Genomic DNA, 115,343 nt, shown 5'->3' on the forward strand with positions numbered 1-115,343 from the left:
AAAATGATTTGAGAGACAAATTACCTGAGTATATGTTACCTGGCTTTATGATGCAGATTGATGCCTTGCCACTGACTCCAAATGGGAAGCTGGATGCAAAAGCACTGCCAGAACTAAATGCATTAGCAGGACAGGAATATATGCCACCAAGAACTAAAACAGAGAAAGTCATTACGGACATATTTGAAGAAATCTTAGGAATATCTCCAGTCGGAATAGAAGACAGTTTCTTTGAACTTGGCGGAGATTCTATTAAAGCGATTAAGGCCGTTTCGAAGTTACGGGAAAAAGGTTATAAGCTTTCTTTCGCCGCATTAATGTATCAGCAGACCCCAAGAAAGATTGGGGAAAATATTCAAATGGGAGAAGTAAATCAAGTATACGAACAGGGAGAAATCAATGGGGAAAGTCCATTAACCCCTATACAACTAGAATTTTTCAATAAGAATCACGTCGTACCTAATCATTATAATCAGGCCTTAATGTTAAGAAGTGATGAGCCATTTGACATACCTAGTTTAAAGACAGCAATTACTGAAATCATTAAACATCATGACGCTTTAAGAAATGTATATGACGGACAACGTCAAATCACGCTGTCTACAGAGGAAAGCAAGCTATATGATTGGTATGAAAAAGATTATACAAAAGTGCAAGATGTATCGAAAGAGATAGAGTATGCCAGCGATAAATTACAGGCAAGCATAGACCTAGCCACCGGGCCTTTAGTAAAAGTAGGGCTGTTCCATTCAGACAGTGGAGATCATTTACTAATTTGTGTACATCATCTGGTCATAGACGGTGTATCATGGAGAATTCTGCTGGAGGATTTATTTAGTGGATATCGACAAATACAAGAGACAGGTAAAATCACGCTGCCAATGAAAACGGCTTCGTACAAGGAATGGGCGAATGCTTTAACACAATATGCTAAGAGTGAAGTGCTTTCAGATGAAATAGCATACTGGAAAAATATATCGGATAAATCAAATAGTACTGAGACATTCAAGAGTACACAAACAGCAAGTGGTCAATATAAAAATAAAGTAGTGAAAGTGGACTCTGAAACGACGAAAAAGCTGTTGCTCGAAGCTGGAAAGACATATAAAACAGAAATAAACGACTTGTTACTGGCATCGCTGACCATTGCAGTAAAAGAATGGAGAAACTCTAAGTACCTAACCATAGAAATGGAAGGTCACGGGAGAGAGACAATAGATAGAGAGATCGCCATCGATCGTACAGTTGGTTGGTTTACAAGTGTATATCCTATTATTTTGGAGACAAAAGATACTGTTGAAGAAAGCATTTTGGAGACAAAACAAACATTGAAACAGGTCCCTAATCATGGAATTGGATATGGAGTTTTGAGATATCTTGGTGAGCATAGCGGACTTGAGATGAGCGCAGCAATAACATTCAATTATCTTGGAGAATTGGATAACGAGATAGACAGAATTGAAGGAATATCCATGTCGGGAATGCCATTAGGAAGAAGTATGTCAGAAAAAAATTCATCAGGAATGGGATTGTCTCTAAATGGGGCTGTTTTAAATGGGCAACTTGAATTTGACATCATATATGATACTGGATTGTATACTGACGAGGATGCTCAAACATTGGTATTGGCATATGAAAGAGCAATTAAGGATGTTGTCGAAACGTGTTTAACCAGAAAAGGAACAGTAAAAATGCCATTAGATGAAACATTAATTGGTGATAACCGTGATGGCGATCTAAAGTGCATGATACAAAAACAGTTGAATTATTATGGAGATAACCATATTAAAACACGTTCTACTTTAGAATGTCCTGTATTGACAGGACATGAGGACTTCTTGCGACCGGATACAGAAATTATTACTGAAATCATAACAATAGAAGGAACGGCAGAGAACGCTTCTTTATCACTCAGAGGAATAATTTCCATGCATGGGGCATTAAGAACGAAATTAAATCAAAAAATGACCTATTTAGAAGAATACGATTATTCAGATGAGTGGGAAATTCCAGTAGTGAAAGGAACCTTAGAATTATCTGCAGAACAATTTAAAGAAATTGTGAATGAAATGAGTTTTCTAACTGATGATAAGCTGTTATCTAGATTTTTAATCGTAGAAATAGATGCAGACCATTGCTTAGTACTTAGTGCAATTCATCATTTAATATGGGATGGAGTCTCACAAGATTTGTTTAAGGTTATGCTTCATGAAACTTTGAACAACAGACTTACCACTCCCTATAACTATTCTTTCATAGAATATTGCAAAATGATTAAAAAGAAAGTTGACGAACTGGAAATTCCTGATGCTCAAGAGTCTAACATGGAAGAGTATATTGAAGCTGCTAAACAATCAGCTGATTTGGTCTCTCGACGAGACACTAAGAGGTCTACAGAAATTCATGTAAAACTAAATGAGTTACAATATCAGAAATTTAGCGAACAACCCATTAATACAGCAGTAGAATTTATATCAAGGCTTATGTATAGTGACTTACCTGAAGAATTAAATAACATCCCTGTTTCTGTTTTGACACATAACAGAGATGAATTCAATAAGGAAATGTTGGGGCTAACTTTAAATTTAGATTATTCAATTTATGATAGGAAAAGTAAAACGCAAAAACAGCTTTTATCAACATCAGAAAAATCGAGTATTAATCAATCTGCAATTACAGAAAAGTTGTTTCTTATAGCACAAAAGTACGGTTTTAATGAAATGTCCCATCGCATTCCAATCATTAATTATCAGGGAGTCCTTGATAAGTTTGCAAGTAGAGATGACATATCACTTGAGAAGATGTTTTTACAAACACAGATTATAGAGTCTGAAGATTTTGGAGTTAGCATGCACTTTTACATTCAAAATAGTACTCTAATTGCTCGCATTACAGGCATTACAATTGAAGAAGAGCTCCTTAATGATGTCATGAAGAATATTTAATGTTGGATCTTACCCGTAAAACCACCCGCTATGCGGGTGGAGGGGTCATAAAAAGACATATGATGCCGGATCATGTGCATATGCTCGCGGTCCCACCCAACATATCTGAAATATGCACATGATCTAGCAATAAACAATTGGAGTGTAAATTAGACATGCTCTAAATGAAATTAGAAACAAGAAGGGGGGCTTATAGTATGAATGAAAAAATTTCAAAAAGCATATACAAAAAGAATATAGGCTTATTTATTTTGTCCTGCTTACTTGGTATCATGACATCTATTCTGTTTATTGCATTGGCAATTATACTACAAAAGTTTATTGATTATTCTATTAATAAAGATATTGACAATATCTTTAAGGTGACTACTGTTTCCGTTATTTTATTGCCTTTAGGTGCAGTGGGAATGTATGTGGGGTATGCTGTTAAAAATTTATATACAAAAAGGGCAACGTTAAACCTGAAAAATACCCTTGTTGAAAATATTTTGCGGTTAGATATGAGAAGTTTCAACAAGGAGAGTAATGGAACCTACATATCACGATTGTCAAATGATATAACGATAATTCAAAACGATTATATAAAAGGGACCGTGGAAATATTTGTTCAGCTAGCTATGCTTGTAGGCGGAGTGCTTGCGATGTTTATCATTAATTCATTCCTTGCATTGAGTATATTACTCACTTGTATCATTCCACTTGCAGTTTCGAGTATATTTAATAATCGTATGCAAAAAGCACAAGGTGAAGTGGCTGAGCAAAATAAAAATTATGTATCTTTCATTAAAGATATATTGTCTGGAAATCAGGTTGTTAAGAGCTTTAACATCGAAAAGGAGATTTTTGAAAGGGCAAAGGCAAAGGCGAACAAGCAGGAAAAAGCAAAAATGGTATACGAAAATCTGTTGTCACTCATTATGTCACTTACTGATATTTCAACTTTTCTTGTTGCTGTAGTCATATTTATTGTGGGTACTCAGCAGCTAATGAAAGGAGAAATTACAGTAGGAGAGATTATGGCTTTTATTCAATTGTTAAATTGCGTAACAGTTCCCATTAATAGACTCATAACCGGTTTTACCAAAAGGCAGGCCAGTCGGGCTTTATTAATGAATTTCAATAAAATTGGAGAGGCAAAAACGGATCAAACTCAAAGAATTGATATCCCTAAATTCAGTAATAAAATTTCTCTAAATGGGCTTTCGTTAAGCGTAGATGGGAAAAAAATCTTAGATGATATTAATTTTGAATTTGAATATGGAAAGTCTTATGCCATTGTAGGAACAAGTGGGAGTGGAAAGACAACCTTATTAAAGATGTTGACTGGGTTTTATGATGGGTATGAAGGAAATATCAGGTATGACGGGGTTGATCTTGAGAAAATAAGTGATCAGTCCATGTTCCAAAATGTTAGTTTTATTCATCAGGACTGTTTTATCTTTGATGATACGATTGAACAAAATATTAAATTGTTTCGTGAATGTGACACAGATGAGTTTGAGCAAGTCATAAAGAAGAGTATGTTACAGAAATTGATTCATGACAGAGGCGGCTTTGATGTATTATGTGGAGAAAATGGAATCCATTTTTCAGGTGGGGAAAAACAGAGAATTTCTATAGCAAGAGCACTCCTGAGAAAATCACCTATATTACTTATGGACGAGGCGACTTCAGCGTTGGACAATCAAACAGCTAGTGACCTTGAGTGTATGTTAAGTGAAATGCAGGGCATTACGAGAATTTCCATTACTCATAGGCTGGATGAATCAATTCTTAGTGAATATGATGAAATTGTCTTATTGAATAATGGGAAAATTGAAGAACACGGCACGTATCATAAATTAATGGAAGCCAAACAAAGATTTTATGCATTGAGTATGTTGAGTAGACATAATAATGATCTTTTAATAGAGAAAGGTATAACTAGTCTTGTATTTTAAATCTCAATGGTTGTATGAAATAAGTTTTTGGACAGTTTTGATGCTTGTATAAGATGAAAGGGGTGTCGTACGGATGGAGCAAATCGCAGTTGTTGGGTGTGGCGGAATGATCGGTGAAGTCATCTGTAAGAACTTATGTAAAGACTTTATTGTTAAGGGCGGACAGCGGCGTGAACCTACAGCATTAATGAACCTTAATAATTTTAACTACCAATTCCTGGATGTTTCTGACTGGGAGAACTTGATTGCGTTCTGTACTGATTGTACGGTTGTCATTAATTGTGCAGGGCCTGAATTTGTAATTAAAGATAGAGTTGCTCAGGCAGCCATGAAAGTAGGAGCAAAATATGTTGATGCTTCCAATGCTTTATTATTGAATCAGGAGCAAAAGCTAGAGCTTAAAGCTAACGGTGTAAATTACATAGGAGCTGGTTTTTGTCCTGGAATTACAGGTCTGCTATTAAAACGAGTGATAAATCATTTATTAGACGAAACTAAGCATGTGAATTGTTATATTGGTGGTGCGGAACATTATACGAAAACTTCTATCTCAGATATATTAATGAGTGGCCATAGTGTAATTGGAAAAACAGACTCTTATTGGAGTGATCATTGTGTTAAAACGGAAAATATAAATATGATGCAGAAAGAATTTGTACCTGAAGTGGATGTTCCTGTCTATAAGAAACCGTATTTAAGTCAAGAGATCATTGATATTCTGGAAGTTAGTTCGGTACAAGAACTTCACTGGTACAATATAGCGGCAAATGATTATATTTTCCGTTTGGCAATGCAATTTTATCAAATGCAACTTGAGTCTTCGGTTGAAGAAGCAATGAAAAAACTAGACATTAGCTTAGAGGAGCAACCTAAAGAGGAATGGATAGCTTTAGTCATTGATGCTACAGGAGTGAAAGATGGAAAGAATGTTAGGTGCAGATTGAATTTACAAATGGAAACGAGTTCAGAGTTAACGGGTACAGTGGCTGCCGAAATCGCCCGACAAGCTGTTTCGAGTAATAGACCTAATGGTACCTACTGGGCTTATGAAGTGCTTCCTATAGATTTTATGAATCAATATGTTTTTTCTAATAAGCATGATTTTTATGAGGAAAAGTATGTTGAAATAAAGAAATGATATGACTAGGTTACATGGCGTACATCTGATATTTATTGGATAGGGGGGAGTACATTATAAAAAAGCTTTTACTTAAGAGATTACCGTTGATTTCACTTGGAGTTATAGCTTACATACTGACAAAATACGCGCAGAACCATCAGGATTGGGCGGAAAAATACAGTAGGTCTGTATATCCGTTATTGTCAAAAATAGTAGGATTTGTACCTTCTTGGGTCACATTTTCTGTTAGTGAATGGCTCGTCGTGTTGGTTGTGTTACTTTTTCTATTTTATATCGTTTATTATGTGCGCAAGGTTATCATGAGTAAAGGTGCACGTAGGATGGTAGTTTATCGTGGTGCTCTAGGAATCGTTACGATCTGTAGCGTGATATATTTTTGTTATACTATTTTGGGTGGAATAAACTATTACAGATATTCTTTTTTGTCTTATACCGAATATAAAGAAGAGAACTACAGCAAGGAGGAACTGGTCAAATTGAGTAAGTCGCTTGCCGTTGAAATGGAATTGGCAAGGGAAAAGTTAGCGGATACTGATCTTTTGGCTCATGTACCAGAGGTTTTTGATTATTATGCACAACACGCAGTGTTCTCGATGCAAATGTTATCAAAGAAATATCCTGTTTTGGAGCATTCATATTCAACACCAAAACCAGTGGTGATGTCAAAACTAATGTCGCATGCAGGGATACATGGTATTTTTGTCCCTTTTACTTATGAATCCAATATCAATGTTAATGTGCCAGTTTTTTTGGTGCCTGCTACTATGGCGCATGAATTGGCACATCAGAGTGGTTTCATGCATGAGGATGAGGCTAATTTTATAGCTTATCTGGCATGTAAGCAGCAGGATGATCCAATGATACTATACAGTGGTTTATTTCTGGCATTTGATTATTCTATATCTGAGCTAAAGAAAGTGGATCCAGATAAGGCGTCTGATATAATGTCCAGTCTGTCCAAAGCGGTGCGGCATGATATAGAACAAAATGAGCAGTACCGGGATAAGTATGAGGGTGTTATTTCAAGTATTTCAAGAAATGTAAATGACGTATATCTGAAGGCAAATAATCAGACAGACGGTTTGAATAGCTATAGTGATATGGTGAATTTATTGCTGGCAGAGCAGCGAGAGATAGAGAAGTACAATTAAATGTATCTTGAATACTTATAGGTTTATATAGTAATGATAGTGGGCTCAAGTTGAACATAGGAGTGAGTGAAATAAATAAAATAAAAGTATTTCCTATTCCATATGCTGGAGCGTCGGTAAATGCATATTATGAATGGAAAAAACTACTGCCGGATAGATATGAATTGTGTATATGTGAATTGGCTGGAAGAGGAACTCGATTCACAGAGCCTTGTTACCAGTCTGTTGGTGAAGCAAGTGAAGATATCGCCAAAAGAATAAGTGAACAATTAGAATATGACGATGAATATGTTATATTTGGACACAGCATGGGAGCCTTATTGACTTATGAGATATATTATAAACTTAAGCAAATGGGAACTAAGGAACCAAGGCATCTGTTTTTTTCTGGGCGAGATGCTCCACATATTTTTGAAAAGAGAGAAGACATTGAAAATATGACTAATGAAACTTTCTTGACAAAGGTGGAACAATATGGGGGAATACCAGAGGAGTTTTATACAAAAGAGATTATGGATATGTTTCTTCCGATTTTGCGAGCAGATTTTATAATTTTGGACAATTATAAGTTTCAGCCCAAAGCAGAAAAAATAAGTTGTGGAGTAAGCGTTTTTTATGCGGATAGCGATTTTTCGACTCATATCAATGAAATGCATAAATGGAGTGAAGTTGTTGAAGGGAATGTGAAATTTCATAAGTTTAAAGGAGAACATTTTTTTTTGAATCGGTATCCTAATGATATTGTAAATACTATTGTTAAAGATACAGAGACTTATTCTTGTTCATGAGAGATTCCTCGTTTCGTCAATGTTGGTGTGGTAACTTACATTGTACAAGAGGAATCTCTCTTTCGCATTCATTTTTTGGTAGAATTTAGATAATCGACAGACGTGTTATTATATAAATCTAAAAAGATTTTGGTTTAGACTTTCTTTTCTTTGTACAGTTTGAATGTGTTTTGAAATATTATATTTAAAATAAATTTTATCAGTCTGAGAATCCTTCAATGATTGTTACTTAATTTTGCTTAATTATAAAAGTAATATTCAATAATTGTTTTAGGTAGGTTTTAGTAAGGAGAATTATGAAAAAAATTAAGAAAAAACATTGGAAATAATAAGCTTTCAGTTTTAAGCCCGGTGCCGCTAACAACACGGCGGCCGGGCTTTTTTCACGGCCGGATTACGATGTCAGCGCCGAACTTGATCGGAACTCTCAGCCATTTACATTCCCCTTTTCTCTTGTAAATAAAAAGATTCTAAAACTAGAAAAGGTTCCGGAAAGCAGATGCTTACGGAACCTTTTTCGTTATGCCGAATGGCTTTTTTTCGTCTGAACGGTTTCCCTGGACTTGATACCAAGTGATACGAACAAGCCGATCACAGAAACTCCGATCAATATGATAAACAGAATATGAAACCCGGAGATTAAACCGATCAGCGCTGAAGAAATAATGCTTCCGAAATAACGGAAGGTGGAGAAAATCCCGGATGCGATGCCGGACATGCCCGGTTCTACCGTCGCAAGAGAAGATACCTGCATGCTCGTCAGCCCCGCACCTGACGCGATGCCTCCGACAATAAGCGATGCCATAAGAAACGGAACGGAATGGGAATAAACCAAAAGCAGAAATAAGAGATTGGCTACAGCCATCAGCCCGAAGGACAGAAAAATCATTCTTCGCGCGCCCCATTTCTGATGCAGCTGAGCTCCGCCCCAGTTGCTGGCGGACATGAAAACAGAAAAGACTGACAGCGCCATGCCGCTGTGCGACGTATTCATGCTGAAGTGGCCGGTCATAAAGAGCGGCATAATCAATAACACGGCGTACATCATTAAATTGCTTAACAGAACCGACAGATTGGCGCTCGTAAAGGTCGTGTTTTTAAACAGATCAAAATCAATAATCGGATGTTTCGTGCGCAGCTCCCGCCTGAAAAATAGCGGAACAAATACGAGAATGAGCAGCGCGTACACCCAATAGCCCAAAGAGCTTTCATTTTTCGTCAGAAGAATTATAGATACAATGCTTCCGGCAAGCAAAACGGACCCGATGATATCAAGCGGAGCGTCAGACGTTTCTTCTTTATATTTAGGAAACATCACTAATGCCGTCACGAGTGCGATCGCAAGAAACGGAATGTTGACCCAAAAGATCGAATGCCAGCTGAAGCTCTCAATTAAAAGAGAGCCGATAAACGGACCGAGAGCCGCGCCCAGCCCGGCACCGAGGCCGAAAAAGCCGAATACTTTCGGAAGCCGTTTTTCAGACACGACATGGCGGATGATGGCGATGCTGTTTGGCGTAAGCAAAGCGCCGCCGGCAGCCTGAAGCGCCCGGAAGAAAATCAATAAGAAAAGACTTGGCGAGAGGGCGCACCCCAATGATGCGATGAGAAAAAGGCCGACGCCCCATAAATACATTTTTTTGTTTCCGTACATATCACCGAGTTTGCCGGCAATGGGCTGTGTCACGGCCATCACGATTAAATACACGGTCACTACCCATGTGATGCTGGCAATTGATTCGCTGAATGAGCGGGAAATGGATGAAAGGGCGACTGCAATCATCGTAGAATTGATGGGAACGAGTATGGCTCCCAGCAAAAGCGAAACGATCAGCGCCCATTCTTTCTTTGAACCCATCCTTCATCCTCCTTGGGGCCGGAAAATGACCGGCCGGTAATGCCTTTCATGAAAATCTCAGTGCTGTGTTTCAGCATCGTTTCCTCAGAGAGTGTAATGACTCTTTTCCCCAGCTGCAGCCGGTGTATAAAATAACCGAAAATCATCGTCATAAAGACGTCTGCATTAGCTTCTTCGCTGCCGGGGCTTATCATATTTTTCTTTGTCAGCTCTTTAAAGTAAACGATTAAATGCTTTTTCACGGATTGCGGATATACGACAATATCCTGCAGGACGTCTTCGAATAGTTCCGGTTCGCGCAGGCAGATGCGGAACACTTCTTTTTTTTGTTCCAATTGCTGCAGAAGGGTCGCGGCGAAATGAAGAAGATCCTCATACAGATCGCCTTCCGCCTTGGTGATCATGCTTTCCGGAGCCGGCGTCTGCTGTTCAATCATGGCTTTCATTAATCCTTGTTTGTTTTTAAAATTACGGAAAATCGTTGCTTCGCTTACTTTTGCTTTTTCTGCGATTTCTTTTGTTGTCGCTGCGCGGTATCCTTTTTGGATGATCAGATTCATCGCGGCGTCAATAATTCTCTTGTTCGTCGTTCTCAACATGTTTCACCTCGCGTAAATACTGGCAGGACAAGTATACACCCGCCCTGCCCGTCAATAAAGAGGGAAACCTAGCATGAAGCGCGTTTGACAATCGTAATCTTGCCGTTTGTCCCGTCCACCGTGACGATATCTCCGTCGTTGAGCCTGTCAGTCGCGGCACGTGTGCCGAGAACGGCCGGGAGCCCGTATTCTCTCGCGATGATCGCCGCATGTGACAGGATGCCGCCCGTGTCCGTAATGACGGCCTTTGCATCCTGGAACAGACTGGTCCACAGCGGTGTCGTCATTTTGCAGACAAGCACGTCTCCTGTTGAAAAACGGGAAAATTCACTTGCGTCACGAATGACTTTCACCGGGCCGCTTGCGATTCCGCTTGACGCCGCAAGTCCGTAAATTTGATGTTCAGTGTTTTTTTCATCTTCTGTGATGGAGCCGGTAATCTGTTCAGCCGTTTTCAGCTGTTCCGAAGTCGGAGTCCCGAGATAAGCGGGGGCTTCAAGCAATTGATATTGCTGGAAGAGCTGTTTTCGTTCAGCGGCTTTTTCCTGCATCGGAACCGGCGACACCAGCGCTTTCTCGACTTCATCGCTGTATAAGTACCACATATCCTCCCGATCATCGATTACGCCTTGTTTTTGAAGCAGCTCGCCGATTTTCAGAAGGCAAAGGCGCGCTTTGGCGTCCAGCATCGCATCAATATAAAAATGGTGATCATCTTTGATGACGGATGAAGACAATGTCCACTGATAATAGCGGTCAAACGTCTCCCGGAAGCCGTCATCTTCAATTCTATCCATAAAGTCGGCGTAGAGCTGTTTTCGTTTTTCTATCGTTTTATGAAATTCACTGTCAAAATCGTATCCGTTCCGGACATAGTTCTGAATGTTGGCCAAAGCGAAATAAGGGTTTTCCGCCCAAGTTTCTTCAATGAGATCATGACTTTTCACGGATCTCCAGCCGTATTCCTGTAAAAATTGACCGACTTGTTCGAGAAAGCGTTTTCCCTCATTTGATTGCAGAAGCGTCTGATGCAGCTCATCGGCATGAGAAACCGTAAAGACTCGCCGCAGCTCAGGGTTGTCTTTTACTTGTCCGGAAAGCAGCCAGAGCTGTCTGTCGGTCTCCAATGACTTATTCATGACGCCAGCCAGCATTTCGTACAGATGGGAGGTGTTTTCTTTCTCAACCTGTCCGTACATGGATTCCAGTATCATGTTTAACGCAACCTGTGGAAAGACAATATTGAAATGTTCTGCGTATCCTTTTAAATAGAAGTCTTGCAGGTTTCGGAACGCATCAAGGGCAGTCTCCGGCGTATGGTCTGTATGCGCCAGTTCGTCCAGCTTTTGATAAAAAGGCAGAAAGGTTTCCTGAATAATATCGTACATGCGGTCAGCCAAGACGGGGAAAAGCGCTTCTAACTGTTCTGCGGGCAGCTTGTCGTCCGTCTTATGCTGTCTGGAAAAAACACGGCCCTGATGAAGTTTGACACGCTCGATTTCGATGCCCATTACAGGGAATGTCTTCGTGCTCTCTTTGAGGCCGTATTCCAAAGCCGGCACAATGAGTGAGGCGAATAACGGGCTGACGGGTCCTTCAATATTGGCCTCCATATTGAGCCAAAAATCTTTCTGATCCCGGGGCGTCATGATAAATTCCCGTTCTTCGTCTGCCGCTTTCTGATCCTGCACGATTGTTGTAATCGGCCTGGCCTGAAGCAGATACAGCTTATTTTCGGCAAATCCGAATTCGAGATCCACGGGATAACCGTACAGTTCTTCCGTCTTTATCGTCAGCATGGCAAGCTCTTTGACGCTCTCGTCATCAAGGCAGAAGCGGTTTCTCATGTCAGCGGTCGTCTCTTTTTCCGTCACGCCTTCGTCTTTAGAAACGATATACATTTCTTTTAAGCCGATTTCTTTTTCAATCAGAAATGTGTCTTTATTGACGATAAATGTGTCGGGCGTCACGCTGCCGGAGACGATTGCTTCTCCGAGACCGTAGCTCGCGCTGATCATCAGTTCTCCGTCATCGTGTGTGACGGGGTTGCGGCTGAAAATGACCCCTGAAACCTCGGAATTGATAAGCCCTTGCACGACAACGCCCATTAACGGTTCTGCGGTGTCATTGTTCATTTTCTCTTTATAACCGCTGACCCGCGCCGAGAAGAAGGAAGCCCAGCATTCTTTCACTTTTCCGAGAAACTCTTCTTCTGTTTTGATATTTAAATAGGTTTCGTACTGGCCAGCGAAAGAAGCGCCTTCAAGATCTTCAGACGCGGAGGAGGAACGTACGGCGACAGAGGCGTATGTTTCTCTCAATTCATAAAACGACGCGGTCAGTTCCTCCCGAAGCTCTTTTGAAAACGTGCCGTTCATAATGGCGCGCTCCATCTGTTCCTGATCTGCTTGAAGCCCGTTGTCTTCCATAAAACGTGTCAGGGCATTCGTCTGAATGATGAAACCGCCGGGAACGGGCAGCCCGTTTTTCGTCAGTTTAATCAGGTTCATTCCTTTTGCTCCTGCAGAGCGGCTCGATTCTTCCGCTTTTTGAAATCGCACTGAATACATGCGGTATGACCCCCTTTTTTTCCTCATCCAAGAAAATGATAGTAAACACTATCATTACATTGTAAAGAGGGAGGAAGAAACTGTCAAAGATACAAAGACCTAAACCTTCTCATCCTTTCGGCTGAAGAAAGGTAATTCGATTCATCTGGTTAATGGTTCAATGGATTTATATTCACAATTTTTTTGACAGATGATTGAAGACTGCTGAAAAAGGGTATTGTGATAGCAGGGGAACGATTGTCCGATTCTTCATTTTTTACTATAATCAGATGAGATGAAGAATTCCCGAGGAGGGTTTTTGTGATTACAAAAGCCGTTTTTGCATTATGTTTCCCTTTTATGCTGGTCGTCCTTTTTACGCGCGTCACGTTTAACCACTATGTGGCGATCGCTCTCACAGCCGCACTGCTTTTCGCATCCTATTTAAAGGGTTACACCGAAACGTATTTTATCGTTGGATTGGATGTCGTATCGCTGGTGGCCGGAGGGCTGTACATGGCCAAAAAAGAAGCAGACAAAAAGAAAGACAATGCCTGACATGGTGAATATGAAATAGAATGCCTGCTTTTACGCCATAAAAGCAGGTTTTTTATACAAAAATTGACTTGGTAAAAACAAACCATCGAACTTTAGTTCGTATTTTTAGTGATTTTGCCCGTCATTGTGTTACTATATCAATAGGAAGATTTCGTAAAGAAACGGAGGCTTTTTTGTGAAAGATCGTTTTGAGTTAGTCTCGAAATATCAGCCCCAGGGAGATCAGCCGCAAGCGATTGAGAAGCTTGTCAAAGGCATACAGGAAGGCAGAAAACACCAGACTCTCCTGGGTGCGACAGGGACGGGCAAAACCTTTACCGTGTCCAATCTGATTAAAGAAGTGAATAAACCGACACTGGTCATTGCCCATAACAAAACCCTTGCCGGACAGCTGTACAGCGAGTTTAAGGAGTTTTTCCCGAACAATGCTGTCGAATATTTTGTCAGCTATTACGATTACTATCAGCCGGAGGCGTACGTGCCTCAAACGGATACTTTTATAGAGAAAGACGCAAGCATTAATGATGAAATTGATAAACTGAGACACTCCGCGACGTCCTCTCTGTTTGAACGGAGAGATGTCATTATTATCGCGAGTGTGTCATGCATATACGGTCTCGGTTCGCCTGAAGAATACCGGGAAATGGTTGTGTCGCTCAGGCCGGAAATGGAGATTGAGCGGAACGAGCTGCTGAGAAAGCTTGTGGATATCCAGTATGCCCGCAATGATATCGACTTTCAGCGCGGTACGTTCCGCGTGCGCGGAGACGTTGTGGAAATCTTCCCGGCTTCCCGTGACGAACATTGTATCAGAGTGGAATTTTTCGGAGATGAAATTGAGCGGATCAGAGAGGTCGACGCTTTGACCGGAGAAATTCTCGGCGACCGTGACCATGTCGCGATTTTCCCGGCTTCCCACTTCGTCACCCGTGCGGAAAAGATGGAAAAAGCGATTCTGAATATTGAACAGGAGCTTGAGGAGCGCTTGAAAGTGATGCACGAAAACGGCAAGCTCCTTGAAGCGCAGCGGCTTGAGCAGCGGACGAGATATGATCTTGAAATGATGCGGGAAATGGGTTTTTGCTCAGGGATCGAGAACTATTCAAGACATTTGACACTCCGTCCGCCGGGCTCTACGCCGTATACGCTGCTTGATTATTTTCCGGACGATTTTATGATTGTCGTTGATGAATCACATGTGACGATTCCGCAGGTGCGCGGCATGTTCAACGGTGACCAGGCGAGAAAACAGGTGCTTGTCGATCACGGGTTCCGCCTGCCGTCAGCGCTTGACAACCGTCCGCTCCGATTCGAGGAATTTGAGAAACACATGCACAATATCGTGTACGTGTCGGCGACTCCGGGACCGTATGAAATTGAGCATACGCCGGAAATGATCGAGCAGATCATCAGACCGACGGGACTCCTCGATCCCCTCATTGACGTCCGGCCGATCGAAGGACAGATTGATGATCTGATCGGCGAGATACAGGCGAGGATTGAACGGAATGAACGCGTTCTCGTGACGACTTTAACGAAAAAAATGTCAGAGGATCTGACCGATTATCTCAAGGAAATCGGCATCAAGGTCAATTATCTGCATTCCGAGATTAAGACGCTTGAACGGATTGAAATCATCCGTGACCTCCGCCTCGGAAAACATGATGTGTTAATCGGCATCAACCTGCTGAGGGAAGGGCTTGATATTCCGGAAGTGTCACTTGTCGCCATTCTCGATGCGGATAAAGAAGGCTTCCTCCGTTCTGAACGTTCGCTGATTCAGACGATCGGACGGGCGGCACGAAACGCGGAAGGCCGCGTCATCATGTATGCCGATAAAATCACGAATTCGATGGAAATCGCGATTAATGAAACGAAGCGCCGCCGGGAACAGCAGGAGCGCTTTAACGAAATTCACGGCATTACGCCGCAAACGATCAATAAGGAAATCCGCGATGTGATCCGCGCGACGCAGGCCGCTGAGGATAAAGAAGAATATAAAACAAAAGCCGCGCCTAAACTGGCGAAGATGACGAAGAAAGAACGCCAGAAAGTCGTTGAGCAAATGGAGCACGAAATGAAAGAAGCGGCCAGAGCGCTTGATTTCGAGCGGGCGGCAGAGCTTCGTGATTTACTGTTAGAGCTTAAAGCGGAAGGATGATGAACACATGGCAATTGACCGGATCGAGGTGAAAGGCGCAAGGGCGCACAATTTAAAAAACATTGATGTAACGATTCCGCGGGATCAGCTCGTCGTCGTGACGGGGCTGTCCGGATCGGGAAAATCATCCCTTGCCTTTGACACCATTTACGCGGAAGGACAGAGGCGGTATGTTGAATCGCTTTCTGCCTATGCGCGCCAATTTTTAGGACAGATGGATAAGCCGGACGTTGATGCGATCGAAGGGCTTTCTCCGGCGATCAGCATTGACCAGAAAACAACAAGCCGCAATCCGCGGTCAACCGTCGGAACGGTAACGGAGATTTATGATTATCTCCGGCTGCTGTACGCGAGAGTCGGGAAGCCGCACTGCCCGGAGCACGGCATTGAAATTACGTCGCAAACGATTGAACAGATGGTTGACCGGATTCTTGAATATCCGGAGCGGACGAAGCTTCAAGTGCTTGCGCCGATCATCTCAGGCAGAAAAGGCGCCCATGTCAAAGTGCTTGACCAAATCAGAAAGCAAGGTTACGTAAGGGTGCGGATTGACGGAGAAATGGCCGAGCTTTCCGACGATATTGAACTTGAAAAAAACAAAAAGCATTCCATTGAAGTAGTCATTGACCGGATTGTCGTCAAGGAAGGGGTTGCCGCCCGGCTTTCCGACTCACTGGAAACCGCGCTCCGCTTAGGGGAAGGCCGTGTCATGATAGATATCATCGGTCAGGAGGAGCTGATGTTCAGCGAGCATCACGCCTGTCCGCTGTGCGGTTTTTCTATCGGAGAGCTTGAACCCCGGCTGTTTTCGTTTAACAGCCCGTTCGGCGCCTGCCCGACTTGTGACGGTCTCGGCCTGAAGCTGGAAGTGGACCCTGAGCTCGTCATTCCCAATCCTGAGCTGTCATTAAAAGAACACGCCATCGCGCCGTGGACGCCGATCAGTTCACAATATTATCCGCAGCTGCTTCAGGCGGTCTGCCGCCATTACGGCATTGATATGGAGACTCCGGTCAAAGACCTGCCGAAGCATCAGCTTGATAAAGTGCTGTACGGCAGCGGCGATGAACGGATCTACTTTAAATACGAGAATGATTTCGGACAAGTGCGCGAAAATGAAATTGAATTTGAAGGTGTGCTGCGCAATATCGAGAGACGGTATAAGGAGACAAGCTCCGATTATATCCGTGAACAGATGGAGCAGTACATGTCACAGAAGCCGTGCCCGACGTGCAAAGGCTACCGGCTGAAGAAAGAAGCGCTTGCCGTTTTGGTAAACGGGCGCCACATCGGCACCATTACCGAGCTTTCCGTCGGCGATGCGCTGGAATTTTTCAAAAACCTGACGCTGTCTGAGAAAGATATGCAGATTGCCGATTTAATTTTAAGAGAGATTGTGGAGCGGCTCAGCTTCTTAGATAAAGTCGGTCTTGATTACCTGACGCTGAGCCGGGCGGCGGGAACGCTGTCAGGCGGAGAAGCCCAGCGCATCAGGCTTGCGACGCAGATCGGCTCCCGTTTGTCAGGCGTCCTGTACATTCTTGATGAGCCGTCCATCGGCCTTCACCAGCGTGACAATGACCGTCTGATCAGCGCGCTGAAAAACATGAGGGATCTCGGCAACACACTGATTGTCGTGGAGCATGATGAAGATACGATGATGGCTGCCGATTATTTGATAGATATCGGTCCCGGCGCCGGCATTCACGGCGGCCGCGTCATATCGGCGGGGACGCCTGAAGAAGTGATGAATGATGCGGACTCTCTGACCGGACGTTATTTGTCAGGGGCTCAATTCATCCCTATGCCTCCGGAGAGAAGAAAGCCTGACGGCCGGTTCATTGAAATCAAAGGCGCTTCAGAAAACAACCTGAAAAAAGCGAACGCCAAATTCCCGCTCGGCACTTTTACGGCGGTGACAGGTGTGTCCGGTTCCGGAAAAAGCACGCTTGTGAATGAAATTCTGCATAAGGCGCTTGCGCAAAAGCTTCATAAAGCCAAAGCGAAACCGGGAAGCCATAAAGAAATCAAAGGCCTTGACCACCTTGATAAGGTGATCGACATCGACCAGGCGCCGATCGGCCGGACACCGAGATCAAACCCGGCAACTTACACGGGCGTGTTTGATGATATCCGCGATGTCTTCGCGCAGACAAATGAAGCAAAGGTGCGCGGCTATAAAAAAGGCCGGTTCAGTTTTAATGTAAAAGGCGGGCGCTGTGAGGCCTGCCGCGGCGACGGCATCATCAAAATTGAGATGCACTTCCTTCCTGACGTGTACGTTCCGTGTGAAGTGTGCCACGGCAAACGTTACAACCGGGAGACGCTGGAGGTCACATACAAAGGAAAAAGCATTTCTGACGTTCTGGATATGACGGTGGAAGATGCTCTGTCTTTCTTTGAAAATATCCCGAAAATCAAACGCAAGCTTCAAACGCTTGCCGATGTCGGACTCGGGTATGTGACGCTCGGCCAGCCGGCGACGACGCTGTCAGGCGGAGAAGCGCAGCGCGTCAAGCTTGCTTCCGAACTGCATAAGCGTTCCACCGGCCGGACGCTGTATATTTTGGACGAACCGACGACAGGCCTCCACGTTGATGATATCGCAAGGCTTTTGGTTGTGCTTCAAAGACTCGTCGATAACGGAGATACCGTTTTGGTCATTGAACATAATCTCGATATCATTAAAACGGCGGACTACATCGTCGATCTGGGACCTGAAGGCGGAGCGGGCGGCGGCATGATCGTAGCCTCCGGGACGCCTGAAGAAGTTGTCGAAGTGAAAGAATCATATACGGGCCGCTATCTGAAACCGGTAATGGAACGTGATAGAAAACGAATGAAAACATTGCTGGCCGAAAAAGAAACGGCAGCCACGTAATAGATCAATAAAAACAGCCCAAAACTCATCGCGTTTTGGGCTGTTGTTGTTACAGGCTTTTTTTCTGTTGGGGAAGCTGTCTGCTTAAATGCATTAAGTCCTGCAGAATATGGGTGCTGCTGCTGTCCAGCAGCACTTTTATATATTGGATATCATGGGAAATGGGAAGAGGGGCTGCTTTGATCTGTTCCAATTCAGCCAGCATTTCGCTGTTCATTCTTTTCTGTTCGCGAATTAAATTTCGAAGACTCTCTTCCGTTACTTGGGCGTTTTCGGGATCTTTCTCCATTTGTATGTCCTCCTTGCATACGGTCAGGCTTTGTTACATATTGTAATCGGTTCGGGGAAAAGATTCTATAGTGAAATCTCTGAAATCAAAAATTACGTATAACGAAGCATGTCCTTAGCATGAAAATGAAACCCGCCCATTCGTCATACGTATGTATAAGGAAGGGTTTTTACATTACGGCACAGGGAGTGTTTTTATTGAACCGAAATCAAGCGATTATTGCATCAATCTGTTATTTCAGCGTGTTTCTCGCGCCGCTCATTCTTCCGATTGTGGCTTACTTTGTCGTCGATGAAAAAGAGACGAAGCGGCATGCCATGCGCGCTCTGATTTCCCATATCATTCCGTTTGCGGGATTGCTGATTGTGACCGCGGGTGTTGTCGGCGGATTGATTACGGCTCAAGGGGAGAGTATGGTGCCCGTTTTTGTTATGATAACAGGAGCAGCTGTTTATTTTCTGATCCTCATCGGAATGGTCATTTGGAATATCGTGCAGGGAATTAAGGTGTTACGCCAGGTGTAAGAAAAGTCGGGGGAGGAGTTTTGTATGAAACAGGAGAAAGAACGGATTTTAAAGCTTGTGGAAGACGGCATGCTGACGGCGCAGGAAGCACTGACGCTCATTGAAAAACTGGATCATGAATATAAAGAAAAAGAAGAGCAGATCACCGCATTATCTGCGGAGGTCCAGGAACCTGCGGAAGGTTTCGAAAGCGGGGCAAAAGGAAGCCAAAAGCCGTCGCTCGGGGCGAAGCTGTTCGACTGGATTGATTCTGCCGTCAAAAAAGTGAAGGAAGCGGATCTTGACCTGAATTTCGGCCACGCACACGAAGTGCAGCATATTTTTCAATTTAAAGACAGTGAATTCTCGGCCATTGATATGCAGATCGCAAACGGCAGCGTCAATATCGTGCCGTGGGCGGATGAAGATATCAGAGCGGAGTGCCAGGCGAAAGTGTACCGGGCGGACAGTCAGGAGGCGGCGCGCACCGCATTTCTTCAGCACATTGAGTGTGAAGTGAAGGGCAATAAGTTTTTTGTCCGCACGGAAAAGAAAACGATGAAAACGAATGTCACGCTTTATGTTCCCCAGAAAGAGTACGATAAGATAAGAGTGAAGCTGTTTAACGGACCGATCAGAGGGGAACATTTACATGTAAAAGAATTCTCGGCGAAAACGACAAACGGCGTACTGTCATTCTCTCATTTGACGGCTGATAAAGCGTCGGCGGAAACGGCTAACGGACAAATCAAGCTGGCCGGACATCAATGCGGCGCGATTGAAGCGGAAACGATCAACGGCTTGATTGATTTGCGCGGATCGAGTGAATCCATTGACGTTCAAAGCTTTAACGGCAATATCATGCTTACCGTGACAGCGCCGCACTGCCGCTCCATCTACACGAAAACGACGACCGGAAACGTGGAGATCGCTCTGCCTGATGATTCGGCGGTGAAAGCGGAGCTGAAAAGCAATCTCGGCTCTCTCAGCCATGAGCTGATTGATGCGGAAATTTTAAAGGAAAAGAATGATACCATTCAAAAAGAACTGATGCTGGCATCAAATCAAGGCCATGATCAGCATCTCTCGATTTTCTCAGAATCGTTAACAGGAGCCATTAAGCTCAAGCATACTCAGAGGTGATTGGATGAAAAGACTTTACCGTTCAGAAAAAAACCGTAAAATCGCCGGTGTCGTCGGCGGTTTGGCGGAGTACATCAATATGGATGCGTCGCTTTTGCGCATTATCACCGTTGTATTAGCGCTTGTCACGAGCGGAATCGTGCCGATTGTATATATTATCTGGTGTTTTGTCGTACCTTTAGAAGGAGATTTGAAATAAATGATCAAATGGGCAGTCAGCATTTTAGTAAATGCGTTATTATTAATCGTTATCGCGGGATATTTTGATTCCGTCCATATCAGCAGTATCGGAGCGGCTGTCATCGCCAGTGTGATTCTTTCTGTGTTAAATGTGCTGATCAAACCGATCATCGTCATATTGACATTGCCCGTCACGGTTGTGACCCTCGGCCTCTTTCTGTTTGTCATCAACGCCATTACGTTAATGATGACCGCAGCCTTGATGGGAGACAGCTTTCAGATTGACGGGTTCGGCACCGCCATTTGGGCATCCGTCGTGCTGTCCGTTTTCCACTTGCTGATTCAAAAAGGCATATTGGAGCCGCTTAGAAAAGGGTAAAAAACGAGCTGTCCCGAGAGGGCAGCTTTTTTATGTGCGGTTTACATAAGCGGCGGCCTCCTGACGCAACATAATGCATAGGGAGGTAATGAGATGAAACTTGTGATGACGCTCTTTTTTCTGATTGGTTTGCTTTGTGTAAGTCCTTCTGCGGATGCGGCGCGCAAAGAATCGGCAATCCCCGTGAATCAGCAGGAATTCGGACAGCCGCCTCATTACATACCGCTTCTGGAGAATCCTCCCCAAATCGAAGTAAAGGCGGAAATGAAAAGAAACCTGTTCATACAGGCTCATGTACGGAATGCTGACTATCAAGCGTTTTCGGCGTTTCTTTTTTATAAACAAAGCAATGAGCTGGGGTTTAAAATGGTGCCGATGGAGCCCGCGCCAGGCGCAATCCGGCTGTTTACGGCCCAGGTTTCAAAGCGGGATATCTGGAATGGAGAATTGGAATATTACCTCGTATTCACCAACGGCAGACAACGGGCGGAATCGGAGAAAAAGCGGCTGAAGCTGGACGGCTATCAAGCCGATTTGAATCATATTCCCGAGCTGATGATTACGGAGCTTGCGGTTGATACGAAAAATGAAGACGGCACTGATGCCTATGAATTTATCGAGGTGTATAACACGACGGACAGGCCCATTCATTCTAAAGACTATCACATCCGCTACCGCTATCCGAAGGAAGGGCCGGAATCAGATATGATATGGAGGCCGAAAGAAGATACCGTCATTCCGTCAGGCGGGACTTACGTGTTTTGGCTGAGACGCGCCGCATCAGAACTGACGATAGATGATTTCAACCGCTATTACGGGACACGCCTGAAGGAGGGAGAACATCTCGCCGTCATCGAAGGGACGGACGGAATGTCCAACGGCCGCCCGCGTACGGTGGTGCTGTCGGCAAATACCGGAAAGGGTATCGCCTCAGCGCATTACCGGAAACACGCTTTCCGCCGGCTGACTTCTTTGCTGTACAAATATCCGCTGAACGGAACGGGAGAATTGCTGAGGATCTCCACGAGTGAGCATAAGCCGTCACCGGGCTCTGTTTTTCAGGCGCAGATCCCGCAGCAGAAAAGGGTGATAAAACCCGACAAGGAAAAACCGGTCATCGAAGACCTTACAGACAGAAAGCCCGTCCGGCCCGCTGAAAGCATTGAATTAAAGGCTGACATAAAAGACAAAAACCTTGTCAAAACAGCCGCGTTTTATTACCGGACCAATGAGAAAAAACCATTCAAACGAATTCTGGCCGAAAAAGACCGCAACGACAGCTTATACCATCACATTCTTTATTCCCCGGAACTGCTCGGCCAGGATCAGCTTGAGTATTATATCGCAGCCAGTGATGGAGAAAATGAAGCAAAAACGCCCGTCAAGATGATTGACATTGAACAGACGAGCAAATCACACGGACTCAGAATGAATGTTGAACCCGAAGATACGATATCCGGCACCTATCTGCTCAAAGCTACTTCCGACGTCAGCCCCGATAAGATCAAGCTGTGGATTGACGGCAAACGGCAGGAGACCCGGCCGGCCTTGGAAAAAGAAGTCTATTTCGCCTTCGATGCCCGGAAAACGAATCTTTATTTTCAAAACACCGTCATGATGGAAAACGAGGTGCTGCACATTTTTGACGATCCGTCTCACCGCTACAGAACACACTCGGTTCTCCTTCCGGAACGTCTGCTGCAAAAAGGGGGCAAAACACAGAAAGTATCCATCCGTTCGGGCTCAAAGGTTTCTCCATATGACACGGGAGAGAATCGGGATGATTTTGTCGTGAAACATGCCCGTCTGGTGCTTTCCGACGGAACGGTGATCAAAGATGGGAAGACGGACCCGGCTGAGCAGCTGTTTATCGGTGACGGCAGGCGGGCGAATCAGCAGAAGACCTTCTCATTCAGCCTGCCGGATCATTTGTTTACGTCACGGCTGCTGCCGTGGAACACGGCGAAGCTTTCGGAAGGCTATCACCACATTTTTGTTAGCGACGGTGAGGAGCAGCTGAGCCAGTCTGTGCGGGTGGACAATACGGGGCCGAAGATTGTCCCGAATATTAAAGAAGGCGCGGCGCTGAAAGGTAATGTTGAGCTGAATGCGGACATCCGTGACAAATGGAGCAAAGTGGAAGAGGTCAAAGCGTTTTTGGACGGAGAAAGCATTACGCTCCCGCATCACACGTCATCAGCCGATCTTAAGCCCGGAAAACATACCCTTACTATCATTGCGGCAGACCTTGCCGGAAATGAAACAACCTCCGTCCGCACCTTCCATATCAAACGGGAGGAGCCGAACCAGCCGGAGCTTGCTGATCAAAAAATCGGCGCCCACAAAGCAAAGCTGTCCGTCCGGGTAAAAGACCCGACGAAGGATGACATGAATGTATCATTTTACCGGGGCTTCCGTTATACCGCGCGGAATCCGGGCAGCGTGAAAGTGTATAAACACGCCTCATTAACGGAACCGCCGAGGGGCATAAAAGAAAATGAAATGCCGTTTACCCTGCCGGAAATGAACCGCATCTCGGCAAATGACGGAAAAACCGTTTCGGCGGAAAGTATGGAGCGTTTTCCTTATCACCGGTTCGAAGTCTCCGTTGACCCGTCTATCGACGAAACGGATCTGGCCGAGGCGGTCTGGAAAGGAAGCTCTCTGCCCGGCCGAAAGGTAACCATGTATATTTGGAATTACCGGACAAGCCGCTGGCAGGAGGCGGACAGCGTCCTTGCCAAAGATAAAAAGCCGTTTACATTAAAAGCCGCCGTTTCCGCAGCGGATGTGGTGAAGAACTCAAAAATGAATGTCATCGTGCAGGATCAAATACCTGCGAAAGGCAATTATACGTTTGTCTGGATGTCGGATACACAGTATTACGCACAAGGGCACCCGCACATTTTTGACAAAATGACGGAGTGGATCAAAGAAAATAAGGAAAAGCACAATATTAAATATGTCTTTCATACCGGTGATATCGTCGATGATTCAATGGTGATGAAACAGTGGAAAAACGCCGATCACTCCATGCGGACGCTTGATAAGGCGGGGATTCCGTACGGAGTGCTTGCCGGCAATCACGACGTCGGCCATAAAGACGGCACATACCGAACCTTCGGGGATTTCTTCGGGAGCCGCCGGTTTGAACAGAACATGCATTACGGCGGATCATACAAAAATAACCGCGGGCATTATGACCTGCTGTCGGCAAGCGGGAACGATTTTATTATGATTTATATGGGCTGGGGCATTGGGGAACAAGAGATTGACTGGATCAATCAAGTGCTAAAGAGGTATCCGGACCGAACCGCCATCTTATGCTTTCATGAGTACTTGCTTGTGAGCGGAAATCGAAGCCCGATCGGGGAAACGATCTATCGAAAAGTCGTCAAGCCGAATCGCAATGTGGCGATGGTATTAAGCGGCCATTACCATAACGCCATGAAAAAAACCGATGCGCTTGACGATGACGGGGACGGAAAACCGGACCGCCTCGTCCACCAAATTCTGACCGACTACCAGGACGGTCCGGAAGGGGGACAGGGCTTTATGCGCATGATGCAATTCGATCAGGCCGCCAATCAGGTTCACATGTTCTCCTACTCGCCGTACACGGATGACATCAATTACTATGACACCGATCTGTTCGCTGATAAAGACGAATTCTCAGCAGAAATGGATTTACAGCCGAAGAGGAAAAGGGTGGCGACCGATTATTTTGAATGCAACGTCTATACGAACGAACTGCTCGGTCATAAAAAACACGTAAAAAGCGGAAAAACCGCAAATTGGATCTGGGACGGCCTGCAGCCTGATTCCGTTTATTACTGGTACACCGTCGTTAAGGACCCGTACAACGGCAAAACAATATCACCGCTGTGGATGTTCAAAACGGGAAATACGCCGTATCGCCCGGCTCCGGATCAGTTTGATTTCAGGCATGCCTCAAACCCATAACGAAAAAAATACAGCCTGCTGATCGCTCAGAAGAAAATCTGACGGTCAGCAGGATTTTTTCTGTACGTAAATGGCGGCGCCCTGCTGTAATAAGTGCTTTTGACTTTTTTATGTCCCTTTTCTATACTAAAATCGATTGGTTTTCGTAATATGCAGGAGGAAACATAATGAACAGTAAAACCGGGACAAAAGAAAGAATTATTCAAACCTCTGCATATCTTTTTCAGATTCAGGGATACCATGCGACTGGTTTGAACCAAATTATAAAAGAGAGCGGAGCACCCAGAGGGTCTGTGTATCATCACTTTCCAAACGGAAAAGCAGAACTCGCCATTGCGGCGATCAAATATACGGGAAGATGCGTTGAAAAGCAAATACAGAATAGTATGTCTCAATTCGCGGACCCTATAGAAGCGATTCAGCACTTTATTCATGTAACGGCTGAACAGTTTAATGATCCGCAGAATATTGAGGGCGTGCCGGTTGGATTGCTGGCGGGTGAGACCGCTCTGATCAATGAAACGTTAAGATGCACATGTGTTGAGGTGTTCAAGAAGTGGACGGATGTGTTTGCGGCAAAATTTCTTGAGCATGGGTTTGAACAAGAGGAAGCGGAGAAGCTCGGGGTGACAATCAACTCGATGATTGAAGGCGCAATCATGTTTTCACTGGCTCATAAAAACAAAGAACCGCTGCTGCTGATTTCAAAACAGGTTCCGTATATTGTCCAAAACAGAGGGTAGCATTTTATGACTCTTTTCTTTATAAAAATAGCTACCAGAACCCCGGCCTCTTTGTTTTGACAGAGTCATAGAGAACATTCACCGGCTTGATTTGAAAATGGCAGATCAAAAAAACATCTCCAACCCGTAACGGTTGGAGATGTTTCATTTCACCCTGTCCATATAATGCACGAATGTGTAGCGGTCGCCTCTGTAGGCGGATTTGACGTGCTCAAAGGCAGTGCCGTCCTGCAGATAAGTGGTCCGCTTGATATAGAGGACGGGGGCGCCGGGCTGGATACCGAGCAGCTCAGCTTCTTCCTCGGAAGCGGCTCCCGGTTCAAGCTCTTGTTTTGCACGTGAGATCGGCATCTGATTGTACGCTTCAATATGCTCATACATGGATGATTGAAAATGGGAGGCGTCCAGTTTTCCCGCCTTGTCAAACGGGATGTACGAGGCTTCAATCGCCATCGGGATATCATTCGCCAGCCGGACGCGGATGATTTTATGAAGCGTTGCCGGATAGCCGCATCCCAGGATAGAAGATAATTCTTCCGTCGCCTGAATCAGCTGGTATTCGGCAAGTCTGCTCCCCGGCTTCATGCCCCGGCTTCTCATATCTTCCGTAAAGCTTGTCAGCCCTTGAAGCGGCTGTTCCATCTTCAGTTTGCTGACGAACGTTCCCCGGCCTTTCTGCCTGTATAAAAATCCTTCATTCACCAGATTGGAAAGCGCCTGGCGCACCGTCATTCGGCTGATGCCGAATTGTTCGGCGTATTCCCGCTCCGACGGAAGCAGCGCATCCGCTTTCAGCTCGCCGTTTTTGATTTGTGTTTTTAATTGTTCCATAATCTGAAAGTAAATCGGAATCGGAGATTGTTTATCAATCTGCATAGGTCAAATCCTTTCAATCGCCGCCCGCAGCCTGTTCATCAATCAAGACCGTCACATCCGGATGCGCGTGCAGGGCGGAGGCGGGGAATGCTTCGCTGATGCGCCCGTCCAGAAGCTGCTTCACCGCTTGGGCCTTGCTTTTTCCGGATGCCATGATCAAAATCCGTTTGCCGGACAAAATCGTCCCGATCCCCATTGTCAGGGCTTTTACAGGGACTTGATCAATTGACGGAAAGTACCGCGCATTCGCCTGTCTTGTCTCTTCATTCAGCTCAACAACATGGGTTCGGGATTCAAATGGCGTCCCGGGTTCATTAAAGCCGATATGGCCGTTGTGTCCGATGCCTAAAAGCTGTATATCCGCTCCGCCGAGTGTTTGAATCAATCGGTCATAGCGTCCGCATTCGGCATCAAGATCGTCTGCCCGTCCGTCAGGGAGAAAGTGGCGGTCCTTTCGGCTGTCGATATGTGCAAAAAAATGTGTATTCATATAATAATGATAGCTGTTTTTGTCCTCGGGAGAAAGCCCGGCGTATTCGTCAAGGTTGATCGTCGTGACATTTCGGAATGACAAGCCCTCTGAGCGGTGCATCCGCACAAGTTCTTTGTATACGCCTTCAGGAGTGCCCCCCGTCGCAAGGCCGAGAACGGCATCCGGCTTTTGTTTCACTGTTTCAGCGATAATCGATGCGGCTTTTTCACTTAATTCTTCATAATGTCTGCATGTGATAACGTTCATGTCCAATCAGCCTCCCTTGAGATATATGCGGTGTTTCCGCGGCAAATCGTGGCCAGCACGCCGCACTGTCCGTCCGTCAGAACAACGTCGGCGTCTTTTCCTTCGGCGATGCTTCCTTTACGGTCGAATATGCCGAGGCGGCGGGCCGCATTTGCCGATGTCATATTTGCTATATCCGGCCATGAGCAGTTTGTAAACCTGCGCATGAGCGCTGCGCCTTCATTCATTTTTAAAATGGAACCGGCCAGCGTCCCGTCAGAGAGAAGCGCCGTGTCCCCGCGAACGGTGACTTTTTGTCCGCCGAACTCGTATTCTCCGTCCTTAAGCCCTTTTGCCCGCATGGAGTCTGTAATCATGATCAGGTTTTGGCTTCCTTTCGCCAAATAGGCAAGCTTTACAGCCAGAGGATGGGAATGAATGCCGTCAGTGATCAGCTCCGCCGTGATGCGGCCGCAGGCGAGAGCCGTACCGATGCCCCCCGGCTCACGGTGATGAAAGGAGCTCATGGCGTTGAAGAGGTGCGTCATATGCACCGCCCCGGCATCCGCCGCTTTTTGTAAAAGCTCGGCTCCCGCGTCTGTGTGTCCCATTGACGGGATGATGTTTTGTTTTTTTAAATAACGGATCAGGCTGAAATCAGGATCTTCTTCCGGCGCAAGCGTCACAATTTTGATCAGCCCTCCCGAGAGCCGCTCCCATTTCTGAAAGAGCCCGGCATCAGCAGGAGTAATCCATTGTTTCGGCTGTGCTCCCGCCTTTTTCGGAGAGACAAACGGTCCTTCTAAATGAATGCCGATCAACTCAGCGCCTTTTTGGGCCTGCGGTGAGGAAGACGCCCATTTTCTGGCGTTGACGAGCGCTTTTTCAATGTTTTCGTGCTGCTGTGTGATCGTTGTCGCTAAAAAAGAGGTTGTTCCTTCTTCGGGCAGCCGGGCGGACATTGTATCAAGAGCTGCAACATCAGCATCCATCGTATCCGCGCCGTATCCGCCGTGAATATGGATATCAATCATTCCGGGAAGTGCATACGAACCCTCGGGCGCCTTCCATTCCTTCTCATACGTTTCTTGCGGTCTTGTTTTCCCCGCGTAAGAAATGATGCCGTTCTTTATACCGAGAAATCCGTTTCGGATGATTTCTTCTTCTGTTACGATGTCCGCACCGCTGATTAACAAGCTTTCAGCCACTTTAAAACACGCCTTTCTGGTTAGTTGTTAGTTTTATTTTACTCTTTTTCAGACTAGTTATCTAGACCAGTTATGCCGGAATTGTATAAATCTGTTTTGGTTCAGACGGTAAAGTGATAAAATATAACTGTTCAAAGCTCGGAACATCCCAGAACAGGAGGAACATATCTTGGCAAAGGTTCGGACCAAAGACGTAATGGAGCAGTTCCATTTAGAATTGATCAGCGGAGAAGAAGGGATTAACCGCCCGATTACGATGAGTGATTTATCACGGCCCGGTATTGAAATCGCCGGTTATTTTACATATTACCCGAGAGAACGGGTGCAGCTTTTAGGAAAAACGGAGCTGTCATTTTTTGATCAGCTTCCCGAGGAAGATAAGAAACAGCGGATGAAATCGCTGTGCACCGATGTGACGCCGGCTATCATACTTTCCAGAGATATGCCGATCCCGCCGGAGCTTGTAGAAGCTTCCGAGCAAAACGGCGTGCCTGTGCTCAGATCCCCTCTGAAAACAACCAGGCTGTCAAGCCGGCTGACGAATTTTCTTGAGAGCCGTCTCGCGCCGACAACGGCCATTCACGGCGTACTTGTGGATATATACGGCGTCGGCGTGCTCATTACGGGAAAAAGCGGCGTCGGTAAAAGTGAAACGGCGCTGGAGCTTGTCAAACGAGGCCATCGTCTTGTCGCGGATGACTGCGTTGAAATCCGGCAGGAGGATCAGGATACCCTTGTCGGGAACGCGCCTGATCTGATTGAGCATCTGCTCGAAATCAGGGGGCTCGGCATTATAAATGTCATGACGCTGTTCGGAGCGGGCGCCGTCAGAAGCAATAAAAGAATTACAATCGTCATGGACCTTGAGCTTTGGGAGCAAGGGAAACAATACGACCGTCTCGGACTTGAAGAAGAAAAAATGAAAATCATTGATACGGAAATTACAAAACTGACCATTCCCGTTCGCCCGGGGCGGAATCTCGCCGTTATTATCGAAGTTGCGGCGATGAACTTCAGATTGAAGCGGATGGGCTTGAATGCTGCCGAGCAATTCACGAATAAGCTGGCGGATGTCATTGAGGACGGCGAACAAGACGAATAGGAGTTGGCAATGATATGAATGAAGCAGGAACACCAATCAATCCGATTGCCTTTCAGCTCGGGCCTTTATCCGTGCACTGGTACGGAATCATTATCGGCGCGGGCGCGTTATTAGGGCTTTGGATGGCCATGAGGGAGAGTGAAAAGCGGGGGCTGAATAAGGACATTTTTATTGATCTTGTTCTTTTCGCCATCCCGATCGCAATCATTTGCGCAAGGGCATATTATGTGCTTTTCGAGTGGAGCTATTACTCGGAACACCCCGGGGTAATCATTAAAACTTGGAAAGGCGGCATTGCGATTCACGGCGGATTAATCGGCGCGATCGCAACGGGAATTGTCTTTTCAAAAGTAAGAGGCATCTCATTCTGGAAGCTGGCGGATATTGCCGCGCCGAGTATTCTGCTCGGCCAGGCCATCGGGCGCTGGGGGAACTTTATCAACCAGGAGGCTCACGGTGAAGCGGTCAGCCGGTCATTTTTGGAAAGTCTGCATCTTCCGGATTTCATCATTAATCAGATGTACATAGACGGACAATATTATCACCCGACGTTTTTGTATGAATCGCTGTGGAGTTTTGCGGGCGTCGTGATTCTGCTTCTGCTCCGCCGCGTGAACCTGCGCAGGGGCGATCTGTTTTTGACGTATGTGATCTGGTATTCAATCGGCAGATACTTTATTGAGGGAATGCGGACGGACAGCCTGATGCTTACGAGCCAGCTTCGGATCGCGCAGGTCATTTCCATTGTGCTGATTGTACTTGCGATTATTTTAATGATTTTCAGACGCATGAAGGGGTATGCCGATAAGCGGTATGCCGACACGGACTGACGCCTGAAATCGGAAAGGACATAAGATGACTGATAAACGTGTAACCGCCATTTTATTCGATCTCGACGGCACGCTGATTGACACGAATGAACTGATTATCGCTTCTTACCTTCATACGCTTGATCATTATTGCCCGGGGCAGTTCAAAAGGGAAGATGTGCTTCCGTTTATCGGCCCGCCTCTGTATGAAACGTTTTCAGGCATTAATGCTGAAAAGTGCGATGAGATGATCAGTATGTACAGAGCATTCAACCATGAAAAGCACGATGAGCTCGTCACGGAGTACGAAACGGTTTATGAAACGCTTGATGAATTGAAAAAAGCGGGCTATCAGCTCGGGATTGTCACCACAAAGCTGAGGGATACAGTGAATATGGGATTGAAGCTGACAGGCATCGGGGCGTTTTTCGATACTGTCGTCACGCTTGATGATGTTAAGCATCCGAAGCCTGACCCCGAGCCTGTGCGGCTTGCTCTCAGCCGGCTGGGGTGCGATCCGTCGGAAGCCCTAATGGTCGGTGACAATTATCACGATGTCATGGCGGGAAAAAACGCCGGCACGAAAACAGCCGGCGTCGCGTGGACGATTAAAGGCGCACAGACGCTTTCCGCCTATGAACCCGATTATATGCTCGAGAAAATGAGTGATTTATTGCACATCACCGGAGTGAAGTAATCCGTGAGAAAAACAGACCGCCATCCGGTTGCAGGTGCAAATTCATTGTGGCATGTTTATCAGACGGTTCCCTTTCTGAAGGTGATGAAAAATTTCATCATCATTCAGATCGCAAGGTATACGCCGTTTTTAAGCGTGAAAAACTGGCTGTACCGAACCTTTTTGAAAATGAATGTCGGAAAACAGACGTCATTCGCGCTGATGGTGATGCCGGATATCATGTTTCCCGAAAAAATCACTGTCGGAAAAAACAGCATCATCGGCTACAATACGACGATTTTGGCTCATGAATACTTAATACATGAGTACCGGACCGGTTTTGTCACAATCGGTGACGAGGTGATGATCGGGGCAAACACAACCATTCTGCCCGGCGTCACCATCGGGAGCGGAGCCGTTGTATCAGCCGGCACGCTGGTGCACAAAGATGTCCCGGCCGGGGCGTTTGTCGGAGGAAATCCGATGCAGGTGATCTATACGGACGAAGAAATGAAAAAACGAATGGAAAACCCCGCTGATTAACGTCAGCGGGGTTTTTTTATGACTTGATCACAATGGCCTGGCTGCCCATCTGCTTCCAGGCTTTTTCAAAGTCAGACCGGTCTGTTTTTCTGTTTTTATAGCCGTAAGGATCATTAACGTATACATAATCGTGATCATAACCGGTGACGGCTACGCTATGCATGCTGAACGTAATGTCGATCTTTCCGTTCGGCGTATTCCAAGTCTGCATATTATCAACCGGCTTAAAGGATGTGGTGGTAATCACCCAGACCGGCCGCCCTTTTTCAAGCTGGCGGTACACTGAAGAAATGTCTTTTCCCGTCAGATCGTATACTTTGTTTCCCGCATATTCTTTGGCAAGTTTATCAATCGGCTCATGATAAACGCCTAAACCCGGGCCGTTTTCCATGTCTCCTGCAAATCCTTCATTCGGATCTCCCTTCAGCCCGCTGCTGTATGTGAGCGGAACTTTATTGATTTTATCCGCCAATGTATTTTTTGACACATGATATCCGGCATTGTTCAAAATCATGGCAAGGCTTGTCACCTCACAGCCATTGTACAGTCTGGGAGAATCCATCTGTCTGTACAGAACGACATTCAGCGGTGACGCGCTCCCTTTTAACGGTGTTTTCTCATCAGGCTCGTCGGACTGCTGATTAAAAAAATTCAAATGAATATCGTTTGTATAGATGTTATACCCGAGATAGACAAGGATGGCTGTCAGAATCAGCACACATAATGTTCCAAGCGTCTTCATTATTACTCTCCCTTGTTTCTGATGAAGCTATTCTATGTATTATAGCACTTCTGCTCAATATGATTCGATCGTTCCGGTATGTTTACATGTTTGTTCATTCTTTAGCCATGTTTATGGAAAAGAATAGGCGGACATTGGGCGTTGCAATTCATTCTTTTATCTGCTAACATATTATCATATTAGCGAACTAAAGGATTCGGAATTTTCCTTCAGACAAAGCGGAGGTGTAAGAGGCAAATGTTTATGTTTGAGAAACCGCATGGCATGAGAGATACGCTGCCCGGTTTATACGAAGCCAAGAAAAAAGTCCGTTCCACACTGACGGATTTAATTGATAAATGGGGCTATCAGTTTATGGAGACGCCGACCCTTGAATTTTATGAAACAGTAGGCGTCCAGTCAGCTATTGAAGAACAGCAGCTATTTAAGCTTCTCGATCAGGACGGAAAAACGCTTGTGCTTCGGCCTGACATGACCGGACCGATTGCCAGGGTGGCGGCGTCTAAGCTGCACAAACACAATCATCCGCTCAGAGCGGGGTACGCGGCAAGCGTCTATCGCGCTCAGGAGCGGGAAGGCGGACGTCCGGCAGAATTTGAACAGGTCGGCGCGGAGCTGATCGGCGACGGATCAACAAGCGCGGACGCCGAGGTGATTGCGCTGGCGGCCGGCGCTTTGAAAAACGCGGGATTGCACCGGTTTAAAATCGCGATCGGCCATGCCGGACTCGCTGATGAGCTGTTTGTCGAGGTTTTGGGCAATGCCGAGCGGGCGGATGTTCTGCGGCGCTTTCTCTTTGAAAAGAATTACGTGGGATACAGGGAACATGTCAAATCGCTTCCGCTTTCTTCAATAGACAAAAGCCGGCTGCTCGCACTTCTGGAATTGCGAGGCGGGAAAGAAATCTGCGCCAAGGCGGAGGAGATCATCGGCATCTCCGGACAAAGCTTGATTCAGGAGCTGGAAGACCTGTGGGACATTCTTGAGGATTACGGGTGTGCCGAGCATATTCGCCTTGATCTGAATATGGTCAGCCATATGAGTTATTACACGGGAATTTTATTCGAAGTGTACGCGGCAAATGTTGGTTTCGTCATCGGAAGCGGCGGACGCTATAACAATCTTCTCGGCCATTTCGGCAGTCCCGCTCCCGCCACGGGTTTCGGGCTCCGTATCGACAGGCTGATTGAAGCGCTCGGCATCCAGGAAGAAACTAGTGAAGCGGACGCTGTGATTTTCAGCAAGGAGCAGCGGGCGCAGGCCATTTTATTCGCGGAGGAAGAAAGGGCGAGAGGCAGAAAAGTCGTCCTGCAGGATTTAGCGGGCATTGAAAATATCGATCATATGACAAAATCATTCGTAAACGTCACATACTTTATCGGTGCAAGAAAGGAAGAGCAGAATGGGTAAGGTACTCACAATGGCAATGCCAAAAGGACGGATATTCGAAGAAGCGGCCGGGTTGCTGCGGCAGGCCGGGTACAGGCTCCCCGAGGAGTTTGAAGAATCGAGAAAGCTGATCATTGACGTTCCTGAAGAAAATCTCCGCTTTATTCTGGCAAAGCCGATGGATGTGACGACTTATGTCGAGCATGGCGTCGCTGATGCCGGTATTGCCGGAAAGGATGTCATGCTTGAGGAAGAGCGTGACGTGTATGAGGTGCTCGATCTGAAAATCAGCAAATGCCATCTCGCCGTTGCGGGGCTTCCCGGAGCGGATTGGAACGGAGTCGCCCCGAGGATTGCGACGAAATATCCGAATGTTGCGTCAAGTTATTTCAGAGAGCAGGGCGAGCAGGTGGAAATCATTAAGCTGAACGGTTCGATTGAATTGGCGCCTTTAATCGGCCTTGCTGACAGAATCGTCGATATCGTATCAACCGGGCGGACATTAAAGGAAAACGGTCTCGTTGAATCAGAACATATTTGTGACATCACATCGCGTTTTATCGTCAATCCGGTCAGCTACCGCATGAAGGATGATGTAATCGACGAAATGGCGGCCAGGCTGGCCAGGGTTGTGGAAGGAGAAACGGCACAATGAAAATAACCGCAGTAAAAAGAAGCGAGCGGTTCTCACTGAAGCGTTCCATCGACAGCGGAACCGAAGAGCAGCGGAAAACCGTCAGGGGGATTATTGAAGACGTCAGACAAAACGGTGACAAAGCCGTTTTGGCCTATACAAAAACATTTGACGGCATCAGCCTGAACCAAATGGCCGTGAGTGCAGAGGAAGTCACCGAGGCGTACCGTCTGCTTGATGATCAGCTGCTGGAAGTGATCAGACAGGCGATTGCCAATATTAAAGAATATCACGAACGCCAGCTGCAATCTTCTTGGTTTTACCATCGCAATGACGGTACGATGCTCGGGCAGAAAATAACGGCGCTCGATTCCGCGGGCGTATACGTGCCGGGCGGGACGGCCGCTTATCCGTCTTCCGTTTTAATGAATGTCATCCCCGCTCTCGCTGCGGGAGTGGAACGGATCGTTCTCGTCAGTCCTCCGGGAAAAGACGGCCGCCTTTCACCGGGCGTTCTGGCGGCGGCGTCTGAGCTCGGCATAAAGGAAATTTACAAAGCGGGAGGCGCGCAGGCGATTGCCGCGCTCGCTTACGGAACGGAAACGATACAGCCTGTAGATAAGATCACGGGCCCCGGCAATATATTTGTAGCACTCGCGAAGCGGGAAGTCTTCGGCGTTGTGGATATTGACATGATTGCCGGGCCCAGTGAAATCGTGGTCCTGGCAGACGATACGGCGGTGCCCAAAGAAGTCGCTGCTGACCTGCTTTCACAGGCCGAACACGATACGCTCAGCTCAAGCGTGCTTGTCACCGACTCACGGAAGCTTGCCGAAGCCGTATCAGATGAGGTGAATAAACAGCTTCAGACGCTGCCGCGTAAGGAAATCGCCGAAGCGTCGATCAGGGATCACGGCCGCATTTATATTACGGAATCGATGGAAGATGCGGTGGACACGGTGAATGCGCTGGCGCCCGAGCATTTAGAAATCATGACGCATTCGCCGGAGGCTTTGCTTGGAAGCATCCGACACGCGGGGGCGATTTTCTTAGGACGATACAGCGCTGAACCGGTCGGCGATTATTTTGCCGGACCGAATCACGTTTTGCCGACAAACGGAACGGCGCGGTTTTCAAGCCCGTTGAATGTAACAGATTTTCAAAAGAAATCGAGCATCATCTCATACAGCCGGAAGGCATTTGAAACGCACGCAGACAGCATTGCCGCCTTTGCGAGACTGGAAGGGCTTGAAGCGCACGCAAGATCGATTGAAGCGAGAAACGGAGGAATGACCGATGAGAAAAGCGGAACGCGCCAGAACAACAAATGAGACCGATATTAAGCTGGCTTTCGAAATAGACGGAGAAGGAAAAGCCGACATCAGCACGGATGTGCCGTTTATGACTCATATGCTTGATTTGTTCACAAAGCACGGGCAATTCAATTTAACTGTTGACGCAAAAGGCGATACGGAGATAGATGATCACCATACGACTGAAGATATCGGCATCTGTTTAGGGCAGGCTTTTTTGGAGGCGCTCGGTGATAAAAAAGGGATCAAACGGTACGGATCAGCGCTTGTGCCGATGGACGAAGCGCTCGCCCAAGTCGCCGTAGACCTGAGCAACCGGCCGCACCTTGAGATGCGCGCTGCATTTCCGCAAGCGAAAGTCGGAACGTTTGATACCGAGCTGGTACATGAATTTCTATGGAAACTGGCGCTGGAAGCGAGAATGAATCTGCACGTCATCGTTCATTACGGCACGAATACCCATCATATGATAGAAGCCGTGTTTAAGGCGCTTGGCAGAGCGCTTGATGAAGCGTCATCCATTGATCCGCGCGTCAAGGGTGTGCCGTCTACGAAAGGAATGCTGTAAATGATCGGTGTAATTGATTACGGTATGGGCAATTTATTCAGCGTGTCGAAGGCGCTGGAACGCGTCGGCGTCCCGTATGTCGTATCAGACCGGCCGGAAGAGCTTGAAAAAGCGGATGCTTTTATTCTTCCCGGTGTCGGATCGTTCAGTGACGCCATGGACAATTTACGCAGCACGAAGCTTGATCAATTCATACACCGTATGGTTGAAGAGGGGAAGCTGCTCCTCGGCATCTGCCTCGGCATGCAGCTCATTTTCGAAGAAAGCACCGAAAACGGTTCTGCAAAAGGACTTGGTTTATTAGCCGGAAAAGCTGTGAGACTCAAAGACAGAGATGCCGAAGGAAAAAAGCTGAAGGTGCCGCATATGGGCTGGAACCGGCTGACGTTTCACCAAACGTCTCCTTTGCTTTCGGAAGCGGAAGAAGGCTTCGTTTACTTTGTCCATTCCTATTATATAGACGGGATGGAAGACGGCGATCTTCTGGCAAGCGCTGAGTACGGCGTTCGTGTTCCGGCCATCGTCGGGAAACGCAATGTCTTCGGTGCCCAGTTTCACCCGGAAAAAAGCGGTACGGCCGGAATGGCGATCTTAACGCAATTTACAAAAATGGCAGCGGAACAGAAGGTGAAGAAATGAACGCTTTTACATTATATCCGGCAATCGATATGAGAGACGGCAAATGCGTCCGCCTCATCCAAGGCGATTACGGCAAGGAAACGATATACGGTGACTCTCCTTTAGACATGGCGGCGCAATTTGCACAAGAAGGTGCCGAATGGATTCATCTCGTGGATCTTGACGGCGCGAAAGCAGGCAGGAAAGTAAACGACAGGCATGTTCTTGACATTGCGCGGCAGCTTGATGTCAAAGTCGAGATCGGCGGCGGGATCCGTTCTGAAGCGGATGTGTACGGTTATTTATCACAAGGCGTTGATCGCGTCATTCTCGGCAGCTCGGCCGTATCCGATCCGGCATTTGTGAAGAGCATGCTGAAACAATACGGCGGCAAAATCGCGATCGGCCTTGATGCAAGGAACGGATATGTCTCGACGGAAGGCTGGCTGGAAACATCCTCGGTAAGAGCGGCCGATCTGGGCCGTGAATTGGCGGCCGAAGGAGCGGAAACCTTCATTTTCACGGATATTGCAACTGACGGCATGCTGTCAGGACCGAACATCGAAAGCACCGTTCAGCTCGCAAAAGCAACGGGAAAAACCGTCATCGCTTCAGGCGGAGTCAGCTCAGTCGCCGATCTCAAAGCACTGGCCCGCTTCAAAGACGCGGGCGTATCGGGAGCGATTATCGGAAAAGCGCTGTATACAAAACAATTTACATTGGCTGAAGCGCTCAGCGGGGTGAAGGACGCATGATCACGAAACGAATCATTCCGTGTCTCGATGTGAAAGAAGGACGCGTCGTCAAAGGCATACAATTTCTCGGGCTGAAAGATGCGGGCGATCCTGTCGAGCTGGCCGAAGCTTACGACAGGGAGGGCGCTGACGAACTTGTTTTTCTCGACATTTCCGCCTCTCACGAAGGCCGCAAGACGATGACAGACGTTGTAGAACAGGTTGCGGCAAAACTGGCGATTCCGTTTACGGTCGGCGGCGGAATTAATCAATTAAGCGATATGAAACGAATGCTTCGCGCCGGCGCTGACAAGGTATCCGTTAATACAGCGGCCGTCCTCCGCCCCGAGCTGATTACGGAAGGAGCGGATTTTTTCGGCTCGCAATGCATCGTCGCGGCGATTGACGCAAAGTATGACGAAGATTCGGATTGCTATAAAGTGTACACACACGGCGGCAGACAGAAAACCGACTGGGAAGTCACGGCCTGGGCAAAAGAAGCCGTCAGCCGGGGAGCGGGCGAAATCCTGCTGACAAGCATGGACGCAGACGGTGAGAAAACAGGCTTTAATCATACGCTCACACAGCTTGTCACACGTGCCGTCCCGGTGCCCGTCATTGCGTCAGGGGGAGCCGGCAGCGCGCGCCATATGCTTGAAGCCTTCACGATCGGTGAAGCGGACGCCGCGCTTGCAGCTTCCATTTTCCATTACAAAGAGACATCTATAAAAGAAGTGAAAGATTATATGAAGAAACACGGGGTGAATGTGAGATGAAACGGGCAGATGAACTGCGGTTTGACGAGGCCGGACTGATTCCCGCCATCGTACAGGATGCGGCAAGCAAAGAAGTGCTGACACTGGCTTATATGAATCGTGAATCCTACGAAAAAACGATAGAAACGAAAGAAACCTGGTTTTACAGCCGTTCACGGCAGGAGCTGTGGCATAAAGGAGCGACATCAGGGAATACCCAAAAGGTGAAAGCCATCCGTTATGACTGCGATCAAGATGCCCTCGTCGTGCTTGCGGAGCCCTCAGGACCCGCCTGCCATAAAGGAAGTTACAGCTGCTTTTCTCCGGAAAAAGCGGACGCGCAGGATCGTTTCGGCATCTTAAACGAACTGGAAAGCGTAATCGCCAAACGGCAGGCGGAGATGCCTGACGGAGCCTACACAACGTACCTGTTTCGGGAAGGCGTCGATAAAATCCTCAAAAAAGTCGGCGAGGAAGCCGCAGAGGTTATTATCGCCGCAAAAAACCGCGACCATGAAGAATTAAAATGGGAAGCGGCAGATTTGCTGTATCATTTGCTCGTTCTTCTGCGTGAGCAGTCGCTTCCTTTGGACGACGTGCTTGACGTCCTTGCAAAACGCCATTCAGCATCTGAGTAAAACAAACCTCACGGAGAGATCCGTGAGGTTTTTAATCTGTCAAACTTAAACATTCAATTAAATATTCCTTATTTCCGCAACCGGAGGCAGATGAATTTGATAATATTGACTAATAGAGTTTATTTTGGTTTTTGTCAAAAATGTACGTTTTGTTCATATTCCGTTCATGCACATCCGTTATAGTATAAACAGTGATATAGGAGGAAAACATATGCCGAATAAACAACCAAAACCTAAAGGGAAATTCAGCTCATTTTTTTCATTAGTCAAAAAAACAAAACCATCGTACGGTATGCTGGCCTTCGCGCTGTCTCTCAGTATTGTGACAACGCTCGTCAGCCTGCTGATTCCGCTATTGACAAAGCAGCTCGTTGACGGCTTTTCCATGTCGTCGCTGTCAGGCGTGCAAATCGGAATTATCGCAGCCGTGTTTATCGTACAGGCCGCATTAAGCGCCTACGCCACCTACGCCCTGAACTACAGCGGCCAGAAAATCATCTCGGGACTGCGTGATTTGTTGTGGCAGAAATTAATTAAATTGCCCGTCTCTTATTTTGACAAAAACGCCACGGGAGAAACGATCAGCCGTGTCACCAATGACACAATGGTGGTAAAAGAGCTGATCACAAACAATATCAGCGGATTTATTACCGGAATCATTTCCGTTATCGGATCACTGACGATCTTATTTTTCATGAACTGGAAGCTGACATTGCTCGTGCTGATCGTCGTGCCGCTGGCTGCGGTGATTTTAGTGCCGATCGGCCGGAAAATGTTTAAAATTTCTCGGGAAACACAGGATGAAACGGCGAGATTCACCGGATTATTAAACCACATCCTCCCGGAAATCAGGCTTGTAAAAGCCTCAAACGCTGAAGAAGCGGAATACGGACGCGGAAAAGCAGGCATTATGGCGCTCTTTAAACTCGGGTTGCGTGAAGCGAAGGTGCAGTCGCTCGTAGGCCCGCTTATTACACTTGTATTAATGGCGGCGCTGGTCGCTGTCATCGGATACGGCGGGATGCAGGTGTCATCCGGTGAATTGACAGCCGGCGCACTCGTTGCCTTTATTCTGTATTTGTTTCAGATCATTATGCCGATGGGCCAGATCACTTCATTTTTCACACAGCTTCAAAAATCCGTCGGCGCAACGGAGCGGATGATTCATATTCTTGCAGAAAAAGAAGAAGATATCCAAACCGGAAAAGCCATTGAAAACGCGGATCAGCCGATTAAGCTTGAACAAGTCTCATTCGGCTACAAAACAGATCAAACCATCTTAAAAGACATTACGGCTACGATTGAGGCCGGCAAAGTCACCGCGATCGTCGGACCGAGCGGCGGCGGAAAAACAACGTTATTTAAGCTGCTTGAACGATTCTACAATCCGACTGCGGGCAGCATCCTGCTCGGAAATGAACCGATTGATGCGTATTCCCTTGAGTCATGGCGGGAGCATATCGGCTACGTGTCGCAAGAAAGCCCGTTAATGTCAGGCACCATCCGCGACAATATCTGCTACGGATTAAAACGCGAGGTGACTGATGAGGAACTGAGGCAAGCGGCTGACATGGCCTACGCCCTGCAATTTATTGAAGACTTACCGAAGAAATTTGAAACCGAGGTCGGTGAGCGGGGAATTATGCTGTCAGGCGGACAGCGCCAGCGCATCGCTATTGCCAGAGCGCTCCTTCGCAACCCGAGCATTCTGATGCTTGATGAAGCGACATCAAGTCTGGACAGCCAATCTGAAAAATGGGTGCAGCAGGCGCTGGAAGTTCTAATGGAAGGCCGCACCACCATCGTGATCGCCCACCGTTTATCCACGGTTGTGGATGCAGATCAGCTTCTCTTTGTCGAACAGGGTGAAATCACCGGACGGGGCACACACCATGAATTAATGGCATCCCATTCGCTGTACCGCGATTTTGCGGAGCAGCAGCTGAAGCTGAATGCCGACTTAGAAAACAAAGCTGTGTAAAGCAAGACTTTATGAATAAAAGCAGCTGAAAAAGCTGCTTTTTATTTTGTAGACGGAGTTCTGTTCATAGAAAGCGGAGGTTAAATCATGAAAAAACGCACAAAGATTTTTTATTGTCACGCGGCCGTACTGCTCGTATTCATGACTGCCGGGTGTACGGGCGGTAACGATGATGAGCCAGGCCATTCTTCAAGTCCGGCCGGGGGAAGCAGCATCAACAAGGCTGAAACAGCATCAGCGGCAGAAAAAAACGAACCCGTAAACAAAGATTCACATCACGTCTCTGCGGACAAAAGCGAACCGGATAACATGTCGACAGATTATTCTCCTCTGCAAATTGAATATGCCCGCATCTGGCTGCAGCTTGGGGAAAATCAGCAGATAGATGAATTGAACGTTCGCCGCATTCCGGCCGGAGCACTCGTCAACCCTGACGATCACACGAGCGCCCGCTATCCGGAAGATGTTACGCAGTTAGCAGGCTCCCGGTTAATCGATGGGTCAGTCACTTACAGCAGCAACGGCGACGGCACCATTCAGGTATACAATGTTCCTTTGCGCTGGGAGTCTCGTGAAGATACTGATCAAGGCGTAATGAAAGAAGTGACGGAAGAGATGATCCGCCATACAAAAAAAGTGTCTGTTGATACAGGAGACAATGAAAAAATAAGACGGTTAATAGACATCATGTCGATTCATTAAAAGAAGACAGGCAAAAAAGCAGAAGGAGGGATTTTCATGGCTGTCATATTGGTTGCGGATGACGACCGCCATATCCGTGAGCTTGTCCGCCTTATGATGGAGCAGAGCGGTTTTGACGTCGCAGAAGCGGAAGACGGGGAAGCGGCGGTGCGGCTGATCGAATCCGCACCTATAGATCTCATCATACTGGATGTGATGATGCCGAAAATGGACGGGTTTGAAGTCAGTGAAGCCGTCCGCAGCTTTACGGACATTCCGATTTTGATGCTGACGGCAAAAGGCGAAACGCTGGACAAAGTGCAAGGTTTTACTTCCGGAGCGGATGATTATCTCGTCAAACCGTTTGAGCCGCTTGAGCTGGAAGCAAGGGTCAAAGCATTGCTGAAACGGTACCGGATCACCGCTGAAAAACTGCTGACCATCGGAACGGTCACATTAGATAAGCAATCCCGCACCGTAACGCGCGGCGGCGGAGCGGGATTGACACTGCCCCGGCGTGAATTTGAGCTTTTATTTAAGCTCGCCGGTTATCCGAATAAGACGTTTTCAAGAGAACAATTAATAGAAGATATTTGGGGCTTTGATTATGAAGGTGACGAGCGGACCGTTGATGTGCATATTAAAAGGCTGAGAGAACGGTTTCCGGAAAAAGACTATCCGTTTGCCATCCATACGGTTCGGGGGCTCGGGTATCGGTTTGTGGTGACAGGATGAAACGGATCTTCAGAACGGCTGGGAAAATCATCATCCTTCTCACCGTCACCGCAATCTTATGGCTGGCGGCTCACCTGATCGTTCAGGGATTCGGTCTCATATGGCCGATTTTGCTTGTGCCGTACGCCGAGCAGATTCTGACGCTTTGGCTTGTTTTCGGCCTGCTGTTTGTAACGATGTTTATTTTTTCAAAGTCAGCACGTGAAAGACATCATGCGATCTGGGATTCGCTGACCGCCACGATCAAGCAAATGTCGAGCGGCAACTTCACAGCGGCCGCTTCCCGGAAAATGGAGAAGATTGAGCGGAACCACCCCGTGACGAAATTGGCTGATGAACTGTCGACACTCGCCGCGGAACTGAGTGAAATGGAAAAGCTGAAACAAGAATTTATTTCGAACGTTTCCCATGAAATCCAAACCCCGCTCACTTCATTAAAGGGCTACGCGCATCTTCTGAAAAAACCGGATTTATCATATGAGGAGCGGGGGCGCTACTTACACATCATCGAAACAGAAACAGAACGATTATCAAAAATCAGTGAAAATCTGCTGAAGCTCACTGCGCTTGAACGCCAAACCGAACCGATACAAAAAAAACCGTTCCGCATTGACAAACAGCTGCGGCGCACCATATTGACCTGTGAGCCTGAATGGTCCGCCAAACAGATTGAGTTTCTCATTGATTTACAGGAGTCGTATGTGTACGGAGATGAAGCGCTGCTCAGCCAAGTATGGATGAATCTGATTCACAATGCCGTAAAATTTACCGGTGAAGGCGGCCGCATTTCCGTTAAAATTGCAGATCTGCCGGGAGCGGCGGCTGTCGAAATCGCCGACGACGGAATCGGAATGGAGCCTGAACAGGCGGAGCGTGTATTTGAACGGTTTTATAAAGCGGACAAGGCGAGAAACGAAGGGGGAAGCGGGCTCGGCCTGTCCATCGCCCAAAAAATCGCAGAGCTGCACGGCGGTTCGATAGAGGTTGAGAGCAAGCGCGGCGAAGGAACCCTTTTCCGCGTCATTCTTCCAGCCGATCCTCATGAGAAAAACAGCTAAAATCTGGTCGAACCAGCCAGTAAAAAACGAAGCCGATCCTGTCTTTTGAACTATTGAGGCGAAACCGTTTTATGGTATACTACTGACGGTAATACGTATAAAACGGAGGATATTTGTGGGAAAACACACTTCTGAACAGAAAAAGCACGCGCAAATTGTCCAGCTGCTTCAGGATGGACAATATTTTTTTCATAAAGGCTTAAAAGCATATAAAGAGCGGAATTTAAAACGGGCCAGCAAACTGATTCAGCGGGCCGTCCACCTCGAGCCGAATGATTCCGAAATGCTGTCCCGGCTGGCCGTCATTTATTCTGAAATGGGCCACTACCAGCAGTCAAATGAGCTGTTCGACTTTATTTTGGTAAACCTGAAAGAAGAAATGCCCGAGTGTCATTATTTTAAAGCGAATAATTTCGCGCATTTGGGGCTCTTTCAGGAAGCATACAAAGAAGCGGCGGCTTATTCAGATGCCGATCCGGACGGGGAATTCAGCGAAGAGATTGAAAATCTGATGGAGCTTTTGGATTTCGGCGAAGCGGGTGAAGACGAATCGCTCTATGACCAGGATGAGCTGCTGATCAGGCAGGACCGGGCAAAAACGCTTCTTGAGAGCGGCCAGCTTCATGAAGCGGTTGTCATGCTTGAAGAGATTACGGCCGATTACCCCGAGCTTTGGTCTGCATACAACAACCTGGCGCTCGCTTACTTTTACTCAGGCAATGTCACAAAAGCGAAACAAACGGTATTCGAAGTGCTTGAGAAAAATGAAGGCAATCTCCATGCCCTGTGCAACCTCCTTGTATTCTGCTATTACGAGAGGGAAGATGAAAAAGTCGGAGAATTGAGCGAAAGGCTCGCTAATGTGTATCCGATTTTATTCGAACAGCGCTATAAGCTGGGGGCGACGCTTGCGCTTGTCGGCAGACATGATCTCGGTTATAAATGGCTCCGTTCTCTTTACAAAAGCGGGTTCGAAGGCGACGACACGTTTTATTACTGGCTTGCCGCCTCAGCCTACGGGACAGGCCGCACAGAATTTGCGGAAACCATTTGGAAAAAGGCAGAAGCCGAATTTCCCGAATCAGACCGGCCCGCGCCTTGGGCGGAGCGGCAGGAACCGCTGCCTGCTTCACTTGAACAGCGGCTTGCCGCCTATTATATCAGCAGCGCTGAAGGAGAGCGGAACCAGCTTGAAAAAGTTCTGACGGCAAAACGCGCCGTTTCACCGTTTGAACAAGATTTCGTCAGACTGCTGCTTTCCGGTGAAAAAGGCGCTTCAGGCGTTTCCGGTGATGCGCTGTTCACGTATCGGACGGTCAAGCTTCTGGAGAAAGCGGAAGCCGACAGTTTAAAAACTGACGTCATGAGCTGCTGGGTTTTTCACGTCATTCAGCACATCCGCGCCGCCGCTGCCGTACAGAATGAGCGGGCGTGGGCCGCAGCCATCGCATATGTATGGAAAGAAGCAAACGGCGAAAAAACGACGAAAAAAGAAACGGCCGCCGTTTACGGTATAACGCCGGCAACACTTTCGAAATACATCAGACAAATAGATGATATATTAGAATAAAACCGATTCTTTCTATATAAAGAGTCGGTTCTTTTTTTATCAGAAAGGGGCAAAACAGAACTTTACCGCCGAAAAAAGAGGTATTCATACGTATTTTTTTGCTTTTTGAATCGAAATCGGGCTGTAATCACCGTTTATTTTGCAAAATATGAGATTTGCAATCACATTGAAATATAACTGTAATAAAAATTGTCGAAACATGATGGTATAATGAGTCTCGTACATAAGAGATTAGTTTATTTTACATGTGCTGTATAATCTATACCAATTTAAAAGATTTAAAGATTCATACATAAAAATCATCAGCCTCACGGGTATGTGAGGGAGCGTAACTTTGATGTTCATAATAGAATTCCAAATGAGAACAGGTTTAAAGTAAAAGGGAGGAAAGAAAAAGTGAAAAAGAGTTTATTAACACTTGGTTTGGCTTCCGTCATCGGGACAAGCAGTTTTTTGATCCCGTTTACAAAAACTGCATCGGCGGAAACATTAGACAGCAAAAAAGCGAAAATTGAAAGCAAACAATCTGAGGTGGCTTCAAGCCTTGAAGCAAAAGAAAGAGAATTGTCTAAGCTTCAGGACAAGCAGGCTAAGATTGAAAAAGAACTGAAAGACATTAACGCTAAAGCGTTGGATACAAGCAATAAAATCGAAGATAAAAAAGCTGAAAACGAAAAAACGAAAAAGCAGATCGCTGATTTGAAAAAAGAAATCAAAGAAACAGAAGCGCGTATTGAAAAACGCAATGAAATCCTGAAAAAACGCGTTCGTTCTTTACAGGAAAACGGCGGTTCTCAAGGATACATAGATGTTCTTTTAGGGGCGACAAGCTTCGGAGACTTCATTTCCCGTGCGACTGCGGTATCTTCTATCGTTGATGCGGATAAAGAGCTGATCAAACAGCAGGAGCAGGATAAAGCGAAACTCGAAGACGCAGAAGCTGAACTTAACGTGAAGCTGAAAAAAGTTCAAGATGATCTTGCGAAACTCGAGTCTATGCAAAAAGACCTGAATAAACAGCTTGATCAGAAAGACAAGCTTTTTGACGAAGCGAAAAACGGACAGAAAAAAGCGGCTTCCGCTATCTCTGATCTGAAAAAAGAAGCATCAAAGCTTGCAAACGAAAAAGCTGACACTGAAAAAGAACAGAAGCGCATTAAAGCTGAGCAGGCTGCAGCGGCTGCCCTGATCAAAAAACAGGAAGAAGCGCAAAAAGCTTCTGAAGACCAAAACCAAAAAGATGACAGCCAGCCGGCACCGGCGGTTAAAACTGTGAAAAAAGCGGCTGTTTCAACATCATCTGATTCATCTGACAGCTCAAGCAAACCGAAGAGCACTTCAGGCGGATCATCTCATAACAGCGGCGGTTCAGATGATTCTGACGGCGGATCTGTTATTTCAAATTCAGGCGGTATTGAAGGCGCGATCAGCGTAGGTTCAAGCCTTGTGGGTCAATCCCCGTACAAATTCGGCGGCGGACGCACTCAATCTGATATTAACAACCGTATTTTTGACTGCTCTTCATTCGTACGCTGGGCTTATGCTAACGCAGGCGTTAACCTCGGACCTGCAAGCGGCACAAACACAGATACATTAATCGGAAGAGGTAAAGCAGTAAGCGCGTCTGACATGAAACGCGGAGACTTAGTATTCTTCAATACGTATAAAACAAACGGCCACGTCGGCATCTACTTAGGTAACGGAACGTTCCTGAACGATAATACATCACACGGTGTATCCATTGATTCTATGAGCAACCCTTACTGGAAGAAAGCATTCAACGGCAATGTAAGACGTGTCGTGCAATAATGAATAAGACAAGGGCCTTCTATCCCGGAAGGCTCTTTCTTTATTTGTATACCCGCTCAGGAGCCGACTAATCATGGTTTCTCAGAAAAATGAGCAAAAAAATAGCGAATTGCCCTCAGATTTAATAGGATATGGGTAAGGAATACGATTGATGGGGATTCTTATCCATATAGGGTGCGCCCCATTTCGAAAAGGAGTGAATCATGGTGTCAGAAGAAAAAATTTATGATGTGATCATTATCGGCGCGGGTCCGGCGGGGATGACCGCTGCTGTTTACACATCACGAGCGAACTTATCCACATTAATGATCGAAAGAGGAATTCCGGGCGGCCAGATGGCCAACACGGAGGATGTTGAAAACTATCCGGGTTTTGAAAGCATTCTCGGGCCTGAACTTTCTAATAAAATGTTTGAACATGCGAAAAAATTCGGTGCGGAATATGCGTACGGCGATATTAAAGAAATCGTTGACGGCAAAGAATATAAAACGGTCAAAGCCGGTTCAAAAGAATATAAAGCGCGCGCCATCGTCATTTCTGCCGGAGCGGAATACAAAAAGATCGGCGTTCCCGGCGAAAAAGAACTGGGCGGCCGCGGCGTATCGTACTGCGCGGTTTGTGACGGCGCGTTCTTTAAAAATAAAGAGCTTGTCGTTGTCGGCGGCGGAGACTCCGCCGTTGAAGAAGGCGTCTATCTGACACGCTTCGCTTCAAAAGTCACCATCGTTCACAGACGTGACAAATTGCGGGCGCAAAGCATTCTTCAGGCGCGTGCTTTTGACAATGAGAAAATTGACTTCAAATGGAACAAAACCGTAAAAGAAATCCATGAGGAAAACGGAAAAGTCGGCAGACTTACTCTTGTGGATACCGTGACGGGAGAAGAGGAAGAATTCAAAGCTGACGGCGTCTTTATTTATATCGGTATGCTTCCGCTTTCTAAACCATTCGAAAACTTGGGCATCACAAATGAAGAAGGCTACATTGAAACAAACGCTCAAATGGAGACAAAAGTTCCGGGCATTTTCGCCGCGGGAGACATCCGTGAAAAAACGCTCCGCCAGATCGTAACGGCGACAGGCGACGGAAGTATTGCGGCTCAAAGTGTTCAGCATTATGTGGAAGAGCTTGAGGAAACGCTCAAAACCGTTAAATAATCACTGTAATGTTCAGTTTTTGAATCGTTACTGTGTTTTAATTACGCTGTAACACGGGTGAAATACTGATGTTTTAAGATGAATGTAGTAATTGACCCCCTTTTTAATGAATACACTTTGGCACGGATTCCAGTATCCGTGCCCTTTTTTTGCGATTTTCTGTTTTCTGTCAAATAAAAGAAAAGGATGTCGGTGTCTCTGCATTGTGAGAGACATGCCGAAACGGTATAATGAAGAGACGATGATTTGTTGAGAAGGTTAGGTGACGTACTTGTGCAAAGAGTGACAAATTGTGTGCTGCAGACAGATGATCAGGTTCTCCTTCTCCAAAAGCCGAGACGGGGCTGGTGGGTCGCGCCCGGCGGGAAGATGGAAAGCGGCGAGTCCGTCAGAGATTCCGTCATCAGAGAGTACAGAGAAGAGACGGGCATTTATATACTGAATCCGCAGTTAAAAGGCGTGTTTACCTTTATTATTAAGGAACAGGAACAAATCGTGTCAGAGTGGATGATGTTTACTTTCGTCGCCGATTCCTACACGGGGCGGAATGTCGCTGAATCAGAGGAAGGCGTTCTGAAGTGGCATGACGTAAAAGATATCCACAGCCTTCCGATGGCCCCCGGAGACGGGCATATCCTTGATTTTATGATCAAGGGCCAAGGGCTTTTGCACGGCACCTTTACGTATACGCCGGACTTCGAGCTGCTCAGCTATCGTTTAGATCCGCAGCTTATCAAATAAAAGAAAGACCGCAGGGGGGAGAAAGATGAGTATGAATGAAAACCATGATATTCAGCTCGTCATCATTACGGGAATGTCTGGAGCGGGGAAAACCGTCGCCATTCAAAGCTTTGAGGATCTCGGCTATTTTTGCGTCGACAATCTGCCGCCTTCCTTGCTGCCGAAATTTTTGGAGCTGATGAAAGAATCAAGTTCAAAAATGAGCAAGGTCGCGCTTGTCATGGATCTGCGGGGACGTGAGTTTTTTGACAGGCTGATTGAGGCGCTGGATGAAATGGCGGAAAATCCGTGGATTACACCGCGCATTCTCTTTTTAGACGCTAAGGATTCCATCCTTGTGACGAGATACAAAGAAACGAGGCGTTCTCACCCGCTGGCCGCTACCGGGCTTCCTCTCGAAGGAATCGCGCTGGAACGCCAGCTGCTTGAAGAATTGAAAGGGCGCTCTCAGCTGATTTATGACACATCGGATATGAAACCGCGTGATCTGCGTGAAAAAATCGTGGCGCATTTCGCCACGAACCAAGGTGAAACATTTACAGTGAACGTAATGTCATTCGGGTTCAAATACGGGCTTCCGATAGATGCCGACCTCGTGTTTGATGTAAGGTTTCTGCCGAATCCGTTCTACATTGAAAGCATGAGGCCGCTTACGGGGAAAGATGAGGAAGTGTCATCCTATGTGATGAAGTGGAACGAAACACAAAAGTTTATTGAAAAGCTTGTTGATCTGCTCGGCTTTATGCTTCCGTCTTATAAGCGGGAAGGTAAAAGCCAGCTTGTCATCGCGATCGGCTGTACGGGCGGCCAGCACCGCTCCGTCACGCTCGCTGAGTATTTGGCTGACTATTTTAAAAAAGATTTCTATACTCATGTCACTCACCGGGACATTGAAAAGAGAAGCCGGAAATGAATAAGAAGCCGAAAATCGCAATCTTCGGCGGCGGAACGGGTCTGTCCGTGCTGCTTCGGGGGTTAAAGCATAAGCCCGTTGATATTACAGCGATTGTGACAGTTGCTGATGACGGCGGAAGTTCAGGCCGTCTGCGGGATGAACTTCAAATTCCGCCGCCGGGTGACATCCGTAACGTACTGGCCGCTTTGTCAGATGTTGAGCCGCTCGTTGAAAATCTGTTTCAGCACCGTTTCAACAAAGGAAGCGACTTAACCGGACATTCGCTCGGCAATTTGATTTTGGCAGCGATGACAAATATAACCGGTGATTTCTTTCACGCTGTCACCGAAATGAGCAAGGTGCTGAATGTCCGCGGCAGAGTGCTGCCGGCTGCTAACACCAGTGTCGTTCTTCACGCTGAAATGGAGGACGGGCAGGTCGTCTCCGGAGAATCGACAATCCCTTCTTACGGCCAGCGGATTAAACGGGTGTTTCTTACGCCTGAAAAAATTGATCCGCTCCCGGAAACGATTGACGTCATCCGTCAGGCCGATTTAATCATTATCGGTCCGGGAAGCCTGTACACAAGCATTCTTCCGAATCTGCTCGTGCCGAAAATCGGAGAAGAAGTCGTCAAGGCTGCGGCCAAAAAAGTATATATATGCAACGTCATGACACAGCCCGGCGAGACGCTGCAATACAGCGCGGCCGACCATGTCAAGGCGCTGAACGATCATATGGAGCAGCCGTTTATCGACACGATCTTAATCAACAATGAGGAGATCCCTGACGAAATCAAAAGCAAATATGCGAAAGAGCTGGCCCGGCCCGTCGACTTCAATATTGAAAAGCTGAAATCCATGGGGCTTGAGGTCATCAGGGATCAGATTATCACGTATAAAAATGGCGTAATCCGTCACGATACACATAAAGTGGCTTCTCTTCTTGTCGATTTATTAAGGGACTAGAGGCCTTTTGAAATGAGGTGGCTAATATGTCATTTGCATCGGAAACAAAAAAAGAACTGACGAATCTGGAAGTGAAGGACTGCTGCGCCAAGGCGGAGCTGTCCGCGCTGATTCGGATGAACGGTTCCCTGTCATTTTCAAACCGCCATCTCGTGCTTGACGTTCAAACCGAAAATGCGGCGATTGCCCGCCGCATTTATACATTGCTGAAGAAACAATATGATGTATCGGTCGAACTGTTAGTCAGAAAAAAAATGCGGCTGAAAAAAAATAATGTTTATATTGTGCGCTTTTCTGAAAATGCAAAGCTGATTTTAGAGGAATTGAAAATCCTCGGAGAGAACTTTGTATTTGAACGGAATATTTCTGAGGAACTGGTGGCGAAACGCTGCTGCAAACGTTCTTATATGAGAGGGGCGTTTTTGGCGGGGGGATCTGTGAATAATCCCGAAACCTCGTCGTACCACTTGGAAATCTTCTCGCTTTATAAGGAACATAATGATTCATTATGCGCGCTGCTGAATGAATTTCATCTGAACAGCAAAACGCTTGAACGGAAAAAAGGCTATATTACGTATTTAAAAGAGGCGGAAAAAATCACTGAATTTCTGAATGTCATCGGCGCTCACAATTCACTGCTGCGTTTTGAAGATGTGCGGATTGTCAGAGATATGAGAAACTCAGTGAACCGCCTCGTCAATTGTGAAACAGCAAACTTAAACAAAACCATCGGTGCTTCGCTCAGACAGGTGGAAAATATTAAATACATTGATGAACGGATCGGTCTTGAAGCGCTGCCGGAAAAGCTTCGCGAAATTGCGCAGCTGCGGATTGATTATCAGGAGGTCACGCTGAAAGAACTGGGGGAAATGGTTGCAAGCGGGAGAATCAGCAAATCCGGCATCAATCACAGGCTGAGAAAGCTCGATGAAATCGCAGAACAGCTGCGTACAGGACAAAGCATCACTTTGAAATAACCGTACAGAAAAGGGGAGATCTTATGGTTCAGGAGAAAGTGGAAGTGCGTTTAAAGACGGGTTTGCAGGCGCGTCCCGCTGCATTGTTTGTACAGGAGGCAAATCGCTTTGCATCAGATGTGTTTCTTGAGAAAAACGGCAAGAAAGTGAATGCCAAAAGCATTATGGGATTAATGAGCCTGGCGGTCAGCACGGGGACGGAAGTCACTCTGATCGCTGAAGGCGATGATGAAAAGGAAGCGCTGGAAAAGTTGTCCGCTTATGTGCAGGAAGAAGTGTAAACACTTTGTAAGGGGGACGGAAAGATGAATGAGTTTCTGAAAGATTGTTATCAAACGATAGGCTGGGAAAAGGATTCCCTCGATTTCAGCAACCTGCCGGAGTTTTTAAAGGCGCTCGCGTATCGGTTTCCGTTTGAAAATCGCGCGGTTTTGTCCAAAAAAGAATATGACGTCACGAAAGAAGGACTGTGGCGGCACATGGTGAAGGAACCTCATGGCGGCCTTTGTTATGACTTGAACGGACTGCTTTATTTCATCCTGAAAGATGCCGGATTTGATGTCAAATTGATCCGCGGAACGGTCTGGAAAAACGGCTGGGCGCTGCCCGGCACACATGCGGCCGTACTTCTTTCCGCCGGAGGGAATGAGTACATCGCTGATGCAGGCTTCGGCCTCAATCTCGCCATGCAGCCTGTGCCGATGTCGGGAGACGAGACGGTATCAGCGGCCGGAGCGTTCCGCGTGAGGATAGAAGAGACGGAATTCGGGACATACCTGCTTGAAATGAACAAAGGGGACGGCTGGCAGACAGGTTACGCATTTTCGCTTGAAGAAATCGATGAAAAGGACCTCAAGTCTATGAAACAAACAATCTTTGAACATGAACGCTCTCCTTTCAACAAACGCCTGCTTGCTTCAAAGCGGACACCGGAAGGGCACATGGTTCTGTCTGAACGCAATATAACAATAAAAAAACACGATGGCACGGCGGAAAACAGCAGAATAGACCGGTCAGAGTTTGAAGAAAAATTTACTGCTCATTTTATATGAAGCTCGCAGGTTCTCTGCAAAAAAAACGGCCTCCGCAGGGAAGCCGTTTTTTGTATGTGTTTATCTCATTTTTGTAAAGGTTTTATAATGATCTGTCGTCTTATAAATCAGCCAGTCGCTTGAGTAAAGAATCCGGTCTGAATTTCTGAAGCCTGATGTATAGTTAATATCCGCTTCACGCCACGTCCGTCCGCTTTTGGCAGGGAGTTTGCCTTCCCTGTTTGAGAAGATGTCTCCGCCGATGCTTTTCCCCGGAGCGACGTCTGCAAGATTCCCCTTTGATGCAACCCAGCCGAGGGCCTGTGCTTCTGACTTTGTAATGTAATTATCAGGAAGCTTATGATAGGTCTGAAGATAATCCGCAACCCCGTCAAACGTGTTGATAACCTGTGCTTCAGTGTGCGCCTTGTGAGAAGATGTATCCGTCTTGGCAGCCGTGGAAAACAGCATCCCCGCCGCGGAGAACAGCACCAGCAAACAAACGGAAATCCACGATAATCGTTTTTTCAAAGCAATACCTCCCATTTTTATCATGTGAAGCTGATTCCTTTTCATTGTATCAGCATCGAGAGAAAGGAATAGAAAGAATTTAAAAACAGTACTTTTGATCTAGCAAAAAAATAAACCCCGGCTGAAACGGCCGGGATTTTTCATCTCATTGAAATTCCTTCGTGAGGTTTTTCGGCGTTTTTCCGTATACGGCGTCAATCATGTTTTGTGCGGCTTGCTTGAACATATTCAAGCGGATTTTTGCCGTTGCTGACCCGATATGCGGAAGCAATGTGACGTTTTCCAGCTGCAGGAGCGGATTGTCTTCGGCGATCGGCTCTTTTTCAAACACATCTAAACCGGCGCCTTTTATCCAGCCCTCCTGCAATGCGCGGATGAGCGCTTTCTCATCAACCGTCTTTCCCCGGGAAATATTGACGAAACATGCCGTATCTTTCATCAATTTAAATTCCCGCTCTCCCATCATATGATACGTTTCGTCAGTAAGCGGCGTAATTAACAGCACAAAGTCTGATGTTTTCAGCAGTGTATCTAAGTCGGCATATGTAACCCCGAGTTCCTTCTCAGCGTCCGGTTTTCTGCTGCGGTTATAATACAGCACGTCCATGTCGAAGCCGAATTTTGCCCGTTTGGCAGCTTGTTCACCGATTCTGCCCATGCCGATAATTCCTAATGTCTGATGGTGGACATCCATACCGAAAAGAGATTCTTCCTCAACGGTTCCCCATTTGCCGGCGCGGACGAATCGATCCAATTCGGCAACCCGTCTGGCGGAAGACAGAATTAATGAAAAAGCCAGATCAGCGACAGTGTCATCTAAGGTGTACGGTGTATGAGTGCCGACAACCCCGCGTCTTTTCATTTCTTCAATATGAAAATTATCATAGCCGACTGAATTATTGCTGACGACCTTCAGCTTCGGCGCGTGATCCAGTAAATCACTGTCAATCGCCGTTCCGGATGTCAGCAGCCCTTCAGCATCTTTCATTTTTTCGTACAGTTCCTCTTTTGGAATGGTATCTTCTTTCCAGATGTCATATCGGCAATGCTCGCCTATCATTTGTTCGACTTCCGGCGGTATCGGTTTCGCGATGAATACATAGGGTTTCAACGGGCTTCTCCTCCTTTGTCTTTCTTCTCTATTTTATTATATAAGAGAAGCGGTAACGTGAGAAATATTCAAACGCATTACGATAAATTTCTGGTTCTTTTGAACTTAAAATGAAAGGAAAAGAAATGTACATGCTTGATTTCTCCAAACAATAACAGAATCCGCCTATATTTCTGAAGGCAAAATGAGCGGAACCGCTGTTTTCAAAAGCTTTATAGGTTGGTGTAAAGATAAATTTTATTATTTTTGAAAGATATAAATGAACATATTCTGAATTTACAGTCAAATTATCGTGTCTTTTGTTGAAAGCGCTTTTGAGGCCTTTTTCTGTGCTATAATTCCTTACTGTAAGCTGGGTAAGAAGGCTTGCAATACAATCGGATGGGAGATGAATAGAAAAATGGTTTCTTTATCAAGCATTTTGGAGCACAACCAGCAGTTTGTCCAAGAAAGGAAATATGAACCTTACCAAACGACAAAATTCCCGAAAAAAAAGCTTGTCATCGTATCCTGTATGGATACAAGGCTGACGGAGCTTCTGCCGCAGGCGATGGGACTCAGAAACGGCGATGCCAAAATCATAAAAAACGCGGGAGCCATTGTTTCTCACCCATTTGGAAGTGTCATGCGGAGCATTTTGGTTGCCGTTTATGAACTGCAGGCAGAGGAAGTCTGCATCATAGGTCACCGCGAGTGCGGAATGTCGGGATTAAATGCGGCTTCCATATTAAATAAAGCGAAAGAGCGCGGCGTGGAGGACAAATGTCTCAGCCTTCTGCAGCATGCGGGAGTCGATTTGGAAACATGGCTGACCGGTTTTCACAGCGTCGAAGAAAGCGTGGCCCACAGCGTGAATATGGTCAGGCATCATCCGCTCTTGCCTGAAGAGGTGCCGGTGCACGGGCTGGTGATCGATCCGGGGACGGGGACGCTGGATGTAGTCGTTGACGGTTATGAAACAGTCAAAGGAGGATGCAGTTGACGATGCAATTTACCGGCAGATATCAGGGATACAATTTGCAGAAATTTCAGAAAGACCTAATCGCGGGAATTGTGGTCGGAATTGTAGCGATTCCACTGGGAATGGCCTTTGCCATCGCCTCGGGGGTCGGCCCGGAATACGGGCTTTACACCGTTATTGTGGCCGGAATTCTGATTTCGCTGTTGGGCGGCTCTAAATATCAGATCGGCGGGCCTACGGGGGCGTTTGTTCCCATTTTATTTGCCATTGTGATGCAGTATGGTTTTGAGAATTTACTTGTAGCCGGTTTTATGGCAGGCGTCATGCTCGTCCTGTTTGGCGTATTTAAGCTCGGAAAGATTATGAAATTCGTGCCGAAGCCGGTGATCGTCGGATTTACGGCCGGGATCGCGGTGCTGATTTTCTCGGAGCAGATTGCCCATTTTCTCGGTCTGCGCGATATCCAAAAGCATGAAAGCTTTATCCTCAACATTGCGGAAATAGGCAAGAAGATCGGAACCTTTAATTTGTACAGCATCCTCATCGCGGGAATTGCTTTGGCCATTTTGCTGTTATCAACCAGGCTGATGCCGAAGATTCCGGGCGCGCTTGTGGCGCTGCTTGTCTCTACAGCCGCAGCGGTCATGTTTTTTCCTGACAAAATGGCGACAATCGGTTCTGCTTACGGGGAGATTCCGCGGCAGCTCCCGGCTTTTCAGCTTCCGGATTTCTCAATCGATAACATGGTGATGATGTTCCCGTCTGCTTTGATCATTGCGCTTCTCGGCGGTCTTGAATCCATATTATCGGCGATGGTCGCGGACAATATGAAAGGATCACGGCATGACAGCAATAGGGAGCTTGTCGGGCAGGGCATCGCCAATATGGCAGCGCCGCTTTTCGGCGGCATACCGGCAACGGGAGCGATTGCGCGGACCGCAACAAATATTAAAAACGGCGCAGTTTCTCCGATTTCCGGTGTTGTCCACGGAGTCACCGTCCTCCTCGTCCTGCTCGTCTTCGCCCCGCTTGCCGTTCATGTACCGCTGGCAAGCATGGCGCCGGTGTTGATGGTTGTGGCTTGGAACATGAGTGAGCGGAGGGAAGTCGCCAATATGATGCGGCTGAAAAACACTGATTCATTCGTACTGGCGGCAACCTTTTTACTGACGGTTCTGTTTGATTTAATCATCGGCGTTTCTGCCGGTCTCGTGCTCGCTTTTGTTTTCTTTATCAGAAAAATGAGCGAATCAACAAGCATCAAAACACCGCATGCCGCTGTCAAATCGGTTAAAAATGATTCGTCCGTCAGCACATATTCCATTGAGGGGCCGCTGTTTTTCGGTTCAATTGATTCACTGGAATCATCGCTGCTGGAGAGGCTTCAGGAAAAGCCGAAGACGCTTATTCTGCTGATGAATAATGTACATTACATGGACACCTCCGCAGAAGCGGTGCTGGGGAATGTGATGAACCGGATCAAACGGCATAACGGGAGATTGATGATCGTCGGATTGCAATCACAGCCGAGAGAGCTGATCCGGAAGACAGGGCTGTTTCATAAAATCGGGAAACAGCATTTCTTTGAGCATCAGGACGAGATAACGGGATAAATTCAGATACGGCCTGTCCATGAAAAAGCGGACAGGCCGTGTTTTTATTCGGTTTCAAAGCGCTTGATCAGTTTTTCCTGATGGGCTTTCATCGCATCTTCTAACGTGATTCCGTACTTATCGGCAAGGATGGCCAGATTTCCGAGGACGTCACCCATTTCTTCAATCAGCTCCTGCCTGCGTTCAGCCTGGGTCGCGTCCTTTTCATCCGGCCGGTCTCTGCCGATTTCATATGCTCTTACCGCCCGGGCGAGCTCACCCGCCTCTTCCATTAAAAAGCCGATTCTGATAAATGGCCCGTACGCCGTCCATCCTCGTTTTTCGTAAAAATCTTTCGTCCATCGTTCTGCTTCAGCCATCTGCATGTGAAACACTCCTTATGTCCTGTATGATTCTTATTGATATTATCATATAGAGATGGGACAATATATAGTGTATTTTGATTTATTGATGTACATATATAGATGTGGAGATGAAAAAATGAAAACCATTTGTGTATTTGCGGGGTCAAACCCGGGGGTAAATGAAGAGTACAAACGCAAAGCGGCCGAACTGGGTGAATATATGGCGGAGCAGGGAATCGGCCTTGTTTACGGCGGTTCACGGGTCGGTCTGATGGGAACCGTCGCCGATGCGTTAATGGCAGGCGGCGGAAAAGCTGTCGGCGTCATGCCGAGCGGGCTGTTCAGCGGAGAGGTTGTTCATCAGAATCTGACGGAGCTGATTGAAGTCAGCGGCATGCATGAGCGGAAAGCGAAAATGAGTGAACTTGCCGATGGGTACATTGCCATGCCCGGCGGTTTCGGAACATATGAAGAGTTATTTGAAGTGCTGTGCTGGGCGCAAATCGGCATTCATCAAAAACCGATCGGACTGTACAATGTGAACGGGTATTTTGAGCCGATGATGAAGATGGTCAAGTACAGCATTCAGGAAGGATTTTCGAATGAGTCTCATTTAAAACTGATACACAGTTCCTCCCGGCCGGATGAGCTGATTGAGCAGATGAACAATTACTCGTACCCGATCCTTCAGAAAAAATGGACGGAAATATAAAAAAAGAGCCATCTGACATGTGTGTGAGTGCCGGGCGGACTTCATGAAAATCGAGTGTATTTGACAATGTGAGATTTCCTTAGGGAAATCTTTTTTTATGTCCAGATTACCATCGTAGTATAATTTAACTAATTCGGATTGGCTATCTAAGCAAAAGCGGAAGGAGACGGAAAATGGCGACGTTGTCAGATGTGGCTAAGAGAGCGAATGTTTCGAAAATGACGGTGTCACGTGTGATTAATCACCCTGATACGGTAACAGATGAACTGAAAAAGCTCGTTCATTCCGCAATGAAAGAGCTGAATTACATCCCTAATTATGCGGCAAGAGCGCTTGTGCAAAACAGAACACAGGTTGTCAAATTGCTGATTCTTGAGGAAATGGATACGACCGAACCCTATTACATGAACTTGCTGACCGGAATCAGCCGGGAGCTGGATCGCCATCATTATGCTTTGCAGCTTGTGACAAGAAATTCACTCAATATCGGGCAATGCGACGGCATTATTGCCACCGGCTTGAGAAAGGCCGATTTTGAATTTGTCATCAAAGCTTTTGAAAAGCCGTTAGTCGTATTTGGAGAAAATGAAATGGGCTATGATTTCGTCGATGTGAATAACGAAAAAGGGACTTTTATGGCAACCCGCCATGTCATGGGGCTGGGGGAGCGTGAGGTTGTCTTTTTCGGCATTGATTTGGATGAGCCATTCGAACGCTCAAGAGAACAGGGGTATATTCGGGCGATGAAAGAGAGCTGCAGAGAAACGAAGCTGTTTCGGATCGCTAACAGTTCAAAAAAAAGCGAAAGCCTGGCAAGAGAAGTTTTGAAAACGCTCGGCCGGCAAGCCGCGTTTGTCTGCGCCACCGACCGAATCGCGCTCGGGGTCATTCGTGCGGTGCAGTCACTCGGAAAACGAATTCCCGAAGATGTGGCCGTTACTGGAAATGACGGTGTTTTTCTTGACCGCATTTCCTCCCCGCGGCTGACTACGGTCAGACAGCCGGTTGTGGAAATGGGAGAGGCCTGTGCGAAAATGCTGCTGAAAAAAATGAATGAAGGCGGCGCAGCTCAAGGTCATTTGTTTTTTGAACCGGAGTTAATTGTGCGGGAATCAACTTTGTGAAAGCTTAATTCTGTTATCGGTAACAAGAGAAAAACGATTGCTTCTCCCGATTTTATCATGCTACCTTCAAAGCATAAGCCAGCCTATAAAAAGGGGGAAACATGATGGAATATGCCGCAATACATCATCAGCCGTTCAGTGCTGATGCTTATTCTTATGACGGGCGGACGGTGCATATCAAAATCCGGACGAAAAAAGGTGATGCTGATCAGATTCGATTGGTTTGGGGCGATCCTTATGAATACAGCGGCGGCAGATGGTCGGCAGCCGAGCAGCCAATGAGAAAAACAGCCGCAACCCAAAACCATGATTATTGGTTTGCTGAAGTGTCGCCGCCATTCAGGCGTTTGCAATATGCATTTATTGTCTCAGACCAGCATGAAAACATCTTTTTCGGAGCGTCAGGGGTCTGTCCTGTAAATAAAAAAACGCTGGAAACGATTCATTATTATTTTAAGCTTCCGTTTGTTCATGAGGCGGATACATTTCAAGCGCCTGAATGGGCGAAATCAACGGTTTGGTATCAAATTTTTCCGGAACGTTTTGCGAATGGAAGAGAAGACCTGTCACCGGAAGCTGCACTGCCTTGGGGGAGCAAGGACCCGGACGTTAATGATTTTTTTGGCGGAGATTTGCAGGGGATTATCGACAAGCTCGATTATTTAGAAGAATTAGGGGTGAACGGAATTTATTTAACTCCGATCTTCTCCTCTCCATCCAACCATAAATATGACACGCTGGATTACTATTCCATCGATCCGCATTTTGGGGATCGGGAGCTTTTCCGGACATTGGTCAGCCGGCTTCATGAGCGGGGAATGAAAATTATGCTTGATGCTGTTTTTAATCATATAGGCAGCGCTTCTCCGCAATGGCAGGATGTTGTAAAACACGGGGCCCGGTCCCGCTACAAAGACTGGTTCCATATTCACTCTTTTCCTGTGAAAGAAGACAATTATGACAGGTTTGCGTTTACGCCTGATATGCCGAAGCTGAATACGGCTAATCCGGAAGTACAGAGGTATTTGTTTGAGATTGCTTTGTACTGGATTCGTGAATTTGACATTGACGGCTGGCGTTTAGATGTGGCAAATGAAGTGGATCACGCTTTTTGGAAGGCATTCAGGCAGGCGGTAACGGCAGAGAAGCCCGATCTTTATATTTTGGGAGAGATATGGCATTCCTCCGAACCTTGGCTCAGAGGAGATGAGTTTCACGCTGTGATGAATTATCCTTTCACAGAGCCGATGATTGCTTATTTTGCTGACCGGGAGATTTCTGCTTCATCCATGGCCTATCGATTAAACGCGCACTTGATGAATGGGATGCGGCAGGCCAACGAGGTGATGTTTAATTTACTGGACAGCCATGATACAGAACGTCTTCTGACAAGGTGCGGAAATGATGAGAAAACAGCCCGTGCTCTGCTGGCCTTTATGTTTGCTCAGACAGGAGCGCCCTGCATCTACTACGGAACGGAAATCGGTCTGGACGGCGGGAGAGATCCATTATGCCGGAAGTGTATGGTTTGGGAAAAGGAAAAGCAAAACCAGGAAATGCTCAGCTTTATGAAACGCTTAATCACCTTACGCAAAAAAGAAAACGCTTTATTGACGTACGGAAGTCTTGAGTGGCATCTGCTTGATGATCAAAACGATTGTATCAGTTTTTCGAGGGTTTTCAATGGCAGGCAATTGATTTTCTATTTTAATCAGGGGAACCTGGCCTGGGATGTCCGTTTGCAAGATTTTAATATGGAGAGAAGCAGAAAAGTTTACGATGCGTGGACGGATCAGATCCTTCAACATGATGCCGCTATTGCTGTTCAGCCGGGAGAATTTTTGATTTTGAGTGCTGACGCCCCTGTCTGAATTCTGTTATCGGTAACAGGCTGAAAGGCTTTGAAACCGCTTTCTCTAACAGAGTAGAATTGTAATAGATTCATAATAAAAGGGGGAAAAGATATGGCGGGGTTCGTCAAAAAGGGATTGGCTTTATTGACGGCATCAGTTTTGGCATTCTGTCTCGGCGCCTGTTCAAATTCAAAGGAATCGGCCGGCGCTGACGGCAAAAAGGTACTGACCGTGTCCGTTGAAGAAACCTATAAAAAATATATTGAAAGCATTAAAGGAGAGTTTGAAAAAGAGAATAACGTCACAGTCAACATTGCAGAAAAGCAAATGTTCGATCAGCTGGAGGCGCTTCCTTTGGACGGCCCGGCCGGCAATGCGCCTGACGTTATGCTTGCCGCATACGACCGGATCGGCAGTTTGGCGCAGCAAGGCCATTTGCTTGATCTAAAACCTGCTGATACAAAAAGCTTTGGAGATAAAGAGATGCAGCAGGTAACGGTTAACGGAAAGGTGTATGGAATGCCGCTGGTGATTGAGACGCTTGTTCTGTATTACAACAAAGATCTTATAAAAAAAGCGCCGGCAACATTTAAAGACCTTGAAACATTAACAGAGGATCCCCGGTTTTCATTTGCTTCTGAAAAAGGAAAGTCAACGGGATTTTTAGCAAAGTGGACTGACTTTTATATGTCGTACGGTTTGCTGTCCGGTTACGGCGGATATGTATTCGGGAAAAACGGCACAGATCCCGGGGATATCGGCCTGAACAATAAAGGGGCTGCAGAAGCGGTGAAATATGCGGAGAAATGGTTTAAAACGTATTGGCCAAAAGGCATGCAGGATAACTCAAGCGCAGACGATTTTATTCAGCAAATGTTTTTAGATAAGAAAGCGGCTGCAATCATCGGCGGGCCTTGGTCGGCTGCCAATTTTCAAGAGGCCGGCCTGAACTATGGCGCCGCTCCTATTCCGACATTGCCAAACGGAAAAGAATATGCTCCGTTTGCGGGCGGCAAAGGCTGGGTTGCTTCAAAATATACAAAGGAACCCGAGCTGGCTGAAAAATGGCTTGAGTATGCAACAAATGATGCCAATGCTTACGCCTTTTATGAGAAGACAAATGAAGTTCCGGCCAACACAGCCGCAAGGAAGAAAGCGGGGGAGCAAAAAAATGAGCTGGCGTCAGCTGTTATTAAACAATATGAGTCAGCGGCACCTGCGCCGAATATTCCTGAAATGGCCGAGGTATGGACTGGCGCTGAAAGTTTAATATTTGATGCGGCTTCGGGGAAAAAAACAGCAAAAAAATCGGCGGATGATGCGGTAAACGTCATAAAAGAAAACATCAAAGAAAAATATGTGAAATAAAATCGGAGGGGAAGTGTCCGTAAGAATAGAGGGCGAAAAATGAATAAAGATGATACACTTTTACACCAAAAACGGAAGGCGCCATGGTTTTTATCGATCATTCCGGGAATTGGACAGATCGCGAATCAGCAGATATCAAAGGGGATCTTATTTCTGGTCATTACGAGTTTGTTTGCTGTTGAATTATGCGTTTTCGGTATTGAGGCGCTGACCGGATTGGTTACCTTGGGAAGTGTTCCCGGTGAAGATCACTCATTATTTATGCTGATTGAAGGCACGCTGCAATTGATCTTAACGTTGATTTTTCTCATGTTCTATATCTTTTCAGTTTATGATTTCCGTCATACCGCCGCTATGAAAGCGGCGGGTTTGAAGGTGAATACAGCGGCCAAGGATATCATCCGCCATGCGGGAGATAAAGGGTTTCCTTATTTATTTACACTGCCGGCATATCTCATGATGGTGTTTGTGATTATTTTTCCTGTTTTGGTGACTCTGTTTGTTGCCTTAACAAACTATGATTTTTATCATATACCGCCTAACAGTCTGATTGACTGGGTCGGCTTTAAAAATTTCTTGAATATCTTTTTTGTCGGTTCCTACCGGGAAACATTTGTGAATGTACTGGGCTGGACCATGATATGGACAATCTGTGCAACAACGCTGCAAATCATTTTGGGGATCGTAACGGCACTATTCGTGAATCAAGATTTTATTAAAGGCAGACGGATATTCCGAATGATTTTCTTATTTCCATGGGCTGTTCCGGCCTTTATCACAATTATGAGCTTTTCCAATATTTTTAATGACAGTATAGGGGCGATGAACACGCAGGTGATTCCATTAATTAACCACCTGCCGTTTGTGGAACTGCCGGCGATCGCGTGGAAGACTGATGCTTTCTGGACGAAGACCGCTCTGATTATGATTCAGACCTGGCTTGGCTTTCCTTATATTTATGTCATGGTAACGGGGGTCTTGCAGTCGATTCCGGGTGAATTGTATGAAGCCGCAAAGATTGACGGGGCTTCTTTTATGCAGCGTTTTCGCAATATTACATTACCGATGATTTTATTTGCGACGGCACCGGTGATGATTACACAGTACACATTTAACTTTAATAATTTTTCAATCATCTATTTGTTTAATGAAGGCGGTCCGGGAAGCGCGGGAGCCGGTGCCGGGTCGACCGATATTTTAATTTCCTGGATCTATAAACTGACAACCGGCACTTCTCCGCAATATGCTGTGGCAGCGGCCGTGACATTGTTAATTTCTTTCGTCGTCATTGGAATTTCACTGATTGCTTTTAAAAAGTCAAATGCTTTCGGCAATGAGGAGGTGATGTAGATGGGTTCCAGAACGGCCGGAATGCTTACGAAAATCTGCACCTATTTATTTTTGCTGGTTTTAAGCATTGTCATTTTATATCCGCTGCTGATTACGGCTTCCTCCGCTTTCCGTGCGGGAAATGTGACGGCTTTTCAGCTCGATTTCTCAGGTTCCTGGACTTTTGATCATTTTAAGCGGCTGTTTGAAGAGACGCTCTATCTTCATTGGTACAGCAATACGCTGGTTATCGCGCTGTCAGTCATGGTATTGCAGGTCACGATTGTAACGCTTGCCGGGTATACGTACAGCCGCTATCGGTTTGCGGGGCGAAAAAAGAGTCTTGTTTTCTTTTTAATCATTCAAATGGTGCCCACAATGGCAGCGCTGACTGCTTTTTATGTATTGGCCATGCTGATAGGCGCTCTTGATCAATACTGGTTTTTGACAGCGATCTATATCGGCGGCGGAATTCCGATGAACACGTGGCTGATGAAAGGTTATTTTGATACAGTTCCGAGAGAAATTGATGAGGCTGCGCGAATGGATGGAGCGGGGCATTTCAGGATATTTGCCTCCATTGTGCTGCCGCTTGTGAAGCCGATGCTTGCCGTTCAAGCGCTTTGGGCGTTTATGGCGCCGTTCGGGGACTATTTGCTGGCGAAGTTTTTGCTTCGCTCGCCGGAAAGGCTGACCATTGCAGTAGGGTTGCAGTCGTTCATTTCAAATCCGCAGCAGCAAAAAGTCGCCCTGTTTGCGGCGGGGGCTATACTTGCCGCACTGCCGATATGCATCTTGTTCTTTTTTCTCCAAAAGAACTTTGTATCCGGGCTGGCGGCGGGCGGAACAAAGGGGTAGTTCAATGAAGAATGTGCAAAATGAAAGCTTTATGATCCGCAGTCTTAAAGCGTCGGTGTCTCCGTCAGGTATTTGCCGTTACGGGAAAACATTCAGCTGGCTTCAGCTTTCCTTTCTCTTTATGTTTTTGACGTCCTGCCTTATGGCGCCGTTTACGATGTCGTTTTTGAAAATGGACCGCTTCAGCCTCAAATTGGTTATGCCTGCGGCGCTTTCTGCAGTGAATGATCGTTTTGCCGAACAATTAAACGGTATTCAAATCAGGAACGGAAAACTGACAGGCGGACAGCGTTTTGATCAAATTGAAGAGGGCAACCATCTGATGGCAGTCGATATGGAGCATGAATGGAAACCAAACGGTGAAAATGGGCGTTTGCGTGTAAAAGGATATGACAACGCGGTCATATTCCAGCCTGACCGGCTGATTATTACCGACCAAAACGGAATGGGGTTTTCAGTTCGCTATGGGAAAGCGGACGCCAGTCTTACGGACCCGGGCGTATATGAGACGGAGGCTCTTATCGGTCAATTGTGGCTGGCACAGTATAAGCCGATGATCATGATGCTGGGGTGCGCAGTGATTTTTTTGATCCAGCTATTTTTTACAGCTGTGCTTGCGGGAGGCATCTGGATGGCAAAATTATCAAAAATGATCGATATCGCGTCATGTAAGGAAGCAGCTTCTGCAGCGATATGCGCATCGGCTCTGCCTGCATTCGCGGCAGCTGCTATCGGGCTGATCCGCTTTGATTTGATTACTGTATTAATGGTTCATACATGCGGCGTCACGTTGATGATTGCTTTTTTATTCAGATATATGGCCAAAACCCGCCGTCATAATGAAAATGTTCATTCGGGAGGAAGACATGATAAATCAGCGGTTGTTTGAGATTGATGAATGGAAAATCAAAACCAATACATTTCAAAAAGAGTATATACGGCTGCAGGAAAGCCTGACTTCTCTTGCCAACGGCTATATGGGCATCAGGGGGAATTTCGAAGAGGGCTATTCAGGCGGCAGCCATCAAGGCACATATATTGCGGGCGTGTGGTTCCCTGACAAAACGCGGGTAGGCTGGTGGAAAAACGGGTATCCGGACTATTTCGGAAAAGTGATCAATGCGATGAATTTTATTGGTATAGATGTGTATGTTGACGGTGAAAAAGTCGATCTCTATCAAAACCGACTCGAATCATTTGAGTTAGAGCTTCATATGAAAGAAGGAATTCTGAGGAGGAGCGCTGTTGTCCGTATTCAGGATAAAACCGTGCGAATCAAATCAGAACGATTTCTCAGCCTGGCCGTAAAAGAGCTATGTGCGATTCATTATGAAGCGGAGTGTCTGACAGGGGACGCCGTTATTACGCTTGTCCCTTATCTTGATGGCAATGTTGTAAACGAAGATTCAAACTATCAAGAGCGGTTTTGGCAGGAAAAAGAGACAGGAGCGGATTACCGCCGCGGGCATATAACGGCAAAAACGCTCGACAATCCGTTCGGAACGCCGCGTTTCACTGTCTCAGCCTTAATGGAAAATTTGACAGAAGGCTATGTCAGTCAAAGCTTTCAAACTTCCGGCATGTATGCTGAAAATCGCTTCAGCTACCAAAACAAAGCTTCATTGAAGAAGTTTATTGTTGTCACGACTTCACGCGATGTTCAAGAAGCAGAGCTTACTTCGAAAGGGGAGGAGCTTTTGGCGGCTATTCTTAAGCAAGGTTATGAAGAAGCGAGACAGCAGCATATTGCCAAGTGGAAGGAAAGATGGGCAAAAGCGGATATAGAGATAAAGGGAGATAAGGAACTTCAGCAAGGCATCCGCTACAATATCTTTCAGTTATTCTCGACATACTACGGGGCAGATGCCCGTTTGAACATCGGACCGAAAGGATTTACAGGCGAAAAATACGGCGGTGCCGCCTATTGGGATACCGAGGCGTATGCCGTTCCGATGTATTTGGCGACAGCCGAGCCGGAAGTCACGAAAAACCTGCTTTTGTACCGCTATCATCATTTGGAGGCTGCCAAACGGAACGCCGCCAAGCTGGGGATGAAGGGGGCGCTTTATCCGATGGTGACGTTTACCGGAGATGAATGCCACAATGAGTGGGAGATTACGTTTGAAGAAATTCACCGCAACGGCGCGATTTGCTATGCGATCTGCAATTATGTCCAATATACAGGTGATCGCGCCTATATGGAGGAATATGGGATAGACGTTCTTGTGGCAGTCAGCAGATTCTGGGCCGGCCGCGTTCACTTTTCGAAACGAAAAAATAAGTATATGATCCACGGCGTCACAGGGCCGAATGAATATGAAAACAACGTTAACAACAATTGGTATACGAATGTCATTGCGGCTTGGACGTTGGATTATACTCTGCAAAGTCTCGAAAGGATCTCAGCGGAGAAACGCCGCCTTCTGGATGTGCAGGAAGAAGAATTGAAAGTCTGGAGAGAAATCATCCGGCACATGTACTATCCGTATAGTGAAGAACTGCAAATTTTCGTTCAGCATGACACATTTTTGGACAAAGACCTGCAATCAGTTGACGAATTAGATCCAGCTGAACGGCCTCTTTATCAAAATTGGTCATGGGACAAAATCCTCCGCTCCAGCTTTATTAAACAAGCCGATGTGCTGCAAGGCATTTATTTATTTCCTGACCGTTTCTCTATAGACGAAAAACGCCGCAACTATGAATTTTATGAACCGATGACGGTTCATGAATCAAGCTTATCGCCCTCCATTCACGCGGTGCTCGCTGCCGAATTGAGGATGGAAAAGAAGGCGCTTGAATTATATAAGCGTACAGCAAGGCTTGATCTCGACAATTACAATCGCGATACGGAGGAAGGTCTTCACATTACTTCAATGACGGGAAGCTGGCTGGCGATCGTCCAAGGGTTTGCCGGCATGCGTACTTTAAAAGGAACGCTCTCATTCACCCCATTTTTGCCGAATGAATGGGACGGTTACTCGTTCCATATCAATTATCGAAACCGCTTGATCAAGGTGACGGTCGAAGAAAGGCGCGCCATTTTTGAGCTTGTCAAAGGCGAACCGGTGTCCATCACAGTTTATGGAGAACCGATGGTGCTGAATGAACGATGTGAAAGGAGAATGCCTGATGAGTGAATGGTGGAAAGAAGCTGTCGTGTATCAAATTTACCCGCGCAGTTTTTATGATTCCAATGGAGATGGATTTGGGGATTTACAAGGCATTATCAAAAAGCTTGATTATATCAAAAGACTTGGCGCGGATGTGATCTGGCTGTCGCCCGTGTTTGATTCTCCGCAGGATGACAACGGTTATGACATCAGTGACTACAGAAACATGTACGAAAAATTCGGAACAAATGAAGATATGTTTCAGTTAATTGATGAAGTGCATCAGCGCGGAATGAAAATCATCATGGATCTGGTCGTGAACCACACGTCGGATGAACATGCCTGGTTTGCTGAAAGCCGCAAGTCGAAGGACAATCCTTACCGGGATTATTATTTTTGGAAAGACCCGAAATCGGACGGTTCTGAGCCGAATAATTGGGGATCGATTTTTTCAGGCTCGGCGTGGACGTTCGATGAAGGGACAGGACAGTATTATTTGCACTACTTTTCGAAAAAACAGCCTGATTTAAATTGGGAAAATGAAGCCGTTCGCCGGGAAGTGTATGATCTGATGAAGTTCTGGATGGATAAAGGCGTTGACGGCTGGCGGATGGATGTGATCGGCTCCATTTCCAAGCACACTGATTTTCCGGACTATGAAACAGATAACAGCCGCCCCCATATCGTCGGCCGTTATCACTCTAACGGCCCCCGCCTGCATGAATTTATTCAAGAGATGAACAGGGAAGTGCTTTCTCATTACGACTGCATGACAGTCGGAGAGGCAAACGGTTCTGATATTGAAGAGGCGAAAAAATATACGGATGCAGGCAGGCAAGAGCTGAATATGATCTTTACATTTGAACATATGGATATCGATACAGAACAAAACTCGCCAAATGGGAAATGGCAGATCAAGCCGTTTGATGTGATTGCTTTAAAACAAACAATGACAAGGTGGCAGACCGGGTTGATGAATAGCGGCTGGAATACCCTGTATTTTGAGAATCATGATCAGCCGAGAGTGATTTCCCGCTGGGGCAATGACGGTGAGCTGCGAAAACAATGTGCGAAAGCATTCGCAACGGTTCTCCACGGGATGAAAGGCACACCGTTTATTTACCAGGGAGAAGAAATCGGCATGGTCAACAGTGATATGCCGCTGGAGATGTATGACGATCTTGAAATAAAAAATGCATACCGTGAACTAGTCATCGAAAACAAAACGATGTCAGAAAAAGAGTTTGTCAAAGCCGTGATGATAAAAGGAAGGGATCACGCGAGGACGCCGATGCAATGGGATGCAGGAAAACATGCCGGATTCACAGCCGGAGACCCTTGGTTAGCGGTCAATTCCCGCTATCAAGAAATCAATGTGAAAGAATCCTTGGAAGATCAAGATTCAATTTTCTATTACTATCAGAAGCTCATTCAATTACGAAAGCAATATAAGATCATGGTATACGGAGATTATCAGCTGCTGCTGGAAGATGATCCGCAAATCTATTGTTATATCCGTAAATATCAAGGGAAAAAGCTTCTCGTCGTTGTGAATTTATCGGAAGAAAAGGCCCGGTTCGAAGCGCCTCCGGAACTGATTCATGAGCGCTGGAAAGTGCTTATTTCCAACTATCCGGAGGAGCGGGCTGACTTGAAGCGTATCAGCCTCAAACCATATGAAGCTGTGATGGGCATCAGCATATGAAAGCGGTTATTTTTGATTTAGACGGAGTGATAACAGATACTGCGGAATATCATTTTCTTGCTTGGAAGCACATCGCAGAACAAATTGATATTCCCTTTGACAGGAATGTGAATGAAGGCCTGAAAGGAATCAGCCGGGAAGAGTCACTGGAAAGCATACTGATCTTTGGCGGAGCGGAAAAAAGGTTTACACATGCGGAGAAACAAGAACTGCTGCATCAAAAAAACCAATATTATCAAACGTTGATCAGCAGATTGACGCCGGAAGATCTCTTGCCGGGAATCGGCAGGCTTCTTTGTGAATTAAAAAATGAACATATAAAAATCGGGTTAGCATCTTCAAGCCGCAATGCCCGCGCGATCTTAAAACGTTTGGCGATTATCGATGATTTTCAAGCCATTGTTGACCCGGCGGCTCTTGCGAAGGGGAAGCCTGATCCCGAAATCTTTTTAACAGCTGCAGCGCTGCTCGGTGTTTCCACGGCTGATTGCGCGGCAATAGAAGATGCTGAAGCAGGAATATCTGCAATTAAATCTGCCGGGATGTTCGCGGTCGGTGTCGGGCGTGAACAGTCGATGCTTGGTGCTGATCTGGTTGTGAGGCAAACCGGTGAATTGTCGTTTGAGCTGTTGAAGGAAGAATGGAAGCAGTATAGGGGAAAGGTTTTAAAAAGCATCAGAGAGTGAAAAAAACCTGCAAGAGACATCATCTCTTGCAGGTTTTTTGGGCATTACTTCTGGTCTTCTGTATTGCGTGTCAGCACTTTATCGATTAAGCCGTATTCTAAGGCTTCATCAGCTGATTTGAAGTTGTCGCGGTCTGTATCGCGCTCAATGACTTCAAGCGGCTGGCCGGTACGTTCAGCAAGCACTTTGTTTAATTTGTCGCGAAGCAAGAGAATGCGTTTTGCCGCGATTTCAATTTCTGTCGCCTGTCCTTGCGCTCCGCCAAGCGGCTGGTGAATCATAACTTCACTGTTAGGAAGCGCGTAACGTTTGCCTTTTTCTCCGGCTGCAAGTAAAAATGCTCCCATAGAAGCGGCCATACCGATGCAGATCGTGGATACTTTCGGTTTAATGAACTGCATTGTATCATAGATTGCCATACCGGCAGTGATTGATCCGCCAGGGCTGTTAATGTAAATGGAAATATCTTTTTCAGGGTCTTCCGCTTCAAGGAATAAAAGCTGTGACACGATGGAGTTCGCAACGTTGTCATCAATCGCAGATCCAAGCATGATAATACGGTCCTTCAAAAGACGGGAGTAAATGTCATAAGCTCTTTCTCCGCGGTTCGTTTGTTCAATGACTGTAGGTATTAAATTCATAATGCTCCTCCTTCACCTTTTAGGTAAGTATGTATTTACATGATACATTTTTGGTCAATAAAGGTCAAACAAAACGCTGACCAAAATGCCAACCTTTTCTTCTAACACCATTTTTCCCATAAAACAAAAAGTTCAAACAGCAAAGTGGAAATGAGGATGATCAGCACCGGCGCTTGAGAAAATGATATGGCCGGAGCGCTCAAAATAGACCGCAATCGCGTCGCTACGTACGGCTGAAGGGTCTGACTACGTTGTCCGCCCTTCCAAAAGCCGTACCGGCAAATACGTTTCCAGCGGCAAATCATCAAATTCGCCTTCAATTTCTTTTGCTAAAATCTCGATGGCTGTTTTGGAAATCAATTCAATCGGCTGCTGGATGGTTGCCAAGTCCGGCAGAACCGATTGAACGGTTTCAGTGCCGTCATAACCGATCACTTTTAATTGATTCGGGATGTCTATTCCCCGTTTTTTGGCCTCAGTCATCACGGCAGCCGCCATGATATCATCGCTGGCAAAAATTCCGTCGGTGTCAGGCTGTTCATCGAATAATGTTGAAATAATGTCATGGTAATGCTGATAAAAGGGTACTTCATATGTAATAGGCTTCCGTCCGTGTTCGTGCATGACGTCTTCGTATGCTTTTCTTCTGAGGTTTGCCGGTGTCTCGAGTTCAATCGGGCCGTTGATATGGACGATGTGCCGGCACCCTTTTTCAATCAGCAGTTCTGCCGCCTTTTTTCCGCCGTCATAGTTGTCTGAGCCGACGACGGGAATCGTGTCCGATAAGTAATGATCAATGGCGACAATCGGCAGATTCTGCTTGTGATCATTGAGAATTCCCCGGTTGTAAGTCACGGCGATCACGCCGTCCACTTGGTTTCTTATCAGCATCTCCAAATATTTTTCTTCCTTATCCTTTCGATGTAAACTGTTGCAAAGCAGCAGTTTGTAGCCCATGGACGTACAAATGCTTTCAATATGAAAGGCGAGTTCGCCGAAAAACGGGTTGCTGGAGTTTGGGATGATAAGCCCTATTAAATTGGTTCGTTTTCGGAATAAAGAGCGGGCCAGATCGTTTGGAAAGTAATTGATTTCTTCCATCGCCTTGTACACTTTTTCTTTTGTTTTTTCGCTGATATAGCCGCGGTTATTTAATACCCGCGAAACGGTTGTAGATGAAACTCCCGCTATTTTCGCAACATCATGAATGTTAGGCTTCATTCCCGTGCCCTCCTGCTTACTGAAATGGCTTACAATTTCCGTCACGCACTTATTTTAGAGAATCAGGCTGACATGTGCAAGGACATTCCATGTTTCTGTTTTCATACAAAGAGGGTGCGTTTTGTTTGATTGAAATAATCAGAAAATTGTATGTCAACCGATTGACATATGAAACCGGTTGACATACAATTCTCTTTGAAAGCGCTTTATTTATAGAGTGAGGGGAAGTGACGGGTATGGAGAGATGGCTGGCGGCAATGAAGTGAAAGAATCAAGCAGCGATGTAAAGTAAGCGCTTACTCGGAGCTCGCATGTATGTGATGAAAATGAAGAAGGAAGTATGCGGCTCTAAAACGGCTATTAAAAGGCCCTATTAAAGGAGCGGTGCAAATGAAAAGCTCAAAAAGTCTGTATTGGAAACTGAGTGCTTATTTCTTCTTTTTCTTTTTTACTTGGTCTTCCAGCTATTCTTTATTTGCGATTTGGTTAGGGCAGGAAATCAATTTAAACGGATCAGCGACAGGCATTATCTTTTCTGTAAACGCCGTATTTGCCCTGTGCATGCAGCCTCTTTACGGTTTTATCTCTGACAAATTGGGGCTGAAGAAAAAGATATTGTTTATGATCAGCTGTCTTCTCATATTCACGGGTCCGTTTTATATCTTCGTCTATGGGCCGCTTTTACAATACAACGTCTTTCTTGGCGCCGTTGTCGGAGGCTTATATTTGGGAGCCGCTTTTTTGGCGGGGATAGGCGCGATTGAAACGTACATTGAAAAGGTCAGCCGTAAATATGATTTCGAGTATGGAAAATCTAGAATGTGGGGCTCGCTGGGCTGGGCGGCGGCTGCATTTTTTGCAGGTCAGCTTTTCAATATCAATCCCAATATCAACTTCTGGATCGCGTCTGTTTCAGCCGTCATATTAACGGCCATCATCATGTCTGTAAAAATTGAAATGACCGATCATGAGAAAAACAGAGCGGATTCGGTCCGGTTAAAAGATGTGGGGCGGCTCTTTTTACTAAGAGATTTCTGGTTTTTTATGATGTACATTATCGGGGTGACTTGCATTTACGGCGTATATGATCAGCAGTTCCCGATCTACTATGCGTCTTTGTTTCCTTCAGTGTCGACGGGTAACCAAGTATTCGGCTACCTTAATTCATTCCAAGTGTTTTTGGAGGCCGGCATGATGTTTCTTGCGCCTTTTATCGTCAATAAGTTCGGGGCGAAAAACAGTTTGATTTTAGCGGGGTTTTTAATGGCTTTCCGCATCGTCGGGTCGGGAATTGCAGTTGAACCTGTAGGCATTTCATCAATGAAACTTATCCACGCACTGGAACTGCCGATTATGCTGATCGCCGTTTTTAAATATTTGGCTGCCAATTTTGATACGCGTCTGTCGTCCGTCCTTTATCTCGTCGGTTTTCAATTCGCATCTCAGGCAGGCGCGTCGATTCTGTCGCCGCTTGCGGGAGGATTATATGACAGTGCGGGGTTCCGTCAAACCTATCTCATCATGGGAATCGTCGTCTTCGGTTTTACCGTCATCTCCATATTTACTTTATTGGGCCCGAAACAAAACAGCAGGCGTGTCCAGCGTCTGCAAAAAATCGGATAGAGAGGATGTTACAAATGGATAGAATTCAGCAGGCGGAAGAAGCTTTGAAGGAAGCCGAGGGTAAAGTGAAACAAAGATATCGATTGGGGTACCATATTATGCCCCGGGCGAATTGGATCAATGATCCGAACGGGCTTATTCAGTTTAAAGGAGAATACCACGTCTTTTTTCAGCATCATCCGTATGATGAGCATTGGGGGCCGATGCATTGGGGACATGTAAAAAGTAAAGATCTCATTCATTGGGAGCACCTGCCGGTTGCCTTAGCTCCGGGGGATGAATTCGACCAAAGCGGCTGTTTTTCGGGAAGCGCGGTCGATGATCATGGAAGACTTGCCCTCATCTATACAGGACATAATATAATTGATCAAGAGAAAGACCTATTCTATCAAACTCAAAATATCGCTGTCAGCCAAGATGGAACCGTGTTTGAAAAGCTTCAGGAAAACCCTGTTATTGCGGAACCGCCGGAAGACAGCGCCCGTCATTTCCGCGATCCGAAAGTATGGAAGCATCGCGATGTTTGGTATATGGTCATCGGCAACTCCTCAAAAGAAAACGTCGGACGGGTCGTTTTATACCGTTCACCTGATTTGCGTGATTGGGAATACGCGGGGGTTCTCGCCCAAAGTGACGGTAATCTCGGCTATATGTGGGAATGTCCTGATTTCTTTGAATTAGGCGGCAAACATGTCCTGCTGATTTCGCCCCAGGGGATCGAGGCGGACGGTGATTCCTATCAAAATTTACATCAAACCGGTTATTTAATCGGTGACTATCATGATGAAACAAACAAATTTACACACGGCGCTTTTAAAGAACTGGATCACGGCCATGACTTTTACGCCGTGCAAACATTATTAGATGATAAAGGACGCAGAATTGCCATCGGCTGGATGGATATGTGGGAATCTGAGATGCCGACAAAAGCGGACGGATGGTGCGGTGCACTGACTTTGCCGCGAGAACTGACTATGCGTGATGATCATAAACTTTTGATGAATCCCGTGGAAGAAACCAAGCAGCTGCGGAAAATGGAATATCGGGAATGTGCCGGACGATCGGTTTCAGGGAGTTACTTGGCAAAGACGTCCGAAGACCTGCTTGAAGTCCGAGTCGTGTTTGATATAAACGATTCTGATGCCGAAACGGCAGGTTTTAAGATTCGCGGCCTTGACGAAGAAGAACTTGTGCTGACATACAATCTGACGGATAAAAAGCTGACACTTGATTGCACCAAGATGGGGAAAGCGAAAGACGGTGTGAGAAGGGTGCAGACGGATACAAACGGCAAGCTGGCGCTGCGTATCTTTATTGACAGATCCTCGATTGAAGTATTCGCCAATCATGGAGAAACAACGATGACAAGCCGTATCTATCCGAATGAAGGCAGATTGGGGATTGAGCTGTTTTCTGAGAAAGGCGCCGTAAAGGTTGAGGAATTCACCTATTGGACGTTAAAGGACATTTGGAAAAAAAGCTGAAACGTGCTTTTTCTGAAGTGGCTGGAAATGTACCGATCCGGGGGCAGTCCGCCTGAAATGGTTTTTTTGTGAAAATCAATGCCGTTATACGATGCAGGATTATGCTGCATGAGGAAGCTGCATAATCCTGTTGTTGCATTATCAAAAAAGAGTTGCTTTCTGTGCGTTTCTTTATTATAATATAAAGGTATCTGATTGAAAAAACGTGCGCTCGTAGCTCAGTTGGATAGAGCGGTGGTTTCCGGTACCACGTCTGTCGGGGGTTCGAATCCCTCCGAGCGCGTCTCAGTTAAGACGATAGGAAAAACCTCGCAGATGTTAAATCTGTGAGGTTTTTTATTTTATCTTGTTTTGAAACTGTTAACGAATGTGTCTCTGTTATGTTCGGTTCCGGCAATCAGCCGCGCACTTTCACTGATCCGCTGCGCGAGAGCTTTTTGCGCCTTGCCTTCAAAGCTGTTCAATAGTGCTGAATACACTTCATATAATTCATCTTTCAACGTATCCATTTCGAATGTCGGTTTCAGCGTTCGGCGCACTGTCTCCAATTTTGTCCCCGCTGCCTGCGTCATCCCTGTTTTCAGCATCTGCCGCTGCAGCATTTTCTTCATTGGATCGTCCTTGTGTTCTAAAAGTTCGTCTAATGTCGGCATTATGTATCCACCTCTATCATCTTAACCAGTTTGCGAGCATCTGGTCTTTTTTCTGAAATTCGTCTGCTATTTTATGTAAGAATCCGCCGATCTCTTCAAGGTCTGTGATCGCTGCCTGCAAAGAATCAATAAACGCCTGCTCAGCCTGAGTGTCATAAAAAATCGGGCCTTTATCGTAAGATAGCGCAATATCTTCAATGGTATTGGTCACGTCCTGTGCTTGAAGCTGATCATACAAGCCGTGTCCGACTTGACCGTAGAATTCCGTTTTCAGTTCGGCAATTTTTTCATCGTGCTCCTGATAGGCGTTTTGCGCTTCTTTTTTCATCGTCCGCAAATCCTCAGTCATAGCCTGCACCTTTTCAGCCAGCTTCTTTGCGTTTGTCGGCGTTACTTTTATCGCGTCGCCGCTTCCGATCGCGCCGGCCGGCAGAAGAGCGCCGAGGTTTTTGTCAAAGACTAATTCATCTCCGTTCGGATTTGCGATAGTTCCGTTTCTGTCGAACACGAAATTTGCTTCGTTTAAGCCGTGTGTATCCGGATTTCTCAGAATGACGGTAGTGAAGAAATAAGCGAGATTTTTTCCGATCTGCTCGCTCAATTTCCCATCAAGCCGCTGCTTTCGGCTGAACTGTGAGAGAGAGGGGTTTTTCGTGTAAATCGTTGTCCCGTTGTGGCGGTCATATTCGTTCCAATAACCTGCCCCGACCATGTCGTCCGGATTGATAATTGACCGGATGTAAGGATCATATATGCCGCTGTTGATCTCTTTCTGTGTTTCTTCATCGTGCAGCTTCACGACGGAAGGACTGTTAAACGCGACGGCATACACATCATTATTCACCGCGCTGTATTCGGCCTCAGCGCCGCCGAGTGAATGGCCGGTTGTTGAAATAATCGTTGACGTTCCGGCATACTTTTTCTTTACGCTGCGTACCAGCTGATCGGCTTGATCAATTTGCGATGTTTTCGTCATCAGCTTATACTTTCCGGTTGTGAGCATGGCGTCTTGAGAAGGTGTGCCGTTATATTTTCCGAGTGTTTTAGACGTATCCTTCGCGTCCTTTTCAACGATATAATGAGCTTCTTTTTTGGGGTCGCTTCCAAAAACAATGTTCCCGCCGTCCGCTTTTACGCCGTCATTGATCGGGTCTTTTGCGATATCGGTTCCCGCAAAGGCGACGACCACGTTTTCGGGGCTTTTTGATTTTATCCATTTTCTGTTATTCTTCACTGCTTGTACTAATACAACCGCATCAAGTCCTGTATTATCGTCTGATTTTATTTGATCGACGTACCAGTAAGTAGGTTTTGAAATGGAAGAATTAATACGTATATAATCGTTCTTCTCTAATTTCCGTTTAAGATAGTCATAGTTATAAGCACGTTGACTCATCCTGTAATATGTTTCATCTGTCAGGTTTGAAGTCCTGATTTTCTTGCTCAAGATATACAGCACCTTTCTTGTCATGTAAAATAGGGTAGGGAAAGGGATGATTTTTTTTGAAAAAATACCTTATTATTGTTCTAGTGTTAATTATAACCGTTGGAGGGTTGGTTATGAAGCATCAATATGATGTGAAAAAGGAAGAAAATGCTCTTTTCGAAAAAGCCAAAAGTAAAATGACCGAGTACTTGCGTAGTGAGTACAAGGGTATAGAGAAAATTTCTTATGATGATTATTTTATTGATCCAACCGGCGGAATTACAGTTGAAGGATATCTAAACGGCGATAAAACTAAAGAATTTGACGGCTTATATGATCCCGTAGGAGACAAAATAGGGAGCTCCTCTGTGGATGCGGAAGAAAAATCTTAACACGCCTAAATGCTCCGGATGTCACCGGCCATTTTTTTCCAGTCCGCGAGCTTCATCATAACTCATGGAAAGGATGATTCTGTGAAAAAAAACATTATTATCTTGATAGTTATTTTTATAGCAGCCGTAGGTTTTATAATGAAGAGTATGAATGATAAAAATGTTTAGGCTGAAGAGATAAAGATTGTGCAAGAACGAATGGAGAAATTTATCAAAGCGAATTATGAAGGCATACATAACGTTACATTTAAAGATAAATACGAAATAGATCCAATGGGCGGGATAGAGGTATTTGGCTATTACAACGGTGATACATCGAATAAATTCGATGGTATGTATGATAAGGCAAATGACAAGATCATGGGGCACTCAATAGACGCTGTAAGAAAGAAAGAATGCAGAGATAGAGATTGCGATTACTAAGAAGACGCTCGTCTGGCGTTTTTTGATATGAGCATACAGCAAATGAAAAAGACAAGGATTTCGGCATGTGCCGCCCTTGTCTTTTTTTATTGAACACTGTAAAACATAACCGGAAACAGCTCATTATTTGACAGTCCATTTTAACAGCGTTACAATTAAATGTGTAAATAGTTACATGTTTAAGTAAACATAATAACTCGGGAGGTGATACGTCTTGAAGGAACCTTCTTTAAAAAAAGTGATGTCTCTGCAGATTGAAGTGGATGAACCGATCGTTGCGGGGCAGACTGGATTAGGGAAAAGGCAGTTGATTCCGATACGGGGCGGAACGGTCAGCGGCGCCGTAAAGGGACGTGTGCTTCCGGGCGGGGCAGATGCCCAGATCATCCGTCCGAACGGCCGGGTCGATCTTTCTGCCAGATATGCGCTGGAGACGGAGGAGCATGAAGTCATCTATGTAGAGAACAACGGCATCCGCCAAGTCAGTGAACCGTTCCGCCAACAGGCTGCAGAGGGGCGCATCATTGATCCCGAGCACGTGTATTTCCGCACTGTGCCTGTGTTTGAAACAAGCAGTGAGGCATATCAGCATCTGCAGGACCGGCTGTTTATCGGGGCTGCGGTCAGATTGCCGGATGACATTCGGTTAGATATTTATGAAGTTCAATAATAATATGGAGAGTGAGTCAACATGGAAAACTTTATCGGAAGCCATATGATTTACACGTATGAAAACGGATGGGAGTATGAAATCTATATTAAAAATGATCATACGATCGACTATCGGATTCATAGCGGAATGGTAGGCGGCCGCTGGGTGCGCGATCAGGAAGTGAATATCGTCAAGCTGACAGAAGGCGTATACAAAGTGTCATGGACTGAACCGACAGGCACAGACGTTTCCTTAAACTTTATGCCGAATGAAAAACGGATGCACGGAATTATTTTCTTCCCGAAATGGGTGCATGAGCATCCGGAAATCACGGTGTGCTACCAAAATGATTACATTGACGTGATGAAAGAGTCACGTGAGAAATATGAAACATACCCGAAATATGTCGTTCCCGAGTTTGCGGATATTACGTATCTCAACAATGCGGGAATCAATAACGAAACATTGATTTCAGAAGCGCCGTACGAAGGAATGACCGATGATATTCGCGCAGGAAAATTAAAATAAGAGAAAAAACCCGGCAGCTTGTCCGGGTTTTTTTGTATCCTTTTACGAGAGGGTTTTGGTCATGATAAAGTCGACTTGTTTATCATCCCCCATATAAAAAGAGTGTTCTCCGGTTTGGACAAACCCCATTTTTTGATAAAAGGCGATTGCATTTTCGTTTTTTTCCCATACGCCCAGCCAGATGTTCTTTTTATTGTGTGCTGTTGCAATTTTCACAGCTTCATTCAGCAGATATTTGCCGAGTCCGTGTTTCTGGTGGTTTTTTCTTATATAAATTCTCTCAATCTCAAGAGAATCTTCCCCCATTTTTTCTGACTGTGCTTCGTTCATGTTGACTTTTATATACCCCGCAAGGTCATCATGATAATAAACAAAATAGAATTGAGAAGACAGATTGGATAATTCCTTTTTCAGCTGTTCAGAGCGGAATGCATTTTCCAAATAAGCTTTCATATTTTCAGGTGAATTTTGATCCTTAAATGTATCATTGAATGTTTCAATGCTTATCTCCCGGAGCTCTGTAATATCGTTAAGGCTGCACTTTTTTAATTGAATACTCATGGTCATACAGCTCCTTTCTTCATTTATCATATCAGCTGATTTTTTGTTGTATTTGCAATGAAAATACCGTATAGTAAACATACCGTAATTTTGTTGTATTTGCAACATAAAATAAGAAAATGAGGACGATAAAGTGAAATATGTTTTTTATGTTTTAGGAATCATGATCTTGACCTTTGGTGTTTCTGTCACGATTCAATCAGATCTTGGAACGTCGCCTTTTGATGCGCTTATTGTGGGATTGTCCGTCCATGCAGGGCTTACCGTGGGAAGCTGGGAAATCATCATCGCTTTCCTGTTAATTTGCTGTAATTCAATGTTAAAAAGGCAAAGTCCGGAATTTTCAGGGATGATTACGGCGTTTATAACGGGAATCGGGATTGATATGTGGCTTTTTTTTCTGCATCGAGTCATAACGCCTGAACTATGGTACGGAAAAGCGGGCTGTTTTGCAATCGGTTTAGTTGTGATAGGGATAGGAACCGCAACTTATCTGCACACGAATTTCGCCCCGATCCCGGTTGATCGGTTAACGCTAATTGTCCGCGATTTAACCGGGAGAAGCATCTTTTTTTCAAGAACGGTCATTTACTTCATATTTTTCATACTGGCCGTGATGCTAAAAGGTCCGGTAGGCATCGGAACGTTATTAACCGTTTGTTTAGGAGGGATCATCCTTCATTTCTTTATGCCGATTACCGGAAGATGGATAGACGGCATATTAACAGCATCTCCAAAGCAGGAAGAAACGAAAACCCGGTAGCAGGGGTTTTTATCCGGTTCTATCATTTTTTATTTCATCCGCATGTTCAAGGTATAATAAAAAAGGGGGAGGGATTGTTATGAGCGGTCAAAGAAAGCTCGTTTTTTACGGAGCTGTCAGCGCAGATGGCTATCTTGCGCGGGAAAATCATTCTTTAGATTGGTTAATCGGAACTGAAGGTGAAGACGGCACCGATTATGAAGCTTTCTATGAATCTGTCGATACGATCATCATGGGCAGAAAAACATACGAGGACATATTGGTTTTAATGCCTGAGGAATTTCCGTACAAAGGTAAAGAATGCTATGTGTTTTCGCGGACATTGACCGGGCGTACTGAACATGTGCGGTTTATTCATGAAGAGCCTGCCGATTTTATAAAAGCATTGAAACGCCGAGAAGGCAAGCGGATTTGGATTGTCGGCGGGAGTAATCTGCTGCACCCGGTTTTGGAGGAAAAACTTGTCGATGAGTTTATCATTCAGATCGCCCCCGTTCTGCTCGGCCGCGGAATTTCTTTGTTCAAACCCGGAGACCGGGAGACAGGGCTGAAGCTGACTGATGTCAGGCGCTATAAGCAATTTGCGGAGTTGCATTATGAAGTGAGATGAAATGAAGTGTATGAAAGAAACCCAGTAAAGGTTACCGGGTTTCTTTTTCATGTTTGTTTTTATGTTTTGAAATGGTGTGGGCCGGCCCGCATGAAAACCCTGCAACCATGATAACAACCCCTATCCACCTCACAGCATAGAAATCAGTGTCGCGCAGGAAGATAAATGAAACTAAGGTCATAAGCGCCCCAATTATAACGGCAGCTGTGCCGATAATACTTGATTTCTCCATATAAAAACTCCTTTATGAATGTTTGTTTAACTTATTGGGTTAGAATATAACATATCAGGGGTAATGTGGAAACGGATATTCTGCGATGTCTGAAGTAAGATGAAAACGAAACGCCAAGGGAGCCGGCTCCCTTGGCGTTTTTTATGCTTGAAACAGGATGCGGCGTTTTGCTGCATCGGGATCACTTTCGACAGCGGTATCCGTGTTGAAAAGCAAAGTTTCGCGTGAATCGGTTTCATATTCAGGCCAATTGAAGTGAGAGGTGTTCGGGTTTCCGGTTTTTGCAAAAGCGAGCCATGCGGATTGGATTTGTTTGGAAAGCTGTTCTGCGTCGTCACCGAGCGGTTCTTGCAGCGTCTTTCTCAAAGAATCAAAGTTTCCGAACACAAACGGCAATTCCAGAGCGTGAACGGCTTTATGAAACGGCGGTGTTTCGCCATGCCAATCAAAGCGGTACATCCAGACCGGTGCATGCTGGGACTGTCCTTGTGCGAAAGCGACAGCCGGCCGCCAGAAAATCAGATCCGTCATCATATCGATTTGTCCCTTTAATGAATGCGGATATAAATCTGCCGCTTGCTCGGTGCAGTTTTCTCCGAGGTGATAATGCAAATAATCTTGCTGCTTTTTCTCGGAATGAATATCTGTATCAGGGGTGAAAAACAAATATGCTTCATCACGATTGGTTCCGATAATCATAGGTATGCCTTCTGCGGCCCCGTCTGCTATGGCTTTCACCGGTTCCGCAGGCAATGTGGCCGGATCGATGGCGGGCTGAAACAAAAGCTGGAAAATGTTTTGATCTAGTGAGCGCCGCACTTTATCCGCAGTCTTAAGCAGGTCATTAACGGAAAGCTCCTGCAATTGATCAGTGCCGGCTTCATGAATAAATGCCGCCGCGATGTCTTTTGCCATGTCCGCCGGGATCGTATGAGAGGCGCCGCTTTCTAAAATGGCTTTATGAAACAGGCCTTTTGCGTCAGGCATTGCCATAAGGGAGGCGATGCTCATGCCGCCTGCCGATTCACCAAATATCGTGACGTTATCCGGGTCTCCTCCGAATTCGGAGATATTGTCCTTCACCCAGCGCAGCGCGGCGATCTGATCGAGCAGCCCGATATTGGAGGAATACGCGTCATGAATAGAAGACAAATGTAAAAAGCCTAACGGTCCGAGCCTGTAATTGAGTGTCACTACAATGACATCTCCGTCAGCGGCAAGGGCAGATCCGTCGTAAAGCGGTTCGCTTCCGGCACCTAAATAAAATGCCCCGCCGTGTATCCATACCATGACAGGCTTTTTTTCGCCCTCTGAATCGGGGGCGAAAACATTGAGGTAAAGGCAATCTTCAGATTGAGCCGGTATATCTCCGGAAAACGATATGGACAGCATATCATCCGGCTGCGGACAAATCGGCCCGAACGAGTCGGCATGTTTTACGCCGTCCCAAGGTGCGGGCGGCTCCGGCGCTTTAAATCTGAGCTCTCCGACGGGCGGCTTCGCGTACGGTATGCCCTTCCATGTGCGGACGCCGCGGCCGGCAGTTCCTTTCAGTGCGCCGCAGCGGGTTTGAACGGTAAGTTTTGTCATCATTTCATCCCCTTTTTTCTTTTCATTATAAACAGAGATGAAGACATGAAGCGAATAAAAGCCTTTTCATCAGCATATCATTAGTAACGCTTCCGTTCTAAAAATGATCTGACTTCCTGAACGGACAAGCCGAGTTCTTTGGCTTCCTGCATCAGCGCTTTCCATTCCTCAATGTTGGATTCAGTCAGTTTTCTGTTGCGGTAGGGTGCGGGCTCCGGGCGTTTTTCAGTCAGTTTGTTCGTAAAGGTGAACAGTTCTTCTTTCGGCATGCCTGACTGCACGGCCTGCACAAGGTGGATGCGCCACTCATCTTCCGTGTCTCCCATGTGATGCAGCATCGTTTCGGCATCAAAAAGCTCCGTCAGATCGACCTGCAGGGTGGCGGATACTTTTTTCAGAAATTGGATGGACGGATTTGAGTGAACCCCCCGTTCTATCTTGCTTAAATAAGATTTAGAGACACCTGCTTCAACTGCTAGCTGATTAATAGAGTAGCCTTTTCTTCTGCGGTATAAACGAATTATTCTTCCAATCATTGTGCTGAATTCTCCCCTGTATACTGGCATTTTTTTGTTCATTATAAGAAATTTTTCGTTCTTTATAAAATTTAAAATTATAAGGTAAGTGCAGTAAATAAGAGGAAAATCATGATAATGTTCTCTAAAAAGAACTAAATGGCTTAATTTGAAATTTTCAAATTTCGACCTTTTCTTTTATAATCCAATCATTAACAGAAGGGGGCGTTTAAGCCTGATGCAATAAGGATGAGGCTGTAATTACATGAATGAGAATATGAGTTTTAAAGAATTATTTGACATTATTAAACACAGATTTTTACTGATTTTTATCATGACAGCAGTTGTAACGCTGGTGACGGGATACATCCAATTCCGGGTGATTTCGCCCGTTTATCAGTCATCGACCCAAGTGCTCATTCATGAAACAAGCGGTGAAAAAAATTCGAATCTCAGCGACGTTCAGCTGAATCTTCATTACAACAATACGTTTCAAACGATAATGAAAAGCCCGGTAGTGCTTGAGAAAGTGAAACAGACGCTGCATCTTTCTGAGACGGCATCCGCTTTAAAAGCAAAGATCACGACAAGCAGCGAAACCGATTCAGAGATCATTACTGTAGCGGTGCAGGACGAGAACCCGAAACAGGCCGCCGCTATAGCGAACACGCTGATGAAGACATTTAAAAAAGAAGTCCGTGACAGGATGAATATAAAAGGCGTCATTGTTTTGTCTGAGGCAAAAGCATCGGAAAGCCCGATGGTCAAGCCTTCGCGCATCCGGAATATCATGATGGCGTTCGGTGCGGCTCTCATGGCGGGTGTGACGCTTGCGTTTTTTCTCCATTTTCTTGATGAAACCGTTAAAAGCGAGCGGCAGCTCAGCGAAAAAACAGACTTGCCTGTTTTAGGGGTTGTGTATGACATCAAAAATCAGCAGACACGGTCTGATGAAAAATATTTCGGGGAGTGAGGCGTTTGGGATTCAGAAAAAAGAAATCAAGAAGGGGACTGGCTCAAATATCCGTTTTACATCACAAATCATTGGTGGCTGAACAATACCGCACCATTCGGACAAATATTGAGTTCTCCTCTGTTCAGACCCATTTGCGCTCTATTCTCGTCACTTCTTCCGTTCCGGGAGAAGGAAAATCATTCAGCGCCGCCAACCTTGCCGCGGTATTTGCGCAGCAGGAAAAAAAGGTGCTGCTCGTCGATGCGGATTTACGAAAACCGACGATACACGAGACCTATCAGCTTGAAAATGTACAAGGCCTTACGAATGTGTTAGTCGGAAACGCTTCCCTCGGCGAAACGGTGCAAAAAACGCTGATTGATAACCTTTACGTCATAACGAGCGGGCCGACGCCGCCGAATCCGGCTGAGCTTTTATCTTCAAAGGCGATGGGAGAGCTGATTCAGGAGATGTACAGCCGGTACAGTCTGGTTATTTTCGATTCACCTCCGCTTTTGGCGGTGGCGGACGGACAGATTTTAGCGAACCAGACAGATGGAAGCGTTCTCGTCGTCTTGAGCGGAAAAACGAAAATGGATACCGTCCAAAAGGCGAGAGACGCGCTCCAGCAGTCAAAGGCAAAGCTTTTGGGGGCGCTGCTGAATAAAAAGAAAATCAAAAAAACGGAGCACTACTCGTATTGAGCGGTGCAGGTGATGTCTCCTTACCTTTATCAACGGAGGCACTCGGCTCTGCTGTGGGCGGCGTTTTTCGCTGCCTTAGATGCTGGTCGTCGGTGGCGGGGTGTGAGGACGGGTTAAATGCCCAATTTATCTTAAGATGATGCATTGTTATCGGCTTAGCTGTTATGTCTGTTTTTTTACGAAAACCGTATCAGCTAAACCGATAAATGAGGAGGGGAAAGATTGACTTACCGGAGAAGACTTTCAATGATTTTTGCATTGGATACGTATCTCGTTTTACTTTCCGTTGTTATAGGATATCAATTTTTTGAGGATTCTTATCACTTTTATGACTCCGGAGCGTTGCTGCTGACTGCCGTGAGCATGCTGATCAGCCATCATGTATGCGCTTTTATGTTTCACCAGTATAAGCAGGTATGGACGTACACGGGAATAGGCGAGCTGCTTGCCTTGATGAAGGGGATCACGCTGTCAGCAGCCGTAACGGCGGCCGTCCAATACGGGGTGTTCCACACGATTTTGTTCCGGCTGTTGGCCGTCAGCTGGATGGTTCAGCTATTGTTCATCGGAGGAAGCCGGATGATTTCACGGGTGCTGAAAGAAACGATCGGCAGGAAGCAAAATGACTCTTCCAGGGCGCTGATCATCGGCGCAGGTGCGGGGGGGACGCTGCTCGTCCGTCAGCTTACCCAGAAAAACGATCTCGGAATCATGCCTGTAGCTTTTATTGATGATGATCAGACGAAGCATAAGCTCGAAATCATGGGCCTGCCCGTCATCGGCGGAAAAGAAAGCATTATGCCGGCGGTGCAGAGGCTGAGAATTCACCATATTATCATCGCCATTCCGTCTCTTTGCACCCATGAGCTTCAGACGTTATACAAAGAATGTGTGCAGACGGGCGCCCATATTAAAATCATGCCGCAATTTGATGAGATCCTGCTCGGAACGCAGGCTGCCGGACACATCAGGGATGTAAAAGCCGAAGATCTGCTCGGCAGAAAGCCGGTCACCCTTGATACGAGCAAAATTTCTGACAGCATCAAGGGAAAAACGATTCTGGTCACGGGCGCCGGCGGCTCAATCGGTTCTGAGATCTGCCGCCAGATCAGCGCGTTTCTTCCGCGGGAAATCGTCCTTCTCGGCCACGGGGAGAACAGCATTCATTCCGTACATACCGAGCTGTCCGCACGCTTCGGCAAAGAGGTGCTCTTTCACGCGGAGATCGCCGATATTCAGGACAGAGATAAAATCTTTACTTTGATGAAAAAATACGAGCCGCACGTCGTCTATCATGCGGCTGCCCATAAACATGTGCCGTTAATGGAACATAATCCGGAAGAAGCCGTTAAAAACAACATCATCGGCACGAAAAATGTCGCCGAAGCCGCCGACATGTGCGGAACGGAAACATTCGTGCTGATTTCTTCTGACAAAGCGGTCAATCCGGCCAATGTCATGGGCGCGACGAAACGGTTTGCGGAAATGGTCATCATGAACCTCGGAAAGATCAGCCGCACCAAATTCGCCGCCGTCCGTTTCGGAAATGTGCTCGGAAGCCGCGGCAGCGTCATTCCGATTTTCAAAAAGCAGATTGAAAAAGGCGGACCCGTCACCGTCACGCATCCGGCGATGACAAGATATTTTATGACGATCCCCGAAGCGTCAAGACTCGTCATTCAGGCGGGGGCGCTTGCAAAAGGGCGGCAGATTTTCGTTCTGGATATGGGAGAACCCGTCAAAATCGTCGATCTGGCCAAAAACCTGATTCATTTATCAGGCTATACGACAGAACAGATTCCCATCGAATTCTCCGGCATCCGTCCGGGAGAAAAGATGTATGAAGAATTGCTGAATCATAATGAAGTACATACGGAGCAGATTTTTCCGAAAATCCATATCGGGAAAGCGGTGGACGGGAATTGGGCCGTGCTCATCCGTTTTATGGAGGAATTCAGCCGTCTGCCTGAAGAAGAGCTGAGAAAAAGGCTGTTTGAGGCGATCGAATCAGTACATGAAGAAGCGGCCGCAGGCGTGTGATGGGAGGACAGAAAGATGACGAAAAAAGTATTATTCTGCGCCACAGTCGATTATCATTTTAAAGCCTTTCATCTTCCGTATTTTCAATGGTTTCAGGATATGGGCTGGGAGGTGCACGTCGCGGCAGGCGGCAATATGAATCTTCCGTTCGTTGATGAAAAGTTTTCCATTCCGATCCGGCGCTCGCCGTTTCATCCCGAAAATCTTTCTGTTTACAGGCGTCTGAAACGGCTCATTCAGGACAACGGCTACGACATGATTCACTGTCATACGCCGGTCGGCGGCGTGCTTGCACGCCTTGCGGCGAGACAAGCGCGCCAAAAAGGGACAAAGGTGCTGTACACCGCGCACGGCTTTCACTTCTGCGACGGAGCGCCTCTGAAAAACTGGCTTCTTTATTACCCGATCGAAAAATTTCTTTCTTCTTATACGGATTGTCTGATTACGATTAATGAAGAGGATTACGAACGGGCCAAGCAAATGAAAAAAACAGATTGCAGCGCGAAAAAAATACACGGCATCGGGGTGAATACAGACAGGTTTCGCCCTGTGAGCCGGGAAGAGAGTGAACGTCTGAGAGAAAAACACGGCTTCGGCGCCGGGGAATTTATTCTCGTATACCCCGCTGAATTAAACGGCAATAAAAACCAGGGACTTCTCATTGAGACTGCGGCACTGCTGAAGAACCGCATCCCGGAGCTGAAACTCGTATTTGCCGGAGAAGGCGCGATGGAAGAGCCGTACAGAAAAAAGGCTGAATCACTCGGTGTATCCGACATGGTGCGGTTTTACGGTTTTTGCCGCGATATTCATGAACTGATTCAGCTTGCTGATCTGTCTGTCGCCTCAAGCATCCGCGAAGGACTCGGCATGAATCTGCTTGAAGGAATGGCTGCCGAAAAGCCCGCCGTTGCCGCGGACAACAGGGGGCACCGCGAGATCATCGAAGACGGCGTGAACGGTTTTCTCGTGCCGGCCGGGGACAGCGCGGCGTTTGCCGATCGGATTGAAAAGCTGTACCGCTCCCCGGGGCTGCGAAAAGCAATGGGACAAGAAGGGCGCAGGACGGCGGAATGTTTTTCAGAAACACGTACGGTAAAGGAAATGGCGAACATTTACGCCGGTTATATGGATAAAAAGGAGAAAAGCGTATGAATGCAGGAGCACAACCGAAAATTTCCGTCATCATGGGAATTTATAATTGCGAAGAGACTTTAGCGGAGAGTATTGAATCCATCCTGAGCCAATCGTATAAGAATTGGGAACTGATCATGTGTGATGACGCGTCAACTGACGGAACGTATCAGATTGCGCGCCGTTACGCGGATCATTACGGCGACCGGATTACGCTGATTCAAAATAAGACAAATCAACGGCTTGCCGCTTCGCTTAACCGCTGTCTGACATACGCAACGGGGGATTATATCGCCAGGCAGGACGGTGATGACATCTCCAACCCGAGGAGACTGGAAAAACAGGCCGCTTTCTTAAACAAGCACGCCCACTATCAAGTCGTAGGCACGGGCATGCTCGTATTTGACGAATTCGGTGTAAGGGGCGCCCGGCTTTTGCCGCCCGTGCCGAAACCGGGAATTATGGCGAAAGGCACACCGTTCTGCCACGGCACCATTATGATGCGGGCTGAAGCGTACAAAGCGCTTGGCGGCTACCGGTCAGTCAGGCGGACGCGGCGGATGGAGGATATCGATTTGTGGCTGCGCTTTTTTGAAGCGGGTTTCCGGGGGTACAATCTCCAAGAAACGCTGTATAAAGTAAGAGAAGACAGTGATGCGTTTAAAAGGAGATCGTTTACGTATTCCATTGATAATGCGGTGCTCGTTTTTCAGGCGTGCAGACGGCTGAAGCTGCCGCTTTCCCATTACGCGTATATCGCAAAACCGCTCATTCGCGCCATTACGCCGCCCGCGGTCATGAACCGTTATCATAAAAACAGGGACATCCGCCAAAAAGAAGGGCTTGCCGAACATGACTGACAAACCGATGCGGGTGCTGCACGTCTTCAGCGGGATGAACAGGGGCGGCGCAGAAACGATGATGATGAATTTGTACCGGAAGATGGACAGAACGAAGGTGCAGTTTGATTTTTTAACCCATAGGAACGATCCGTGCGCTTATGATGAGGAAATTCTCGCTCTCGGCGGACGGCTTTTTTATGTGCCGAGCATCGGCAGCACAAACCCGATTACATTTGTAAAACAGGTCAAGCGGGTGATTCAGGAAAAAGGCCCGTTTGCCGCCGTGCACGCCCATACCGATTTTCAGTCTGGATTCATCGCGCTTGCCGCTCGTTTAGCCGGCGTCCCGGTGCGGATCTGCCATTCGCACAGTACGTCGTGGCGGGGGCGGGCGTCGCGGCTTGCCGGGATGCAGCTGTTTGTTTTCAGACGGCTGATTACGGCAAACGCCACGGCACTGTGCGCCTGCGGAAAAGACGCGGGCCGTTTCTTATTCGGGAAAGAAAAAGACGTGCATCTTTTGCCGAACGGCATTGATCTCGACTTATTTGCCGGCGGGTGCGCGGACACAGAAGCTGAAAAAAGGAAGCGGGGCATTGCAGACGGCCGTTTGGTGATCGGCCATATCGGCCGCTTTACAGAAGAAAAAAACCACGAATTTCTGCTCCGGCTGGCCGCTGATATGAAAGAGCGGGGCATCGGTTTACAGCTGATTCTCGCCGGAGACGGTCCGCTTCGCACCGACATGGAAAATCTGGCGGCGAAGCTGGGGCTTGATGATGATGTGCGTTTTATCGGCATAGAAGAACGCGTTCATGCCCTGCTGAAAACGCTGGATGTATTTGTCATGCCGTCTCTTTATGAAGGGCTGCCTGTCACGCTCGTTGAAGCGCAGGCCTCCGGGGTGCCGTGCGTGATATCAGACGGCATAACGGAAGAAGCCGATGCCGGGCTCGGGCTGGTCAAAAGGCTCAGCCTTAAAGAACCGCCCCGACAATGGGCATCCGTGGTTTTACGGGCAGCAGAGGCGACAAAGCCTGACGGGGCGCGCATTAAAGAAACCCTCAGACGGCAGGGATATGACGCGGGAGAAAATGCGGGGGCTGTTATGAAGCTTTACAATATGAATTGGAAAAAGGAACAGTAACGAATGATTGTATACGTAGTCAATATGGGAATTGTGTATATTTGGTCATGGTTCGCGAAAATGTGCGGCGGGCGTGATCAATCGCTTTCGACCGGATACCGGCCGAATCAGCTCGTCATGATCGTTCCGCTGCTATCGCTCGTATTGGTCTCCGGTTTGCGCTACAGAGTCGGGACGGATTTTCAGACGTACGCGCTGATGTACAAGCTGGCGGGAAATTACGGCAGCATTTGGGAGATCTTCGGGTTCGGAGCGAAAAAAGCAGCCGTTGATCCGGGGTTTACGGCTCTCATCTGGCTCATGAATTTTATCACGAAAGATCCGCAAATCATGTATTTCACCGTGGCGGTCGTGACGTGCAGCTTTATTTTAAAGGGGCTCGTTGAGTTCGGCCGTCCGTTTGAGCTGAGTGTGTTTTTGTTTTTGGGCACGTATCACTATTATGCTTCCTTTAACGGGATCAGGCAGTATATGGTGGCGGCCGTTTTGTTTTGGGCCGTCCGCTACGTGATCAGCGGAAGCTGGAAGCGTTATATGTCAATCGTGCTGCTGTGTTCGCTTTTTCATTCCTCAGCGCTGATTATGATTCCGGTTTATTTTCTCGTCAGAAAAAGAGCCTGGTCGCCCGCGATTTTCGGACTGTCGGCATTGTTTCTTCTTATGACGTTTCTGTATCAGAAGTTCATTTCGCTGTTTGTCGTCGTGCTGGAAAACAGCTCGTACGGCCATTATGAGAAATGGCTGATGACCAATACGAACGGGATGAACGTCGTAAAAATCGCGGTGCTGCTTCTGCCGCTGTTTTTGGCTTTCTGCTATCGGGAGCGGCTGCGGAAGCTCTGGCCTGACATTGATGTCATCGTGAATTTCTGTCTGCTCGGCCTGCTCTTCGGTCTTTTGGCGACAAAGGATGTTATTTTTGCCCGGTTTAATATATATTTCGGCCTGTATCAAATGATCTTGATCCCTTATTTTGTGAGGATTTTTGATGAAAAATCAAATGCGCTGATTTATATCGCCATTATTGTCTGTTATTTTCTTTACAGTTACTTGCTTATGCCGGTCGATTCGTCTGTGCTTCCGTACAGAACGATTTTTTCCCGGTAATGGACACTGGAGGTTTATATGGAAACACCCGCGGTCAGTTTATTAATTGCTGTGTATAATACGGAAACTTATTTAGAAAGATGCTTAGATTCATTGCTCAATCAGTCGCTCGCCAATATCGAAATCGTGGCCGTTAATGACGGGTCAACGGATCAAAGCCCGGCGATTCTTGAAACCTATCAGAAGCGGGATGAGAGAATCAGGGTCATTCATCAGCAAAACCGGGGGCTCGGCGCGGTCCGCAACAAGGGCATTGAGGCGGCGCGCGGCGAATTTATCGCTTTTATTGATGCGGACGACTGGGTTGAGCCTGATTATTGCCTCAGCATGTATGAAAAAGCGAAGGCTGATCAGGCTGATCTCGTGATTTGCGAGTATGCGGCCGAATTTGCGGATACGGGGAAAACCGCCGTTTCAACGATCGCTTCAGCGTACGCGGGCCGCCCGAAACAACGGTACCTGAAAGATTTATTTGAAGGAAGAGTCAGCGGTTTTTCATGGAACAAGCTGTACAAAAGAACGATGATCGAGCATCATCAGCTGCGCTTTCCGCTTCGTGATGAGCTGGAGCACGTGGAGGATCAGTACTTCAGCCTCAGGGCGCATGTTTTCGCAGGTGCGGTCTCGTACGTGGATCAGCCGCTCTATCATTATCGGATTCACTTGACTTCCATTGTGCAAAGCTATCAGAAAAAGCTGTTTGACTCAGGTCTCGTTCTCTATCGGCTGAACGAGGCTTTTTTGCGTGAAAACGGCTGCTTACAGGAATACCGGCAGGAGCTGGATTTTTTCATCGTTCAGCACGGAACAGTCTGCCTGCTGAATGAATGGAAGCGGAATAACGGCGGCCGGTTTTCTGAGAAATGGAAGAATATCAGCCGGATATGCGCTGATCCCGTGTTCCGCCTGAGCCTTTCCAAAACCGGAACGGCGCCGTTTGACGCCAAACGCTCATGCCTTCTGCTTTTGGCGAAGCTGAAGCTGATTCCGTTTGTGTCGCTGGCATCAGCCGCATATCAGCGGGCAATCGAGTACAAAATGAAAATCAGAGGGTGAAGACATGTCGATACAATCTTTAAAAATCAATCTCGCGGAATGGCTGTTGCTTAAGGTCAAATACCCGTCCCAATTTCATTTCGGAACGGCAGCGGATGGGGCGGGGCTTTCAGCGGCAAGAAAAAAGATCATTCTGACGCTGCTCCCGTCCCACGATAATCTCGGTGATCACGCCATCGCCTACGCAAGCAAAACGTTTCTTGAACGGGAGTATCCCGACTTTGACATCATTGAAGTGGATATGAAGGATATATACAGATCGGCAAAGGCGCTGATCAAAAAGCGCCACCCCGATGATATGGTATTCATCATCGGCGGCGGGAACATGGGGGATTTGTACCGGTATGAGGAATGGACGCGCCGCTTTATCATAAAAACATTCCGGCAATATCGGATCGTTCAGCTTCCGGCGACGGCTCACTTTTCTGAATCAAAAAAGGGACGGAAGGAACTGAAGCGCGCCCGAAAAGTGTACAATGCGCATCCCGACCTTTTGTTAATGGCGAGAGATGAGACGACGTATCAATGGATGAAGCGTCATTTTCCCGGAAAAACAGTGCTCAAACAGCCTGACATGGTCTTATATTTGGATAAAAGCGAGCGGCGCATCCCGAGGGAAGGGATCTACCTCTGTTTACGGGAGGATAAGGAGAGTGCGCTGACGGCTGAGGACAGAACGACGGTAAAAGAAGCTTTGGCAAAAGAGTACGGAGAGCTGCATTCCTTTACCACGACGGTCGGCCGGAGGGTCAGCCGCCATACACGCGAAAAGGAGCTGGAAACGCTTTGGAATACGCTGAAAGGCGCGGAGGCCGTCGTCACTGACAGACTTCACGGGATGATTTTTTGTGCGCTGACGAAAACGCCTTGTGTCGTCATTCGTTCGTTTGATCATAAGGTAATGGAAGGCTATCAATGGCTGAAAAACATACCGAACATGACATTGCTTGAACGTCCCGACCCTGAAGCCGTAACGTCCGCCGTAAACCGGCTGCTCAGCGGCAAGCATGAGGAAGGCGGTTCATTGCGAAGTGTTTATTTTGCCGGGCTGCGCTCGAAAATCAGCGGTGATGCCCAATGACCGCGCCGCTTGTGAGCGTGATCGTGCCGATGTATAAGACAGAGCCTTTTATTAAAGAATGCGCGGTTTCTTTAACAAAACAGACGCTGAGAGACATCGAAATCATTTTTGTCAATGACGGTTCACCGGATCAGTCAGGCCGGATTGCCGAACAATTCGCCGCAGAAGATACGAGGATCCGGGTGATTCATAAAGAAAACGGCGGCCTCAGCTCGGCCCGCAATGCCGGAATAAAAGCCGCCCGCGGCCGTTATATCGGTTTTGCGGACGGCGATGACTATGTGACGGAAACGATGTTCGAGCGGCTTTATGAAGAAGCGGAGAAGAACCGGCTGGATATCGCCGGCTGCGGTTATTATAAGGAAACGCCGTCTAAAGAAAGAACATATATGCCGCCGTCCATTCCGGCGGGCCGCGTCTTCACAGCGGATGAAATGACTGCATTGCTGACACGCGCGCACGAACATCGGTTTATTTGGTATGTGTGGCGCTATATATACCGGCGAGAAGCATTGCAAGGGCTGTTGTTCCATGAAGATATCCGTTTTGCCGAGGACTCTCCGTTTAACTTGGCAGCGTTCCGCCAAGCCGCGCGTGTCAAAGTGATAGACGAAGGGCTGTATATCTACCGGGAAAATCCGCAAAGTCTTACAGAAACACCGTTTAAGCCCCACTTAGATCAAGAACTGCAAAAGCAATATAAAGCGAAAATGGCTTTTTATGAGGAAAACGGGCTGACGGACGCCTGCCGGAGCGATATCGATACATATTTGTGCAAGCATCAGATTCCGATGCTGATCGCCAACGCATGCGCCGCGCCGCAGCCGTCACACCAGATTACGGCGCACATCGGCAGAATCTTAACGTATGACATGGTAAAAACGGCGGTGCGCAGGACGCCGTGCCGCCATAAACAGCTGCTGGCGGGGGAGCGCGTGGTGCTCGGCCTGTGCAAAATGCGCCTTCCTCTTCTTCTGCATGCGTTTTTCGAACGGAAATCGAAAGAGAAAGGCAGTGCGGAAGGAGCATGAAATTTGCCATTAATTTCGGCGCCAATGTGACGGCGTTTTTACTATCGGTGTTTTTATCAGTGTGGATGACTCCCTTTATTGTGAAAACATTAGGTGTGGAGGCTTTTGGGTTTGTCCATCTGACACAGAATATCATTAACTATTTCTCTATAATTACCGTTGCGCTGAGCTCTGTCGTTGTGAGGTTTTTCTCCGTTGCCGCCCACAGGGGGAACAAGGACGAGGCCAATGCGTATGTAAGCAATTATTTAGCCGCGTCTGTCGTGATATCTCTATTGCTCGCTGTGCCGCTCGCCGGGACGGCTTTTTTTATTGACAAGATTATGAATGTACCGGCCGGGCTCTTAACGGATGTGAGGCTCTCTATCGTGATCGGCAGCGTGCTGTTTATGCTGACGTTTTTTATGGCGGGGTTCGCGACGGGGCCGTTTTTCGCCAACAAGCTTTATATCACAAGCTCCATTCAGGCCGTGCAAATGCTGGTCAGGGTGCTGTGTGTGCTCGCTCTGTTTACGTGCCTGCCGCCGAAAATCTGGCAGATCCAGCTTTCGGCATTAGCGGGAGCCGTCTGTGCGGCCGTGCTGACTTTTTTCTTTTTTAAGAAATTGATTCCGTGGTTTTCTTTCAGCCGTAAAACCTTGTCATTACAGACGAGCAAAGTGCTGTTTTCGGCCGGTGCCTGGAGTTCTGTCAACCAGATCGGCGTGCTGCTGTTTCTGCAGATTGACCTCATGACGGCCAATCTCGTGCTGGGACCGTCTGAAGCGGGTGTCTATGCGGCGATTATTCAATTCCCGCTCCTGCTCAGAAGTCTTGCCGGGACGCTTGCTTCACTGTTTGCGCCGGTTTTGACTTCCTACTATTCAAAAGGCGATATGGAAGGCCTCCTGTCTTACGCCAATAAGGCCGTGCGGCTGAACGGGCTTCTGCTCGCGCTTCCCGCCGCATTATTAGGAGGGCTCGCCGAACCGTTTCTGGCGATTTGGCTGGGCCCGTCGTTTGTGCAGACGGCGCCGCTTTTATACATTCACGCCGCGTATTTGGCGGTCAGTCTCTCTGTCATGCCGCTTTTTTACGTATGGACGGCTTTTAATAAACAAAAAACGCCCGCCGTCGTTACTTTATGTTTAGGCGGACTGAATGTCATATTGGCCGTGGTTCTCAGCGGACCGGCACATCTCGGGCTGTACGGCATCACCATCGCCGGTGCAGTCTCGCTCATTTTGAAAAATGCCGTCTTCACGCCGCTGTATGTTTCGCATATTACGGGCTTTCAGAAAACCGCGTTTTACAAAGGAATGTTCGGCCCGTTGGCGGCGGCCGTATTTGCCTGGGCTGTCTGCCGGGGTATCCGGCTGTTTTCACCGCTTGACAGCTGGGCCGGCCTGATCGCTACGGGGCTTGCCGTATGCATAAGCTATGCCGCATTCGCTTTTTTCTTCATTTGTACGAAAGAAGAAAGGCGGCTTGCTTTACAGAAATGCCGAAAAGTGAAAGGAGCTGTTCAGATTTGAAGGCGAAACGTGTATTTGATATAGCGGCCGCGGTGTTGTTATTGTGCGGCGCAAGCGTCATCCTTCTCTTCGCCATGGCCGCCGTCAGATGCGCCATCGGGTCTCCGGTATTGTTCAAACAGACGAGACCGGGGCATAACGGGCGTCCGTTTACGTTGTATAAACTCAGGACGATGACGGATGCGCGTGATGAAAACGGTGTGCTGCTTCCGGATCATCTCCGCCTGACCAAAACGGGAAGGCTGATCAGAAAACTGAGCATCGATGAGCTTCCCCAGCTTTTTAATGTGCTCAAAGGAGATATCAGTCTGGTCGGCCCCCGCCCTTTGCTGATGGATTATCTGCCGCTTTACACGGCGGAGCAGGCGCGGCGCCACGAGGTGAAGCCGGGGATTACGGGCTGGGCGCAGATTAACGGGAGAAACGCGATTTCATGGGAGGAAAAATTCAAGCTCGACGTGTGGTACGTCGACAACCGCACATTTCTTCTCGACTTAAAGATTCTGCTTTTAACAGTGAAAAAAGTTCTCGTGTCAGAAGGCATACATCAAGCCGGCCATGTGACGGCAAAGCGCTTCACAGGCAGCGGAGATATGTCATCGTGAAAAAGATCGTGCTGATCGGAAACGGCGGACACGGAAAAGTCGTGAAGGAAATCGTGCAGGCCCGTTCCGATATGGAGCTTGCGGGCGTATTGGATGACGGATTCAGCGGTTTTGCCGTTCGGAACGGTTTATATACGGGCCGGACGAAAGACGTGCCCATGCTTCGGAAACTCGTCCCCGAGGCCGTATTCACGATATGCATCGGCCGCAACGGCGTCAGAAAGCAGTTCGCTGAAACGCTTGGGCTTGAAGATGACGATTATGCCGCACTCATTCACCCCGGGGCGATCGTCAGTGAAACGGCTTCCGTCGGACACGGAACGGTTGTGATGGCGGGCGCCGTCATTCAGGCGGGCGCTGACATCGGCGCCCATTGCATCATCAATACGGGCGCGGTTGCCGATCATGACAATGCAATCGGAGATTACGTCCATCTTTCACCGCGCGCGGCGCTTGCCGGCGGAGTGAAAGTCGGGGAAGGAACGCACATCGGAATCGGCGCGTCCGTCATACCGCAGATTGACATCGGCCCTTGGTCCGTTATCGGCGCGGGGGCTGCGGTCATCAGCCGAATTCCCGGCCATGTGACGGCGGTCGGCGTTCCGGCCCGCGTCATCTCCCCTATCCATAATGAAAAAGGATGATTTCATGCAAACAAACAAACGGATTTATTTGTCTCCGCCTCATATGAGCGGAAAAGAACAGGAATACATCGCAGAAGCCTTCCGATCCAATTGGATTGCCCCGCTCGGTCCGCTCGTCAATTCGTTTGAAGCGCGGCTCGCGGAATATGCGGGAGTGAAAAGCGCGGCGGCCGTAAGCTCGGGAACGGCGGCCATCCATCTTGCCCTGCGGCTTGCGGGTGTGAAAAAAGGAGACGCTGTATTTTGTCCTTCCTTTACGTTTGTCGCCACGGCGAATCCGATTGTGTATGAGCAGGCTGAGCCCGTTTTTATTGATTCGGAATGGGAGACGTGGAATATGTCGCCCGATGCGCTTGAGCGGGCGCTGCGGGATGCAAAGCGGCGCGGCAGACTCCCGAAAGCGGTGATCGCCGTCAATCTTTACGGCCAAAGCGCGAAAATGGATGAATTAATGAGCCTTTGTGACGCATACGGCGTCTGTCTGATTGAAGACGCTGCCGAGTCCTTAGGATCAACATATAAAGGCAGGCAGAGCGGCACGTTCGGCCGTTTCGGCATTTATTCCTTTAACGGCAACAAAATCATTACAACATCGGGAGGCGGCATGCTCGTATCTGACGATGAAGCCGCGATTGAAAAAGCGAGGTTTCTTGCGTCACAGGCGAGAGATGCCGCCGTTCATTACCAGCACAGCGAGCTCGGGTATAACTACAGGCTCAGCAACATTCTCGCGGGCGTGGGGATATCGCAGCTGGAAGTGCTTGAAGATCGCGTCCGGGCGAGGAGAGAAATCTTTCACAGGTATCGGGAAGCGCTGGAAACGTATCCGGGCATCCGCATGATGCCGGAGCTTGAAGGAACGGTTTCAAACCGCTGGCTGACGGCTCTGACGCTTGATAACGGCGTGACGCCGGAAGAAGCCGTCGCCTGTCTTGCGGAACAGAATATTGAGGCCCGTCCGCTGTGGAAACCGCTGCATACGCAGCCGCTTTTCTCATCTTCCGTCTTTTATCCTCACAGCGAACATGAGCGTGTCTCTGAGAACCTTTTCAGCCGGGGCATCTGTCTGCCGTCCGGGTCTGACCTGTCTTCTGAGGAGCAGCAGCGTGTCATTGACGCACTTGCGCAACTGTTTGAAACGAAAGGGGAGAAAACATGGACAGCCGCCATGTTATGAGCCGATTAAAAGAGACGCTGACGGGTCTGCTCAGCGTTATACCGCCGCAATCTGACATCATATATGCCGACTATCCCCTCTACGGAAATGTAGGGGATTTATTGATAATGAAAGGGACGGAGGCGTTTTTTAAAGCACACGGCATCTGCGTGAAACAGCGCTGGAATCCCGACAATTTTCCATTCGGGCGCCGGGCGGACAAAAAGACGATCATCGTCTGTCAGGGTGGCGGAAATTTCGGGGATCTCTATCAGTACTATCAGACGTTCAGGGAAAAAATCGTCAAATCCTTCCCGGAAAACAGGATCGTCATCCTGCCGCAATCCATCTATTATCAGGATGAGACACGGCTTGGGAAGACATCGGCGCTTTTTGCGGGGCACAAGGATCTCCACCTGTTTACGAGGGATCATGTGTCATACGAGACCGCGAAACGCTTTTTTTCGGCGAATCATATCGGGCTTATGCCTGATATGGCCCATCAGCTGTATCCGATCGCGGCGTCAGCGGCTCCGTCACGCGGCAGGCTTCATTTTATCCGCACGGATGGGGAAATCAATCCGAAGCTGCAAAACAATCCTTCCGTTAAAAGCTGCGACTGGCAGGATGTGCTGTCAGCAAGCGACCGCAGGGGAATCGCTTTTTTCCAAACACTGAATGTTTTGAATAAAAAAGCGGGAAACCCGCTGCCGATTGCGCGGTTTTGGAAACGCTATTCCGATTTCTTGACGAAAAAAGCGGTTCTGTTTTTCAGCAGGTACGAATCGGTGGAAACGTCAAGGCTTCACGGCCACATCCTGTCCTCGCTTCTCGGGAAACCGAATACCGTCATTGATAATTCATACGGGAAAAACGCCAACTATTATTACACCTGGATGCACGAAGCGCCGGACGTCCGTCTGATCGGGGAAACCGCCGGCACGAAGGAAAACCTTCCGCTTTGAATGAGCGGAAGGTTTATTTTGTTTCTCCGCGTTTTACTTTGTTGTACGCCTCATCCAAATGCTGAATTCTTTTGAGCACAACCGAGTTTTTCGTCAGCTGATCCTGAACAAGGGTTGAGACGACGGAGCGGTAATAGCTGTTCATCGCATGAATTCGGTCTTCATTCGGATTCATTTCAATGTGCTGTGTAAAGTTTTCAATAAAATAAGGAACAGAAAAAAGTTCTGACATCTATAAAGCAACTCCTTTTAATAAGTATATACGGTATGAAACCAATCATGTACAATGAAAAAAGGGGAGTGAGCATGATGGATATCAAACTTCAGCAAACACAAATGTTAAAGCCTCAATTAACGCAAGAGCTTAAACAGGCTATCACATTACTCGGATACAATTCCGCGGAACTGGCCGGATATATTGATGAGCTCTCACTGGAAAACCCTCTGATTGAACGAAAGGAAACAGACACGCCGCCACTATCTTACCATAAAACAAATAAAAACAGGATGAAAGAACGGGACGGAAGCCAGCAGATCAGACATACCCGCAAAACGCTGCAGGATTCGCTCAAACAGCAAGCCTTAGACATGAAGCTGTCCGATGATGAGAAAAAGATTTTCAATTATCTGATACATTCATTGGACTCAAACGGATATTTAAAAGAGGACATACCAGCTGCCGCCGACCATGTATCCGCTTCACAAGAGGAGACGGAAGCGGTTCTGAAAAAGCTTCAATCCCTTGAGCCCGCGGGAATCGGCGCCCGGTCTTTGCAGGAATGCATCCTTCTTCAGCTCCGCCGTCTTCCTGAGCGGAACGAACAGGCGGAATGGATTGCCGAAGCCTATTTTGAGCTATTTGCAAGAAAGAACTGGAAAGCGCTTACAACAAAAACGGGCATTCCGCTTAAAGACATTCAGGACATCGCTGACATGATCAGCGCCCTTGATCCGAGGCCGGGGCTCCGTTATGCGCATGAGGAGCCGGGTTTTTACGTGGAACCGGATATTTTCATCACAGTGAAAAACGGCATCATTCAAGCGCGGCTCAACAGCCGTTCGTTTCCTGACATCCAGCTTCATACCCATTATCAGCCGCTCTTGTCAGCTGCCGGGTGCCGTGACACGAAAAATTATCTGTCGGCAAAATATCAGGAATGGCGCTGGCTGAACCGGGCTTTGTCGCAAAGAAAACAAACGATCACGAGAATTATCGGCGTCCTGACTGAACGGCAGGAATCCTTTTTTCTCACAGGAAAAAGCGGAATGCAGCCGCTGACCTTAAGAGAGGTGGCGGAAACGCTGGAGCTCCACGAATCAACGATCAGCCGGGCCATCAAAGGGAAGTACGTTCAGACGCCGTACGGACTGTATGAAATGAAAACATTTTTCTCGGCGAAAGCTGAATCATCGGGGGACGGCGGCGCCTCCAATTATGCCGTAAAAGCGCATCTGGAGGAATTGGTCCATAAAGAAGATAAAAAGAAACCTTTTTCAGACCAAAAGCTTGCCGATCTGCTGCATGAACAATATGACATCCGAATCTCAAGGCGCACCGTCGCCAAATACCGTGACCAATTAAATATTCCGCCGTCATCGGCGAGAAAACGGTACAGCTGAAACCTCCCCGAGCCAAACCCCGGGGAGGTTCTCCGTGTTACGGGATCATCCATGAAAACAGATGATGCTGTAAAAATGTAATGAGACAGACGAGCAGAAGCAAAAACAGACTGTGCTTAATCGTAAAGCGGAAAAGGTCGGCTTCCTTGCCCGCCAGACCGACAGCGGCACAGGCAACCGCAATGGATTGCGGAGAAATCATTTTTCCGGTGACACCGCCCGATGAATTGGCGGCGACGGAGAGAACCGGGTCCATCCCAACAGAGAGCGCCGTCACCTTTTGTAATCCGCCGAACAATAGGTTGGCCGACGTATCAGAGCCGGTAATAAATACGCCGAGCCAGCCGAGCACCGGCGAAAAAAAGGTAAACATCGCGCCCGTCATGGCAAGCGCAAGACCGAGTGTCGTGCTCATGCCGGAAGCATTCGTCACATAAGCAAAGCCGACAACAGAAACAATGGTGACGACCGGAAGCGTTAACTCTTTCACCGTCTCTATAAACGCTTCGCCCCATGTCTTCCACGACATGCCGAGGGCGAACTTGGAGATGACGGCGGCAATCAGAATCGCCGTTCCCGCTGAACCGAAAAGCTCAAGTTTGTACACGGCTTCAATCGGCGTGCCGTCCGCCTGAAGAATCTGCTGATTTACAAATGGTACGGGAGGCGTGAAGGTCAATGCACGCCCGGCTGCATTCAGCCAGGAAAGCCACATTGACGTTCCTTCGTAATGACCGGTTAAGGCAGCCTTCACGCCGGGAATCCCCCAGACGGATATCATGGCCGTCAGAAGAAGGAAAGGAGACCACGCTTTAAACACCGCGGCGCCCCCGTACTTGATCGGCGCCCGGTCAGCGGCCGCTGCTGATTCCCGTTCTGCCGCGAAACGAAAGGCCGTTTTCGGTTTCCAAAATTTCAAAAACACAGCGAGCGCGGCCATGGAAACAAGCGCCGACAGCACATCCGGCAGCTCAGGCCCTAAAAAATTCGAGCTTGCGTACTGCACGGCCGCAAAGGAGACGCCGGAAACAAGAATGGCCGGCCATATCTCAAAAGCCTTTTTAAACCCGCTCATCAAAATGATTAAGTAAAGCGGAATAAAGACGGATAAAAACGGAAGCTGCCGGCCGACCATTTGAGAAATTTCCATTGCCGGTATCCCGGTCGGACCTTCGACAGCGGTAATCGGAATGCCGATCGCACCGAAGGCAACGGGCGCCGTATTGGCAATCAGGCAAATCCCCGCCGCATACAGCGGCTGAAAACCAAGTCCGACGAGCAAAGCGGCCGAGATCGCGACGGGAGCGCCGAAACCGGCGGCGCCTTCTAAAAACGCCCCGAATGAAAAGGCGATGAGCAGCGCCTGCAAACGCCGATCATCTGTAATTGAGAGCACCGAACTCCGGATAATCTCAAACTGTCCCGTTTTCACGGTGATTTTATACAGAAAGACCGATGTGACGATAATCCAGCCGATCGGAAGCAGCCCGTACACCGCTCCCTGAGAAGCGGACATCACCGCTTTTTCCGCCGGCATGCCGTAAACAAATACAGCGATTAAAAGTGAAACGGCTAACGTGAAAAGCCCCGCGATGTACCCCTTCATCCGTTTCACCGCAAGCGCCCAAAAAAAGAAGATAATCGGCACGAGCGCGCAAGCTGCCGATAAAAGCAAATTTCCCCCTAAAGGAGCGTACCCCTGTGTCCATTGCATCCCTAAAAAACCCCTCCTTATGTCATGTAAGCGATTACTTTTTATGATAAGGTCATCTGATGACCGGGTTAATTAGCATTATATTTTGAAAGTTTTGAAAGTACAATACTTTTCTTGAACAAATTGTCTGAACCTGTCGGCGGTGCGAAAAAAGAAGTATAATAGACGATAAACATCAAGATTCACAAGTGACGGGGTGATCGCGTTGAAATATAAACAAATTAAAACGAAAAAAATCTACGAGGAAGTCGCTGACGCATTGCTGGAGAAGATAAAAGCGGGCGAGCTTAAGCCGGGTGAAAAGCTTGATTCCGTTCAGGCGCTTTCTGAGAGTTTTCAGGTCAGCCGCTCGGCGGTCAGAGAAGCGCTGTCGGCTTTGAAAGCGATGGGGCTCGTCGACATGAAGCAGGGAGAAGGCACATACATAAGAGAATTTGAGCCGTCTCATGTTTCCCAGCCGCTTTCTTCCGCCCTCTTGATGAAAAAAGAGGACGTCAAACAGCTGCTCGAAGTCAGAAAGCTGCTTGAACTCGGCGTCGCCGCCATGGCCGCTGAAAAACGCACCGAAGACGATTTACAAAAAATCCGCCAAGCTCTCCTGGAGATGAAAGGCATTGACGGAGACGAAGAATTGGGCGAAAAAGCGGATTTCTCCTTTCACATGGCGCTGGCGGAAGCATCACAAAACGGGCTGCTCAAGCATCTCATGAATCATGTCTCCGCGCTTCTTTTGGAAACAATGAGAGAAACGAGAAAAATTTGGCTGTTTTCTAAACGAACGAGCGTGCAGCGATTGTATGAAGAGCATGAACGCATTTACAGCGCCGTCGCCGCCAAAGACGCGGATGAAGCGGAAGCGGCGATGACGGCGCATCTGACGAATGTGGAAGAAGTGCTGGGGGCTTATTTTGAAGAAAATGTATAGAAGCTGACTTGTGAAAGGGGATAACATCACATGCAGGCCGAATCTTTTTTTTCTGACCATGTAAAGAAAGCTCTGACAAACGATCCTCCCGGGGAATGGATGCCGGCAGTTCCGAAAGCGTGCATCCCCCTGCATTCCGGCTATCCCGATCCCGCACTCGTTCCTGATAAGGAGCTGAAAGAAGCCGCCGCCCGCCTTCTGGATGAGGAGCGCGATCTGCCGCTGCATTATATGGGAAGCCCGAGGACGGCCGTTTTAAAAAAGCAGATTCAAGAACGGTTAGCCACCCGCGGCATTCACTGTCGGGACGATGAGCTGCTCGTGACGTCAGGCGCCTGTCAGGCGATAGATCTGGCAGCCCGGGTTTTCCTCGATGAACAAACCGCCGCTGCCGTTGAAGCTCCGGTCTATATGGAAGCGCTCGAGATTTTTAAAAATTACACACCGCATATCATGAGCATTCCGACAGATCAAGAGGGCCTGCAAACAGAAACATTAGCGTTCATGCTTGAGGAAAGAAAACGAAAAGGGCTTCTGATTCCCCGTCTTCTCTACACGATACCCGCTTTTCAGAATCCTGCGGGAACCGTAATGTCAGCGAAGCGGAGAACCCGCCTGCTTCAACTTGCCGAAGCGTATGATTTTCTCATCTTGGAGGATGATGCATACGGTGAGCTCGGATTCACTGATATTCCGCCGCCTTTGAAAGCTATGGATCAAAACGGCCGGGTGCTGTACGCCGGTTCATTATCAAAAGTCATCGCCCCGGGTATGAGGATCGGCTGGATTGCAGGGGACGCCGCATTCATCACGGCATTGTCATGGTTAAAAAAAGACTTAGGCCACCCGTTTTCCCAAGCGGTGACCGCCGTCTATCTGGAACAAACGAATGTGGAAGAACGGCTCGCCGCCTTGCGGGAAGCATATCGAAGCAAACGTGACGTTTTGCTCGCCGCATCAGCGCGATATCTTCCGGAATCCGCATCCTGGCACGTGCCTGAAGGCGGTTACTTTGTATGGGTGAAAGCGCCTGGGGCGGATACATCCGCAATGCTGGCGAGGGCTCTTTCTCACGGCGTTTCCTATGTACCCGGTAAATATTTTTTTCTGCATCAGGAAGACGGTGCCGAATATCTTCGCCTGTCGTTCAGTTATGCCGGTAAAGCCGCGATAAAAGAGGGTGTGCAAAAACTGGGACGTCTGCTGGAAAACGGGGTGTAGAGCAGCATGAGGAGCTTTCGGGCTTCTCTTTTTTTGTCCCCTTCAGCACATCAGGCGAAAGGATTTTTCAGAAAAACCTTCCAATCCATATTCAGAATAGTGTAGGATATTCATAGAGCTTTCCTAAAAACAGGTCATCAGATGACCGGATCACATATTGAGGATGAAAGAGGGGTTCATCATGAAAGTCTCATTATTTGTCACGTGCCTTGTGGATATGTTCCAGACCAATGTCGGAAAGGCGACGGTTGAGGTGCTGGAACGGCTCGGGTGTGAGGTGGATTTTCCCGAGGGGCAGATTTGCTGCGGGCAGCCCGCATACAACAGCGGGTATGTGACGGATGCGAAAAAAGCGATGAAGCGGATGATTGCCGCGTTTGAAGAAGCGGAGTACGTTGTCAGTCCGTCAGGTTCCTGTACGACGATGTTCCGTGAATATCCGCATCTGTTTCAGGACGATCCGAAGTGGGCGGCAAAAGCGCAGCAGCTTGCGGACAAAACATATGAGTTAACAGATTTTATCGTCAACGTTCTCGGGGTGGAGGATGTCGGGGCGGTGCTGCAAAAAAAAGCGACAGTCCATACATCGTGCCACATGACGAGGCTGCTCGGCGTGTCGGAGGAGCCGATGAAGCTTTTGCGCCATGTCAAGGGGCTCGAGCTGACCGCGCTTCCCGGAAAGCACCAATGCTGCGGATTCGGAGGAACGTTTTCTGTGAAAATGGCGCAAATCTCTGAACAAATGGTGGATGAGAAGGTCGCCTGCGTGGAAGACACGGAGGCCGAGGTGCTGATCGGGGCGGATTGCGGCTGTCTGATGAATATCGGCGGGCGTCTTGACCGTAAGGATAAAAACGTCAGAGTCATGCACATCGCCGAAGTGCTGAACAGCAGATAACACGGGAAACAACAAGGGGGGAAAATCATGGCGATGAAAATCGGTACCGCCGCTTTTAAAGAGCGGGTATCAGAAGGAATAGATAATGAGTTTATGAGAGGAGCCGTCTCCGGAGCGCAGGAACGGCTCAGGACAAGAAGGCTTCAGGCGGCCGAAGAATTGGGAAACTGGGAGGATTGGCGTTCCCATGCGGAAGAAATCAGACAGCATGTGCTGGACAATCTTGATTTCTATTTGGAACAGCTCGCCGAAAACGTCGCCAACAGAGGCGGACACGTCTTTTTCGCCGAAACGGCGGAAGAAGCGTCCTCCTATATCCGCGATGTCATCCGGCAGAAAAACGCCAAAAAAATCGTAAAATCCAAATCCATGGTAACAGAAGAAATCAATATGAACGAAGTGCTTGAGGAAGAGGGCTGTGAAGTCACAGAAACGGATCTCGGCGAATACATTCTCCAGATTGACGACCACGATCCGCCGTCACATATCGTTGCTCCCGCTCTTCACAAAAACAAAGAGCAGATCCGTGACGTGTTTAAAGAGAGACTCGAATACAAACAGACGGAAAAACCGGAAGAGCTCGTCATGCACGCGCGCAGCGTTCTCCGGAAAAAATTTCTCGAAGCGGATGTCGGCATTACAGGCTGCAACTTTGCAATCGCGGATACCGGATCGGTCAGTCTCGTGACGAACGAAGGAAACGGCCGCCTTGTGTCCGCGCTGCCGAAGACGCAGATCACCGTGATGGGAATGGAGCGGATCGTTCCGTCATTTTCTGAGTTTGAAGTGCTTGTCAGCATGCTGACGAGAAGCGCGGTCGGCCAGCGGCTTACAAGTTACATTACGGCGCTGACGGGACCTCGTCAGCAAGGAGAAGCTGACGGGCCTGAGGAATTCCACCTTGTGGTTGTGGACAACGGGCGTTCCCGCATACTCGGCACGGAATTCCAATCGGTGCTGCAATGTATCCGCTGCGCCGCCTGCATCAACGTCTGTCCCGTGTACCGGCATGTCGGCGGACACTCGTACGGGTCCATCTATTCGGGTCCGATCGGCGCCGTCTTATCGCCTCTTCTCGGCGGATATGACGAATACAAGGAGCTCCCGTACGCATCTTCCTTATGCGCGGCCTGTACGGAAGCATGTCCCGTTAAAATTCCGCTGCACGAGCTGCTGCTCAAGCATCGGCAGAACATCGTGGAAAAAGAGGGCAAAGCGCCGATCAGCGAAAAACTGGCGATGAAAGCCTTCGGGCTCGGCTCGTCATCCCCGTCCCTTTATAAAATGGGATCGAAATGGGCGCCTGCCGCCATGACGCCGTTTACGGAAGATGACAAAATATCAAAAGGGCCGGGGCCGTTAAAAGAATGGACGGCAATACGGGATTTCCCGGCGCCGCATAAATCGAGATTCAGAGATTGGTTTAAAGACCGGGAAAAACAAAAGGGGGAAGAATGATGATGAAAGGGACGGTTACACATCAGGAATCCTTTTTAAACCGGATCGCCGAAAGTCTGGGCAGAGAGCGCAGGAAATCAGGCGTGTCCCTGCCTGAATGGAAGTATCAGCCTCAATATCAAACGCATGCGGACTGTACGGAAGACGATCTTGTCACGATGCTGAAAGACCACTGCGTCAACATTCATACCGAACTGATCGAAACGGATGCAGCCGGGCTTTACGACGCTTTGCGCACGCAGGTGAACCGCTTTGAAGGAGGGCCTGTCATCATTCCGAAGGACAGCCGGTTTGAAACGTACGGCTTGCAGACCCTTATGACAGAAGAGTGGCCGGATGAAGGGATTCCAGTTTGGGAATGGGACGCGGAACAAGGAGCGAAAAATATTGAAAAAGCGGAACAAGCGAATGTGGGCATCACATTCAGCGAGATTACGCTTGCAGAATCAGCCACCGTCGTTTTGTATGCGTCAGAGCATGCCGGCCGTTCTGTCAGCCTGCTTCCGACCACCTATATCGCAATCATCCCGAAATCTTCCATTGTGCCGAGAATGACACAGGCCAGCGATATACTGAAACAGCAGATCAGAGACGGCGTCACCGTTCCTTCCTGCATCAACTATATTACTGGACCGAGCAACTCGGCCGATATCGAAATGGATTTGGTTGTCGGCGTCCACGGACCCGTTAAAGCCGCTTATATCCTTGTGAATGACCGATAAAAAAGGCAAACCCCGGTTTTCGGCCGGGGTTTGTTTTTATATAAACGCGTTAATAATCATGATAAAACAGATCGCACTGACAGAAATAATCGTTTCCATCGCCGTCCATGTCAGGAATGTTTCTTTTACTGTCATTCCGAAATACTCTTTAATGAGCCAGAAACCGGAGTCATTGACATGTGACAGAATCAAAGAGCCCGCTCCCGTTGCCAAAACGAGAAGCTCACTGCTGACGCCCGGCATGACAGATGCAATCGGTGCAACAATGCCGGCCGCCGTCATCATGGCGACAGTCGCTGAACCTGTGGCGACACGGATGACCGCTGCGATCGTCCAGCTTAAAAGAACGGGAGAGAAGCTTGAATGCTTCGCAATGTCAGCAATATACGTGCCGACGCCTGAATCAATCAGGACGTTGTTAAAAGCGCCGCCGGCTCCGATCACAAGCAGAATGGAAGCGATCGGTCCGAGACAGTCATTGCTGAATTTTAAAATGCTTTCTCTGTCAAAGCCCTGATAAAAACCAAGGCTGAAAAAGGAGTACACCGTGGCGATCAAAAGCGCCGTGACAGGGTCGCCGATAAATTTAAAAGTTTCATAGAGCGCGCTTTTTTCCGGAAGCGCAATTTCGGCAAGCGTTGCCATAAGCATCAGGATCACCGGTACCAATATCGTAAACAATGTATTTGCGAATCCCGGAAGCTTGCGTTTTTCATTCCGTTCAATAAATTGTTTTTTCAACAGTTCGGGAACGGGTTTATGAATGCGCTTACCAATCCATTTTCCGTAAAGCGGCCCCGCGATGATGGCAGTCGGAATGCCGACGATTAAAGAAAACAAAATCGTTTTTCCGACATTGGCGTGATAAATGCCGACAGCCGCCATCGCCGCCGGGTGGGGCGGAACCAATCCGTGCACGACGGAAAGTCCCGCAAGGAGCGGAATCCCGATCGTCACTAATGAAACGCCGGTTTCAATCGCAATCGTAAACAAAAGCGGCACGAGCAGGACGAAGCCGACCTGGAAAAAGACCGGGATGCCGACGATAAAAGCGACGGCCATCATCGCCCAATGCACTTTCTTTTTGCCGAAGCGGCCGATCAGGGTGTGGGCGATACGCTCCGCACCGCCTGATTCAGCCATCATTTTTCCGAGCATCGTACCGAGGGCCAGCACGATCGCAAGCAGCGACAGCGTATTGCCGAGCCCGGTTTTCATCGAAGCGATAATGTCCGGCAGATTCATGCCCGTTGCGAAACCGACAAGGATGGATGTAATCAAAAGACTGATAAACGGATTTAATTTAGCGACCGTAATCAATAAGAGTAAAACGATAATAGCGGCAATGACAATAAACAGTAACATGACCTTTTCACCCTTTCAAAGAAGAATTAACGGCTTTGTTTGAGCTGAAATTCACTGATGACGTCAAATTCATCTTTGAGCTTGTCATACAGCCGCTCGTATAAGTAAAACAGCTCAATATATGTTTCGCTGTTTTTGACGTTCGGTTCATGACGGTGAGAAATTCTGATCCAGTCCTGAACATCCTCGATCCGTTCCATTTCGCCAAGGCTGTGCAAAGCGAGAACGGCCGCTCCGAGCGCCGAGGCTTCGTAACTTTCCGGAACGAGGACTTCCCGTCCCATCGTATCGGACAAAATCTGCCTCCAAAGCGGTGATCTCGCAAATCCTCCCGAAGCCCGCACGTCTTTTGCGGGGCCCGCCAAATCTCTCAGTGCGACACCGATTGAAAAGACGCTCATGATGACGCCTTCCAGCACCGCTCTGATAAAATGCTCCCGTTTATGGCGGAGGCTGATGCCGAAAAACGTTCCGCGGGCATTCGGATTCCAAAACGGCGCGCGCTCCCCTGATAAAAACGGCAGAAACAGCAATCCCTCAGAGCCTGCGGGCACTTTATCAGCGATATCAATCATTAAATCGTACGGATCAATGCCGAGCCGCTTCGCCGTTTCGACTTCCGGAGAAGCGAATTCGTCTCGAAGCCAGCGCAGCATAATGCCTCCGTTATTCGTCGGGCCTCCGATGACCCAATGCTTGTCAGTCAGCGCGTAACAGAATGTCCGCGCTTTTTCATCCGTAATCGGCGCATCCGTCACCGAACGCACGGCTCCGCTCGTTCCGATCGTAACGGCCACTTCGCCTTTGCTGATCGCGCCGACTCCAAGGTTGGCGAGCACGCCGTCATTTGCGCCGATAATAAACGGTGTATCCGCATGAATGCCCATCCGTGCAGCGATTTCCGGCGCAAGGCCGCGCAGCTGATGAGTGGTCGGCACGATGTCCGACAGCTGATCTTCCCGGATTCCGGCAATCCGGAGCGCTTCTTCATCCCAGGAAAGCGTATCTAAACGGAACAGCCCCGTTGCCGAAGCGATCGAATAATCGACGACATAAGTTCCGAAAAACTCGTGCAGAATATATTCTTTCATACTGATGAATTTGGCGGTTTTCGCGAATGTCTCCTTGTCCTGTTCTTTCATCCAGACAATTTTGGAAAGCGGAGACATCGGGTGAATCGGCGTACCCGTTCTTTTATAAATATCAAAACCGTTCATCTCTTTTAAAATCCGTTTTGATTGCTCGGCGCTGCGGTTGTCCGCCCAAATGATGCTTTTGGTCAGCAGGCCGCCGTTTTGATCGACAGCTATCAATGAGTGCATGGCGGTGCTGATGCCGATTGCAAGCAGATTGTCAGGACTCAGTCCGGCCTTTGTGACGGCGCCCCTGATGCTTCCGATAACCGCTTCCAAAATGTGCTCAGGATCCTGCTCGGCCCATGCCGGCTTTGGCTGTATTAAATCATAGTGAACCGAATGCTTGGCTAACACTTTGCCTCTTGGTCCGAACAGAACGGCTTTCGTACTGGTTGTGCCGATATCCAGACCGATAACAGCTTGGGTTTCCTTCATAATATATCCCGCCTAATCTGATTGAATAATAAGATAGATTGATAATGTATGCCCTTACAAAGTCAATTATAGGAATAATTTTTTTATAAATCAACGATGAAGAAGAAAATTTTTTTCATAAAATTGCCTCAATTCCCGCTGTATCGGCATTCTCTCTTTTGAAAAATAAATATTCAGAAAGCGATTACAAACGTTTGTGCGCGATCATTTTTCTGATTTGCTGCAAGTTGGCGAGCGTTTTCTCCTGCCGCAGCCGGGCCGTGGCGAAATACAGTGTATCAATGACCGACAGCTGGGCAAGCCTTGCGGACATTGCTTCCGTTCTGAAAGCCGTCTCCCTTGTTGACGTATACAGCACCACGTCGGAAATCTGGGTGAGCGGCGACTTTTGGTAGCTTGTAATGCCGATCGTGCCAGCGCCGAGCGATTTGGCCATTTTCACCGCGTCAAGCACGTCCTTATTGCTTCCCGAATGAGAAATGCCGATGACTGCGCTTTCGGGACCGAGAAGACCCGCTGACATCGCCTGAAAGTGAGAATCTGTGTGCGCGATGCAATTTATACCCGTACGCATAAATTTATGATACGCGTCTGTGGCGATCAGCCCGGAACCGCCGTTTCCGTAAAATTCAATTCTGTCTGCGCGGTGGATCATTTCTACCGCTTTTTCAACGTCGGCCGGATCTAATAATTGAAAGGTATCGGTCAGACCGGAAATGTTTGTGCGGAAAACTTTCTGGATGATGACTTCGATATCGTCGTCGGGGCTCATTTCTTCATGAATGTGCTGCACCGGCTCCTGAACGATCTCCTGAGCAAGCGCGATTTTTAAATCCTGATAGCCGGAAAAACCGAGCCGTTTGCACAGCCTGAAAATCGTCGCTTCAGAGCTTTTCGTTTTTTCCGCCAGCTGAATGATGGAAAGGTGAACCACGTCTTTCGGTTCCTTCACGATATGGTCTGCAATCGCTCTCAATTTTGGCGACAAACCTTTGCTGGCCGCCTGAATCTTCCCGATGCTGCTTGAATTCACAGGGGTCATGCTATAACCTCCCTACTTGAATGTAAACGCATACTTTTATGATAAAGCAAGTTTCAATATAAGGAAAACAGAATTTTAAAATTGTTTTTTCAATTTTGTATATAAAAAAAGAGAAAAAGCCGCCGATGATAGAAAGTGAGGAGGCACCTGAATGAAAAAAGTATGGATTCTCGTCATATCATTCGGCATTGCGCTTGCGCTGTTTTTATACGCAAACACAAAGGTGAAAGCGGAAAGCGCGGCGCCCGGAAAGCAAAGCCTTGTGTCCGGATTTCAGCTGAAATTTCCGAATCACCGGGTAGGACAATAGGCGGCAAAAATTAGTATTGACTTTGAAAATAGAAGACTGTATATTATGATACTATATTCAGAAAATAAAAACTCAAGAGATTCATTTAACATAAAACACTGTGAACGGGAGCAGTAAAAGAATCCAGTCAGAAAAAGAGAGCCGCGGGTTGGTGCAACGCGGACTGATTGTTCTTTGAACTCGCCCGGAAGTGGCAGGGCGGAACGGAATTGTCGGAATATTCCCTATGTCCTAACGGCTGACCTTCGTTAAAAGGTTTTTAAGCTGGATTCCGGATATTTCGGGATCAACAAGAGTGGTACCGCGGCTGCCTGAGGCACGCCGTCTCTTTTCCTAAAGAGGCGGCGTGCTTTTTTATGTGATGAACACTTTTTGCGAGAGGGCGTGTGATAGATGGAAAAGGACAAGCAAACGTTAAAACGGACGATGTCGTCCAGACACATTATGATGATGGCGCTTGGAGGCGCGATCGGGGCCGGGCTCTTTAAAGGCAGCAGCACGGCGATTGATGAGGCGGGGCCGTCCGTGCTGTTGGCCTACCTCCTCGGCGGAATCATTCTGCTGTTTATTATGCAAGGGCTGGCCGAAATGGCAGTCAGAAACAAACATGCAAGGACGTTCCGTGATTTGGTTCAGCAGTCGCTCGGATCGTACGCTGCATACTTTTTAGACTGGATCTATTGGAAAATGTGGGTGCTCAATATTGCCGCGGAGGCGGTCGTAGCCGCCATTTTCATTCAATATTGGCTGCCGGAATGTCCGATATGGATATTGGCTTTGATCATTTCCATCGTGGTGACGGTCGTAAACATGCTTTCTGTGAAACTGTTTGCCGAGACGGAGTACTGGCTCGCGCTTATTAAAATTACAGTGATTGTCATCTTTATTTTATGCGGTATTCTGCTTTTATTTTTCTCATTCGGCAATCACACGGCGCCGGGGCTGTCTCATTTAACGGATCACGGAGGATTTTTCCCGCATGGAGCGGGGGGCGTCATCACGGCGATGCTCGTCGTGATCTACTCATACGGCGGAACGGAAATCATCGGCGTCACGCTGGCGGAGACAAAAAACCCCGAAAAGGTGATCCCGAAAGCTGTCCGAAGCACGTTAACGCGGATTGTCGCTTTTTACTTGCTGCCGTTTTTCATCATCGTCAGCCTGATTCCTTGGAATCAAGTCAACAGCGTTCCCGAAAGCCCGTTTGTCATAGTATTTAAGATGATCGGAATTCCGGGTGCCGACCATATTATGAATGCCGTCATTCTTCTTGCGATTATCTCGTCTATGAACTCGGGACTGTACGGATCATCCCGCGTCTTGTTTACGCAGGCTTCTGACGGCCGGGTGCCGAAAATTTTTTCAAAACTATCGAAGAAAAAGGTTCCCGTCTATGCGATTCTGACTTGTACGTCATTTTTATATGTAGGCGTCCTGATTTCTTTATTCGCAGGAAGCCGGACGTTTAATTATTTGATGGGTTCACTCGGCTATACCGTGCTGTTCATCTGGCTGATTATCGGATTCGCCCATTTGAAATCAAGAAAACATTCAACAGAACAGCCGGCTTATTACGTCAAATGGTTCCCGTACACGACATGGTTCGCGGTGCTTGCGCTTTTGGCCATCCTGATCGGCGTAATTGCGACGACATCCATCGTCATCACATGCATCACTGCGGCCATCTATCTGCTCATTACGGCTGCGTATCTTGTGAAAGGGAGACGTCAATAAATAAAAAAACTCTTGCCCCGCGGCAAGAGTTTTTTTAATGAACGGCCTTTTTTTCTGCGGCCAGAGCAGGTGTTTTCAGTTTTTTCGGTGTTATATTCACAAAACAAATGCTTGTGACGATCAGAAGCAGTCCGGCTAAAAGGCTGACGGTAAGCGGCTCATGCAGGAATATCGAGCTGACGACAATGGATATGAGCGGGATCAGGAAGGTGTAAGAGGCAACCTTGCTTGCTTCCCCTGAACCGACAAGCGTAAAAAAGGCGAGCCAGCCGAGCGCGATAACAAAAACTGAAATGAACAGAAGGCTCAGAATGAACGGAGCTTTCCATTGAATCGCTGAAAAGCTTTCTGAAAAATGGCCGGAGCTGACAAGCAGCACGCCGCCGATCAGAAGCTGAAGAGCGACCATCCAGATAGAATCCGCGCGTCCGCCCGTTCTTTTCACATATACCGTGCCGAGCGCCCAGCTGACCGCAGAGCCTAAGGCCAAAAGAATGCCGGCGATGGAAATATGGCCTCCGAAACCGGCTGCGCTGATGACGGCGACACCGGCAAAGCCCAGAATAAGACCGGCTATTTTTAAAGGATACATCGATTCCCCGAGCCACAGCCAAGAAAAAACGCCCATTAACACCGGCTGGAAAAACACGATGGCTGAAAATAGGCCGGCAGGCAGGTAATTCAAGCCGACCGTTTGCAGGCCGTAAAATAAAGTAATATTTAAAATGGCAGAAATAAGATAGATCGGCCACGTTTCTTTAAAACGCAGCTTTTTAAAACGGGGCAGCGCCACCATTAATAATAGAAGTCCGCCGATCAGCGTGCGGATTCCGGCAAACAGAAGAGGCGGCGAATAGGCAAGCGCGGCCTTTGTCAGCGGCCAGTTAATTCCCCATACCGTGACTAGAAACGCCAGCATAAGAGCCGTCTGTATTTTCGAAAGCTGTTTCACGTCGTTCACTCCTTGTAGAACAATTCCATCATATGATACGGTAATCAGTAAGATAAATAAAATGAATCTTTTTTATAAGGAGCATAAGTAAAACGTTATGACGATTACACAACTGCGGGTTTTTGTTCAAATCGCTGAAACGGGAAGCTTTACAAAAGCGGGGCAGGCGCTGAATATGACGCAGCCCGCCGTCAGCCATGCCATCTCTGCGCTTGAGTCAGAGCTCGGCATCAAGCTGATCATCCGCGAGCGCCGCAACGGCGTAAGGCTCACGGACACGGGCGGAAAAATTCTCGTCCATATCAGAGAGGTGCTCAAAGGCATAGAAAAAGCCGAGCAGCTGGCGGCCGCGGAAAGAGGTCTTGAACAGGGAACGATTCACATCGGCACATTTCCGGCCGCTTCCGCTTATTTCATTCCAAAGCTGATCAGCGTGTTTAAAAAACGGTATCCGAAGCTTGAACTGGTGCTTCATGAAGGAACGGCGGACGAAGTAAAAGAATGGCTGCAA

The 115,343-nt window shown here is 47.3% G+C and carries 108 protein-coding genes, 1 tRNA gene and 1 other annotated feature (1 of these 110 running past the window's edge); of the genes, 84 read left to right on the plus strand and 25 right to left on the minus strand.

Annotation, left to right across the window (positions count from 1 at the left end):
• The 5 genes from G9F75_RS11950 to G9F75_RS11970 all read left to right on the plus strand — a co-directional run.
• Positions 1 to 2,945, plus strand: a 2,945-nt coding sequence (locus tag G9F75_RS11950; RefSeq protein WP_260399127.1) for a condensation domain-containing protein, incomplete at its 5' end; no start/stop codon positions are given.
• A 197-nt stretch (positions 2,946 to 3,142) separates the two neighbouring features.
• On the plus strand, positions 3,143 to 4,885 hold the full coding sequence (locus G9F75_RS11955; protein WP_094296331.1) for an ABC transporter ATP-binding protein: 1,743 nt from the start codon (positions 3,143 to 3,145) through the stop codon (positions 4,883 to 4,885).
• 73 nt (positions 4,886 to 4,958) lie between these two features.
• Entirely contained in the window at positions 4,959 to 6,023 is a 1,065-nt protein-coding gene (locus tag G9F75_RS11960) for a saccharopine dehydrogenase NADP-binding domain-containing protein (protein ID WP_014418993.1), read from the plus strand.
• Between the two features lie 86 nt (positions 6,024 to 6,109).
• A complete protein-coding gene (locus G9F75_RS11965) occupies positions 6,110 to 7,177 on the plus strand; it encodes a DUF3810 domain-containing protein (protein WP_021495271.1) in 1,068 nt (355 codons plus the stop codon).
• A gap of 50 nt (positions 7,178 to 7,227) precedes the next feature.
• A complete protein-coding gene (locus G9F75_RS11970; protein ID WP_014418991.1) occupies positions 7,228 to 7,965 on the plus strand; it encodes a thioesterase II family protein in 738 nt (245 codons plus the stop codon).
• Between the two features lie 520 nt (positions 7,966 to 8,485).
• Here the strand turns inward: G9F75_RS11970 and G9F75_RS11975 are convergent.
• From G9F75_RS11975 to G9F75_RS11985, 3 genes are all read right to left on the minus strand, one after another.
• Positions 8,486 to 9,823, minus strand: a complete 1,338-nt coding sequence (locus G9F75_RS11975; RefSeq protein WP_017418828.1) for an MFS transporter — start codon at positions 9,821 to 9,823, stop codon at positions 8,486 to 8,488.
• Positions 9,796 to 10,419 (minus strand): TetR/AcrR family transcriptional regulator, encoded by a 624-nt coding sequence (locus tag G9F75_RS11980; RefSeq protein ID WP_017418829.1) that lies wholly within the window; start codon positions 10,417 to 10,419, stop codon positions 9,796 to 9,798. Before G9F75_RS11980 ends, G9F75_RS11975 begins: the two co-directional genes overlap by 28 nt.
• 71 nt (positions 10,420 to 10,490) lie before the next feature.
• Positions 10,491 to 12,992 (minus strand): PEP/pyruvate-binding domain-containing protein, encoded by a 2,502-nt coding sequence (locus G9F75_RS11985; protein WP_167409121.1) that lies wholly within the window; start codon positions 12,990 to 12,992, stop codon positions 10,491 to 10,493.
• A gap of 300 nt (positions 12,993 to 13,292) precedes the next feature.
• On the opposite strand from G9F75_RS11985, the gene G9F75_RS11990 reads away from it, so the two are divergent.
• From G9F75_RS11990 to uvrA, 3 genes are all read left to right on the plus strand, one after another.
• The gene (locus G9F75_RS11990) at positions 13,293 to 13,529 is read left to right on the plus strand and encodes a CsbA family protein (protein WP_003151438.1); all 237 of its coding nucleotides are present in this window, start codon (positions 13,293 to 13,295) and stop codon (positions 13,527 to 13,529) included.
• Positions 13,530 to 13,704: 175 nt separating this feature from the next.
• Entirely contained in the window at positions 13,705 to 15,690 is a 1,986-nt protein-coding gene (gene uvrB / locus G9F75_RS11995; RefSeq protein ID WP_003151439.1) for an excinuclease ABC subunit UvrB, read from the plus strand.
• A 7-nt stretch (positions 15,691 to 15,697) separates the two neighbouring features.
• On the plus strand, positions 15,698 to 18,571 hold the full coding sequence (gene uvrA / locus G9F75_RS12000) for an excinuclease ABC subunit UvrA (RefSeq protein ID WP_021495269.1): 2,874 nt from the start codon (positions 15,698 to 15,700) through the stop codon (positions 18,569 to 18,571).
• Positions 18,572 to 18,620: 49 nt separating this feature from the next.
• On the opposite strand, the gene G9F75_RS12005 is transcribed toward uvrA, so the two are convergent.
• Positions 18,621 to 18,860: a hypothetical protein gene (locus G9F75_RS12005; protein ID WP_003151443.1), complete on the minus strand. Its 240-nt coding sequence runs from the start codon at positions 18,858 to 18,860 to the stop codon at positions 18,621 to 18,623.
• Positions 18,861 to 19,057: 197 nt separating this feature from the next.
• Here G9F75_RS12005 and G9F75_RS12010 point away from each other — a divergent pair, with 197 nt between their 5' ends.
• The 6 genes from G9F75_RS12010 to G9F75_RS12035 all read left to right on the plus strand — a co-directional run bounded on the left by G9F75_RS12010 (position 19,058) and on the right by G9F75_RS12035 (position 25,771).
• On the plus strand, positions 19,058 to 19,384 hold the full coding sequence (locus G9F75_RS12010) for a hypothetical protein (protein ID WP_003151444.1): 327 nt from the start codon (positions 19,058 to 19,060) through the stop codon (positions 19,382 to 19,384).
• Positions 19,385 to 19,408: 24 nt separating this feature from the next.
• Positions 19,409 to 20,506, plus strand: coding sequence for a DUF4097 family beta strand repeat-containing protein (locus tag G9F75_RS12015; protein ID WP_029973515.1), 1,098 nt, complete (start codon positions 19,409 to 19,411; stop codon positions 20,504 to 20,506).
• A gap of 4 nt (positions 20,507 to 20,510) precedes the next feature.
• The gene (locus G9F75_RS12020; RefSeq protein WP_003151448.1) at positions 20,511 to 20,705 is read left to right on the plus strand and encodes a PspC domain-containing protein; all 195 of its coding nucleotides are present in this window, start codon (positions 20,511 to 20,513) and stop codon (positions 20,703 to 20,705) included.
• On the plus strand, positions 20,706 to 21,065 hold the full coding sequence (locus G9F75_RS12025) for a phage holin family protein (protein ID WP_014418984.1): 360 nt from the start codon (positions 20,706 to 20,708) through the stop codon (positions 21,063 to 21,065).
• Positions 21,066 to 21,158: 93 nt separating this feature from the next.
• Positions 21,159 to 25,028 (plus strand): metallophosphoesterase, encoded by a 3,870-nt coding sequence (locus G9F75_RS12030; protein WP_167409122.1) that lies wholly within the window; start codon positions 21,159 to 21,161, stop codon positions 25,026 to 25,028.
• Between the two features lie 167 nt (positions 25,029 to 25,195).
• Complete coding sequence (locus G9F75_RS12035; protein WP_007614041.1) at positions 25,196 to 25,771, plus strand: TetR/AcrR family transcriptional regulator; 576 nt, start codon at positions 25,196 to 25,198, stop codon at positions 25,769 to 25,771.
• A gap of 144 nt (positions 25,772 to 25,915) precedes the next feature.
• Here the strand turns inward: G9F75_RS12035 and G9F75_RS12040 are convergent, their stop codons facing one another.
• The 3 genes from G9F75_RS12040 to nagA are packed head-to-tail and all read right to left on the minus strand — an operon-like array spanning position 25,916 to position 28,573.
• Positions 25,916 to 26,647: a GntR family transcriptional regulator gene (locus tag G9F75_RS12040; protein WP_012118554.1), complete on the minus strand. Its 732-nt coding sequence runs from the start codon at positions 26,645 to 26,647 to the stop codon at positions 25,916 to 25,918.
• A gap of 13 nt (positions 26,648 to 26,660) precedes the next feature.
• Positions 26,661 to 27,386 (minus strand): glucosamine-6-phosphate deaminase, encoded by a 726-nt coding sequence (gene nagB, locus G9F75_RS12045; protein WP_017418833.1) that lies wholly within the window; start codon positions 27,384 to 27,386, stop codon positions 26,661 to 26,663.
• A complete protein-coding gene (gene nagA, locus G9F75_RS12050; protein WP_094296328.1) occupies positions 27,383 to 28,573 on the minus strand; it encodes an N-acetylglucosamine-6-phosphate deacetylase in 1,191 nt (396 codons plus the stop codon). The genes nagB and nagA overlap by 4 nt, the downstream gene beginning before the upstream one ends.
• A gap of 169 nt (positions 28,574 to 28,742) precedes the next feature.
• On the opposite strand from nagA, the gene hprK reads away from it, so the two are divergent.
• From hprK to G9F75_RS12070, 4 genes are read left to right on the plus strand one after another with little or no spacing between them, the layout of a single operon-like run.
• The gene (gene hprK / locus G9F75_RS12055; RefSeq protein WP_003151456.1) at positions 28,743 to 29,675 is read left to right on the plus strand and encodes an HPr(Ser) kinase/phosphatase; all 933 of its coding nucleotides are present in this window, start codon (positions 28,743 to 28,745) and stop codon (positions 29,673 to 29,675) included.
• A 14-nt stretch (positions 29,676 to 29,689) separates the two neighbouring features.
• Entirely contained in the window at positions 29,690 to 30,505 is an 816-nt protein-coding gene (gene lgt, locus G9F75_RS12060; RefSeq protein WP_014418979.1) for a prolipoprotein diacylglyceryl transferase, read from the plus strand.
• A 25-nt stretch (positions 30,506 to 30,530) separates the two neighbouring features.
• Complete coding sequence (gene ppaX, locus G9F75_RS12065) at positions 30,531 to 31,181, plus strand: pyrophosphatase PpaX (RefSeq protein WP_014418978.1); 651 nt, start codon at positions 30,531 to 30,533, stop codon at positions 31,179 to 31,181.
• Positions 31,182 to 31,184: 3 nt separating this feature from the next.
• Entirely contained in the window at positions 31,185 to 31,703 is a 519-nt protein-coding gene (locus G9F75_RS12070) for an acyltransferase (RefSeq protein WP_072177048.1), read from the plus strand.
• A 16-nt stretch (positions 31,704 to 31,719) separates the two neighbouring features.
• Here G9F75_RS12070 and G9F75_RS12075 read toward each other — a convergent pair whose 3' ends face one another.
• Entirely contained in the window at positions 31,720 to 32,445 is a 726-nt protein-coding gene (locus G9F75_RS12075; RefSeq protein ID WP_007614029.1) for a C39 family peptidase, read from the minus strand.
• Positions 32,446 to 32,682: 237 nt separating this feature from the next.
• On the opposite strand from G9F75_RS12075, the gene G9F75_RS12080 reads away from it, so the two are divergent.
• The 21 genes from G9F75_RS12080 (at position 32,683) to G9F75_RS12180 (ending at position 52,718) form a co-directional block, all read left to right on the plus strand.
• Positions 32,683 to 33,855 carry an ATP phosphoribosyltransferase regulatory subunit gene (locus G9F75_RS12080; protein WP_022553850.1) on the plus strand — a complete coding sequence of 391 codons (1,173 nt, stop codon included), beginning with the start codon at positions 32,683 to 32,685 and terminating at the stop codon, positions 33,853 to 33,855.
• Positions 33,848 to 34,489, plus strand: coding sequence for an ATP phosphoribosyltransferase (hisG, locus tag G9F75_RS12085; RefSeq protein ID WP_012118547.1), 642 nt, complete (start codon positions 33,848 to 33,850; stop codon positions 34,487 to 34,489). Before G9F75_RS12080 ends, hisG begins: the two co-directional genes overlap by 8 nt.
• Entirely contained in the window at positions 34,486 to 35,799 is a 1,314-nt protein-coding gene (hisD, locus tag G9F75_RS12090) for a histidinol dehydrogenase (protein ID WP_029973524.1), read from the plus strand. The genes hisG and hisD overlap by 4 nt, the downstream gene beginning before the upstream one ends.
• Positions 35,765 to 36,349 (plus strand): imidazoleglycerol-phosphate dehydratase HisB, encoded by a 585-nt coding sequence (gene hisB, locus G9F75_RS12095; RefSeq protein WP_007614023.1) that lies wholly within the window; start codon positions 35,765 to 35,767, stop codon positions 36,347 to 36,349. Before hisD ends, hisB begins: the two co-directional genes overlap by 35 nt.
• Positions 36,350 to 36,988 carry an imidazole glycerol phosphate synthase subunit HisH gene (gene hisH, locus G9F75_RS12100; protein WP_094296325.1) on the plus strand — a complete coding sequence of 213 codons (639 nt, stop codon included), beginning with the start codon at positions 36,350 to 36,352 and terminating at the stop codon, positions 36,986 to 36,988.
• Positions 36,985 to 37,722, plus strand: coding sequence for a 1-(5-phosphoribosyl)-5-[(5-phosphoribosylamino)methylideneamino]imidazole-4-carboxamide isomerase (gene hisA, locus G9F75_RS12105; RefSeq protein WP_021495257.1), 738 nt, complete (start codon positions 36,985 to 36,987; stop codon positions 37,720 to 37,722). Before hisH ends, hisA begins: the two co-directional genes overlap by 4 nt.
• Entirely contained in the window at positions 37,719 to 38,477 is a 759-nt protein-coding gene (hisF, locus tag G9F75_RS12110; RefSeq protein ID WP_014418971.1) for an imidazole glycerol phosphate synthase subunit HisF, read from the plus strand. Before hisA ends, hisF begins: the two co-directional genes overlap by 4 nt.
• A complete protein-coding gene (gene hisIE, locus G9F75_RS12115) occupies positions 38,474 to 39,094 on the plus strand; it encodes a bifunctional phosphoribosyl-AMP cyclohydrolase/phosphoribosyl-ATP diphosphatase HisIE (protein WP_021495256.1) in 621 nt (206 codons plus the stop codon). The genes hisF and hisIE overlap by 4 nt, the downstream gene beginning before the upstream one ends.
• A 211-nt stretch (positions 39,095 to 39,305) precedes the next feature.
• Positions 39,306 to 41,075 (plus strand): ABC transporter ATP-binding protein, encoded by a 1,770-nt coding sequence (locus G9F75_RS12120; RefSeq protein ID WP_007407428.1) that lies wholly within the window; start codon positions 39,306 to 39,308, stop codon positions 41,073 to 41,075.
• An 87-nt stretch (positions 41,076 to 41,162) separates the two neighbouring features.
• Complete coding sequence (locus G9F75_RS12125; protein WP_103526603.1) at positions 41,163 to 41,777, plus strand: hypothetical protein; 615 nt, start codon at positions 41,163 to 41,165, stop codon at positions 41,775 to 41,777.
• Between the two features lie 36 nt (positions 41,778 to 41,813).
• Entirely contained in the window at positions 41,814 to 42,491 is a 678-nt protein-coding gene (locus G9F75_RS12130) for a response regulator transcription factor (RefSeq protein ID WP_012118540.1), read from the plus strand.
• Positions 42,488 to 43,549, plus strand: a complete 1,062-nt coding sequence (locus G9F75_RS12135) for a sensor histidine kinase (protein ID WP_022553845.1) — start codon at positions 42,488 to 42,490, stop codon at positions 43,547 to 43,549. The genes G9F75_RS12130 and G9F75_RS12135 overlap by 4 nt, the downstream gene beginning before the upstream one ends.
• Positions 43,550 to 43,664: 115 nt before the next feature.
• A complete protein-coding gene (locus tag G9F75_RS12140) occupies positions 43,665 to 45,119 on the plus strand; it encodes a tetratricopeptide repeat protein (RefSeq protein WP_021495253.1) in 1,455 nt (484 codons plus the stop codon).
• Positions 45,120 to 45,515: 396 nt separating this feature from the next.
• A complete protein-coding gene (gene cwlO / locus G9F75_RS12145; protein WP_007407424.1) occupies positions 45,516 to 46,928 on the plus strand; it encodes a peptidoglycan DL-endopeptidase CwlO in 1,413 nt (470 codons plus the stop codon).
• Between the two features lie 206 nt (positions 46,929 to 47,134).
• Positions 47,135 to 48,085: a thioredoxin-disulfide reductase gene (gene trxB, locus G9F75_RS12150; RefSeq protein WP_007407423.1), complete on the plus strand. Its 951-nt coding sequence runs from the start codon at positions 47,135 to 47,137 to the stop codon at positions 48,083 to 48,085.
• A gap of 273 nt (positions 48,086 to 48,358) precedes the next feature.
• A complete protein-coding gene (locus tag G9F75_RS12155; RefSeq protein WP_003151491.1) occupies positions 48,359 to 48,826 on the plus strand; it encodes an 8-oxo-dGTP diphosphatase in 468 nt (155 codons plus the stop codon).
• 25 nt (positions 48,827 to 48,851) lie between these two features.
• The gene (gene rapZ, locus G9F75_RS12160; protein ID WP_012118535.1) at positions 48,852 to 49,739 is read left to right on the plus strand and encodes an RNase adapter RapZ; all 888 of its coding nucleotides are present in this window, start codon (positions 48,852 to 48,854) and stop codon (positions 49,737 to 49,739) included.
• Positions 49,736 to 50,689 carry a gluconeogenesis factor YvcK family protein gene (locus tag G9F75_RS12165; RefSeq protein WP_014418964.1) on the plus strand — a complete coding sequence of 318 codons (954 nt, stop codon included), beginning with the start codon at positions 49,736 to 49,738 and terminating at the stop codon, positions 50,687 to 50,689. Before rapZ ends, G9F75_RS12165 begins: the two co-directional genes overlap by 4 nt.
• A 26-nt stretch (positions 50,690 to 50,715) precedes the next feature.
• A complete protein-coding gene (gene whiA, locus G9F75_RS12170) occupies positions 50,716 to 51,666 on the plus strand; it encodes a DNA-binding protein WhiA (protein ID WP_014418963.1) in 951 nt (316 codons plus the stop codon).
• A 23-nt stretch (positions 51,667 to 51,689) separates the two neighbouring features.
• Positions 51,690 to 51,947 carry an HPr family phosphocarrier protein gene (locus G9F75_RS12175; protein ID WP_012118534.1) on the plus strand — a complete coding sequence of 86 codons (258 nt, stop codon included), beginning with the start codon at positions 51,690 to 51,692 and terminating at the stop codon, positions 51,945 to 51,947.
• 24 nt (positions 51,948 to 51,971) lie between these two features.
• Positions 51,972 to 52,718 (plus strand): arylamine N-acetyltransferase family protein, encoded by a 747-nt coding sequence (locus G9F75_RS12180; RefSeq protein ID WP_007407420.1) that lies wholly within the window; start codon positions 51,972 to 51,974, stop codon positions 52,716 to 52,718.
• A gap of 60 nt (positions 52,719 to 52,778) precedes the next feature.
• Here the strand turns inward: G9F75_RS12180 and G9F75_RS12185 are convergent, their stop codons facing one another.
• Both G9F75_RS12185 and G9F75_RS12190 read right to left on the minus strand, forming a co-directional pair.
• On the minus strand, positions 52,779 to 53,168 hold the full coding sequence (locus G9F75_RS12185; protein ID WP_223204413.1) for a ribonuclease: 390 nt from the start codon (positions 53,166 to 53,168) through the stop codon (positions 52,779 to 52,781).
• 205 nt (positions 53,169 to 53,373) lie between these two features.
• Positions 53,374 to 54,339, minus strand: coding sequence for a 2-hydroxyacid dehydrogenase (locus G9F75_RS12190; protein WP_014418962.1), 966 nt, complete (start codon positions 54,337 to 54,339; stop codon positions 53,374 to 53,376).
• Positions 54,340 to 54,739: 400 nt separating this feature from the next.
• Between G9F75_RS12190 and G9F75_RS12200 the strand changes: the two genes are divergently transcribed.
• Together G9F75_RS12200 and G9F75_RS12205 are read left to right on the plus strand one after the other, a co-directional pair.
• A complete protein-coding gene (locus G9F75_RS12200) occupies positions 54,740 to 55,321 on the plus strand; it encodes a beta-class carbonic anhydrase (protein WP_003151503.1) in 582 nt (193 codons plus the stop codon).
• A 2-nt stretch (positions 55,322 to 55,323) separates the two neighbouring features.
• Positions 55,324 to 56,913 (plus strand): SulP family inorganic anion transporter, encoded by a 1,590-nt coding sequence (locus tag G9F75_RS12205; protein WP_031304545.1) that lies wholly within the window; start codon positions 55,324 to 55,326, stop codon positions 56,911 to 56,913.
• A 44-nt stretch (positions 56,914 to 56,957) separates the two neighbouring features.
• On the opposite strand, the gene G9F75_RS12210 is transcribed toward G9F75_RS12205, so the two are convergent.
• Positions 56,958 to 57,278, minus strand: a complete 321-nt coding sequence (locus tag G9F75_RS12210) for a MazG nucleotide pyrophosphohydrolase domain-containing protein (RefSeq protein ID WP_014418960.1) — start codon at positions 57,276 to 57,278, stop codon at positions 56,958 to 56,960.
• 115 nt (positions 57,279 to 57,393) lie between these two features.
• Between G9F75_RS12210 and G9F75_RS12215 the strand changes: the two genes are divergently transcribed.
• The 10 genes from G9F75_RS12215 to pgmB all read left to right on the plus strand — a co-directional run bounded on the left by G9F75_RS12215 (position 57,394) and on the right by pgmB (position 70,005).
• Positions 57,394 to 57,969 (plus strand): LOG family protein, encoded by a 576-nt coding sequence (locus G9F75_RS12215; RefSeq protein ID WP_014418959.1) that lies wholly within the window; start codon positions 57,394 to 57,396, stop codon positions 57,967 to 57,969.
• Between the two features lie 173 nt (positions 57,970 to 58,142).
• On the plus strand, positions 58,143 to 59,093 hold the full coding sequence (locus G9F75_RS12220; RefSeq protein WP_014418958.1) for a LacI family DNA-binding transcriptional regulator: 951 nt from the start codon (positions 58,143 to 58,145) through the stop codon (positions 59,091 to 59,093).
• Between the two features lie 101 nt (positions 59,094 to 59,194).
• Positions 59,195 to 60,964, plus strand: coding sequence for a glycoside hydrolase family 13 protein (locus G9F75_RS12225; RefSeq protein WP_072177057.1), 1,770 nt, complete (start codon positions 59,195 to 59,197; stop codon positions 60,962 to 60,964).
• Positions 60,965 to 61,057: 93 nt separating this feature from the next.
• Complete coding sequence (locus tag G9F75_RS12230; protein ID WP_121984567.1) at positions 61,058 to 62,314, plus strand: extracellular solute-binding protein; 1,257 nt, start codon at positions 61,058 to 61,060, stop codon at positions 62,312 to 62,314.
• 39 nt (positions 62,315 to 62,353) lie between these two features.
• Complete coding sequence (locus G9F75_RS12235; RefSeq protein WP_021495247.1) at positions 62,354 to 63,664, plus strand: carbohydrate ABC transporter permease; 1,311 nt, start codon at positions 62,354 to 62,356, stop codon at positions 63,662 to 63,664.
• Positions 63,665 to 64,501 (plus strand): sugar ABC transporter permease, encoded by an 837-nt coding sequence (locus tag G9F75_RS12240; RefSeq protein WP_025649322.1) that lies wholly within the window; start codon positions 63,665 to 63,667, stop codon positions 64,499 to 64,501.
• A gap of 4 nt (positions 64,502 to 64,505) precedes the next feature.
• Positions 64,506 to 65,390, plus strand: coding sequence for a DUF1189 family protein (locus G9F75_RS12245; RefSeq protein WP_053285125.1), 885 nt, complete (start codon positions 64,506 to 64,508; stop codon positions 65,388 to 65,390).
• Entirely contained in the window at positions 65,368 to 67,641 is a 2,274-nt protein-coding gene (locus G9F75_RS12250; protein WP_025649320.1) for a glycoside hydrolase family 65 protein, read from the plus strand. Before G9F75_RS12245 ends, G9F75_RS12250 begins: the two co-directional genes overlap by 23 nt.
• Positions 67,634 to 69,319: a glycoside hydrolase family 13 protein gene (locus tag G9F75_RS12255; protein WP_160216596.1), complete on the plus strand. Its 1,686-nt coding sequence runs from the start codon at positions 67,634 to 67,636 to the stop codon at positions 69,317 to 69,319. Before G9F75_RS12250 ends, G9F75_RS12255 begins: the two co-directional genes overlap by 8 nt.
• On the plus strand, positions 69,316 to 70,005 hold the full coding sequence (pgmB, locus tag G9F75_RS12260) for a beta-phosphoglucomutase (protein ID WP_022553835.1): 690 nt from the start codon (positions 69,316 to 69,318) through the stop codon (positions 70,003 to 70,005). The genes G9F75_RS12255 and pgmB overlap by 4 nt, the downstream gene beginning before the upstream one ends.
• 44 nt (positions 70,006 to 70,049) lie before the next feature.
• Here pgmB and clpP read toward each other — a convergent pair whose 3' ends face one another.
• Both clpP and G9F75_RS12270 read right to left on the minus strand, forming a co-directional pair.
• On the minus strand, positions 70,050 to 70,646 hold the full coding sequence (gene clpP, locus G9F75_RS12265) for an ATP-dependent Clp endopeptidase proteolytic subunit ClpP (protein ID WP_003151513.1): 597 nt from the start codon (positions 70,644 to 70,646) through the stop codon (positions 70,050 to 70,052).
• A 246-nt stretch (positions 70,647 to 70,892) separates the two neighbouring features.
• The gene (locus G9F75_RS12270; protein WP_015418285.1) at positions 70,893 to 71,867 is read right to left on the minus strand and encodes a LacI family DNA-binding transcriptional regulator; all 975 of its coding nucleotides are present in this window, start codon (positions 71,865 to 71,867) and stop codon (positions 70,893 to 70,895) included.
• Between the two features lie 390 nt (positions 71,868 to 72,257).
• Here G9F75_RS12270 and G9F75_RS12275 point away from each other — a divergent pair, with 390 nt between their 5' ends.
• From G9F75_RS12275 to G9F75_RS12285, 3 genes are all read left to right on the plus strand, one after another.
• A complete protein-coding gene (locus G9F75_RS12275; RefSeq protein ID WP_007613980.1) occupies positions 72,258 to 73,490 on the plus strand; it encodes an MFS transporter in 1,233 nt (410 codons plus the stop codon).
• Between the two features lie 14 nt (positions 73,491 to 73,504).
• The gene (locus tag G9F75_RS12280) at positions 73,505 to 74,974 is read left to right on the plus strand and encodes a glycoside hydrolase family 32 protein (RefSeq protein ID WP_167409123.1); all 1,470 of its coding nucleotides are present in this window, start codon (positions 73,505 to 73,507) and stop codon (positions 74,972 to 74,974) included.
• A 207-nt stretch (positions 74,975 to 75,181) separates the two neighbouring features.
• A tRNA-Arg gene (locus tag G9F75_RS12285) sits at positions 75,182 to 75,257 on the plus strand.
• 58 nt (positions 75,258 to 75,315) lie between these two features.
• Here G9F75_RS12285 and G9F75_RS12290 read toward each other — a convergent pair.
• Together G9F75_RS12290 and G9F75_RS12295 are read right to left on the minus strand one after the other, a co-directional pair.
• Complete coding sequence (locus G9F75_RS12290) at positions 75,316 to 75,627, minus strand: hypothetical protein (protein WP_007407407.1); 312 nt, start codon at positions 75,625 to 75,627, stop codon at positions 75,316 to 75,318.
• 16 nt (positions 75,628 to 75,643) lie between these two features.
• Positions 75,644 to 77,074, minus strand: a complete 1,431-nt coding sequence (locus tag G9F75_RS12295; protein ID WP_395940724.1) for a lipase — start codon at positions 77,072 to 77,074, stop codon at positions 75,644 to 75,646.
• A 56-nt stretch (positions 77,075 to 77,130) separates the two neighbouring features.
• Between G9F75_RS12295 and G9F75_RS12300 the strand changes: the two genes are divergently transcribed.
• From G9F75_RS12300 to G9F75_RS12315, 4 genes are all read left to right on the plus strand, one after another.
• Positions 77,131 to 77,445 (plus strand): DUF1433 domain-containing protein, encoded by a 315-nt coding sequence (locus G9F75_RS12300; protein WP_021495239.1) that lies wholly within the window; start codon positions 77,131 to 77,133, stop codon positions 77,443 to 77,445.
• Positions 77,446 to 77,622: 177 nt separating this feature from the next.
• Complete coding sequence (locus G9F75_RS12305; RefSeq protein ID WP_311689479.1) at positions 77,623 to 77,868, plus strand: DUF1433 domain-containing protein; 246 nt, start codon at positions 77,623 to 77,625, stop codon at positions 77,866 to 77,868.
• Between the two features lie 214 nt (positions 77,869 to 78,082).
• On the plus strand, positions 78,083 to 78,538 hold the full coding sequence (locus G9F75_RS12310) for a DUF3237 domain-containing protein (RefSeq protein ID WP_014418941.1): 456 nt from the start codon (positions 78,083 to 78,085) through the stop codon (positions 78,536 to 78,538).
• Positions 78,539 to 78,559: 21 nt separating this feature from the next.
• Positions 78,560 to 79,048, plus strand: coding sequence for a phenolic acid decarboxylase (locus G9F75_RS12315; RefSeq protein WP_014305882.1), 489 nt, complete (start codon positions 78,560 to 78,562; stop codon positions 79,046 to 79,048).
• A gap of 42 nt (positions 79,049 to 79,090) precedes the next feature.
• Here the strand turns inward: G9F75_RS12315 and paiA are convergent, their stop codons facing one another.
• Positions 79,091 to 79,609 carry a spermidine/spermine N(1)-acetyltransferase gene (gene paiA / locus G9F75_RS12320; protein WP_021495236.1) on the minus strand — a complete coding sequence of 173 codons (519 nt, stop codon included), beginning with the start codon at positions 79,607 to 79,609 and terminating at the stop codon, positions 79,091 to 79,093.
• A gap of 133 nt (positions 79,610 to 79,742) precedes the next feature.
• On the opposite strand from paiA, the gene G9F75_RS12325 reads away from it, so the two are divergent.
• Together G9F75_RS12325 and G9F75_RS12330 are read left to right on the plus strand one after the other, a co-directional pair.
• On the plus strand, positions 79,743 to 80,372 hold the full coding sequence (locus tag G9F75_RS12325) for a YczE/YyaS/YitT family protein (protein WP_167409124.1): 630 nt from the start codon (positions 79,743 to 79,745) through the stop codon (positions 80,370 to 80,372).
• Positions 80,373 to 80,451: 79 nt separating this feature from the next.
• Positions 80,452 to 80,982, plus strand: coding sequence for a dihydrofolate reductase family protein (locus G9F75_RS12330; RefSeq protein WP_167409125.1), 531 nt, complete (start codon positions 80,452 to 80,454; stop codon positions 80,980 to 80,982).
• 31 nt (positions 80,983 to 81,013) lie between these two features.
• Here G9F75_RS12330 and G9F75_RS12335 read toward each other — a convergent pair whose 3' ends face one another.
• The 3 genes from G9F75_RS12335 to slrR form a co-directional block, all read right to left on the minus strand.
• Entirely contained in the window at positions 81,014 to 81,214 is a 201-nt protein-coding gene (locus G9F75_RS12335) for a hypothetical protein (protein ID WP_014418938.1), read from the minus strand.
• A 141-nt stretch (positions 81,215 to 81,355) separates the two neighbouring features.
• Positions 81,356 to 82,804: a carboxylesterase/lipase family protein gene (locus G9F75_RS12340; RefSeq protein ID WP_094296312.1), complete on the minus strand. Its 1,449-nt coding sequence runs from the start codon at positions 82,802 to 82,804 to the stop codon at positions 81,356 to 81,358.
• Positions 82,805 to 82,884: 80 nt separating this feature from the next.
• Entirely contained in the window at positions 82,885 to 83,340 is a 456-nt protein-coding gene (slrR, locus tag G9F75_RS12345; RefSeq protein ID WP_007407395.1) for an HTH-type transcriptional regulator SlrR, read from the minus strand.
• A gap of 244 nt (positions 83,341 to 83,584) precedes the next feature.
• On the opposite strand from slrR, the gene G9F75_RS12350 reads away from it, so the two are divergent.
• The 15 genes from G9F75_RS12350 (at position 83,585) to G9F75_RS12420 (ending at position 99,300) form a co-directional block, all read left to right on the plus strand.
• Complete coding sequence (locus G9F75_RS12350) at positions 83,585 to 84,292, plus strand: YveK family protein (RefSeq protein ID WP_021495234.1); 708 nt, start codon at positions 83,585 to 83,587, stop codon at positions 84,290 to 84,292.
• A gap of 5 nt (positions 84,293 to 84,297) precedes the next feature.
• Positions 84,298 to 84,978 (plus strand): protein tyrosine kinase EpsB, encoded by a 681-nt coding sequence (gene epsB / locus G9F75_RS12355; RefSeq protein ID WP_029973548.1) that lies wholly within the window; start codon positions 84,298 to 84,300, stop codon positions 84,976 to 84,978.
• Between the two features lie 222 nt (positions 84,979 to 85,200).
• Positions 85,201 to 87,018, plus strand: a complete 1,818-nt coding sequence (locus G9F75_RS12360) for a polysaccharide biosynthesis protein (protein WP_185156493.1) — start codon at positions 85,201 to 85,203, stop codon at positions 87,016 to 87,018.
• A 15-nt stretch (positions 87,019 to 87,033) separates the two neighbouring features.
• Positions 87,034 to 88,173, plus strand: a complete 1,140-nt coding sequence (locus G9F75_RS12365) for a glycosyltransferase family 4 protein (protein ID WP_014418934.1) — start codon at positions 87,034 to 87,036, stop codon at positions 88,171 to 88,173.
• Positions 88,170 to 89,012 (plus strand): glycosyltransferase EpsE, encoded by an 843-nt coding sequence (gene epsE, locus G9F75_RS12370; RefSeq protein WP_012118512.1) that lies wholly within the window; start codon positions 88,170 to 88,172, stop codon positions 89,010 to 89,012. Before G9F75_RS12365 ends, epsE begins: the two co-directional genes overlap by 4 nt.
• A complete protein-coding gene (locus G9F75_RS12375; RefSeq protein WP_072177063.1) occupies positions 89,005 to 90,141 on the plus strand; it encodes a glycosyltransferase family 1 protein in 1,137 nt (378 codons plus the stop codon). The genes epsE and G9F75_RS12375 overlap by 8 nt, the downstream gene beginning before the upstream one ends.
• A 3-nt stretch (positions 90,142 to 90,144) precedes the next feature.
• Entirely contained in the window at positions 90,145 to 91,248 is a 1,104-nt protein-coding gene (gene epsG / locus G9F75_RS12380; protein ID WP_007613926.1) for a biofilm exopolysaccharide biosynthesis protein EpsG, read from the plus strand.
• Between the two features lie 18 nt (positions 91,249 to 91,266).
• The gene (locus G9F75_RS12385; protein WP_053285131.1) at positions 91,267 to 92,304 is read left to right on the plus strand and encodes a glycosyltransferase family 2 protein; all 1,038 of its coding nucleotides are present in this window, start codon (positions 91,267 to 91,269) and stop codon (positions 92,302 to 92,304) included.
• A 4-nt stretch (positions 92,305 to 92,308) separates the two neighbouring features.
• A complete protein-coding gene (locus tag G9F75_RS12390; protein ID WP_021495230.1) occupies positions 92,309 to 93,385 on the plus strand; it encodes a polysaccharide pyruvyl transferase family protein in 1,077 nt (358 codons plus the stop codon).
• Positions 93,382 to 94,416, plus strand: coding sequence for a glycosyltransferase (locus G9F75_RS12395; protein ID WP_014418930.1), 1,035 nt, complete (start codon positions 93,382 to 93,384; stop codon positions 94,414 to 94,416). The genes G9F75_RS12390 and G9F75_RS12395 overlap by 4 nt, the downstream gene beginning before the upstream one ends.
• Positions 94,413 to 95,930 carry an MATE family efflux transporter gene (locus G9F75_RS12400; RefSeq protein ID WP_167409126.1) on the plus strand — a complete coding sequence of 506 codons (1,518 nt, stop codon included), beginning with the start codon at positions 94,413 to 94,415 and terminating at the stop codon, positions 95,928 to 95,930. The genes G9F75_RS12395 and G9F75_RS12400 overlap by 4 nt, the downstream gene beginning before the upstream one ends.
• The gene (locus tag G9F75_RS12405) at positions 95,927 to 96,535 is read left to right on the plus strand and encodes a sugar transferase (protein ID WP_007407383.1); all 609 of its coding nucleotides are present in this window, start codon (positions 95,927 to 95,929) and stop codon (positions 96,533 to 96,535) included. The genes G9F75_RS12400 and G9F75_RS12405 overlap by 4 nt, the downstream gene beginning before the upstream one ends.
• The gene (locus tag G9F75_RS12410; protein ID WP_021495229.1) at positions 96,532 to 97,179 is read left to right on the plus strand and encodes an acetyltransferase; all 648 of its coding nucleotides are present in this window, start codon (positions 96,532 to 96,534) and stop codon (positions 97,177 to 97,179) included. The genes G9F75_RS12405 and G9F75_RS12410 overlap by 4 nt, the downstream gene beginning before the upstream one ends.
• A 4-nt stretch (positions 97,180 to 97,183) precedes the next feature.
• The gene (locus G9F75_RS12415; RefSeq protein ID WP_017418873.1) at positions 97,184 to 98,356 is read left to right on the plus strand and encodes a DegT/DnrJ/EryC1/StrS family aminotransferase; all 1,173 of its coding nucleotides are present in this window, start codon (positions 97,184 to 97,186) and stop codon (positions 98,354 to 98,356) included.
• On the plus strand, positions 98,335 to 99,300 hold the full coding sequence (locus tag G9F75_RS12420) for a polysaccharide pyruvyl transferase family protein (RefSeq protein WP_167409127.1): 966 nt from the start codon (positions 98,335 to 98,337) through the stop codon (positions 99,298 to 99,300). Before G9F75_RS12415 ends, G9F75_RS12420 begins: the two co-directional genes overlap by 22 nt.
• Before the next feature lie 13 nt (positions 99,301 to 99,313).
• Here the strand turns inward: G9F75_RS12420 and yvfG are convergent, their stop codons facing one another.
• Positions 99,314 to 99,532, minus strand: a complete 219-nt coding sequence (gene yvfG / locus G9F75_RS12425) for a protein YvfG (protein WP_003151570.1) — start codon at positions 99,530 to 99,532, stop codon at positions 99,314 to 99,316.
• A 77-nt stretch (positions 99,533 to 99,609) separates the two neighbouring features.
• Here yvfG and rpoN point away from each other — a divergent pair, with 77 nt between their 5' ends.
• A complete protein-coding gene (gene rpoN, locus G9F75_RS12430; protein ID WP_031304540.1) occupies positions 99,610 to 100,920 on the plus strand; it encodes an RNA polymerase factor sigma-54 in 1,311 nt (436 codons plus the stop codon).
• A 37-nt stretch (positions 100,921 to 100,957) separates the two neighbouring features.
• Here the strand turns inward: rpoN and lutP are convergent, their stop codons facing one another.
• Positions 100,958 to 102,634 carry an L-lactate permease LutP gene (gene lutP, locus G9F75_RS12435; protein ID WP_021495226.1) on the minus strand — a complete coding sequence of 559 codons (1,677 nt, stop codon included), beginning with the start codon at positions 102,632 to 102,634 and terminating at the stop codon, positions 100,958 to 100,960.
• A gap of 205 nt (positions 102,635 to 102,839) precedes the next feature.
• Between lutP and lutR the strand changes: the two genes are divergently transcribed.
• The 5 genes from lutR to G9F75_RS12460 all read left to right on the plus strand — a co-directional run bounded on the left by lutR (position 102,840) and on the right by G9F75_RS12460 (position 107,858).
• Positions 102,840 to 103,559, plus strand: a complete 720-nt coding sequence (gene lutR / locus G9F75_RS12440) for an L-lactate utilization/bacilysin biosynthesis transcriptional regulator LutR (protein ID WP_014418922.1) — start codon at positions 102,840 to 102,842, stop codon at positions 103,557 to 103,559.
• Between the two features lie 30 nt (positions 103,560 to 103,589).
• Entirely contained in the window at positions 103,590 to 104,780 is a 1,191-nt protein-coding gene (locus tag G9F75_RS12445) for an aminotransferase-like domain-containing protein (protein ID WP_021495224.1), read from the plus strand.
• A gap of 181 nt (positions 104,781 to 104,961) precedes the next feature.
• A complete protein-coding gene (locus G9F75_RS12450) occupies positions 104,962 to 105,678 on the plus strand; it encodes a (Fe-S)-binding protein (protein WP_014418920.1) in 717 nt (238 codons plus the stop codon).
• A gap of 27 nt (positions 105,679 to 105,705) precedes the next feature.
• The gene (locus tag G9F75_RS12455) at positions 105,706 to 107,136 is read left to right on the plus strand and encodes a LutB/LldF family L-lactate oxidation iron-sulfur protein (RefSeq protein WP_007407375.1); all 1,431 of its coding nucleotides are present in this window, start codon (positions 105,706 to 105,708) and stop codon (positions 107,134 to 107,136) included.
• Positions 107,136 to 107,858: a LutC/YkgG family protein gene (locus tag G9F75_RS12460; RefSeq protein WP_025649302.1), complete on the plus strand. Its 723-nt coding sequence runs from the start codon at positions 107,136 to 107,138 to the stop codon at positions 107,856 to 107,858. The genes G9F75_RS12455 and G9F75_RS12460 overlap by 1 nt, the downstream gene beginning before the upstream one ends.
• Positions 107,859 to 107,894: 36 nt before the next feature.
• On the opposite strand, the gene G9F75_RS12465 is transcribed toward G9F75_RS12460, so the two are convergent.
• The 3 genes from G9F75_RS12465 to G9F75_RS12475 form a co-directional block, all read right to left on the minus strand.
• Positions 107,895 to 109,223, minus strand: coding sequence for a GntP family permease (locus G9F75_RS12465; RefSeq protein WP_014418918.1), 1,329 nt, complete (start codon positions 109,221 to 109,223; stop codon positions 107,895 to 107,897).
• A gap of 26 nt (positions 109,224 to 109,249) precedes the next feature.
• Positions 109,250 to 110,794 (minus strand): gluconokinase, encoded by a 1,545-nt coding sequence (gene gntK / locus G9F75_RS12470; protein WP_154817956.1) that lies wholly within the window; start codon positions 110,792 to 110,794, stop codon positions 109,250 to 109,252.
• Between the two features lie 184 nt (positions 110,795 to 110,978).
• The gene (locus tag G9F75_RS12475) at positions 110,979 to 111,836 is read right to left on the minus strand and encodes a MurR/RpiR family transcriptional regulator (protein WP_014418917.1); all 858 of its coding nucleotides are present in this window, start codon (positions 111,834 to 111,836) and stop codon (positions 110,979 to 110,981) included.
• 151 nt (positions 111,837 to 111,987) lie between these two features.
• Here G9F75_RS12475 and G9F75_RS12480 point away from each other — a divergent pair, with 151 nt between their 5' ends.
• Together G9F75_RS12480 and G9F75_RS12485 are read left to right on the plus strand one after the other, a co-directional pair.
• The gene (locus G9F75_RS12480) at positions 111,988 to 112,146 is read left to right on the plus strand and encodes a hypothetical protein (RefSeq protein WP_014418916.1); all 159 of its coding nucleotides are present in this window, start codon (positions 111,988 to 111,990) and stop codon (positions 112,144 to 112,146) included.
• A 91-nt stretch (positions 112,147 to 112,237) separates the two neighbouring features.
• Positions 112,238 to 112,478 (plus strand) — a binding site (T-box leader).
• Positions 112,479 to 112,539: 61 nt separating this feature from the next.
• On the plus strand, positions 112,540 to 113,880 hold the full coding sequence (locus tag G9F75_RS12485; protein ID WP_003151592.1) for an amino acid permease: 1,341 nt from the start codon (positions 112,540 to 112,542) through the stop codon (positions 113,878 to 113,880).
• Positions 113,881 to 113,914: 34 nt separating this feature from the next.
• Here the strand turns inward: G9F75_RS12485 and G9F75_RS12490 are convergent, their stop codons facing one another.
• The gene (locus G9F75_RS12490) at positions 113,915 to 114,832 is read right to left on the minus strand and encodes a DMT family transporter (RefSeq protein ID WP_003151595.1); all 918 of its coding nucleotides are present in this window, start codon (positions 114,830 to 114,832) and stop codon (positions 113,915 to 113,917) included.
• A 97-nt stretch (positions 114,833 to 114,929) separates the two neighbouring features.
• Between G9F75_RS12490 and G9F75_RS12495 the strand changes: the two genes are divergently transcribed.
• On the plus strand, positions 114,930 to 115,343 hold the 5' portion of the coding sequence (locus G9F75_RS12495) for a LysR family transcriptional regulator (RefSeq protein WP_014418914.1). It continues 480 nt past the right edge of the window; only the first 414 of its 894 coding nucleotides appear in the window; the start codon lies at positions 114,930 to 114,932; its stop codon lies beyond the right edge, outside the window.

Source organism: Bacillus sp. EKM208B (assembly GCF_011800725.1).
Taxonomy (GTDB): domain Bacteria; phylum Bacillota; class Bacilli; order Bacillales; family Bacillaceae; genus Bacillus; species Bacillus velezensis.

Excerpts from the sequence above, each read along its gene's own strand:
- G9F75_RS11955 (WP_094296331.1), top strand. The coding sequence starts at position 3,143 with ATGAATGAAAAAATTTCAAAAAGCATATACAAAAAGAATATAGGCTTA.
- G9F75_RS11960 (WP_014418993.1), top strand. The coding sequence starts at position 4,959 with ATGGAGCAAATCGCAGTTGTTGGGTGTGGCGGAATGATCGGTGAAGTC.
- G9F75_RS11975 (WP_017418828.1), bottom strand. The coding sequence starts at position 9,823 with ATGGGTTCAAAGAAAGAATGGGCGCTGATCGTTTCGCTTTTGCTGGGA.
- G9F75_RS11985 (WP_167409121.1), bottom strand. The coding sequence starts at position 12,992 with ATGTATTCAGTGCGATTTCAAAAAGCGGAAGAATCGAGCCGCTCTGCA.
- uvrA (WP_021495269.1), top strand. The coding sequence starts at position 15,698 with ATGGCAATTGACCGGATCGAGGTGAAAGGCGCAAGGGCGCACAATTTA.
- G9F75_RS12005 (WP_003151443.1), bottom strand. The coding sequence starts at position 18,860 with ATGGAGAAAGATCCCGAAAACGCCCAAGTAACGGAAGAGAGTCTTCGA.
- G9F75_RS12015 (WP_029973515.1), top strand. The coding sequence starts at position 19,409 with ATGAAACAGGAGAAAGAACGGATTTTAAAGCTTGTGGAAGACGGCATG.
- G9F75_RS12020 (WP_003151448.1), top strand. The coding sequence starts at position 20,511 with ATGAAAAGACTTTACCGTTCAGAAAAAAACCGTAAAATCGCCGGTGTC.
- G9F75_RS12025 (WP_014418984.1), top strand. The coding sequence starts at position 20,706 with ATGATCAAATGGGCAGTCAGCATTTTAGTAAATGCGTTATTATTAATC.
- G9F75_RS12030 (WP_167409122.1), top strand. The coding sequence starts at position 21,159 with ATGAAACTTGTGATGACGCTCTTTTTTCTGATTGGTTTGCTTTGTGTA.
- G9F75_RS12035 (WP_007614041.1), top strand. The coding sequence starts at position 25,196 with ATGAACAGTAAAACCGGGACAAAAGAAAGAATTATTCAAACCTCTGCA.
- G9F75_RS12040 (WP_012118554.1), bottom strand. The coding sequence starts at position 26,647 with ATGCAGATTGATAAACAATCTCCGATTCCGATTTACTTTCAGATTATG.
- nagB (WP_017418833.1), bottom strand. The coding sequence starts at position 27,386 with ATGAACGTTATCACATGCAGACATTATGAAGAATTAAGTGAAAAAGCC.
- lgt (WP_014418979.1), top strand. The coding sequence starts at position 29,690 with ATGAATGAAGCAGGAACACCAATCAATCCGATTGCCTTTCAGCTCGGG.
- ppaX (WP_014418978.1), top strand. The coding sequence starts at position 30,531 with ATGACTGATAAACGTGTAACCGCCATTTTATTCGATCTCGACGGCACG.
- G9F75_RS12075 (WP_007614029.1), bottom strand. The coding sequence starts at position 32,445 with ATGAAGACGCTTGGAACATTATGTGTGCTGATTCTGACAGCCATCCTT.
- G9F75_RS12080 (WP_022553850.1), top strand. The coding sequence starts at position 32,683 with ATGTTTATGTTTGAGAAACCGCATGGCATGAGAGATACGCTGCCCGGT.
- hisG (WP_012118547.1), top strand. The coding sequence starts at position 33,848 with ATGGGTAAGGTACTCACAATGGCAATGCCAAAAGGACGGATATTCGAA.
- hisD (WP_029973524.1), top strand. The coding sequence starts at position 34,486 with ATGAAAATAACCGCAGTAAAAAGAAGCGAGCGGTTCTCACTGAAGCGT.
- hisB (WP_007614023.1), top strand. The coding sequence starts at position 35,765 with ATGAGAAAAGCGGAACGCGCCAGAACAACAAATGAGACCGATATTAAG.
- hisH (WP_094296325.1), top strand. The coding sequence starts at position 36,350 with ATGATCGGTGTAATTGATTACGGTATGGGCAATTTATTCAGCGTGTCG.
- hisA (WP_021495257.1), top strand. The coding sequence starts at position 36,985 with ATGAACGCTTTTACATTATATCCGGCAATCGATATGAGAGACGGCAAA.
- hisF (WP_014418971.1), top strand. The coding sequence starts at position 37,719 with ATGATCACGAAACGAATCATTCCGTGTCTCGATGTGAAAGAAGGACGC.
- hisIE (WP_021495256.1), top strand. The coding sequence starts at position 38,474 with ATGAAACGGGCAGATGAACTGCGGTTTGACGAGGCCGGACTGATTCCC.
- G9F75_RS12120 (WP_007407428.1), top strand. The coding sequence starts at position 39,306 with ATGCCGAATAAACAACCAAAACCTAAAGGGAAATTCAGCTCATTTTTT.
- G9F75_RS12125 (WP_103526603.1), top strand. The coding sequence starts at position 41,163 with ATGAAAAAACGCACAAAGATTTTTTATTGTCACGCGGCCGTACTGCTC.
- G9F75_RS12130 (WP_012118540.1), top strand. The coding sequence starts at position 41,814 with ATGGCTGTCATATTGGTTGCGGATGACGACCGCCATATCCGTGAGCTT.
- G9F75_RS12135 (WP_022553845.1), top strand. The coding sequence starts at position 42,488 with ATGAAACGGATCTTCAGAACGGCTGGGAAAATCATCATCCTTCTCACC.
- rapZ (WP_012118535.1), top strand. The coding sequence starts at position 48,852 with ATGAGTATGAATGAAAACCATGATATTCAGCTCGTCATCATTACGGGA.
- G9F75_RS12165 (WP_014418964.1), top strand. The coding sequence starts at position 49,736 with ATGAATAAGAAGCCGAAAATCGCAATCTTCGGCGGCGGAACGGGTCTG.
- whiA (WP_014418963.1), top strand. The coding sequence starts at position 50,716 with ATGTCATTTGCATCGGAAACAAAAAAAGAACTGACGAATCTGGAAGTG.
- G9F75_RS12175 (WP_012118534.1), top strand. The coding sequence starts at position 51,690 with ATGGTTCAGGAGAAAGTGGAAGTGCGTTTAAAGACGGGTTTGCAGGCG.
- G9F75_RS12180 (WP_007407420.1), top strand. The coding sequence starts at position 51,972 with ATGAATGAGTTTCTGAAAGATTGTTATCAAACGATAGGCTGGGAAAAG.
- G9F75_RS12185 (WP_223204413.1), bottom strand. The coding sequence starts at position 53,168 with ATGCTGTTTTCCACGGCTGCCAAGACGGATACATCTTCTCACAAGGCG.
- G9F75_RS12200 (WP_003151503.1), top strand. The coding sequence starts at position 54,740 with ATGGTTTCTTTATCAAGCATTTTGGAGCACAACCAGCAGTTTGTCCAA.
- G9F75_RS12205 (WP_031304545.1), top strand. The coding sequence starts at position 55,324 with ATGCAATTTACCGGCAGATATCAGGGATACAATTTGCAGAAATTTCAG.
- G9F75_RS12210 (WP_014418960.1), bottom strand. The coding sequence starts at position 57,278 with ATGCAGATGGCTGAAGCAGAACGATGGACGAAAGATTTTTACGAAAAA.
- G9F75_RS12215 (WP_014418959.1), top strand. The coding sequence starts at position 57,394 with ATGAAAACCATTTGTGTATTTGCGGGGTCAAACCCGGGGGTAAATGAA.
- G9F75_RS12220 (WP_014418958.1), top strand. The coding sequence starts at position 58,143 with ATGGCGACGTTGTCAGATGTGGCTAAGAGAGCGAATGTTTCGAAAATG.
- G9F75_RS12225 (WP_072177057.1), top strand. The coding sequence starts at position 59,195 with ATGATGGAATATGCCGCAATACATCATCAGCCGTTCAGTGCTGATGCT.
- G9F75_RS12230 (WP_121984567.1), top strand. The coding sequence starts at position 61,058 with ATGGCGGGGTTCGTCAAAAAGGGATTGGCTTTATTGACGGCATCAGTT.
- G9F75_RS12235 (WP_021495247.1), top strand. The coding sequence starts at position 62,354 with ATGAATAAAGATGATACACTTTTACACCAAAAACGGAAGGCGCCATGG.
- G9F75_RS12240 (WP_025649322.1), top strand. The coding sequence starts at position 63,665 with ATGGGTTCCAGAACGGCCGGAATGCTTACGAAAATCTGCACCTATTTA.
- G9F75_RS12245 (WP_053285125.1), top strand. The coding sequence starts at position 64,506 with ATGAAGAATGTGCAAAATGAAAGCTTTATGATCCGCAGTCTTAAAGCG.
- G9F75_RS12250 (WP_025649320.1), top strand. The coding sequence starts at position 65,368 with ATGATAAATCAGCGGTTGTTTGAGATTGATGAATGGAAAATCAAAACC.
- G9F75_RS12255 (WP_160216596.1), top strand. The coding sequence starts at position 67,634 with ATGAGTGAATGGTGGAAAGAAGCTGTCGTGTATCAAATTTACCCGCGC.
- pgmB (WP_022553835.1), top strand. The coding sequence starts at position 69,316 with ATGAAAGCGGTTATTTTTGATTTAGACGGAGTGATAACAGATACTGCG.
- clpP (WP_003151513.1), bottom strand. The coding sequence starts at position 70,646 with ATGAATTTAATACCTACAGTCATTGAACAAACGAACCGCGGAGAAAGA.
- G9F75_RS12270 (WP_015418285.1), bottom strand. The coding sequence starts at position 71,867 with ATGAAGCCTAACATTCATGATGTTGCGAAAATAGCGGGAGTTTCATCT.
- G9F75_RS12275 (WP_007613980.1), top strand. The coding sequence starts at position 72,258 with ATGAAAAGCTCAAAAAGTCTGTATTGGAAACTGAGTGCTTATTTCTTC.
- G9F75_RS12280 (WP_167409123.1), top strand. The coding sequence starts at position 73,505 with ATGGATAGAATTCAGCAGGCGGAAGAAGCTTTGAAGGAAGCCGAGGGT.
- G9F75_RS12290 (WP_007407407.1), bottom strand. The coding sequence starts at position 75,627 with ATGCCGACATTAGACGAACTTTTAGAACACAAGGACGATCCAATGAAG.
- G9F75_RS12315 (WP_014305882.1), top strand. The coding sequence starts at position 78,560 with ATGGAAAACTTTATCGGAAGCCATATGATTTACACGTATGAAAACGGA.
- paiA (WP_021495236.1), bottom strand. The coding sequence starts at position 79,609 with ATGAGTATTCAATTAAAAAAGTGCAGCCTTAACGATATTACAGAGCTC.
- G9F75_RS12330 (WP_167409125.1), top strand. The coding sequence starts at position 80,452 with ATGAGCGGTCAAAGAAAGCTCGTTTTTTACGGAGCTGTCAGCGCAGAT.
- G9F75_RS12335 (WP_014418938.1), bottom strand. The coding sequence starts at position 81,214 with ATGGAGAAATCAAGTATTATCGGCACAGCTGCCGTTATAATTGGGGCG.
- G9F75_RS12340 (WP_094296312.1), bottom strand. The coding sequence starts at position 82,804 with ATGACAAAACTTACCGTTCAAACCCGCTGCGGCGCACTGAAAGGAACT.
- slrR (WP_007407395.1), bottom strand. The coding sequence starts at position 83,340 with ATGATTGGAAGAATAATTCGTTTATACCGCAGAAGAAAAGGCTACTCT.
- G9F75_RS12350 (WP_021495234.1), top strand. The coding sequence starts at position 83,585 with ATGAATGAGAATATGAGTTTTAAAGAATTATTTGACATTATTAAACAC.
- G9F75_RS12365 (WP_014418934.1), top strand. The coding sequence starts at position 87,034 with ATGACGAAAAAAGTATTATTCTGCGCCACAGTCGATTATCATTTTAAA.
- epsE (WP_012118512.1), top strand. The coding sequence starts at position 88,170 with ATGAATGCAGGAGCACAACCGAAAATTTCCGTCATCATGGGAATTTAT.
- G9F75_RS12375 (WP_072177063.1), top strand. The coding sequence starts at position 89,005 with ATGACTGACAAACCGATGCGGGTGCTGCACGTCTTCAGCGGGATGAAC.
- epsG (WP_007613926.1), top strand. The coding sequence starts at position 90,145 with ATGATTGTATACGTAGTCAATATGGGAATTGTGTATATTTGGTCATGG.
- G9F75_RS12385 (WP_053285131.1), top strand. The coding sequence starts at position 91,267 with ATGGAAACACCCGCGGTCAGTTTATTAATTGCTGTGTATAATACGGAA.
- G9F75_RS12390 (WP_021495230.1), top strand. The coding sequence starts at position 92,309 with ATGTCGATACAATCTTTAAAAATCAATCTCGCGGAATGGCTGTTGCTT.
- G9F75_RS12395 (WP_014418930.1), top strand. The coding sequence starts at position 93,382 with ATGACCGCGCCGCTTGTGAGCGTGATCGTGCCGATGTATAAGACAGAG.
- G9F75_RS12400 (WP_167409126.1), top strand. The coding sequence starts at position 94,413 with ATGAAATTTGCCATTAATTTCGGCGCCAATGTGACGGCGTTTTTACTA.
- G9F75_RS12415 (WP_017418873.1), top strand. The coding sequence starts at position 97,184 with ATGCAAACAAACAAACGGATTTATTTGTCTCCGCCTCATATGAGCGGA.
- G9F75_RS12420 (WP_167409127.1), top strand. The coding sequence starts at position 98,335 with ATGGACAGCCGCCATGTTATGAGCCGATTAAAAGAGACGCTGACGGGT.
- yvfG (WP_003151570.1), bottom strand. The coding sequence starts at position 99,532 with ATGTCAGAACTTTTTTCTGTTCCTTATTTTATTGAAAACTTTACACAG.
- rpoN (WP_031304540.1), top strand. The coding sequence starts at position 99,610 with ATGGATATCAAACTTCAGCAAACACAAATGTTAAAGCCTCAATTAACG.
- lutP (WP_021495226.1), bottom strand. The coding sequence starts at position 102,634 with ATGCAATGGACACAGGGGTACGCTCCTTTAGGGGGAAATTTGCTTTTA.
- G9F75_RS12445 (WP_021495224.1), top strand. The coding sequence starts at position 103,590 with ATGCAGGCCGAATCTTTTTTTTCTGACCATGTAAAGAAAGCTCTGACA.
- G9F75_RS12450 (WP_014418920.1), top strand. The coding sequence starts at position 104,962 with ATGAAAGTCTCATTATTTGTCACGTGCCTTGTGGATATGTTCCAGACC.
- G9F75_RS12455 (WP_007407375.1), top strand. The coding sequence starts at position 105,706 with ATGGCGATGAAAATCGGTACCGCCGCTTTTAAAGAGCGGGTATCAGAA.
- G9F75_RS12460 (WP_025649302.1), top strand. The coding sequence starts at position 107,136 with ATGATGAAAGGGACGGTTACACATCAGGAATCCTTTTTAAACCGGATC.
- G9F75_RS12465 (WP_014418918.1), bottom strand. The coding sequence starts at position 109,223 with ATGTTACTGTTTATTGTCATTGCCGCTATTATCGTTTTACTCTTATTG.
- gntK (WP_154817956.1), bottom strand. The coding sequence starts at position 110,794 with ATGAAGGAAACCCAAGCTGTTATCGGTCTGGATATCGGCACAACCAGT.
- G9F75_RS12475 (WP_014418917.1), bottom strand. The coding sequence starts at position 111,836 with ATGACCCCTGTGAATTCAAGCAGCATCGGGAAGATTCAGGCGGCCAGC.
- G9F75_RS12480 (WP_014418916.1), top strand. The coding sequence starts at position 111,988 with ATGAAAAAAGTATGGATTCTCGTCATATCATTCGGCATTGCGCTTGCG.
- G9F75_RS12485 (WP_003151592.1), top strand. The coding sequence starts at position 112,540 with ATGGAAAAGGACAAGCAAACGTTAAAACGGACGATGTCGTCCAGACAC.